The organism is Agrococcus carbonis (genome assembly GCF_900104705.1).
In the GTDB taxonomy this organism is placed as follows: Bacteria; Actinomycetota; Actinomycetes; order Actinomycetales; family Microbacteriaceae; genus Agrococcus; species Agrococcus carbonis.
The window spans coordinates 1,007,565-1,119,838 of record NZ_LT629734.1 but is presented as its reverse complement, the minus strand read 5'-3'; the positions used below and the strand labels follow the sequence as shown (position 1 = coordinate 1,119,838).

106 protein-coding genes, 5 tRNA genes and 1 other RNA gene (2 of these 112 cut by a window edge) are annotated in these 112,274 nt (G+C 73.1%); 77 read left to right on the top strand and 35 right to left on the bottom strand.

What is annotated here, in order from left to right; translation table 11 throughout:
* The 4 genes from BLT67_RS13830 to BLT67_RS05365 all read left to right on the top strand — a co-directional run.
* Window positions 1-198 carry the 3' end of an ArsR/SmtB family transcription factor gene (locus BLT67_RS13830; protein WP_092666059.1) on the top strand. Its footprint begins 501 nt before the window's first position, so only the last 198 of its 699 coding nucleotides appear in the window; its start codon lies beyond the left edge, outside the window; its stop codon occupies window positions 196-198.
* Between the two features lie 141 nt (window positions 199-339).
* Window positions 340-438: a 30S ribosomal protein bS22 gene (locus tag BLT67_RS05375; RefSeq protein WP_021011861.1), complete on the top strand. Its 99-nt coding sequence runs from the start codon at window positions 340-342 to the stop codon at window positions 436-438.
* A gap of 113 nt (window positions 439-551) precedes the next feature.
* Window positions 552-1,178: a GNAT family N-acetyltransferase gene (locus tag BLT67_RS05370; RefSeq protein ID WP_092666058.1), complete on the top strand. Its 627-nt coding sequence runs from the start codon at window positions 552-554 to the stop codon at window positions 1,176-1,178.
* Window positions 1,179-1,187: 9 nt separating this feature from the next.
* Window positions 1,188-1,439, top strand: a complete 252-nt coding sequence (locus BLT67_RS05365; protein WP_092666057.1) for a glutaredoxin family protein — start codon at window positions 1,188-1,190, stop codon at window positions 1,437-1,439.
* Here the strand turns inward: BLT67_RS05365 and aspS are convergent.
* Together aspS and BLT67_RS05355 are read right to left on the bottom strand one after the other, a co-directional pair.
* Window positions 1,429-2,736 carry an aspartate--tRNA(Asn) ligase gene (gene aspS, locus BLT67_RS05360; protein ID WP_092666056.1) on the bottom strand — a complete coding sequence of 436 codons (1,308 nt, stop codon included), beginning with the start codon at window positions 2,734-2,736 and terminating at the stop codon, window positions 1,429-1,431. The genes BLT67_RS05365 and aspS overlap by 11 nt on opposite strands.
* Before the next feature lie 10 nt (window positions 2,737-2,746).
* Window positions 2,747-3,025: a hypothetical protein gene (locus BLT67_RS05355; RefSeq protein ID WP_092666055.1), complete on the bottom strand. Its 279-nt coding sequence runs from the start codon at window positions 3,023-3,025 to the stop codon at window positions 2,747-2,749.
* 90 nt (window positions 3,026-3,115) lie between these two features.
* Between BLT67_RS05355 and BLT67_RS05350 the strand changes: the two genes are divergently transcribed.
* From BLT67_RS05350 to ccsB, 5 genes are read left to right on the top strand one after another with little or no spacing between them, the layout of a single operon-like run.
* Window positions 3,116-3,769 carry a histidine phosphatase family protein gene (locus BLT67_RS05350; RefSeq protein ID WP_092666054.1) on the top strand — a complete coding sequence of 218 codons (654 nt, stop codon included), beginning with the start codon at window positions 3,116-3,118 and terminating at the stop codon, window positions 3,767-3,769.
* Window positions 3,766-4,347 (top strand): TlpA family protein disulfide reductase, encoded by a 582-nt coding sequence (locus tag BLT67_RS05345; RefSeq protein ID WP_231945597.1) that lies wholly within the window; start codon window positions 3,766-3,768, stop codon window positions 4,345-4,347. Before BLT67_RS05350 ends, BLT67_RS05345 begins: the two co-directional genes overlap by 4 nt.
* Window positions 4,348-4,406: 59 nt before the next feature.
* Window positions 4,407-5,117: a cytochrome c biogenesis CcdA family protein gene (locus BLT67_RS05340; RefSeq protein WP_092667542.1), complete on the top strand. Its 711-nt coding sequence runs from the start codon at window positions 4,407-4,409 to the stop codon at window positions 5,115-5,117.
* The gene (gene resB, locus BLT67_RS05335; RefSeq protein ID WP_092666053.1) at window positions 5,101-6,789 is read left to right on the top strand and encodes a cytochrome c biogenesis protein ResB; all 1,689 of its coding nucleotides are present in this window, start codon (window positions 5,101-5,103) and stop codon (window positions 6,787-6,789) included. Before BLT67_RS05340 ends, resB begins: the two co-directional genes overlap by 17 nt.
* 20 nt (window positions 6,790-6,809) lie before the next feature.
* Window positions 6,810-7,766, top strand: a complete 957-nt coding sequence (gene ccsB / locus BLT67_RS05330) for a c-type cytochrome biogenesis protein CcsB (protein ID WP_092666052.1) — start codon at window positions 6,810-6,812, stop codon at window positions 7,764-7,766.
* A gap of 73 nt (window positions 7,767-7,839) precedes the next feature.
* Here ccsB and BLT67_RS05325 read toward each other — a convergent pair whose 3' ends face one another.
* Window positions 7,840-8,688 carry an endonuclease domain-containing protein gene (locus BLT67_RS05325; RefSeq protein WP_092666051.1) on the bottom strand — a complete coding sequence of 283 codons (849 nt, stop codon included), beginning with the start codon at window positions 8,686-8,688 and terminating at the stop codon, window positions 7,840-7,842.
* A gap of 134 nt (window positions 8,689-8,822) precedes the next feature.
* A complete protein-coding gene (locus BLT67_RS05320; RefSeq protein WP_092666050.1) occupies window positions 8,823-9,791 on the bottom strand; it encodes an o-succinylbenzoate synthase in 969 nt (322 codons plus the stop codon).
* 48 nt (window positions 9,792-9,839) lie between these two features.
* Here BLT67_RS05320 and BLT67_RS05315 point away from each other — a divergent pair, with 48 nt between their 5' ends.
* The 7 genes from BLT67_RS05315 (at window position 9,840) to BLT67_RS05285 (ending at window position 16,153) form a co-directional block, all read left to right on the top strand.
* Entirely contained in the window at window positions 9,840-10,172 is a 333-nt protein-coding gene (locus BLT67_RS05315) for a hypothetical protein (protein ID WP_092666049.1), read from the top strand.
* 56 nt (window positions 10,173-10,228) lie between these two features.
* Window positions 10,229-10,624, top strand: coding sequence for a hypothetical protein (locus BLT67_RS05310; protein WP_092666048.1), 396 nt, complete (start codon window positions 10,229-10,231; stop codon window positions 10,622-10,624).
* Between the two features lie 90 nt (window positions 10,625-10,714).
* Window positions 10,715-11,752, top strand: a complete 1,038-nt coding sequence (locus BLT67_RS05305) for a hypothetical protein (RefSeq protein WP_157674196.1) — start codon at window positions 10,715-10,717, stop codon at window positions 11,750-11,752.
* A gap of 191 nt (window positions 11,753-11,943) precedes the next feature.
* A complete protein-coding gene (locus BLT67_RS05300; protein ID WP_092666046.1) occupies window positions 11,944-12,990 on the top strand; it encodes a hypothetical protein in 1,047 nt (348 codons plus the stop codon).
* 81 nt (window positions 12,991-13,071) lie between these two features.
* Window positions 13,072-13,971: a 1,4-dihydroxy-2-naphthoyl-CoA synthase gene (locus BLT67_RS05295; RefSeq protein ID WP_092666045.1), complete on the top strand. Its 900-nt coding sequence runs from the start codon at window positions 13,072-13,074 to the stop codon at window positions 13,969-13,971.
* A gap of 78 nt (window positions 13,972-14,049) precedes the next feature.
* Entirely contained in the window at window positions 14,050-15,051 is a 1,002-nt protein-coding gene (locus BLT67_RS05290) for an AMP-binding protein (protein ID WP_092666044.1), read from the top strand.
* Between the two features lie 145 nt (window positions 15,052-15,196).
* Window positions 15,197-16,153: a 1,4-dihydroxy-2-naphthoate polyprenyltransferase gene (locus BLT67_RS05285; protein ID WP_092666043.1), complete on the top strand. Its 957-nt coding sequence runs from the start codon at window positions 15,197-15,199 to the stop codon at window positions 16,151-16,153.
* A gap of 24 nt (window positions 16,154-16,177) precedes the next feature.
* Here the strand turns inward: BLT67_RS05285 and BLT67_RS05280 are convergent, their stop codons facing one another.
* Window positions 16,178-16,549, bottom strand: a complete 372-nt coding sequence (locus BLT67_RS05280) for a DUF4229 domain-containing protein (protein ID WP_092666042.1) — start codon at window positions 16,547-16,549, stop codon at window positions 16,178-16,180.
* A 48-nt stretch (window positions 16,550-16,597) separates the two neighbouring features.
* Here BLT67_RS05280 and BLT67_RS05275 point away from each other — a divergent pair, with 48 nt between their 5' ends.
* Genes BLT67_RS05275 through BLT67_RS05255 form a run of 5 tightly spaced genes read left to right on the top strand, consistent with a single transcriptional unit; the run spans window position 16,598 to window position 21,778 of the window.
* Entirely contained in the window at window positions 16,598-17,125 is a 528-nt protein-coding gene (locus BLT67_RS05275) for a PLDc N-terminal domain-containing protein (RefSeq protein ID WP_092666041.1), read from the top strand.
* Entirely contained in the window at window positions 17,118-18,803 is a 1,686-nt protein-coding gene (menD, locus tag BLT67_RS05270; RefSeq protein ID WP_092666040.1) for a 2-succinyl-5-enolpyruvyl-6-hydroxy-3-cyclohexene-1-carboxylic-acid synthase, read from the top strand. The genes BLT67_RS05275 and menD overlap by 8 nt, the downstream gene beginning before the upstream one ends.
* Entirely contained in the window at window positions 18,787-19,695 is a 909-nt protein-coding gene (locus BLT67_RS05265) for an SDR family oxidoreductase (RefSeq protein ID WP_092666039.1), read from the top strand. Before menD ends, BLT67_RS05265 begins: the two co-directional genes overlap by 17 nt.
* Complete coding sequence (locus BLT67_RS05260) at window positions 19,695-20,882, top strand: AI-2E family transporter (protein ID WP_092666038.1); 1,188 nt, start codon at window positions 19,695-19,697, stop codon at window positions 20,880-20,882. Before BLT67_RS05265 ends, BLT67_RS05260 begins: the two co-directional genes overlap by 1 nt.
* Before the next feature lie 41 nt (window positions 20,883-20,923).
* Window positions 20,924-21,778: a PPK2 family polyphosphate kinase gene (locus tag BLT67_RS05255; RefSeq protein ID WP_092666037.1), complete on the top strand. Its 855-nt coding sequence runs from the start codon at window positions 20,924-20,926 to the stop codon at window positions 21,776-21,778.
* A 383-nt stretch (window positions 21,779-22,161) separates the two neighbouring features.
* Here the strand turns inward: BLT67_RS05255 and BLT67_RS05250 are convergent, their stop codons facing one another.
* Window positions 22,162-23,388 carry an isochorismate synthase gene (locus BLT67_RS05250; protein WP_092666036.1) on the bottom strand — a complete coding sequence of 409 codons (1,227 nt, stop codon included), beginning with the start codon at window positions 23,386-23,388 and terminating at the stop codon, window positions 22,162-22,164.
* A 44-nt stretch (window positions 23,389-23,432) separates the two neighbouring features.
* Here BLT67_RS05250 and BLT67_RS05245 point away from each other — a divergent pair, with 44 nt between their 5' ends.
* From BLT67_RS05245 to BLT67_RS05230, 4 genes are all read left to right on the top strand, one after another.
* Window positions 23,433-24,194, top strand: coding sequence for a class I SAM-dependent methyltransferase (locus BLT67_RS05245; RefSeq protein ID WP_231945596.1), 762 nt, complete (start codon window positions 23,433-23,435; stop codon window positions 24,192-24,194).
* Window positions 24,194-25,216: a polyprenyl synthetase family protein gene (locus BLT67_RS05240; protein ID WP_092666035.1), complete on the top strand. Its 1,023-nt coding sequence runs from the start codon at window positions 24,194-24,196 to the stop codon at window positions 25,214-25,216. The genes BLT67_RS05245 and BLT67_RS05240 overlap by 1 nt, the downstream gene beginning before the upstream one ends.
* A gap of 49 nt (window positions 25,217-25,265) precedes the next feature.
* Window positions 25,266-26,618: an FAD-dependent oxidoreductase gene (locus tag BLT67_RS05235; RefSeq protein ID WP_092666034.1), complete on the top strand. Its 1,353-nt coding sequence runs from the start codon at window positions 25,266-25,268 to the stop codon at window positions 26,616-26,618.
* Between the two features lie 279 nt (window positions 26,619-26,897).
* Complete coding sequence (locus BLT67_RS05230; protein ID WP_092666033.1) at window positions 26,898-27,668, top strand: sulfite exporter TauE/SafE family protein; 771 nt, start codon at window positions 26,898-26,900, stop codon at window positions 27,666-27,668.
* Between the two features lie 42 nt (window positions 27,669-27,710).
* On the opposite strand, the gene BLT67_RS05225 is transcribed toward BLT67_RS05230, so the two are convergent.
* The 4 genes from BLT67_RS05225 to BLT67_RS05210 all read right to left on the bottom strand — a co-directional run bounded on the left by BLT67_RS05225 (window position 27,711) and on the right by BLT67_RS05210 (window position 30,530).
* Window positions 27,711-29,162, bottom strand: coding sequence for a phospholipase D-like domain-containing protein (locus BLT67_RS05225; protein WP_231945595.1), 1,452 nt, complete (start codon window positions 29,160-29,162; stop codon window positions 27,711-27,713).
* A gap of 30 nt (window positions 29,163-29,192) precedes the next feature.
* On the bottom strand, window positions 29,193-29,681 hold the full coding sequence (locus BLT67_RS05220) for a YajQ family cyclic di-GMP-binding protein (RefSeq protein WP_092666032.1): 489 nt from the start codon (window positions 29,679-29,681) through the stop codon (window positions 29,193-29,195).
* Between the two features lie 76 nt (window positions 29,682-29,757).
* Window positions 29,758-30,207 (bottom strand): hypothetical protein, encoded by a 450-nt coding sequence (locus BLT67_RS05215; RefSeq protein ID WP_092666031.1) that lies wholly within the window; start codon window positions 30,205-30,207, stop codon window positions 29,758-29,760.
* 238 nt (window positions 30,208-30,445) lie between these two features.
* A tRNA-Tyr gene (locus BLT67_RS05210) sits at window positions 30,446-30,530 on the bottom strand.
* Between the two features lie 99 nt (window positions 30,531-30,629).
* Between BLT67_RS05210 and BLT67_RS05205 the strand changes: the two genes are divergently transcribed.
* Both BLT67_RS05205 and BLT67_RS05200 read left to right on the top strand, forming a co-directional pair.
* Window positions 30,630-31,433 (top strand): inositol monophosphatase family protein, encoded by an 804-nt coding sequence (locus BLT67_RS05205; protein WP_092666030.1) that lies wholly within the window; start codon window positions 30,630-30,632, stop codon window positions 31,431-31,433.
* Window positions 31,434-31,615: 182 nt separating this feature from the next.
* Window positions 31,616-32,803, top strand: coding sequence for a M23 family metallopeptidase (locus BLT67_RS05200; RefSeq protein ID WP_157674194.1), 1,188 nt, complete (start codon window positions 31,616-31,618; stop codon window positions 32,801-32,803).
* 78 nt (window positions 32,804-32,881) lie between these two features.
* Here the strand turns inward: BLT67_RS05200 and BLT67_RS05195 are convergent, their stop codons facing one another.
* On the bottom strand, window positions 32,882-34,534 hold the full coding sequence (locus tag BLT67_RS05195; RefSeq protein ID WP_092666028.1) for a glycoside hydrolase family 13 protein: 1,653 nt from the start codon (window positions 34,532-34,534) through the stop codon (window positions 32,882-32,884).
* Window positions 34,535-34,718: 184 nt separating this feature from the next.
* Between BLT67_RS05195 and BLT67_RS05190 the strand changes: the two genes are divergently transcribed.
* From BLT67_RS05190 to BLT67_RS05120, 16 genes are all read left to right on the top strand, one after another.
* Window positions 34,719-35,978, top strand: coding sequence for a sugar ABC transporter substrate-binding protein (locus BLT67_RS05190; protein WP_092666027.1), 1,260 nt, complete (start codon window positions 34,719-34,721; stop codon window positions 35,976-35,978).
* Between the two features lie 132 nt (window positions 35,979-36,110).
* The gene (locus BLT67_RS05185; protein ID WP_331712169.1) at window positions 36,111-37,655 is read left to right on the top strand and encodes an ABC transporter permease subunit; all 1,545 of its coding nucleotides are present in this window, start codon (window positions 36,111-36,113) and stop codon (window positions 37,653-37,655) included.
* Window positions 37,655-38,569, top strand: a complete 915-nt coding sequence (locus BLT67_RS05180) for a sugar ABC transporter permease (protein WP_092666025.1) — start codon at window positions 37,655-37,657, stop codon at window positions 38,567-38,569. The genes BLT67_RS05185 and BLT67_RS05180 overlap by 1 nt, the downstream gene beginning before the upstream one ends.
* 73 nt (window positions 38,570-38,642) lie before the next feature.
* Entirely contained in the window at window positions 38,643-40,175 is a 1,533-nt protein-coding gene (locus tag BLT67_RS05175) for a sodium-dependent transporter (protein WP_092666024.1), read from the top strand.
* Complete coding sequence (locus BLT67_RS13375; protein ID WP_157674192.1) at window positions 40,172-40,300, top strand: methionine/alanine import family NSS transporter small subunit; 129 nt, start codon at window positions 40,172-40,174, stop codon at window positions 40,298-40,300. The genes BLT67_RS05175 and BLT67_RS13375 overlap by 4 nt, the downstream gene beginning before the upstream one ends.
* Before the next feature lie 107 nt (window positions 40,301-40,407).
* Entirely contained in the window at window positions 40,408-40,749 is a 342-nt protein-coding gene (locus tag BLT67_RS05170; protein ID WP_092666023.1) for a DUF485 domain-containing protein, read from the top strand.
* Complete coding sequence (locus BLT67_RS05165) at window positions 40,749-42,329, top strand: solute symporter family protein (protein WP_092666022.1); 1,581 nt, start codon at window positions 40,749-40,751, stop codon at window positions 42,327-42,329. The genes BLT67_RS05170 and BLT67_RS05165 overlap by 1 nt, the downstream gene beginning before the upstream one ends.
* 62 nt (window positions 42,330-42,391) lie before the next feature.
* Complete coding sequence (locus BLT67_RS05160) at window positions 42,392-44,356, top strand: glycoside hydrolase family 13 protein (protein ID WP_092666021.1); 1,965 nt, start codon at window positions 42,392-42,394, stop codon at window positions 44,354-44,356.
* Between the two features lie 68 nt (window positions 44,357-44,424).
* Window positions 44,425-44,496 (top strand) — tRNA-Thr (locus tag BLT67_RS05155).
* 38 nt (window positions 44,497-44,534) lie between these two features.
* Window positions 44,535-44,608: transfer RNA gene (locus tag BLT67_RS05150), tRNA-Met, on the top strand.
* Window positions 44,609-44,765: 157 nt separating this feature from the next.
* Window positions 44,766-45,710 carry a homocysteine S-methyltransferase family protein gene (locus BLT67_RS05145; protein WP_231945594.1) on the top strand — a complete coding sequence of 315 codons (945 nt, stop codon included), beginning with the start codon at window positions 44,766-44,768 and terminating at the stop codon, window positions 45,708-45,710.
* Between the two features lie 10 nt (window positions 45,711-45,720).
* On the top strand, window positions 45,721-46,170 hold the full coding sequence (locus BLT67_RS05140; protein WP_092666020.1) for a MaoC family dehydratase N-terminal domain-containing protein: 450 nt from the start codon (window positions 45,721-45,723) through the stop codon (window positions 46,168-46,170).
* Window positions 46,170-46,592: a MaoC/PaaZ C-terminal domain-containing protein gene (locus BLT67_RS05135; RefSeq protein WP_092666019.1), complete on the top strand. Its 423-nt coding sequence runs from the start codon at window positions 46,170-46,172 to the stop codon at window positions 46,590-46,592. The genes BLT67_RS05140 and BLT67_RS05135 overlap by 1 nt, the downstream gene beginning before the upstream one ends.
* Window positions 46,589-47,749 carry a UDP-N-acetylmuramate dehydrogenase gene (locus BLT67_RS05130; RefSeq protein WP_092666018.1) on the top strand — a complete coding sequence of 387 codons (1,161 nt, stop codon included), beginning with the start codon at window positions 46,589-46,591 and terminating at the stop codon, window positions 47,747-47,749. Before BLT67_RS05135 ends, BLT67_RS05130 begins: the two co-directional genes overlap by 4 nt.
* A gap of 37 nt (window positions 47,750-47,786) precedes the next feature.
* On the top strand, window positions 47,787-48,236 hold the full coding sequence (locus BLT67_RS05125) for a VOC family protein (RefSeq protein ID WP_092666017.1): 450 nt from the start codon (window positions 47,787-47,789) through the stop codon (window positions 48,234-48,236).
* 33 nt (window positions 48,237-48,269) lie between these two features.
* Window positions 48,270-48,776 carry an SRPBCC domain-containing protein gene (locus BLT67_RS05120; RefSeq protein WP_157674190.1) on the top strand — a complete coding sequence of 169 codons (507 nt, stop codon included), beginning with the start codon at window positions 48,270-48,272 and terminating at the stop codon, window positions 48,774-48,776.
* Window positions 48,777-48,980: 204 nt separating this feature from the next.
* Here BLT67_RS05120 and BLT67_RS05115 read toward each other — a convergent pair whose 3' ends face one another.
* The 7 genes from BLT67_RS05115 to rraA all read right to left on the bottom strand — a co-directional run bounded on the left by BLT67_RS05115 (window position 48,981) and on the right by rraA (window position 54,957).
* Window positions 48,981-49,595, bottom strand: a complete 615-nt coding sequence (locus BLT67_RS05115; protein ID WP_092666015.1) for a response regulator transcription factor — start codon at window positions 49,593-49,595, stop codon at window positions 48,981-48,983.
* Window positions 49,592-50,740 (bottom strand): sensor histidine kinase, encoded by a 1,149-nt coding sequence (locus BLT67_RS05110; protein WP_092666014.1) that lies wholly within the window; start codon window positions 50,738-50,740, stop codon window positions 49,592-49,594. The genes BLT67_RS05115 and BLT67_RS05110 overlap by 4 nt, the downstream gene beginning before the upstream one ends.
* An 18-nt stretch (window positions 50,741-50,758) precedes the next feature.
* Window positions 50,759-51,613, bottom strand: coding sequence for an ABC transporter permease (locus BLT67_RS05105; protein ID WP_092666013.1), 855 nt, complete (start codon window positions 51,611-51,613; stop codon window positions 50,759-50,761).
* On the bottom strand, window positions 51,610-52,464 hold the full coding sequence (locus tag BLT67_RS05100) for an ABC transporter ATP-binding protein (protein ID WP_092667538.1): 855 nt from the start codon (window positions 52,462-52,464) through the stop codon (window positions 51,610-51,612). The genes BLT67_RS05105 and BLT67_RS05100 overlap by 4 nt, the downstream gene beginning before the upstream one ends.
* A gap of 187 nt (window positions 52,465-52,651) precedes the next feature.
* Window positions 52,652-53,266, bottom strand: coding sequence for a GNAT family N-acetyltransferase (locus tag BLT67_RS05095; RefSeq protein ID WP_092666012.1), 615 nt, complete (start codon window positions 53,264-53,266; stop codon window positions 52,652-52,654).
* Window positions 53,259-54,452 (bottom strand): pyridoxal phosphate-dependent aminotransferase, encoded by a 1,194-nt coding sequence (locus BLT67_RS05090; RefSeq protein WP_231945593.1) that lies wholly within the window; start codon window positions 54,450-54,452, stop codon window positions 53,259-53,261. Before BLT67_RS05090 ends, BLT67_RS05095 begins: the two co-directional genes overlap by 8 nt.
* A 40-nt stretch (window positions 54,453-54,492) precedes the next feature.
* A complete protein-coding gene (rraA, locus tag BLT67_RS05085; RefSeq protein WP_092666010.1) occupies window positions 54,493-54,957 on the bottom strand; it encodes a ribonuclease E activity regulator RraA in 465 nt (154 codons plus the stop codon).
* Between the two features lie 145 nt (window positions 54,958-55,102).
* Here rraA and BLT67_RS05080 point away from each other — a divergent pair.
* The 6 genes from BLT67_RS05080 to BLT67_RS05055 all read left to right on the top strand — a co-directional run bounded on the left by BLT67_RS05080 (window position 55,103) and on the right by BLT67_RS05055 (window position 58,252).
* Window positions 55,103-55,175 (top strand) — tRNA-Trp (locus tag BLT67_RS05080).
* Between the two features lie 66 nt (window positions 55,176-55,241).
* Window positions 55,242-55,511, top strand: a complete 270-nt coding sequence (secE, locus tag BLT67_RS05075; protein WP_231945592.1) for a preprotein translocase subunit SecE — start codon at window positions 55,242-55,244, stop codon at window positions 55,509-55,511.
* The gene (nusG, locus tag BLT67_RS05070) at window positions 55,469-56,239 is read left to right on the top strand and encodes a transcription termination/antitermination protein NusG (protein WP_092666008.1); all 771 of its coding nucleotides are present in this window, start codon (window positions 55,469-55,471) and stop codon (window positions 56,237-56,239) included. The genes secE and nusG overlap by 43 nt, the downstream gene beginning before the upstream one ends.
* Window positions 56,240-56,312: 73 nt before the next feature.
* Window positions 56,313-56,744 carry a 50S ribosomal protein L11 gene (gene rplK / locus BLT67_RS05065; protein ID WP_092666007.1) on the top strand — a complete coding sequence of 144 codons (432 nt, stop codon included), beginning with the start codon at window positions 56,313-56,315 and terminating at the stop codon, window positions 56,742-56,744.
* Between the two features lie 99 nt (window positions 56,745-56,843).
* Entirely contained in the window at window positions 56,844-57,533 is a 690-nt protein-coding gene (rplA, locus tag BLT67_RS05060; RefSeq protein WP_092666006.1) for a 50S ribosomal protein L1, read from the top strand.
* A gap of 110 nt (window positions 57,534-57,643) precedes the next feature.
* Window positions 57,644-58,252, top strand: a complete 609-nt coding sequence (locus BLT67_RS05055) for a hypothetical protein (RefSeq protein WP_092666005.1) — start codon at window positions 57,644-57,646, stop codon at window positions 58,250-58,252.
* Here the strand turns inward: BLT67_RS05055 and BLT67_RS05050 are convergent.
* Together BLT67_RS05050 and BLT67_RS05045 are read right to left on the bottom strand one after the other, a co-directional pair.
* Window positions 58,239-58,904, bottom strand: a complete 666-nt coding sequence (locus tag BLT67_RS05050) for a response regulator (protein WP_269456976.1) — start codon at window positions 58,902-58,904, stop codon at window positions 58,239-58,241. The two genes, BLT67_RS05055 and BLT67_RS05050, sit on opposite strands and share 14 nt — an antisense overlap.
* Window positions 58,901-60,283 carry a sensor histidine kinase gene (locus BLT67_RS05045; protein ID WP_092666004.1) on the bottom strand — a complete coding sequence of 461 codons (1,383 nt, stop codon included), beginning with the start codon at window positions 60,281-60,283 and terminating at the stop codon, window positions 58,901-58,903. Before BLT67_RS05045 ends, BLT67_RS05050 begins: the two co-directional genes overlap by 4 nt.
* A 208-nt stretch (window positions 60,284-60,491) precedes the next feature.
* On the opposite strand from BLT67_RS05045, the gene BLT67_RS05040 reads away from it, so the two are divergent.
* From BLT67_RS05040 to BLT67_RS05030, 3 genes are all read left to right on the top strand, one after another.
* Window positions 60,492-62,159, top strand: coding sequence for an ABC transporter substrate-binding protein (locus tag BLT67_RS05040; RefSeq protein WP_092666003.1), 1,668 nt, complete (start codon window positions 60,492-60,494; stop codon window positions 62,157-62,159).
* A gap of 98 nt (window positions 62,160-62,257) precedes the next feature.
* Window positions 62,258-63,262, top strand: coding sequence for an ABC transporter permease (locus BLT67_RS05035; protein ID WP_092666002.1), 1,005 nt, complete (start codon window positions 62,258-62,260; stop codon window positions 63,260-63,262).
* A gap of 14 nt (window positions 63,263-63,276) precedes the next feature.
* Window positions 63,277-64,191: an ABC transporter permease gene (locus BLT67_RS05030; RefSeq protein ID WP_231945628.1), complete on the top strand. Its 915-nt coding sequence runs from the start codon at window positions 63,277-63,279 to the stop codon at window positions 64,189-64,191.
* A 210-nt stretch (window positions 64,192-64,401) separates the two neighbouring features.
* Here the strand turns inward: BLT67_RS05030 and BLT67_RS05025 are convergent, their stop codons facing one another.
* Together BLT67_RS05025 and BLT67_RS05020 are read right to left on the bottom strand one after the other, a co-directional pair.
* Window positions 64,402-66,054, bottom strand: a complete 1,653-nt coding sequence (locus BLT67_RS05025) for an ABC transporter ATP-binding protein (RefSeq protein WP_092666000.1) — start codon at window positions 66,052-66,054, stop codon at window positions 64,402-64,404.
* 37 nt (window positions 66,055-66,091) lie between these two features.
* The gene (locus tag BLT67_RS05020; protein WP_092665999.1) at window positions 66,092-67,045 is read right to left on the bottom strand and encodes an NADP-dependent oxidoreductase; all 954 of its coding nucleotides are present in this window, start codon (window positions 67,043-67,045) and stop codon (window positions 66,092-66,094) included.
* Between the two features lie 103 nt (window positions 67,046-67,148).
* On the opposite strand from BLT67_RS05020, the gene BLT67_RS05015 reads away from it, so the two are divergent.
* Window positions 67,149-67,835, top strand: a complete 687-nt coding sequence (locus tag BLT67_RS05015) for a DUF998 domain-containing protein (RefSeq protein ID WP_157674188.1) — start codon at window positions 67,149-67,151, stop codon at window positions 67,833-67,835.
* On the opposite strand, the gene BLT67_RS05010 is transcribed toward BLT67_RS05015, so the two are convergent.
* Both BLT67_RS05010 and BLT67_RS05005 read right to left on the bottom strand, forming a co-directional pair.
* Entirely contained in the window at window positions 67,832-69,175 is a 1,344-nt protein-coding gene (locus tag BLT67_RS05010) for an MFS transporter (protein ID WP_092665997.1), read from the bottom strand. The two genes, BLT67_RS05015 and BLT67_RS05010, sit on opposite strands and share 4 nt — an antisense overlap.
* A gap of 206 nt (window positions 69,176-69,381) precedes the next feature.
* On the bottom strand, window positions 69,382-70,536 hold the full coding sequence (locus BLT67_RS05005; RefSeq protein WP_092665996.1) for a helix-turn-helix domain-containing protein: 1,155 nt from the start codon (window positions 70,534-70,536) through the stop codon (window positions 69,382-69,384).
* A gap of 126 nt (window positions 70,537-70,662) precedes the next feature.
* Between BLT67_RS05005 and BLT67_RS05000 the strand changes: the two genes are divergently transcribed.
* Complete coding sequence (locus BLT67_RS05000; protein ID WP_092665995.1) at window positions 70,663-72,312, top strand: amidohydrolase; 1,650 nt, start codon at window positions 70,663-70,665, stop codon at window positions 72,310-72,312.
* A gap of 82 nt (window positions 72,313-72,394) precedes the next feature.
* Window positions 72,395-73,654: a M20 family metallo-hydrolase gene (locus tag BLT67_RS04995; RefSeq protein WP_197674436.1), complete on the top strand. Its 1,260-nt coding sequence runs from the start codon at window positions 72,395-72,397 to the stop codon at window positions 73,652-73,654.
* 12 nt (window positions 73,655-73,666) lie between these two features.
* On the opposite strand, the gene BLT67_RS04990 is transcribed toward BLT67_RS04995, so the two are convergent.
* Both BLT67_RS04990 and BLT67_RS04985 read right to left on the bottom strand, forming a co-directional pair.
* On the bottom strand, window positions 73,667-74,410 hold the full coding sequence (locus tag BLT67_RS04990; RefSeq protein WP_092665994.1) for an alpha/beta fold hydrolase: 744 nt from the start codon (window positions 74,408-74,410) through the stop codon (window positions 73,667-73,669).
* A complete protein-coding gene (locus tag BLT67_RS04985; protein WP_092667535.1) occupies window positions 74,410-75,063 on the bottom strand; it encodes a YqaJ viral recombinase family protein in 654 nt (217 codons plus the stop codon). Before BLT67_RS04985 ends, BLT67_RS04990 begins: the two co-directional genes overlap by 1 nt.
* An 82-nt stretch (window positions 75,064-75,145) precedes the next feature.
* Here BLT67_RS04985 and BLT67_RS13370 point away from each other — a divergent pair, with 82 nt between their 5' ends.
* The 7 genes from BLT67_RS13370 (at window position 75,146) to BLT67_RS04950 (ending at window position 82,742) form a co-directional block, all read left to right on the top strand.
* Entirely contained in the window at window positions 75,146-76,141 is a 996-nt protein-coding gene (locus BLT67_RS13370) for a phosphotransferase enzyme family protein (RefSeq protein WP_157674186.1), read from the top strand.
* Window positions 76,142-76,244: 103 nt separating this feature from the next.
* Window positions 76,245-76,988, top strand: a complete 744-nt coding sequence (locus BLT67_RS04975; RefSeq protein ID WP_092667534.1) for a response regulator transcription factor — start codon at window positions 76,245-76,247, stop codon at window positions 76,986-76,988.
* A gap of 13 nt (window positions 76,989-77,001) precedes the next feature.
* Window positions 77,002-78,786, top strand: coding sequence for a sensor histidine kinase (locus BLT67_RS04970; RefSeq protein WP_197674435.1), 1,785 nt, complete (start codon window positions 77,002-77,004; stop codon window positions 78,784-78,786).
* Between the two features lie 220 nt (window positions 78,787-79,006).
* Entirely contained in the window at window positions 79,007-79,525 is a 519-nt protein-coding gene (gene rplJ / locus BLT67_RS04965; protein ID WP_092665992.1) for a 50S ribosomal protein L10, read from the top strand.
* Between the two features lie 33 nt (window positions 79,526-79,558).
* Complete coding sequence (gene rplL / locus BLT67_RS04960) at window positions 79,559-79,948, top strand: 50S ribosomal protein L7/L12 (RefSeq protein ID WP_092665991.1); 390 nt, start codon at window positions 79,559-79,561, stop codon at window positions 79,946-79,948.
* A 196-nt stretch (window positions 79,949-80,144) separates the two neighbouring features.
* A complete protein-coding gene (locus BLT67_RS04955) occupies window positions 80,145-80,831 on the top strand; it encodes an MBL fold metallo-hydrolase (protein WP_092665990.1) in 687 nt (228 codons plus the stop codon).
* 42 nt (window positions 80,832-80,873) lie between these two features.
* Window positions 80,874-82,742: an ABC transporter ATP-binding protein gene (locus BLT67_RS04950; protein WP_231945591.1), complete on the top strand. Its 1,869-nt coding sequence runs from the start codon at window positions 80,874-80,876 to the stop codon at window positions 82,740-82,742.
* 130 nt (window positions 82,743-82,872) lie between these two features.
* Here the strand turns inward: BLT67_RS04950 and BLT67_RS04945 are convergent, their stop codons facing one another.
* Complete coding sequence (locus BLT67_RS04945) at window positions 82,873-83,274, bottom strand: MGMT family protein (RefSeq protein WP_231945590.1); 402 nt, start codon at window positions 83,272-83,274, stop codon at window positions 82,873-82,875.
* Between the two features lie 55 nt (window positions 83,275-83,329).
* Between BLT67_RS04945 and BLT67_RS04940 the strand changes: the two genes are divergently transcribed.
* Complete coding sequence (locus tag BLT67_RS04940; RefSeq protein WP_092665987.1) at window positions 83,330-84,700, top strand: cystathionine beta-synthase; 1,371 nt, start codon at window positions 83,330-83,332, stop codon at window positions 84,698-84,700.
* Window positions 84,701-84,702: 2 nt separating this feature from the next.
* Window positions 84,703-85,869 carry a cystathionine gamma-synthase gene (locus BLT67_RS04935; protein WP_092665986.1) on the top strand — a complete coding sequence of 389 codons (1,167 nt, stop codon included), beginning with the start codon at window positions 84,703-84,705 and terminating at the stop codon, window positions 85,867-85,869.
* A 272-nt stretch (window positions 85,870-86,141) separates the two neighbouring features.
* Here BLT67_RS04935 and BLT67_RS04930 read toward each other — a convergent pair whose 3' ends face one another.
* Window positions 86,142-87,506, bottom strand: coding sequence for an MFS transporter (locus tag BLT67_RS04930; RefSeq protein WP_092665985.1), 1,365 nt, complete (start codon window positions 87,504-87,506; stop codon window positions 86,142-86,144).
* A gap of 84 nt (window positions 87,507-87,590) precedes the next feature.
* On the opposite strand from BLT67_RS04930, the gene BLT67_RS04925 reads away from it, so the two are divergent.
* The 5 genes from BLT67_RS04925 to BLT67_RS04905 all read left to right on the top strand — a co-directional run bounded on the left by BLT67_RS04925 (window position 87,591) and on the right by BLT67_RS04905 (window position 94,528).
* Window positions 87,591-88,037, top strand: a complete 447-nt coding sequence (locus BLT67_RS04925; protein WP_092665984.1) for an SRPBCC family protein — start codon at window positions 87,591-87,593, stop codon at window positions 88,035-88,037.
* A 514-nt stretch (window positions 88,038-88,551) separates the two neighbouring features.
* The gene (locus tag BLT67_RS04920) at window positions 88,552-89,766 is read left to right on the top strand and encodes an amidohydrolase (RefSeq protein ID WP_092665983.1); all 1,215 of its coding nucleotides are present in this window, start codon (window positions 88,552-88,554) and stop codon (window positions 89,764-89,766) included.
* A complete protein-coding gene (locus BLT67_RS04915; RefSeq protein ID WP_092665982.1) occupies window positions 89,763-90,983 on the top strand; it encodes a multidrug effflux MFS transporter in 1,221 nt (406 codons plus the stop codon). Before BLT67_RS04920 ends, BLT67_RS04915 begins: the two co-directional genes overlap by 4 nt.
* A gap of 24 nt (window positions 90,984-91,007) precedes the next feature.
* Window positions 91,008-92,855 carry a helicase HerA-like domain-containing protein gene (locus tag BLT67_RS04910; RefSeq protein WP_092665981.1) on the top strand — a complete coding sequence of 616 codons (1,848 nt, stop codon included), beginning with the start codon at window positions 91,008-91,010 and terminating at the stop codon, window positions 92,853-92,855.
* Window positions 92,852-94,528, top strand: coding sequence for a sensor histidine kinase (locus BLT67_RS04905; protein WP_092665980.1), 1,677 nt, complete (start codon window positions 92,852-92,854; stop codon window positions 94,526-94,528). Before BLT67_RS04910 ends, BLT67_RS04905 begins: the two co-directional genes overlap by 4 nt.
* On the opposite strand, the gene BLT67_RS04900 is transcribed toward BLT67_RS04905, so the two are convergent.
* The 5 genes from BLT67_RS04900 to BLT67_RS04880 form a co-directional block, all read right to left on the bottom strand.
* Complete coding sequence (locus tag BLT67_RS04900) at window positions 94,493-95,962, bottom strand: glycosyltransferase family 2 protein (protein ID WP_092665979.1); 1,470 nt, start codon at window positions 95,960-95,962, stop codon at window positions 94,493-94,495. The two genes, BLT67_RS04905 and BLT67_RS04900, sit on opposite strands and share 36 nt — an antisense overlap.
* Window positions 95,959-96,918 (bottom strand): HEAT repeat domain-containing protein, encoded by a 960-nt coding sequence (locus BLT67_RS04895; RefSeq protein ID WP_157674184.1) that lies wholly within the window; start codon window positions 96,916-96,918, stop codon window positions 95,959-95,961. Before BLT67_RS04895 ends, BLT67_RS04900 begins: the two co-directional genes overlap by 4 nt.
* Window positions 96,918-97,277 carry a response regulator transcription factor gene (locus BLT67_RS04890; RefSeq protein ID WP_197674434.1) on the bottom strand — a complete coding sequence of 120 codons (360 nt, stop codon included), beginning with the start codon at window positions 97,275-97,277 and terminating at the stop codon, window positions 96,918-96,920. The genes BLT67_RS04895 and BLT67_RS04890 overlap by 1 nt, the downstream gene beginning before the upstream one ends.
* A gap of 551 nt (window positions 97,278-97,828) precedes the next feature.
* Window positions 97,829-97,913 (bottom strand) — tRNA-Ser (locus BLT67_RS04885).
* Between the two features lie 83 nt (window positions 97,914-97,996).
* Window positions 97,997-101,005 (bottom strand): S8 family serine peptidase, encoded by a 3,009-nt coding sequence (locus tag BLT67_RS04880; RefSeq protein ID WP_172801984.1) that lies wholly within the window; start codon window positions 101,003-101,005, stop codon window positions 97,997-97,999.
* Between the two features lie 167 nt (window positions 101,006-101,172).
* Between BLT67_RS04880 and pta the strand changes: the two genes are divergently transcribed.
* Both pta and BLT67_RS04870 read left to right on the top strand, forming a co-directional pair.
* A complete protein-coding gene (gene pta / locus BLT67_RS04875) occupies window positions 101,173-103,293 on the top strand; it encodes a phosphate acetyltransferase (RefSeq protein ID WP_092665976.1) in 2,121 nt (706 codons plus the stop codon).
* Window positions 103,290-104,492 carry an acetate/propionate family kinase gene (locus tag BLT67_RS04870; RefSeq protein WP_092665975.1) on the top strand — a complete coding sequence of 401 codons (1,203 nt, stop codon included), beginning with the start codon at window positions 103,290-103,292 and terminating at the stop codon, window positions 104,490-104,492. The genes pta and BLT67_RS04870 overlap by 4 nt, the downstream gene beginning before the upstream one ends.
* Before the next feature lie 33 nt (window positions 104,493-104,525).
* Here BLT67_RS04870 and BLT67_RS04865 read toward each other — a convergent pair whose 3' ends face one another.
* The gene (locus BLT67_RS04865) at window positions 104,526-105,311 is read right to left on the bottom strand and encodes a cytochrome b5-like heme/steroid binding domain-containing protein (RefSeq protein ID WP_092665974.1); all 786 of its coding nucleotides are present in this window, start codon (window positions 105,309-105,311) and stop codon (window positions 104,526-104,528) included.
* Window positions 105,312-105,365: 54 nt separating this feature from the next.
* On the opposite strand from BLT67_RS04865, the gene ffs reads away from it, so the two are divergent.
* The 5 genes from ffs (at window position 105,366) to BLT67_RS04840 (ending at window position 110,900) form a co-directional block, all read left to right on the top strand.
* An RNA gene (gene ffs, locus BLT67_RS04860) (signal recognition particle sRNA small type) lies at window positions 105,366-105,462 on the top strand.
* A gap of 53 nt (window positions 105,463-105,515) precedes the next feature.
* A complete protein-coding gene (locus tag BLT67_RS04855; protein ID WP_092665973.1) occupies window positions 105,516-107,885 on the top strand; it encodes a DNA polymerase III subunit gamma and tau in 2,370 nt (789 codons plus the stop codon).
* A gap of 1 nt (window position 107,886) precedes the next feature.
* Window positions 107,887-108,486, top strand: a complete 600-nt coding sequence (gene recR / locus BLT67_RS04850) for a recombination mediator RecR (RefSeq protein ID WP_092665972.1) — start codon at window positions 107,887-107,889, stop codon at window positions 108,484-108,486.
* A 66-nt stretch (window positions 108,487-108,552) separates the two neighbouring features.
* Window positions 108,553-109,827 (top strand): aspartate kinase, encoded by a 1,275-nt coding sequence (locus tag BLT67_RS04845; RefSeq protein WP_092665971.1) that lies wholly within the window; start codon window positions 108,553-108,555, stop codon window positions 109,825-109,827.
* Entirely contained in the window at window positions 109,824-110,900 is a 1,077-nt protein-coding gene (locus tag BLT67_RS04840) for an aspartate-semialdehyde dehydrogenase (RefSeq protein WP_092665970.1), read from the top strand. Before BLT67_RS04845 ends, BLT67_RS04840 begins: the two co-directional genes overlap by 4 nt.
* Window positions 110,901-110,966: 66 nt before the next feature.
* On the opposite strand, the gene BLT67_RS13365 is transcribed toward BLT67_RS04840, so the two are convergent.
* Window positions 110,967-111,326 (bottom strand): hypothetical protein, encoded by a 360-nt coding sequence (locus BLT67_RS13365; RefSeq protein ID WP_157674182.1) that lies wholly within the window; start codon window positions 111,324-111,326, stop codon window positions 110,967-110,969.
* A gap of 111 nt (window positions 111,327-111,437) precedes the next feature.
* Here BLT67_RS13365 and BLT67_RS04835 point away from each other — a divergent pair, with 111 nt between their 5' ends.
* Window positions 111,438-112,274: the 5' portion of a malate:quinone oxidoreductase gene (locus tag BLT67_RS04835; RefSeq protein WP_269456975.1), read on the top strand. The gene runs 681 nt beyond the window's last position; only the first 837 of its 1,518 coding nucleotides appear in the window; it begins with the start codon at window positions 111,438-111,440; the stop codon falls past the right edge of the window.

Sequence of the window (112,274 nt, the reverse complement as noted above, 5' to 3'; positions counted from 1 at the left end):
GAGCGGATGCAGGAGGCCCGGGACCGCATCCACGAGGTGCAGGACCGCCTGCACGACATGCAGTCGCGCGCCTCGCAGCGCTTCGACGAGGCCCGCGGCAAGCTGCGCGGGGGCGAGCCCGAGCGCCCCGCCATCGCGGGCGACGCGGGCGGTCCCGAGCGGCCCGCGCGCACCGAGGACGACGCCGAGCTCGACTGACCCTGGACGCCCGACATGCGGCGGGTGCTCGGGTTCCGGTAGCATGTCCCGAGCGTTTTCCCTGCGCTGATGTCGCACCGTCCCGGTGAAGCCGATCGCGCAGCGTCTACGAGCAATCTCAATCGGAAGTGAGGAACCTCGATGGGTTCTGTGGTCAAGAAGCGTCGCAAGCGCATGGCGAAGAAGAAGCACCGCAAGCTGCTTCGCAAGACGCGCCACCAGCGTCGCAACCGCAAGTAGCGTCAGCGCCGTGACCCGTCCCGGGTCGCGGCCACGATCTGCTCGGAGGCCGGGCCCCGCATCCGCGGCGGCTCGGTCTCTGCGCGTCCAGGTGCGTGTGCTGGGGTAGCGGCATGCGCTGCAACCTCGGCACGCCGGACGTCAGCGGACTCGAGACGGCGCTCGCGGCGCTCGCGACCTGGCAGGTGCCCGGCGACCCGCTGCAGCTGCATCCGGGCGATCTGGGGTGGCACCTGCGCCTCGGCACGGCGGCGACCGCGGATGCGGTGCGGACGTGGAGCGCGGACGGCCGGATCGTGGCCGTCGGCCTGCTCGACGGCGCCGACCTGCTGCGCGTGGCCACCGCCCCGGCGCTGCGACAGGACGCGGCGCTCGCCGACGCGATGACCGAGGACATCGCGCTGCCGGAGCGCGGCGTGCTGCCCGCAGGCGGAGCGTCGGTGGAGGCGCCCTCCGGGGCGCTGCTCGACGCGCGGCTCGCAGAGGCCGCCGGGATCGTCGCGTGGTCGTGCGGCGCGGGGCGCCCCGGGCTCATCGAGCCGATGGGTGTGCACGCTCGCCACCGCGGTCGCGGTCACGGGCGCACCATCACCCTCGCGGCCGCCGCGGCGCTGCGCGAGCTCGGCGCCTCGAGCACGCAGGTGGCGACCGAGGCCGCACGCGCGGCGGCGGTCGCCACCTACCGCTCGGCGGGCTTCGCGCCGCTGCCCGCGCGATGGGATCGCGTGCGCCAGGCCTAGGCTGGCGGCATGGTCGAGATCACCCTCATCGCGAAGCCCGGCTGCCACCTGTGCGACGAGGCGCGGCCGGTCGTCGAGCGCGTCGTCGGCGACTTCGAGGGCGTGACGCTCACCGAGGTGTCGATCCTCGACGACCCGGCGCTCGAGGCGCGCTGGGCCGACGACATCCCCGTCGTGCTCATCGACGGTCGGCCCCACTCGTCGTGGCGGGTCGACCCGGCGAAGCTGGCCGACCGCATCCGCTCGCGCCTTACGGCGTGAGGCGCGTCGGGCCGCGGAAGAGGTACGTCGACTCGCGGATCGAGTGCAGGCCGAGCATGAGCATCACGACGCGCGCGAGCCCCATGCCGAAGCCGCCGTGCGGGGGCACGCCGTAGCGGAAGAAGTCGAGGTACTCCTCGAGCTCGGCCGCGTCCATGCCCTTCTCGGCGATCTGGGCCTCGAGCACGTCGACGCGGTGCTCGCGCTGCGCGCCGGTGGAGATCTCGACGCCGTTGTAGATCAGGTCGTACGAGTTCGTCACCTCGGGCCGGCCCTCGGGGCGCAGGTGGTAGAAGGGCCGCACGCTCGAGGGGTACTCGGTCACGAAGACGAAGTCGTGGCCGAGCTCCTCCTTGACGTGCTGCGAGATCTGCCGCTCGGCCTCGGGGTCGAGGTCGCCGTCCTGGCGCTCGATGCGGTGGCCGCGGGCCTCGACGATGGCCTTGACCTCGGCGTGCGGGATGCGGGGGAAGGGCGTCGTGGGCACCTGCAGCTCGATGCCGAAGTGCTGCTGGATCTCGGCGCCGTGGCGCTCGACGACGGCGGCGAGCGCCTTCGTCAGCAGCGTCTCGTGCAGCTGCATGACGTCCTCGTGCGAGTCGATCCAGGAGATCTCGCTGTCGACCGAGGTGAACTCGGTCGCGTGGCGGCTCGTGAACGAGGGGTCCGCGCGGAACGCCGGGCCGATCTCGAAGATCTTGCCGAAGCCCGCCGACTGCGCCATCTGCTTGAACAGCTGGGGCGACTGGGCGAGGTAGGCGGTCGTGTCGAAGTAGGGCACCTCGAAGAGCTCGGCGCGCGACTCGGAGGCGGTGGCCATGAGCTTGGGCGTGTGCAGCTCGATGAAGCCCTCGTCGATCCAGTGCTGGCGCATCGCGTGCTCGATCGTCGTCTGCACGCGGAAGATCAGCTGCGCCTCCGGGCGACGCAGGTCGAGGAAGCGCCAGTCGAGGCGCTTGTCGATGGAGGAGTCGTCGGCGATGGGGGAGTCCTTCGCGACCGACTCGACGGTGAGCTCGCGCACCTTCACCTCGAGCCCGCCGAGCTTGACGCGCTCGTCGGCCTTGAGGTCGCCCTCGACCGAGACGAACGAGCCGTGCATGAGGCCCGAGATCGTCGCGGCGGTCGCAGCGGTCTCGTCGTTGACGGGGTTCACGAGCTGCGCCGAGCCCGACTCGTCGCGCAGGATCACGAACTGCACGCGCTTCTGGTCGCGCACCGTCTCGACCCAGCCGGAGACCCGCACGGGTCCGTCGGGGAGCGATGCGAGGTCCTTGATGAGCGTCCGCTGAGTCATGGGCCCGATCCTATCGACGCTGATTGGGCGCCCAGCGCGCGAGCGCGACCCACCCCGCTGGCAACGCGAGGGCTGAGGCGATCAGCAGCGCCCATCCCGGCCAGGCGGGCACCGCATCCGTCGTCTCCGCCAGCACGATGAGCCCGAGTCCGGCGGCCGCGAGCAGCGCGACGGCGATCGCGACCGCCATGCCGTGCCGCACCCGCGCGATCGAGCCCGCCCACACCCACAGCATCGTCGCCGCGAGCGCGACGACGAGCGCGACGGTGAGGGGCACGAGCAGGGGCACGAGACCATCATGGCGGGGCGTCGCGCCCCGGTCGCGCAAGGGCTCCGGGCCCGCCCTGCAGTCATAGGAACGCTCGGTACGATTGCAGGCATGCCCGCTCGTCGCCTCCATCTCGTGCGCCACGGCGAGGTCCACAACCCCGGCGGCGTGCTCTACGGCCGGCTGCCGGGTTACCGCCTCTCGGAGCGCGGGCACCGCATGGCCGAGCTCGCCGCCGCCCACCTCGCGAGCGGTCCCGCCGCGCGTCCCGTCGTGCGCCTGGCCGCGAGCCCGCTCGAGCGCGCGCAGGAGTCGGCGCAGCACTGGGCCGACGCGTTCGGCCTCCAGATCCGCACCGAGCACCGCATCATCGAGCCCACCAACGCGTTCGAGGGCAAGACCTTCGAGGCGAGCGGCGCGCTCCGGCACCCCTCCGCGTGGCCGCTGCTGCGCAACCCCTTCAAGCCCTCGTGGGGCGAGCCCTACCGGGCGATCGCGCAGCGCGTGCGCGCCGCGATGGAGGACGCGTGGGATGAGCTCGACGAGTCGGGCGACGACGGCGACATCGTGATGGTCAGCCACCAGTCGCCCATCTGGATGGCGCACCTCGACATCGCCGGTCAGCGGCTCTGGCACGACCCGCGCAAGCGGCGCTGCCAGCTCTCCTCCATCACGACGTTCACCCGCTCGGGCGGCGACTTCACCGAGATCGGCTACGCCGAGCCCGCCGCCTCGGTCGCGGCGATCGACCAGGGGGCCGTGTGACCGGGCGGATGCGGCGGGTCGCCGCCGGTGCCGCGGCGATGGTCGCGCTCGTGCTCACGGGCTGCGCGTCGGCCGACGGCGTCGCGGGGCAGGTCGGCGACGCCGGCTACATCGCGGGAGACGGCTTCGTCACCGAGTTCGCGCCCGCCGAGCGCGGCGCGCCCGCCGCCTTCAGCGGCCCGCTCGCGACCGGCGGCGAGTTCGACTCCGCCTCGCTCGACGGCGTCACGCTCGTCAACTTCTGGTACGCCGCGTGCCCGCCGTGCCGCGTCGAGGCGCCCGTGCTCGCCGAGCTGCACGCCGAGTTCGGCGACCGCGTCGACTTCCTCGGCGTCAACGTGCGCGACGGCGCCGCGCAGGCGCTCGCCTTCGAGGAGCAGTTCGGCATCGACTACCCGTCGATCCTCGACGACGAGACCGCCGAGGCGCAGCTCGCGTTCACCGGCATCGTCGCGCCGAACGCCGTGCCCTCGACCATCGTGCTCGACGCCGAGGGCCGCGTCGCGGCGCGCGTCTCGGGCGCCGTGACCGACACGAGCATCCTGTCGACGCTGCTGCGGGAGGAGCTCGAGCGGTGAACGCCGCAGCCCTCGCGACGCTCGCGCCGCTCGCCGCCTTCGACCCGGCCGGTGCGGTGATGAGCGGGCAGCTGCTGGTCTCCGTGCCGATCGCGATCCTCGCCGGCCTCGTCTCGTTCGCGAGCCCGTGCATCCTGCCCCTCGTGCCCGGCTACCTCGGCCTCATGGGCTCGCTCGTGGGCGAGGGCGGCGGCCGCGGCCGCCTCGTGGCCGGCGTCGCGCTCTTCGTCGCCGGCTTCACGCTCGTGTTCGTGCTCGGCAGCGCCGTCGTCGGCGTGGTCAGCTCGTTCCTGCTGCAGCACGCCGACACGCTCGTGCAGGTGCTCGGCGCCGTGCTCATCGTGCTCGGGCTCGTGTTCGTCGGGCAGTTCTCGTTCCTGCAGCGCATCTGGAAGCCGCAGCAGGTGCGCTCCGGCGGCATGTGGACCGCGCCGCTCGTCGGCGTCGTCTTCGCGCTCGGCTGGACCCCGTGCTCGGGGCCGACGCTCGCCGCGATCGGCGCGCTCACCGTCACGACCGGCAGCGCGTGGCAGGGCGCCGTGCTCGGCTTCGCCTACGCGCTCGGCCTCGGCATCCCCTTCCTCCTCATCGCGCTCGGCCTCGGCTGGGCGGGCGGCGCCGTCGCGTGGATGCGCCGCCACATCCGCGCCATCAACATCGCCGGCGGCGCCATGCTCATCGCCATGGGCGTGCTCATGGTGACCGGCGCGTGGAACGCCATCATGCAATCGCTCCAGGGTTGGATCGCCTCCGTTGTCACCGTCATCTAGCGCCGAAGCCACCGCATCCGACCCGCTGCGGCCGGGCGACCACATCGACGCACCCGCGCCTGCGCCGCCCGCGCCGGGAGGCTCGAAGCTCGGGCTCGCCGGCTGGCTGCGCTTCCTGTGGCGCCAGCTCACGTCGATGCGCACCGCGATCGTGCTCCTCCTGCTGCTCGCGGTCGGCGCGATCCCCGGCAGCCTCGTGCCGCAGCGCTCGAGCGACCCCAACGGCGTCATCCAGGTGCGCGCCGACAACCCCGACCTCGTGTGGCTCTACGACGCGCTGTCGCTCCACGACGTCTACTCGAGCCCGTGGTTCTCGGCGATCTACATCCTGCTGTTCACGTCGCTCGTCGGATGCGTCATCCCGCGCCTCGCGCACCACTGGCGCGCCATGCGCGCGCAGCCGCCGCGCACCCCGGCGCGGCTGTCGCGGCTCGTCGGGTTCCAGACCGTGCCGGGCGACGCATCCGACCTCGACCGCGCGGAGCGCGTGCTGCGGCGCCTCGGCTACCGCACCGTGCGCTACGGCGAGTCGATCTCGGCCGAGCGCGGCTACCTGCGCGAGACGGGCAACCTGCTGTTCCACATCGCGATGCTCGCGATGATCCTCGTCGTCGGGCTCGGATCCGGCTTCGGCTACAACGGCCAGCGGCTCGTCGTCGAGGGGCGCGGGTTCGCGAACGCCCTCTCCTCCTACGACACGTTCTCTTCGGGGCAGTGGTTCGACGACGCTGCGCTCGAGCCCTTCTCGGTGCAGCTCGACCGGCTCGACGTCGTCTACGAGACCGAGAACCCGAACGCGGTCGGCGCGCCGATCGACTTCACCGCGCACGTGTCGGTCAACGACCGGGGCGAGCAGAGCGACGCGCAGATCAAGGTCAACGAGCCGCTGGGCGTCGCGGGCGCCGACCTCTACCTCATCTCGAACGGCTACGCGCCGCGCATCTCGGTGCGCGACCCCTCCGGCGAGGTCGTCTACGACGAGTTCACCCCGTTCCTCGCGCAGGACGACCTGATGACGAGCCTCGGGGTGATGAAGCTGCCCGACGGGCTCGACGAGCAGCTGGGGCTGCGCGGCTTCTTCTACCCGACCGCGGTCGAGCTCGAGACGGGCGCGCTCGCCTCGGGCTACCCCGATCTCGCGAACCCCGTGCTCTCGCTCCAGGCGTTCACGGGCGACCTCGGGCTCGACGCCGGCATCCCGCGCTCGGTGTACTCGCTCGAGACCGACGACATGACGCAGATCGCCGGCGGCGAGTCGGGCACCGACGCGCTCGTGCTCGTGCCCGGGCAGACCGTCGACATCCCCGGCGGCCTCGGCACGATCACGTTCGAGGAGGTGCGCCGCTACGGCGTGATCGACGTGCACGTCGACCACACGCAGACGCCGGTGTTCTGGATCGCGCTCGTGCTGCTCGTGTCGCTGCTCGCGTCGCTGCTCGTGCCGCGCCGCCGCATGTGGGTGAAGGTCGCGGGCGGGCGGCTCGAGCTCGCCGGGCTCGCGCGCGGCGAGGACCCGACGCTCGAGCGCGCCGTCGACGATCTCGCGAAGCGGCTGCGGGAGGACGGCGGCGACGCCGATGCCGGCGCCGACGCCGACGCCTCTGCGACCGCCGACTCGACCGCGGACTCGGCAGCGGATCCCGCGGCGGATCGCGCCGCCGGGCGCGAGTGACCCGAGAGTACGATTGAGCAATGCCCGTGGCCGAACTCGACTCCATCTCGCTGCTGCTCGTCTACTCGGCGATGGCGGTCTACACGCTGTCGTTCATCGCCTACGCCGTCGACGTCGCGCGCCGATCGGCCGCGCGGCCCGCGCCCGCTGAGGCACGCGAGCTCGTCGGCGCCGGTGCGCCGGCGCTGGCTTCCAGGCCCGACGCATCAGCGCCCGCATCGCAGCCCGCATCCGTCGCCCCGGCCAAGCCCGGCCGCGGCGCGCGCATCGGCTTCACGCTCATCGTCATCGCGTGGCTGCTGCACCTCGCCGGCACCGTGCTGCGCGGCGTCGCGGCGGGCCGGGTGCCGTGGTCGAACATGTACGAGTTCGCGCTCACCGGCGTCGCCGTGATCGTCGGCGTCTTCGTGGTGTCGCGGCTGTGGAAGGACCTCAACTTCCTCGGCGTCTTCTTCAGCGGCCTCGCGACGGTCTTCCTCGGCGTCGCGACCGTCAACTACTACGTCGCGCCGACCCCGCTGCCGCCGGCGCTGCAGTCGTACTGGCTCGTCATCCACGTCTTCGTCGCCACGCTCGCGACCGGCCTGTTCGGCCTCGGCACGGGCCTGAGCATCCTGCAGCTCATCAAGGAGCGGCGCGACAACGGCTTCCTGCGCTCGCTGCCCGCGCCGGTGCAGCTCGAGGACCTCGCGTACCGCGTCGGGGTGATCGGCTTCATCTTCTGGACGTTCACGCTCATCGCCGGCGCCATCTGGGCCGAGCACGCGTGGGGCCGCTACTGGGGCTGGGACACGAAGGAGGTGTGGACCTTCGTCATCTGGGTGGTCTACGCCGGCTACATCCACGCCCGCGCGACGCGCGGCTGGCGCGGCTCGCGCTCGGCGTGGCTGCAGATCATCGGCTTCGTCGCGATCATCTTCAACTTCACGATCGTCAACCAGTTCTTCGCCGGCCTCCACGCCTACAGCGGCCTCTGAGGCTCAACGGCCATGCGGCGCGGATGTGCACGTGACGTGCACATCCGCGCGCAATGGCCGTTGAGATCGGAGGTCACCGGTCCGCGCGACTGCGCAGCAGCCGCCGCACCTGCGCGATGACCGCGGCACCCTCGTCCATCACCTGCTGGTACGACACGCGCACGACGACGTAGCCTGCCGCGCTCAACTGCGCGTCTCGGCGCCGATCCCGCTCGTAGTGCACGTTCCCGCCGTGCCACGCGCGGGAATCGCACTCGACGATCAGCCGCCTGCCGATCAGGAAGTCGACGCGGATCCCGGGCAGCACCTGCACCTGCTGCTGGAAGCGGATACGTGCTCTGCGCAGCAGCTCGGCGAACCGTGCCTCGCTGCAGCTCTCCGACGCGCCCGTCACCGCGAGCAGGGCCGTGCAGAGGCGAGCGGGCAGCGTGCGGGCGAGGCGATGCAGGGCCGCTCGTGTGATGCGCCGCTTCGCGAGAGCGTCGCCCGCCATCGTCACCAGGTCGAGCGCCTCGACGCAGCGCGCCGCGACCGCGAGCGCGGTGATCAGGTCGTCGGTGCCGAGCGGCGGACGAGGCTCGTGGCGGCCCCGCAGGAGTCGGTGCGACACGACCTCGCCGTCCTCCTGCGTGGCGTCGACTCGAGCGGAGTTCGTGCTGCGCCGGATGCGCACGTGGAGACGGTCGTCGGGCGGCACCCAGATGTCGGAGGCGGCAAGCGCCGAGACGCAGCTCAGCAGCCCGCCGAGCCGCAATGCGCGGGTGCGGTCGTCGACGACGCCGACGAGGGCGACCCAGCCGCGCAGCGGCGCCCAGATCACGCTGCCCCAGAGGCTGTCGAGGTGCTCGCGAGTGGTGCGGTCGAGCGCGCGTTCGATGCTGCAGAGTCCGCCGTTGGAGCGGAGCCAGTCGAGGAAGTCCACGGGTGCAGGGTGCCGATGCGCGCCGCCGTGCGCGGCCGCGCCGGCGCCTCCTGTGGAAAGCGCCTTCAACGGCCATCCGCGACCGATGTGCGCGGTGCGTGCACATCGGTCGCGGATAGCCGTTGAGTAGCGGGTCAGAGGTGGGGGAGGCAAGCGGCGAGGCGGGCGCGCCAGTGGGCGACGCGCTCGGGAGGCGCAGCGTGCGCCGCGAGCAGCGCGGGGTCGGGCGCAACGCGGACGGCGGGGATCGAGCCGTCGACCGGCACGAGCGGCTCGGCGACGTCCGCCGCGAGGAGCGCGCCCGTGCCGAGCCCGCAGTCGTAGGGCAGCTCGGGCAGCGCGCCGGCGAGCGCCGCGCCCATCGAGAGCCCGACCGACGAGTCGAGCGCGCTCGAGACGACCGCGGGCAGGCCGGCTTCCGCGACCACCGCGAGCGCCGCCCGCACCCCGCCGAGGGGCTGCGCCTTCACAACCACGACGTCGGCGGCGCCGGCGCGGGCGACCGCGAGCGGGTCGGTCGCCTTCCGCACCGACTCGTCGGCCGCGATCGGGATCGCGAGCCGGTGCACGCGCGAGCGCAGCTCGGCGAGCTCCGGCACCGTCGCGCACGGCTGCTCGACGTACTCGAGGTCGAAGCGCTCGAGCGCGCGCACGGCGGTCTCGGCCTCGTCGACGCCCCACCCGCCGTTCGCGTCGACCCGGATCCGCGCATCCGGCAGCAGGGCCCGCACCTCGGCGACCCGCGCGACGTCGTCGGCGAGCGTCTGCCCGCGCTCGGCGACCTTCACCTTCACCGTGCGGCAGCCGTCGTAGCGGGCGAGCACCCCCGCGACCGCGTCGGGCGCCACCGCGGGCAGCGTCGCGTTCACGGGCACCCGCGAGCGCTCGAGCGGCGGCCGCTCGAGCGATGCGTCCTCGATGGCCGCGGCGAGCCAGCGCGCCGCCTCCTCGGGCCCGTACTCGAGGAACGGGCTCCACTCGCCCCAGCCGGCGTCGCCCGACAGCAGCGCCACCTCGCGCACGTCGACGCCGCGGAAGCGGGTCGCGAGCGGCAGCGAGACGACGTGCATGCGGTCGGCGAGCCGCTCGAAGGCGAGGTCCACGCGCCCATGCTCGCACGCGCGCTCGCCGCCATGCGCCACAATCGAGGCGTGACCGAGCTGCCCTGGGTGATCGACACGCGCGGCGCCACCCGCAACCGCAACCCCGTCTGGGGCGTGCTCGGGCTCGCCGGCGCGGTGCTGTGCGGCGCGTGCTTCCTCATCGGCATGGCGGTCTCGTGGGCCGAGCTCGACGCCCTCGTGGTGTGGCTGCTGCCGGTGTGGGGCATCATCACGCTGCTCGCGCTCGCCTTCTCGATCACCGCCGCGGCCCGGCGCGGCACCGCCAACCTCACGATGGCGGCGATCGCCGGCGGCCTGCTCGTCATCTCCAACCCCGTCGTGTTCCTCATCATCGGCTTCGCGCTCGGGTTCCTGCGGTAGCGGATGCAGTGGCGCGCCTCACGGCGCAGCCCCCGCCCCGCTCGTAGCATCGGCGGGTGATCGAAGACCTCCTGCACGCCGAGCCGGAGGCCCGGCCCTCCCGAACCGCCCCCGCGCCGTCGCCGATGCACCGCCGTCGCGCGCGCCTCGGCCCGATGTCGCTGTGGCTGCTGCTCGCCGCCGCGGTGCTGCAGGTGATCGCGCTCGTGCAGCAGTTCAGCTACCTCTTCGCCCCGCGGCCGGGCGAGCTCGCGCTGCTGATCGTCATCACCGGCGTCGCCGTGCTCGTCTCGCTCGCGGGCATCGCGTGCGGCATCGCAGGCGCGACGACCCCGGGCGGCCGGCGCACGGGTGTCTTCGGCGCCGCGCTCGGCATCGGGCTGCTCGTGCTGTTCGGCGCAGCGACGTCGTTCGGCTTCGGCTTCCTCGAGGCGCTCTCCACCCCCGTCTGACTCCGGTCGGCGCGCGCGATCCGGGGGCTACCGCGGCCCCGGCGCCGGCGGGACAATGGCGATGTGTCGTCGCCGATGCCGGAATTCGCGATGCCGCGCCTGGCGGAGGATGCCGTCCGGCCGCCGGACGATCCCGCGCCGACGACCGCCGACGCCGACGCCGACGGCGACCCCGCCGACGCCCCGGGCGACCCCCTCGATCCCGCGCCGCGCATCCGCCGCCGCTTCAGCTGGCGCCAGCTGATGGTCGCGGGCCTCGTCGGCGTGCTCGTCGGGGTCGCCATCCCTGCCGCCGTCGAGGCGTCCGGCCGCTCGGGAGCCGCGGCGCAGGTCGCGGCGCTGCGCTCGGTGGCGACCGAGTACCTCGCCGCGATCAGCACGGGCCGCGCGGGCGTCGCGACCGAGCTCTCGCCGGTGGCGAGCGGCAGGGTGGCGCCGGATGCGGTGCTGCAGTCGGCCGATCCCATCACCGACCCCTCGGTCCAGCTCGTGCAGGTCGCCGGCACGCACGGCACGGCGGATGTGCGCTACCGGGTGGGCGGCTTCGAGGTGTTCCGCTCGCTCGAGGCCGAGCTCGTCGACGGCGCGTGGCGGCTGCGCACGACGCTCGCCGAGGTGGCCGACGTCACCTTCACCGAGCCGATCGGGCGGGTGCTCGTCGCAGGGGTGCCGCTCGACGGCGGCCAGCCGGTGCTGCTCTACCCGGGCGCGTACCGGGTGGATGCGTTCTCGGGCCCGTTCTTCCTCTCGGGCGGCGACGAGTTCGTCGTCGACGGCGACCCGCGCACGCCGACCCTGCCGTACGTCACCGCGGGCGTCGTGCCGGTGATCCGAGACTTCGCGACCGAGCTCGCGCTCGACACCGTCGCCGACTGCCAGATGCGCTCGCGCTGCCCGGTCGCGCACGGGCTGCGGCTCGTGCCGGTCGGCGAGCCCTACCCTGTCGACGTCGACGCGGCGTCGGGCGCGATCGATCTCGCGGTGCCGATCATGGCGCTCGACGGAGCGGACACCCGCTGGTTCGACGTGCGGCTGCGCGCGGTGCTCGGCGACGACGGCGCGCCCTCCGAGTGGCTGTGCGCCGAGCCGGGCGGCGGGGCCGACGAGCTCCACGCCTGCACGCTCTGAGCGCCACGCGGGCCCCGCGTCGGTGCACGCTCTGAGTTCCAGGCAGGTCCCGCGTCGCCGCTCGGTCCGAGCGCCAGCACGCTCGCGCGACGCGAGCCGCGCGCGACCCGCCCGCCGAGCCTCGCGCATCGATCCCGCAACGATGCAGATCCGCCGCGCACGCGGCCCGCGAGTCGCGGGATGATGTGCGCGTGCCGACGATGCCCGAGTTCGAGATGCCCGCCGAGGTGTCTGCGCCCCCGCGCCCCGAGCCGGCGCAGCCGGCGACGGAGCGCCCCGCGCACACGGCCGAGCCCGGCGCATCCGACCGCCTCGAGGCCCCGCGCCCCGTCAGAGCGGGCTGGCGGCGCCTCATCGCCGCCGGCGTCATCGGTGCGCTGCTCGGTGCGGCGCTCCCGGGCGCGCTGCAGCTCGTCGAGCGCCGTGCCGCCGCGGCCGACACCGAGAGCCTGCGCACGGTCGCGGCCGACTACCTCGCCGCGATCGCCGAGGGCCGCGCAGCCGAGGCGACCGCGATGGTGCCGCTGCCGCAGCGCGCCGAGACGGCGACGGATGCGGTGCTGCAGTCGGCCGATCGGATCGAGGATGCCGCGGTGCGGCTCGTGCACATCGACGGCGACGCCGGCCTCGTCGAGGTCGCGTTCACCCTCCTCGGCGAGGAGCACGCGCGCTCGCTGAGCGCCGAACGCGTCTTCGGCGAGTGGCGCCTCACGACGCCGCTCGCCGAGCCGCTCGACATCGGCATGTTCTCGAACGCGGTCGCCGCGATCGGCGGCTTCGAGCTGCCGCGCGGCGGCGTGCACCTCTACCCGGCCCGGTACTCCTTCGACCGGCAGACCGGCCCCGTGGTGCAGGTGCGCGGCGAGCCGTTCGTCGTCGACGGGGATCCCGCGAGCCAGACGATGGCGTACGTCGAAGCGGTGCTCGTGCCCGATGTCGCGGCAGCGGTGAACACGATGGTCGCCGAGCTCGCGGAGGTATGTCAGCGCGCGCTCGACTGCCCCGTCCCTGCGGGCGCGGATGTGCGGACGCCGAACGTGTACATCAGCAACGTCGGCGAGCGCTCGATCGATCTGATGGCCCAGGTCGCCACGAGCACCGGCCAGAGCGAGCAGTGGTTCGACGTCATGGTGCGCGCTGAGCTCGGCGACACGGGCGCCGCCCAGCAGTGGCTGTGCTCCTCGATCGGCTCGTTCTCGACCCCGACCGAGCCCTGCCCAGCCCCGCCCACTGACTGACCGGTGCCCCACGCGCAGCGCCGCGTCCGCGGCTCGGCCATGACCAGCCCGCGCGCACGCGCGGCTCGCTAGGCTGGCCGCGTGACGATCTCGCCCCTGTTCGACCCCGCCCAGTGGGGCGATGCCGAGCCCGGGTTCGACGACATCACCGTGCACCGCTCGCGCGACGGCCGCATCGCGCGCATCGCCTTCGACCGGCCCGAGGTGCGCAACGCCTTCCGGCCGCACACCGTCGACGAGCTCTACCGCGCGCTCGACGCCGCCCGGCAGGACAGCCGCGTCGGCGTCGTGCTGCTCACCGGCAACGGCCCGAGCCCCAAGGACGGCGGCTGGGCCTTCTGCTCGGGCGGCGACCAGCGCATCCGCGGCCGCGACGGCTACCGCTACGCCGACGGCGAGACGGCCGAGGCGATCGACCCGGCGCGCTCCGGCCGCCTGCACATCCTCGAGGTCCAGCGCCTCATCCGCTTCATGCCCAAGGTCGTCATCGCCGTCGTGCCCGGCTGGGCGGCCGGCGGCGGCCACTCGCTGCACGTGGTCTGCGACCTCACGATCGCGAGCCGCGAGCACGCGCGCTTCAAGCAGACGGATGCGGATGTCGGGTCGTTCGACGCCGGCTACGGCAGCGCGTACATGGCGCGCCAGACGGGGCAGAAGTTCGCGCGCGAGGTGTTCTTCCTCGCGCGCGAGTACAGCGCCGACCGCGCGCTCGAGGCGGGCGCGATCAACGCATCCGTGCCCCATGCCGAGCTCGAGGAGACCGCGCTCGACTGGGCGCGCGAGATCCTCACGAAGAGCCCGACCGCGATCCGCATGCTGAAGTTCGCCTTCAACGCGGTCGACGACGGGCTCGTCGGGCAGCAGATCTTCGCGGGCGAGGCGACGCGGCTCGCGTACGGCACCGACGAGGCGGTCGAGGGGCGCGACTCGTTCCTCGAGAAGCGCGAGCCCGACTGGTCGCCCTATCCGTGGCACTACTGAGACCGGCACTACTGAGAACGGCACGACTGAGACCAGCACCACTGAGACCGAGAGACTGACACCGCGAAGGAGGCGCCCATGACGACCGTCGTCGAGACGAGCGGTTCCAGCGGCGTGCCCAAGCGGGTGATCCTGTCGGACGAGGCGATCCAGGCGTCGACCCACGCCGCGATCGAGCGGCTCGGCGGCGCCGGCCAGTGGGTGCTCGCGCTGCCCGACCACTACATCGCTGGCCTCAACGTGATCTGGCGCAACGAGGTGAGCGGCGCGCCGCTCGTGCGCACCGAGGGGGCCTTCACGGCCGAGGCGTTCGTCGAGGCGGTGCAGAGCCTCGAGCACGAGCGGAAGTACACCTCGCTCGTGCCCACGCAGCTCGCGCGGCTCGTCGACGCGGCGATGCTCGACCGCTCGTTCATCGGCCCCGTCGCGCGCCTCGACCGCATCCTGCTCGGCGGCCAGCGCGCCCCGTTCGGCCTCATCGAGCGGGCGGCGCGGCTCGGCTGGCGCATCACGCGCACGTACGGCGCGACCGAAACGGTCGGCGGATGCGTGTGGGACGGGAAGCCGCTGCGCGACGTCAAGGTGCGCCTCACCGACCAGATCGAGATCTCGGGCCCGCAGCTCGCCGACGGCTACGACGATCCCGCGCTCACGGCGCAGCGCTTCCACACCGACGGCACCGGCACCCGCTGGTACAAGACGGGCGATGCGGGGAGCCTCATCGGCGGCACCCTGCAGGTCTCGGGCCGCATCGACGACGTCATCAACTCCGGCGGCATCAAGATCTCGCTCGCGGCGATCGAGCACGTCGTGCAGGTGTTCGCCCCGGACGCCGTGGTCGTCGCGGCACCGCATCCCGAGTGGGGCGAGGTGCCGGCGGTCGTGACGACGCTCAAGCCGTCGCTCGCCGAGATCCGCGCGGCGGTCGCGAACGCCCTCGGCAAGCCCGCCCGGCCCAACCACCTCGTGACGGTGTCGGTGATGCCGACCACCGCATCCGGCAAGCCCGACCGGAAGCGCCTCGCGCGGCTCGTCGCGAGCCGCACGCAGGAGCGCCGCCGCCGCGGCCTCTTCCACTGACGACCGAACCTCCAGCACCCAACGGCCATGCGCGACGCATGTGCACGTGCCGTGCACATCCGCGCCGCATGGCCGTTGAGCCCGGTGGTCGCGCGAGCTGCAGACGAGCGGCGGCCCCGGCCGCCCGGCGGCTACCATCGAGGCGATGGCCTCCTCACGTTCCGGCAACCCAGCCAAGCGCGCGCAGCAGGAGGGCACCGCCCCCCGGCCCGCGACCGCGCGCGACTGGATCGCCGCATCCCGCCCCCGCACCCTCGGCATGGCGATCGCCCCCGTCGCGCTCGGCACCGCCGCCGCGTTCAACGCCGAGGGCTACCACCTGGGCATCGCGCTCGCGTGCCTCGCGCTCGCGGTCTTCCTGCAGATCGGCGTGAACTTCGCCAACGACTACTCCGACGGGGTGCGGGGCACGGATGCGGTGCGCGTCGGCCCCGGCCGCCTCATCGGCGCCGGCAAGGCCGCGCCGCGCACCGTGCGGAACGTCGCGATCGCCTTCCTCGCCGCAGGCGCCGTTGCAGGCCTCGCGGTCGTGCTGCTCTCGGGCCGCTGGTGGCTGCTGCTCGTCGGCGTCGTCTGCATCGCCGCCGCGTGGGGCTACACGGGCGGCAAGCGGCCGTACGGCTACTACGCGCTCGGCGAGCTCATGGCCTTCCTGTTCTTCGGGCCGGTCGCCGTCATCGGCACCGTCTACGCGATGCTCGGCCGCGTCACCGAGGACTCGGTCGCGCTCGGCATCGCGATCGGCGCGATCTCCGCAGCGCTCATGCTGTGCAACAACCTGCGCGACATCGAGACCGACCGCGCCGCCGGCAAGCGCAGCCTCGCGACCCTCATCGGCCGCCGCGCGTCGAAGGCGCTCTACGTGCTGCTGATGCTCGTGCCGTTCGTCGTGCTGTGGATCTACTCGTTCGCGCTCGTCTACGGCGTCGCGGTCTTCGCCGTGCTGCTCATCGCGGGCCCCGCGATGGTGATCGTCGTCATGGCGCGCACCCCCCGCGACCTCATCACGGCGCTCGGCCTCACCGGCCTCACGGCGCTGCTCTACGGCGTCGGGCTCGCCGTGGCGATCTGGGGCGGACCGGCGGGCTTCGTCATCGCCTGAGCGCCGCCCGGCTCGCTCGTCGGGCTACGGGCGGGCGGATGCGTCGCGGTCGTCCTGCGCGTCCGGCTCGCCCGGCTCCCCACCGGCCTCGTCGCCCGGCTCCCGCCCGCTGTCGGCACGAGCCTCGTGCCCGGCGTCTCCCGCGTGCAGCGCCGCATCCTCGACGTCGGCGTCGTCGGGGCCGGCGCCGACGCGCTTGCGGCCCTCGCGCATCCGCTGCAGGTCGGCGGCGGCCTCCTCGCGCAGCCGCGGGAAGAACACGATCGAGGCGGCGAAGGCGAACGCGAGCGAGACCAGCAGCGCGAGCCACCACTCGACCCGCGCGATCATCAGCACGGCGAACGGCAGGAGGAAGAGGAGGGTGCGCACGATGAGGTAGCGCATCGAGGGGGCCATGGATCAAGTCTATGAGCGACCCATAGCCGCACGTCGTACCCTGGAGCCATGCGGTGGCTCATCATCGGCGGGATCCTGGCCCTCGTGGTCACGGTCTACGCGCTCGTCGACCTGACGGTCACGGACGACCGGCGCATCCGCCGCCTGAACCGGGTGCTGTGGGTGGTGCTCATCGTCGTGCTGCCCGTGATCGGACCGGTCGGCTGGCTCGCGTGGGGCAAGGGACCGCGCTCGCAGGCCCGCCCGTACGCACCCGACGACGACCCCTCGTTCTCGCGCTCGAGCGACGTGACCGACGAGGAGGCCGACCGCCGCATCGCCGAGCTCGAGGCGCAGCTCGCCGCGCTCGACGCCGAGGACTTCCAGGGCGCGCCCGAGGCCCCGCGCACCGCGTCGCCCGAGCCGGAGCGCGACGACGCCGACCAGCCGCTGAGCCAGCCGCAGCAGCCGGCGCCGAAGCCGAGCCCGAAGCCCAAGCCGACGCGGTCGAAGGACGACCCGAAGGACGCCGAGGGCGACGCCGACGGCCAGGGCCACCGCGCGCCCGGCGACGGCGGCGACGCCGCGCGTGCCTGAGCCGGCGCTGCCGGCAGCCGCCTACGCCGATCGCCTCGTCGGCGCGCTCGCCGCAGCCGGCGTCACCGACCTCGTCGTCTGCCCGGGCTCGCGCTCGCAGGCGATCGCGCTCGCCGCGGCGCGCGCCGCGCGCGATGGGCGCCTCGCGCTGCACGTGCGCATCGACGAGCGCAGCGCCGGCTTCCTCGCCCTCGGGCTCGCGCGCGAGACGGGCAGCCCCGCAGCGATCGTCGTCACGAGCGGCACCGCGCTCGCGAACCTGCACCCCGCGATGCTCGAGGCGCACCACGCCGACGTGCCGCTCATCGCCGTCACCGCCGACCGGCCCGCCGAGCTGCAGGGCATCCGCGCCAACCAGACCGCGCACCAGCCCGGCATCTTCGGCGACGCCGGCCGCGTCGTGATCGATGTGGGGGCGGATGCGCTGCGCCACCCCGAGCAGGACGCCGTCGCCGCCGTGCGCGCGGCGCTCGGCTGGCGCGGCGACGACGCGAGCGGCCACCACACCGAGCCCGGCCCCGTGCAGCTCAACATCGGCTTCCGCGAGCCGCTCTCGGGCGGCGCGCCCGCCGAGCCGCTGCCGGTCGAGCGCGTCGGCCGCCCGCCGGTGCCGACGGCGTCGCTCGGCGCGGCGCCGGCCACCGTCGTGATCGCCGGCGCCGACGCGGGCCGGGCCGCCGCCGGCCTCGCCGAGGCGATCGGTGCGCCGCTCATCGCCGAGCCGACGTCGGGCGCGCGCTTCGGCCCCGCGTTCGTGCCGCACGGCCGCGACGTGCTCGCGCGGCTCGGCGAGCGCGTGCGGCGGGCCGTCGTCGTCGGTCACCCGACGCTCTCCCGCGCGGTGACCGCGCTCATCCGCCGTCCCGACGTGCACGTCGTGGTGCTCGGCCGCGCGGGGCAGGACAACGTGCGCGGCGCCGGCGAGACGACGCTGCTCACCGGCCGCATCGAGGTCGAGCCTGCGGAAGCCGACGCCGAGGGCATCGGCGCGGCGTGGATCGACGAGTGGGTCGTCGCCGGCCGCGCCCTCGCCGCCGAGCGCGATGCCGAGGCAGCCCCCGACTCCGACCTCTCGCGCGCCGCCTACGCGCGCGCCGAGCTCGCCGAGGGCCGCACGCCCATCACGCGCCGCGAGCTCGTCAGCCAGGTGTGGGATCGCACGTGGCCGCACGACCGGCTCGTCGTCGCGGCGAGCCGCCTCATCCGCGAGCTCGACGCGTGGGCAGGTCCCAAGGCCGTGACGGCGCGGGCGAACCGCGGCCTCGCCGGCATCGACGGCACCGTCAGCACCGCATCCGGCATCGCGATCGCGCACGACCGCTCGGGCGTCGGCGGCTTCACGCGCCTGCTCATCGGCGACCTCGCGCTGCTGCACGACGCGGGCGGACTGCACGTGCCGCCGGGGGAGGAGCGCCCGCGACTGCAGATCGTCGTCGGCAACGACTTCGGCGGCAGCCTCTTCGACCTGCTCGAGGTCGCCGGCACCGCCGACGCCGACGACTTCGCCCGCGTGCAGCGCACCCCGCACGACGTCGACCTCGCGCACCTCGCGGCCGCCTACGGGTGGCCGTTCGAGCGCGTGACCGACCGCGCGGGCCTGCGCCGGGCCCTCTCGCAGTCGAGACCGGGCATCATCGAAGCCGTGCTGGAGGAGGAGACGGATGCGCAGCAGCTCTGAGCGCCCGGGGGTGCGCGTCGCGCGCGGCACCACGGTCGTCATCACGGGTGGCGGCAGCGGCATCGGGCGCCTCGTCGCCCTCGGCGCGGCGCGCAAGGGCGCGCACGTCGTCATCTGGGACCGCGACGCGGCCGCAGCGCGGGCCGTCGCCGGCGAGGCGAGCGCCGTGGGCGGTCGCGGCTCGGCGGTCGTCGTCGACCTCGGCGACGCCGACGCGATCGAGCTTGCCGCCGCCGAGACGCTCATGCTCGGCCCCGTCGACGTGCTCGTCAACAACGCCGGAGTCGTCTCGGGCCGGCCGCTGGCCGAGCTCACCCCGGCGCAGATCGAGCTGACGATGCGCGTCAACGCGATCGCACCCATCCTCGTCACGCGCGCCCTGCTGCCGGCGATGCGCGACGCGGGCCGCGGCCGCATCGTCACGGTCGCGAGCGCCGCGGGCTTCATCGGCGTCGCCGGCCAGACCGACTACGCGGCGAGCAAGTTCGCGGCCGTCGGCTTCATGGAGTCGCTGCGCGCCGAGCTGCGCAAGGAGCGCTCGCCGATCACGACGCTCACCGTCGCGCCCTTCTACATCGATACCGGGATGTTCGACGGCGTCACGACGAAGGTGCCGGCGCTGCTGCCGATCCTCTCGGCCGCGACCGTCGCGACGCAGATCCTCGCCGCGATCGACTCCCGTCGGCCGCTGCTCGCGCTGCCGCCGCTCGTGCGCCTCGTGCCCGCGATCAAGGCGCTGCCGACCGCGGTCGCCGACCGGCTCGCGGATGCGCTGGGCGTCAACGAGGGCATGGAGGGCTTCCGGGGGCGCCCGGGCGGCGCCGCGCATCCCGGCGCCGCGCATCCCGGCGCAGCGGTCGCGCCGGCGGCGTCCGACGAGGAGGTGCGCTGATGCGCTGGCCGTGGCAGCGGCGCCGCGAGCTGCCGCCGCCCGCGCCCCAGGTCGTCGAGCGCGAGCAGCGCTGGATGCTGCCGCGGACGCTCATCGTGCTGCTCTCGATCATCGCGGCGATCGCGGTGCTCATCCTGCTGAGCCAGGTGGCGACGTTCGTGGCGCCCGTGTTCCTCGGCATCAACCTCGTGATCGCCGTGATGCCGCTGCAGCAGTGGCTGCTGCGCATCGGCACGCCGCGCGCGCTCGCCGCGCTCGCGTCGCTGCTGACGGTCTACGGCTTCCTCATCGCGCTCCTGTGGTCGATCTACTGGTCGGTGCAGTCGCTCGTCACCGAGCTGCCCGGCTACTCGGCCGAGTTCAACCGCATGTACCGCGACATGCTCGGGTGGCTCGAGTCGCTCGGCATCTCGCAGGACGAGGCGCTGCGGCAGCTGCAGAGCGCCTTCAGCCCGAGCGCGATCGCGGGCGCGGTGGGGGCGCTCGCCTCCGACGCCGGCAGCGCGCTCGGCTTCCTCGCGACCCTGTTCGTCGTCATCTTCTTCCTCGCGTGGGATTCGATGGGCCTGCCCGAGCGCGTGAAGCGCATCGCGGCCACCAATCCCGGCATCGTGCGCGGCGTCGACCGCTTCGCCGCCGGGGTGCAGCGCTACTGGGTCGTCGCGACGGTGTTCGGCCTCATCGTCTCGGCGCTCGACCTCGTCGCGCTCACCGCGCTCGGGGTGCCGCTCGCGCTCGTGTGGGCGGTGTTCGCGTTCGTCACGAACTACATCCCGAACGTCGGCTTCGTGCTGGGCGTCATCCCGCCCACCCTCATGGCGCTGCTCGCCAACGGGCCGATCAACGCGCTCCTCACGGCGATCCTCTTCAGCGTCATCAACTTCGTCATGCAGTCGCTCATCCAGCCGAAGGTGGCGGGGGATGCGGTGGGCGTCACCCCCGCGACGTCGTTCCTGTCGCTGCTCGTGTGGGCCTACGCGCTCGGGCCGATCGGCGCGCTGCTCGCGCTGCCGGCGACGCTCGCGGTGAAGACCCTGCTGATCGACCCCGATCCCAAGCTCGCGTGGGTCAGCCGGCTGATCGAGAACAAGCTCCCCGCGCGCGGCGACGGCCGCATCCGCAAGGCCATCGGGCCGGGCGTCGCGGGTGGCCGGGCGCGGTCGGTGCCGGCGCCGGACGCCCGGTAGCCGCTCGACGGGCGCGGAGCCCCGCGCACTAGTCTCTGCGCATGACTGCGATCACCGACGCGCTGCGCACCACCGGCTCCGTCCGGCTCGACGACATCGACCCGCGCTCGACGCCCGGCTTCGACGGCGACAAGGAGGCGGGCACGGCCGCGCTCGAGGGCGGCGCCAAGCGCTTGGGGGAGCTGCAGGAGCGGCTCTTCGCCGCGAGCCGCGCGGGCGACGAGCGCGCGGTGCTGCTGATGGTGCAGGGCATGGACACCGCCGGCAAGGGCGGCATCATGCGGCACGTCGTCGGGCAGGTCGACCCGCAGGGCGTGCGCATCAAGGCGTTCAAGGCGCCCACCGAGGAGGAGCGCGCCCACGACTTCCTGTGGCGCATCGAGCGCGAGCTGCCCGAGCCGGGCCTCATCGGCGTCTTCGACCGGTCGCACTACGAGGACGTGCTGATCCACCGGGTGCGGTCGCTCACGCCCGCCGACGAGATCGAGCGGCGCTACGGGCAGATCGTCGAGTTCGAGCAGCGGGTCGCCGAGCGCGGCATCCGGCTCGTCAAGGTCATGCTGCACATCTCGTTCGAGGAGCAGGGCGCGCGGCTGCTCGAGCGGCTCGAGCGCCCCGACAAGCACTGGAAGTACAACCCGGGCGACGTCGACGAGCGCGCGCACTGGGCCGCGTACATGGAGGCGTACGAGATCGCCATCGAGCGCACGGCGACCGAGGCGGCGCCATGGCACGTCGTGCCGGCCGACCGCAAGTGGTTCGCGCGGCTCGCGGTGCACGAGCTGCTCGTCGAGGCGCTCGAGGCGATCGACCCGCAGTGGCCCGCCGCCGACTTCGACGTCGCCGCCGAGCGCGAGCGCCTCCTCGCCACCGGCGGCGTCCGGCCCGCTCCGTAGGCCGCGCCACCCGCAGGTCGAGGAGCGCGCGGGCGGAGCCCGCTCGCGTCACGAGCTGTTCAGCGCGCTGGCGCGCGCCCTGGATGGGCGAACAACGTGTTGGGGTACACGTTCTTCCTAGGAGACCGGGCCGGCCCCTCGGTCCGCCCCCTCGCTGGTCGAGCAGCGGCCGCAGGCCGCGTATCGAGACCCGGCCGCCCCGTCTCGAGGTGCCCCCTCGCTGGTCGAGTAGCGGCCGCAGGCCGCGTATCGAGACCTGAACCGCTCGCGTCTGGATACGGCCCTGCGGGCCTCCTCGACGACCGAGGGAACGCGGTGCTCGACGACCGAGGGAGCCGCCCCACCCCGCAGGTCGATGAGCGGGCGGGCGGAGCCCGCTCGCGTCAGGAGACCGGGCCGGCCCCCGGCAGCGGGTCCGCGAGCGCATCCGTGATCGGCCGCAGCTTCACCGCCGTCTCGGCGAGCTCCGCGTCCGCATCCGATCCCGCCACGATCCCCGCCCCCGCGAACGCCCGGATCGACCCGTCGGGCGCGATCTCGGCGCCCCGCAGCGCGATCACCCACTCGCCGCCGCCCTCGCCGTCGATCCAGCCGACCGGCCCCGCGTAGCGCCCGCGGTCGACGCCCTCGAGCTCGCGGATGAGCGCGAGCGACGCGGCGCGCGGCGTGCCGGCGACCGCTGCGGTCGGGTGCAGCAGCGCGAGCACGTCGAGCGTCGAGCGGTCGCCGAGGGTGCCCGAGATGTCGGTCGCGAGGTGCCACAGGTTGGGCAGCCGCAGCGGGAACGGCTCCGACGCGCGCGCATCCGGCGCGAGCGCGAGCAGCACCTCGAGCGCCGAGTCGGCCGCGTAGCGGTGCTCCCGCAGGTCCTTGTCGCCCGAGGCGAGCGCTTCGGCGATCTCGGCGTCGAGCGCGGGCGTCGCGCCGCGAGCGGCCGTGCCGGCGAGCACGCGCGAGAAGAAGTGCCCGCGGTGCGCCGCGATGAGCGTCTCGGGGCTCGCACCGATGACGCCGTCGACGGCGTAGGTCACCGCATCCGGATAGCGCTGCACGAGCCCCACCGCGACCGAGCGCACGTCGCCGCCCTGCGGCAGCCGGCCCACGCGGTCGCGCGCCACGACGACCTTCTCGGCCTCGCCGGCGCGGATGCGCTCGGTCGCCTCGACGACCATCGCGCGGTAGCGCGCCGGGTCGATCGCGCCGTCGGTGAGCTCGACGCGCACCTCCTCGACCGCGGTCGGATGCAGCACGCCCTCGTCGCCGATCCACGTGATCCACGCGTCGTCGCCCCGCCGGCCGACGACGACCTTCGGCACGATGAGCACGCTCGTCGCGGTCGAGGCGTCGTCGAACGCGAAGGCGCCGAAGGCGATGAGCCCCGTGCCGGGCACGCCGACCGCGTCGTCGACGACGGCGTCCCGCGCGACCTGCCGCCACGCATCCGCCGCATCGGTGAAGCGGGTGGGCCCGCGGAACTCGAGCCGCATGGCCTCGCCGCGGCCGACGACGCCGTCGGCGCCGCGCCGGATCGCCAGCGGTGCGCGCGGGTCGGCGTGCTGCAGCAGGCGCCCGGGCTCAGCGCGCTCGGTGCGCACCCGCAGGCTCGGCATGGCCGTCAGCCTACCGACCGGGCCGTCAGGACGGCTCGCCTAGGATGGAGCACGTGAACCGAGCGGACATGCAGAAGGACCCGGAGGAGGTCGCCGGCATGTTCGACGCCACCGCCAAGCGGTACGACCTGCTCAACTCGCTGCTCTCGGGCGGCAACGACAAGCTGTGGCGCATCCACATGCAGCGGGCCGTCAAGCCCAAGCCCGGCGAGCGCATCCTCGACGTCGCCGCCGGCACCGGCGCCTCGGCCGCGCCGATGGCGAAGGCGGGCGCGCTCGTGACCGCGCTCGACATCAGCCCCGGCATGCTCGAGGAGGGCCGCCGCCGCCACCCCGACATCGAGTTCGTGCACGGCTCCGCCGAGGAGCTGCCCTTCGAGGAGGGCTCGTTCGACGCGGTGACCATCTCGTTCGGCCTGCGCAACGTGCAGCACCCGCGCGCGGCGCTCGACGAGTTCTTCCGCGTGCTGAAGCCCGGCGGGCGCCTGCTCATCTGCGAGTTCTCGCAGCCGCCCGTGGGGGTCGTGCGCCGCGGCTACGAGCTCTACCTGCAGACGGTGCTGCCGGGGCTCGCGCGCGCCGCGAGCTCGAACCCCGACGCGTACCGCTACCTCGTCGAGTCGATCCGCTCGTGGCCCGACCAGCAGACGCTCTCGCAGTGGATCCGCACCGCAGGCTTCACGCGCGTCGCGCACCGCAACCTCACGATGGGCGTCGTCGCCCTCCACCGCGGCCGCAAGCCCACCGAGACCACGGGCGCGATGCGCATCGCGCGCCACGCGGCGGCGGAGGAGCAGGGCGACTGATGGCCTCCATCGCCGAGACCTTCGGGCTCCGCGGGCCGCGCTTCGCCGCGCCCGCCGACAAGCGCGTCGTCGACGCGGTCGACGCCGGCCTCGAGCGGCTCGAGGTGCTGCTCGACGAGCACCTCCACGTCGCCGACCCGGTGGCGGATGCGGTGACCCGGTACCTCAACGAGGCCGGCGGCAAGCGCGCGCGGCCGCTCCTGCTGCTGCTCGCCGCCCACCTCGGGCGCGGCATCGACGACGAGGTGCTCTCGGCCGCCGAGGTCGTCGAGATCACGCACCTCGCGAGCCTGTACCACGACGACGTCATGGATGAGGCGGACACCCGCCGGGGCGTGCCCGCCGCCCACGTGGCGTGGAGCAACTCGATCGCGATCCTCGCCGGCGACCTGCTGTTCGCCCGCGCGGGCTCGGTCGCCGCGCCGCTCGGCCCCGACGTCGCGCGGCTGCAGGCGCGCACGTTCGAGCGCCTGTGCCTCGGGCAGCTGCACGAGACGCTCGGGGTGGGCGACGCCGACCCGGTCGAGCACTACCTGCAGGTGCTCGCCGACAAGACCGGCTCGCTCATCGCCGCGGCGGCCGAGCTCGGCGTCATGGTGAGCGGCGCCGACGAGGCGTACCGGGCGCCGCTGCGCGACTTCGGCGAGCGCATCGGCGTCGCCTTCCAGCTCGTCGACGACGTCATCGACCTCTCGTCCGACCCGGCCACCGGCAAGGACCAGGGCACGGACGTGCGCGCGGGCGTCGAGACGCTGCCCGTGCTGCTGCTCGCGCGCCGCGACGACGACGCGTCGCAGGCCCTGCGCGCGCGCCTCGCCACCGCATCCGCCCCCGGGGCCGACGAGGCGGCGCTCGCCGCGGCCGTCGCCGAGCTCGCCGCGCACCCGGTCGTCGACGAGGCGCTCGCCGAGGCCGAGCGCTGGCAGCGGCAGGCGCTCGAGGCGCTCGCGCCGCTGCCCCAGGGCACCGTTCGACGCGGGCTCGAGGCCTTCGCCGAGCACGTCGTCTCGCGCACCCGCTGAGCACCAGGAACCCAGGCGGCGCTGCCGCCGCGCACGTTGGAGGAGAACCGTGAGCGCACCGCTCCGCATCGCCGTGGTCGGCGCCGGCCCCGCCGGGATCTACGCCGCCGACATCCTCAAGAAGTCGGCCGCCGAGCACGGCCGCGAGGTGCTCATCGACCTCTTCGAGCGGCTGCCCGCGCCCTACGGCCTCGTGCGCTACGGCGTCGCACCCGACCACCCGCGCATCAAGGGCATCATCGCGGCGCTGCGCGAGGTGCTCGAGTCGGGCGTCGTGCGACTGTTCGGCAACGTCGACTTCGGCACCGACATCACGCTCCAGGACCTCGAGCGGCTCTACCACGGCGTCATCTTCGCCACGGGCGCCACGAAGGACGCGCCGCTCGACATCCCCGGGATCGAGCTCGAGGGCTCCTACGGTGCCGCCGACTTCGTCTCCTGGTACGACGGCCACCCCGACGTGCCGCGCGAGTGGCCGCTCGAGGCCCGCGAGATCGCGGTGATCGGCAACGGCAACGTCGCCCTCGACGTCGCCCGCATGCTCGTCAAGCACCCCGCCGACCTCATGCCCACCGAGGTGCCCGCCAACGTCGTCGCGGGCCTCGAGGCGTCGCCCGTCACCGACGTGCACGTCTTCGGCCGCCGCGGCCCGCTCGGCGTCAAGTTCACGCCGCTCGAGCTGCGCGAGCTCGGCGAGCTGCGCGACGTCGACATGATCCTGCACGACGAGGACTTCGGCATCGACCCCGACGAGGAGACCCTCAAGCAGAACAAGCAGATCCTCGTCATCTCGCGCGTGCTCGACCAGTGGCGGCAGCGCCCGGTCGGCGAGGCGAGCCGCCGCCTGCACCTGCACTTCTGGTCGCGGCCGGATGCGGTGGTGGGCGAGGGCGGCAAGGTCGCGGCCCTGCGCATCGAGCGCACCCGGCCGACGGATGCGGGGCTCGAGGGCACGGGGGAGTACCGGGAGATCCCGGTGCAGGCCGTGTACCGCGCGGTCGGCTACTTCTCGTCGCCGCTGCCCGACGTGCCGTTCGACGAGCGCCGCGGCGTCATCCCGAACGAGGCGGGCCGGGTGATGGACGGCATGCGGCCGCTGCCGGGCGTCTACGCGACCGGCTGGATCAAGCGCGGGCCCGTCGGCCTCATCGGCCACACGAAGTCCGATGCGAAGGAGACGATCGAGCAGCTGCTCGGCGACGAGCACTCGTGGTGGGAGCCCGAGGACTACGACCAGGCCGCCGTGCCGGCGCTCCTCGCCGAGCGGGGCGTCGCGTGGACGGACATCGCGGGCTGGATCCGCCTCGACGACCACGAGAAGGCGCTCGGCCTCCCGCACGGTCGCGAGCGCATCAAGGTCGTGCCCCGCGACGAGATGATCGCCATCTCGCGCGCCGAGTGACGCCCTCCGCGGCGGCGGCCCTCGTCGTCGGTCGAGGAGCGCGCGGCGCAGCGGTCTGTCCCCTCGTCGGTCGAGGAGCGCGCGGCGCAGCCGCACGCGTCACGAGACCCCGCGTCGGTCGAGGAGCGCGCGGCGCAGCCGCACGCGTCACGAGACCCCGCGTCGTCCAGATCGCCCTCGTCGGTCGAGGAGCGAGCGGGCGCAGTCGGCATGCGGTGCCCGTCGGTCGAGGAGCGCGCCGACGGAGTCGGCACGCGTCACGAGACCAGAGGCCCTGACATGGACCTCGACCTGCCCGGCTACCTCCTCATCGCCGCCGCCTCCCTCGGCGCCGGCGCCATCAACGCGGCCGCGGGCGGCGGCACGCTCATCACCTTCCCCGCGATGCTCGCCGCCGGCATGAGCCCGCTCGCCGCGAACATCACGTCGTCGATCGGCCTCCTCACCGGCACCATCGGCGGCGCGCTGTCGCACCGCGCCGAGCTCGCCGGCCAGCGGCGCCGGTTCCTGTGGAACATGCCGTTCGCCCTCGCCGGCGGCGCGACCGGCGCGGTGCTGCTGCTCGTCACCCCGTCCGACGCGTTCACCCGCATCGTCCCCTGGCTCGTGCTGCTCGCGGCTGCCCTGTTCGCCGTGCAGCCGCTCGTCGCGAAGCGGCTCGGCCGCCAGCCGGTCGACGAAGCTGGCACGACCGGCCGCGGCGGCTGGGGCACGCGCGCGGCGTTCTTCGGCATCGGCGTCTACGGCTCCTACTTCGGCGCCGGCATCGGCGTCATGATGCTCGCGATGCTCGGCCTGCTCCTCCACGACCACCTGCGCCGCCACAACGCGCTCAAGAACGTCATGGCGGCGGTCATCAACGGCACGGGGGCGCTCATCCTCGCCTTCTCGCCGCTCGTGCACTGGGGCGTCGTCGCGATCATGCTCGCGAGCGCGCTCGTCGGTGGCCTCGCGGGCGGCTGGCTCGCGCGCCGGGTGCCGTCGTGGCTGCTGCGGCTCGTCGTGATCGTCTTCGCGCTCGCCGTCGGCATCTCGCTGCTGCTCGCCTGACCCGGGGTCAGGGCCCGAAGCCGGGTCGCGAGCGGCGGCGCGCTACTGCAGCGCCGAGGTGAGCCGAGCGATCGAGTCGAACGCCTGCGCGATGCGCGGCCGCGCCATCCACGCATCGAGCGTGAGCTGCGTCGACTGCTGCCGGTACGCATCCGCGATGCCCTCGAGCTGCGTGACCATCGAGGCGCCCTCGACGAGCATCGACACCTCGAAGTTGAGGCCGAACGAGCGCATGTCGATGTTCGAGGAGCCGATGATCGAGACGCGGTCGTCGATCGTGAGGAACTTCGAGTGCAGCACCGTGGGCTTCGCGAAGAGCGTGATCCTCACGCCTGCCCGCAGCAGCTCCTCGTAGTAGCTGCGCTGCGCGTGGTAGGTCCAGAACTGGTCGCCGATCTCGCTCGCGAAGAGCTCGACGTCGATCCCGCGCAGCGCCGCCGAGGTGATCGCGTAGCGCATCGCGTCGTCGGGCACGAAGTAGGGGCTCACGATCGTGATGCGCTGCTCGGCCGCGTGCAGCAGCTCGAGGAAGACCCGCAGGTTGATCTCGCCCTCGAAGCCGGGGCCGGACGGCACGACGGATGCGTTCAGGTCGCCGTCGGACTCCGGCGCCTCGGTCGCGAGCTCCACGAGCTCGTTGGTCTCGGCCCACCAGTCCGACCAGAAGAGGGCGTCGAGGGCGAGGACGGCGGGGCCCTCGAGCTCGACCCACGTGTCGCGCCACTGGAGGCCGCGCCGCAGGTTCTTCCTCCACAGGTAGGAGGGATCGATGAGGTTGAGCGAGCCGGTGAACCCGAGGCGCCCGTCGATGACGACGAGCTTGCGGTGGTTGCGCAGGTCGGGCCGCTGCCACTGGCCGCGCCACGGCCGCAGGGGCAGCATGTCCTGCAGCTCGGCGCCCATGGCCTCGAGGCGCGCGACCGTCTCCTTGCGGCGCGGGTAGCGCACGCTCGTGAGGTGGTCGACGAGCACGCGCACCGTCACGCCGCGGGCGGTGGCGCGCTCGAGCGCTGCGAAGAACGGCTCCGTGCGCTCGGAGGCGACGATGAGGTAGAACTCCACGTGCACGAAGCGCTCGGCCTCGTCGATGCGGCGGGCCATCGCCTGGAGCTGCGCGTCGAACTCGCCCCACACGATCGCCTTCGACGGCCCCACGTGCGGCATCGACGAGAGCGTGCGGTTGAGGTCGATCACGCCCGTGAGCCAATCGGGCCGCCCGGGCAGCGGGGGAGCGTCGGGCACGTCGAGCGTCGTCTCGCCGATGACCTCCTGGATCGCCGCCATCTTCTTGCGGCGACCTGCCGGCAGCCGGTTGTTGCCGAGCAGGCTGAAGACGATCCATCCGACGATCGGCTGCACCATGATGATGAGCAGCCACGCGATCGCAGCGGCGGGCCGGCGGTTGTAGGGCACGACGACGATCGCCACCACCCGGAGGGCGATGTCGACCGTGAAGTACAGCGCGGTCAGCGCCTGCGCGAGCGTCAGCTCCACGGCGTCGGTCTCACGTGCGGCGCGCTCCGGTCAGCGGAAGTTGATGAACTGCAGGTCGATGTCGAGGTCGGCGCCCTTGAGCAGCGCGATCGTCGCCTGCAGGTCGTCGCGGCTCTTGGAGGTGACCCGCACCTCGTCGCCCTGGATCTGGCTCTTGACCGACTTCGGCCCCTCCTCGCGGATGAGCTTCGTCACCTTCTTGGCGTTCTCGCTCGAGATGCCGTCCTTGAGGGCCACCTCGATGCGGAACTCCTTGCCCGAGGGGTAGGGGTCGCCCTGCTCGAGCATCTTGAGGTCGATGCCGCGCTTGATGAACTTGGACTGCAGCACGTCGAGCACGGCCTTCACGCGCTCCTCCGACGAGGCCTTGAGCAGCACCTTGTCGCCGCTCCACGCGACGTCGGCGCCGACGCCCTTGAAGTCGTAGCGCTGCTCGACCTCCTTGCGCGCCTGGTTGACGGCGTTCTCGGCCTCCATCTTGTCGACCTTGCTGACCACATCGAACGAGGAATCTGCCATGCCCCGATCCTAGGCGCGTTCGCCTTCGCACTGGGCGAGCGCCGGGCGCTGCGCTCCGCCGGGGTGCAGAAGCGCGTCAGGACAACGCGTAGACGTTCTCGGAGACCTGCGTCGCCCCCGCCGGCGGCGTCCCGCCGTCTCGCACGACGGTGAACGCGCCCAGCGTGCCGTCGACGGTCAGATCCGCACCCGCGCATCCCTTCCGCCAGTCAGCGGGATCCCGGAAGGCGAGCAGGCAGATGCCGCCGGGCTCCTCGGAGCGCAGCAGCCAGAGGGCGACGTCCTCGTGCTCGCCGGCGAAGCGCGCCGTCTCGGCGTCGGCGCCTTCGGTGGCGGATGCGGGCAGCTCGGAGGGCAGCGCGTCCTCGTCCCCGGCTGCGCGATCGAGCACCGCGTAGGAGGGGCCGCTCGCGCAGCCGGTGAGCGCGAGCGCGCCGGCCGCGAGCACGAGGGCGGAGCGGATGGTCTTCACGGTGCCGGGTGCGGCAGCACCGTCTCGGCCCGCGACGTTGGGGAGCCTGTCCATGCGCTCACCATAGGGCCACCCGCTCGACCCGCCGCGCTGCGAGCCCCGCGTGGTCACGACGCGCCGCGCGCGCCGCCTGCGCCGCGGCGCGTCCTGACCACCCCAGCGCGCCGGGGCGGCGTGTCGTGACCACCCTGCGGGTTCCGGGGCGGCGGAGCGAGCGCGGCGGGGGCGTTGCGCCGCGGGGCGCTGCGGTGGCCGGAAGACGACGGAGCCCCGCTCGAGGCGGGGCTCCGGATGGTGGCGAGTGAGGGATTCGAACCCCCGAAGGCATTGCCAGCTGATTTACAGTCAGATCCCTTTGGCCGCTTGGGTAACTCGCCGAAGGCCCCGCCGAGGCGCAGGCCGTCTGCAATCGTACACCGTCCACAACCGGCCGGGCGACCTCCGCCGACCAGGCGGGCGGCGGGTAGGTTCGAGGCATGCGCGACCTCCACGAGCTCCTCGTCGGCATCGCGGTCGAGGCCGCGACCCTCGCTCGATCGCGTCGCGAGGCCGGCGTGGCGATCGCCGCGAGCAAGTCGAGCCTCGTCGACATCGTCACGGAGGCCGACCGCGAGGTCGAGCGCCTCGTGGTCGAGCGCATCCGCGACGCGCGCCCCGACGACGGCATCCTCGGCGAGGAGGGGACGAGCATCGCGGGCACCTCGGGCCTGACGTGGGTGATCGACCCCATCGACGGCACCGTCAACTACCTCTACGACCTCGCGCCCTACGCCGTGTCGATCGCGCTCGTCGAGGGCGAGCCCGAGCCGACGACCTGGCGGGCGGTCTCGGGCGCCGTCGTCAACGCGTCGAGCGGCAGCGTCTTCGATGCGCTCCGGGGCGCCGGAGCGCGGCAGGACGGCCGCGAGATCCGGGTGGCGGATGCGGTGCCCGCCGAGGTCGCGCTGCTCGGCACGGGCTTCGGGTACGACGCGGGACGCCGCGAGCGGCAGGCCGCCGTGGTGCAGGGCATGATCGGCGGCGTGCGCGACATCCGCCGCGGCGGCAGCGCGGCGTACGACCTCGCGAGCGTCGCGAGCGGCCGGCTCAACGCCTACTACGAGGTGGGGCTGCAGCCGTGGGATCACGCCGCCGGCGCCCTGCTCGTCGAGGAGGCGGGCGGCGTCGTGCGCGGCTGGGCCGGTGAGCCGGCGAGCAGCCGGTTCCTGCTCGCGGCGCACCCGCTGCTCGCCGATGAGCTCGCACGCATGCTCGAACCGCTCTCGCCGACCGAAGTCTGACACCCTTGCGCCGCCGTTATCGTTCCGTTATATTCGATGGGTTCGCGCCGAGTGCGATCTCCGCGCGCCTTTGCACCTGACCGCTCGTTCATGCCACGATCGACAGCGGCGATGCTGCCGGGCGTGCGATGCGCACCTCGCGAGCATCCCATCGCCCCACGACCATGAGGACGGCTGCAAGCGTGACGCACCCCACCCGACGAGCACTCCGCTCGTCTGCTGTGGGCGTCGAGCGACCCGACGAGACCCGTCCGCTCACCCGTCGTGAGCTGCGCGAGCGGGAGCGCACGGCGGAGTCGATCGCGCTGACCGCGAGCGATGCTCGCGCGGCGGAGCGCGTGCACGTCGTCGAGGGATCTGCGCCGCTCTACACGAGCCGTCGAGCGCTGCGCGAGGCCGCCACGCGGGTTGCTCGCGACCTGCCCGTGCACATGGCGGAGGCCGCGTTCACCGCTCCCGTCATCACGGTGGATGCTCCTTCGCTCGGCGGCGGCGGCGAGAGCATCCCGGGCGTGCGCCCGGCGCGCGGCTTCGCGCCCCGCGTCGTCCGCGAGGCGCCGACGGCGCCGCCGTCCCGGCCGGCGCGCGGTGCCCGCAAGCTGGCCCAGAAGATCTCCGCCGCCGGCGCCCTGCTCTTCATCGGCTCGCTCGTCGTCGTCACGTCGCTGCCCGCACAGGCGGTGCAGGCGCCGGGGGGGATCGACCCCGAGGTCGCGCAGATGCACAACGGCGACGCCCAGGTGCTCGAGGGCGTCGAGGCCGAGACCACCTCGTACTTCGCGCGCGACGACATCACGGTCAACGACCAGATGGCTGCGGCGCGCATGACGACCGGCGAGCGCGCCGCGTTCCAGGCGGTCGCCGACGGCGAGCCGGTCGGCCCGTCGTACACCGGCAACCCCGCGCAGCCGCAGGTGTGGAGCATGCTCGAGACGAGCTTCGTCCAGACGCCGTTCCCGAGCATGGACCAGGTGCCCATGTCGAGCGGCTTCGGCTACCGCCCGGGCGGCTTCCACGGCGGCAGCGACTTCACGCCCGGCCTCGGCACCGACATCCGACCCATCGCCAACGGCGTCGTCTCGGCCGTCTTCCACGGCAACAACCCGGGCGGCGGCGGCTACTCCGTCTTCATCGACCACAACATCGACGGCGAGTTCATCCAGTCCTGGTACGGGCACATGCTGCCTGGATCGATCACCGTCGAGGTCGGCCAGGTCGTCGACATCACCGACGTCATCGGCCAGGTCGGCAACTCGGGCCGCTCGACCGGCCCTCACCTGCACCTCGAGTTGAAGAACAGCGACTACATCTCGTTCGACCCGGTGCTGTGGTTCCAGACCCGCGAGCAGAACCTCGAGCGCGCCTGGTAGGCCTCGCCGCGTCGCCCGGCGACCGGCGCACGTGCAGGAAGCCCGGCCCCGAGGGGCCGGGCTTCGTGCATGCGGCGGCTACGCCGTCCTGACCCACACCACCTCATCGGCCGCGAGCGACGCGCTGTCGAGCGGCGACGAGGTCAGCAGGATCTCGCCGCGGGGCACGTCGACGGCGTCGTGGCCGAGGTTCGCCACGACGGTGATCGGGCCGTTGCGGAAGGCGAGCGCGGTCGGTCCGACGTCGAGCCACTCGAGCTCGCCCGAGCCGAGGCCGAGCTCGCGCCGAAGCGCGAGCGCGCGGCGGTACATCTCGAGCGTCGAGCCAGCGACGCCGGCCTGCGCGTCGCGCGCGAGCGCCGCCCACTCGGGCGGCTGCGGCAGCCAGCTCGCCCCTGACTCGCTGAAGCCGTAGGCGGGCGCGTCGGCCTCCCACGGGATGGGCACGCGGCATCCGTCGCGGCCCCACAGCTCGCCCTGCGTGCGCGCGAAGGTCGGATCCTGCCGCTGGTGCGGCTCGATCGCGGTCACCTCCGGCAGGCCGAGCTCCTCGCCCTGGTAGACGTACGCGCTGCCGGGCAGCGCGAGCATGAGGGCGGTCGCCGCGCGCCCGCGGCGCAGCGACACCGTCGCGTCCGCCTTCGACACCGACGTCGGGCCGATGCCGGCGCCGTGCGGCGGCGGGGGCACGAGCGCGAGGCGCGTGCGGTGGCGGATCGTGTCGTGGTTCGACAGCACCCAGGTCGGGGGAGCGCCGACCTCGCCGAATGCCTCGATCGACTCGTCGATGACCGCACGGAGCCGACGGGCGTCCCAGGGGGTCTCGAGGTAGACGAAGTTGAACGCCTGGTGCATCTCGTCGGGCCGCACGAACCGCGCCATCTTCGACAGCGGCTGCACCCACGCCTCGGCGCACAGCACGCGGTCGCCGTCGTACTCGGCGAGCACGTCGTGCCAGCGGCGGTAGATCTCGTGCACGTGCTCCTGGCCGAAGAACGGCGAGTCCATCGAGCCCGCGGCGACGAGCTCCTCGTCGATGTCGGGCAGGCCCTCGGCCTTGGCGTTCCCGTGCGCGACGTCGACGCGGAACCCGTCGACGCCGCGGTCGAGCCAGAACCGGAGCACGTCGACGAACATGTCGCCGACCTCGGGGTGGTTCCAGTCGAAGTCGGGCTGCGAGGTGTCGAACAGGTGCAGGTACCACTGGCCGTCGGGCACCCGGGTCCACGCCGGCCCGCCGAAGACGCTCTGCCAGTTGTTCGGCGGCTCGGCGCCGCCCTCGCCCTTCCCGTCGCGGAAGATGTAGCGGTCGCGCGCCGCGCTGCCGGGGCCGGCGGCGAGCGCCTCCTGGAACCACTCGTGCTGGTCGGAGGAGTGGTTCGGCACCAGGTCGACGATCACCCGCAGGCCGAGCCCGTGGGCCGCCTCGAGCATCCGGTCGAAGTCGTCGAGGGTGCCGAAGAGCGGGTCGACGTCGCGGTAGTCGGCGACGTCGTAGCCGGCGTCCTTCTGCGGCGAACGGTAGAAGGGGCTCAGCCAGATGGCGTCGACCCCGAGCTCGGCGACCTGCGGCAGCCGGGCGGCGATGCCGGGCAGGTCGCCCACGCCGTCGCCGGATGCGTCGGCGAACGAGCGCGGGTAGATCTGGTAGATGACGGCGGAGCGCCACCACTCGGCGCCGGTCGTGCCGGCGGTCGCGGAGGCTGCGGTCTGCGGCGATGCATCGGTCATGCCCCCAGGCTATGCGGATGCGTCTGGTCGCGCGTCGCGTGCGCCGATTGTCACGAGTTGCCAACGATCGGGGCGGCGCGCGCTCCGCGAGTTGCGCCGCGCGAGCGCCGCGCTCCACGATGAGCCGGGCAGTGCCGCCGACAGCCGTCGGAGGACGGCCCCCCAACAGCTGGAGGAAGGCACCATGAAGCACAGCAGCCTCATGAAGGTGGCCGGAGTCGGCGCGCTCGCGCTCACGCTCGCGGCCTGCTCGGGAGGCGGCGCGCCGGCGCCGTCGGCGAGCGAGACCGAAGCCGCGCCGCAGGGCGGCGGCGAGCTCGTCATCTGGATGGACCAGAACCGCAACGACGCCCTCGCCGACGTGATCGCGTCGTTCGAGGAGGAGACCGGCACGACGGTCGAGGTGGTCGTGAAGGACTTCGCCGACATCGACGACGACCTCACCACCCAGGCGCCGTCGGGCGAGGGCCCCGACGTCGTGGTCGGCGCGCACGACTGGATCGGCAAGCTCGTCACCAACGGCGTCATCGACCCCGTCGAGCTCGGCGACATCGCGGGCGACTTCGAGGAGGTCTCGATCCAGGCCATGACCTACAACGGCGCGACCTACGGCGTGCCGGTGTCGATCGAGAACATCGCGCTCGTGCGCAACACCGACCTCGCGCCCGAGGCGCCCGCGTCGTGGGACGAGCTCGTCTCCACGGGCGAGGCCGCCGTCGAGTCGGGCGACGCGGAGTTCCCGCTGCTCGTCGGCATCGACCCGAACAACGCCGACCCGTACCACCTCTACCCGCTGCAGGCCTCCTACGGCGGCCCGGTCTTCGGCATGAACGAGGACGGCTCCTACAACCCCGACGACCTGCAGCTCGGCAACGAGGGCAACGTCGAGTTCGCCGGCGCGCTCGCCGAGTGGGGCCAGCAGGGCATCATCAACCTCAACATCTCGCAGGACATCGCGAAGGAGCAGTTCGCGAACGGCGCCTCGCCGTACACGATCACGGGCCCCTGGAACCTCACCACGTTCCAGGACGCTGGCGTGAACTACGCGATCAGCGAGATCCCCTCGGCCGGCGGCCAGCCGGCGACGCCGTTCGTGGGCGTGCAGGGCTTCTTCATCTCGGCCTACGCCAACAACCCGATCGTCGCATCGCAGTTCCTCACCGAGTACGTCGCGAGCGAGGAGGCGCAGACGGCCATCTACGAGGGCGGCCAGCGCGCCCCCGCGCTGTCGTCGGCCTTCGAGGCGGCGCAGTCGAACGAGGACGTCGCGGCGTTCGGCGAGGTCGGCGCCGCGGGCGTGCCGATGCCGAACATCCCCGAGATGGACGCGCTCTGGGGCGACTGGGGCACCACCGAGGCGCAGATCATCAGCGGTGACGCCGCCGACCCTGCCGCCGCGTGGACGACCATGGCGGAGAAGATCCAGGAGACGCTGGGCGGCTGAGCCGCCTCGCACGGCGGTCGGCGCCTCCCGCGCCGGCCGCCATGCCTCCCGCACGCACTTCGCCCGTCCTGAGGAGACCGAGTGACGACGACGTCCGCACCCGAGCGCCGCATCGCGCCGCGCAGAGGCACGATGCACCAGCCGCCGAGCGCGCGCGTGATGCTCGTCAAGATCGCGCTGCTCGCGATCGTCGACGCCATCGCGGTCTTCGCGATGTCGATCCTGTTCTTCCAGGAGAGCTGGACGGTGCTCGCGATCCTGGCGGCGGTCACGCTGCTCGTGAACGTCGTCTACCTCTCGCCGGGGCTCCTGCCGGCGAAGTACCTCACGCCGGGCCTCATCTTCCTGGCCGTGTTCCAGATCTTCGTCGTGCTGTACTCCTGCTACATCGCGCTGACGAACTACGGCGACGGGCACAACTCCACCAAGGAGGATGCGGTCGCGGCGCTCGTGTCGCAGAACACGCAGCGCGTCGAGGGCTCACCGACCTACCAGGTGCAGGTCGTCGAGGGGCTGCAGGGCCTCGGGCTGCTCGCGACGGCGCCCGACGGCGCCGTGCTCGTGGGCACCGCCGAGCAGGCGCTCGCGCCGGTCGACCCGGGAGCGGTCACCATGGACGGCGACCGCGCGGTCGCCCTCGAGGGCTGGACGAGCCTGTCGATGCAGGATGTGCTGCAGCGGCAGCAGGAGATCGCCGCGCTGCAGGTGCCGCTCGACGAGAACCTCACCGACGGGTTCCTGCGCACCTCCAACGCCTCGCAGGCCTTCGTCTTCCAGTCGAACTTCGTCTACGACGACGTCGCCGACACGATGACCGACACTGAGACCGACACCGTCTACCGCGATCTCGGCAACGGCCAGTTCGAGACCGAGGACGGCGAGGCGCTCGGCACCGGCTGGCAGATCTTCGTCGGCCTCGAGAACTTCCTCTACCCGTTCCAGGAGCCCAGCTACGGCGAGGCGCTGGTGAGCGTGACCGCCTGGACGTTCGTGTACGCGATCGCGTCGGTCGCGATCACGTTCCTGCTGGGCCTCTTCCTCGCGATCACGCTCAACGACCCGCGGATGCGCAGCCGGCAGGCCTATCGCGTGCTCGCGATCCTGCCGTACGCGTTCCCGTCCTTCCTCTCGGCGCTCGTGTGGCTCGGGCTGCTCAACGCGCAGTTCGGCTTCGTCAACGAGGTGCTCTTCGGCTCCGCCGACATCCCCTGGCTCACCGACCCGTGGCTCGCGAAGGTCTCCGCGCTGCTCGTCAACGTCTGGCTCGGGTTCCCCTACATGTTCCTCATCTGCATGGGCGCCCTGCAGTCGATCCCCGACGAGCTCACCGAGGCGGCCAGGGTCGACGGCGCGAGCGGCTGGCAGGTGTTCCGCAGCATCAAGTTCCCGCTGCTGCTCGTCTCGACGGCGCCGCTGCTGATCTCGTCGTTCGCGTTCAACTTCAACAACTTCAACACCATCTACCTGCTGACCGGCGGCGGTCCGCGGATGGCGGGCGTCTCCGAGAACGTCGGCCACACCGACCTGCTCATCACGCTCGTCTACAAGACGGCGTTCGAGGGCGGCACGCGCGACTACGGCCTGGCATCCGCGCTGTCGATCCTCATCTTCCTCATCGTCGCGATCGTCTCGGCGATCGCGTTCTCGCGCACGAAGGCCCTCGAGGAGCTGAACTGATGGCCGACCCCACCTCCGTCGACCGCCCCGCGCGCGAGCGGCGCGCACCCCGCACGACGCTCTCCCGCCGCACGTGGCTGCGCGAGCTCGGCTGGCGCCACCTCGTCGGCATCGCTGTCGTGATCTTCGCGATCTTCCCGCTCGTCTACGTGCTGAGCGCCTCGCTCAACCCCGGCGGCACGCTCACCGGCTCGAACCAGCTCTTCCGCGAGCTCTCGCTCGAGAACTACGGCACGCTGCTGAGCGATCCGCGCCGCCCCTACGCGGCATGGTTCGCCAACACGCTCATCGTCGGCATCACCACCGCGCTCGGCACCGTGCTGCTCGGAGCGCTCGCCGCCTACGCCTTCTCGCGGATGCGGTTCACCGGCAGGCGTCAAGGCCTGTTCGGCCTGATCCTCGTGCAGATGTTCCCGCAGCTGCTCGCGGTCGTGGCCATCTACGCGCTCATGCGCGGCATCAGCGAGGTGTTCCCGGCGATCGGCCTCGACACGCTCATCGGCCTCATCATGATCTACCTCGGCGGCGCGCTCGGGGTGAACACGTATCTCATGTACGGCTTCTTCAACACCGTGCCCGCATCCATCGACGAGGCCGCGAAGATCGACGGCGCGGGCCACGCGCGCATCTTCTTCACGATCATCCTGCCGCTCGTGGCGCCCATCCTCGCGGTCATCGGCCTGCTGTCGTTCATCGCGACGACCAACGACTTCGTGATCTCGTCGGTCATCCTCAACAGCCCCGACAAGCTGACCCTCGCGGTCGGCCTCTACCGCTACGTCTCGGAGGAGACGAACACCAACTACCCCGTCTTCGCCGCCGGCGCCGTGCTCGCGGCGATCCCGGTGATGGCGCTCTTCCTCTACCTGCAGCGCTACATCGTGAGCGGGCTCACCGCGGGCGCCGTCAAGTAGGGCCGACCGCCGCATCGCGGCTGTGGCAGGGTAGGGCTGTCCCCGCTGCACCGGCGCCCGGGAGGAGCCCGCGATGACCGTCACCAAGGCCCCGATCGATCGAGGTCGGTTCTCGAACAAGACCGTGTTCATCATGGCGGCCATCGGCTCCGCCGTCGGGCTCGGCAACATCTGGCGCTTCCCCTACGTCGCGTACGAGGGCGGCGGCGGGGCGTTCATCCTGCCGTACCTCGTCGCGCTGCTCGTCGCGGGCATCCCGCTCCTGCTGCTGGACTACGCCATCGGCCACTCGCAGCGGGGGTCCGCCCCGCTGTCGTTCCGCCGCATCTCGAGGCGGCTCGAGTGGATCGGCTGGTGGCAGGTGGCGATCTGCGTCGTCATCTCGGTCTACTACGCCGCGATCCTCGCGTGGGCGATCCAGTACACGGGCTTCTCGTTCACGCAGGCGTGGGGCGACGACCCCGAGACATTCCTGTTCCAGGACTTCCTGCAGGCAGGGGAGCCGGGCGTCACGCTCGAGTTCGTGCCCGCGGTGCTCATCCCCATGGTGGTGCTGTGGGCCGTGACGATCGTCATCATGGCGCTCGGGGTGCAGAAGGGCGTCGGCGCGACCTCCGTCATCTTCATCCCGGTGCTGCTCATCGCATTCGGCGCGCTCGTCGTCCAGGCGCTCTCGCTCCCCGGCGCGCTCGAAGGCCTCCAGACCCTCTTCCAGCCCGACTGGGCCGCGCTCGCGCAGCCCGCGGTCTGGGCGAGCGCGTTCGGGCAGATCTTCTTCTCGCTCTCGGTCGGCTTCGGCATCATGATCACCTACGCGAGCTACGTCGGGCGCAAGATCGACATGACCGGCTCCGGCTTCGTCGTCGGCTTCGCCAACTCGGGCTTCGAGCTCCTGTGCGGCATCGGCGTCTTCTCGGCGCTCGGCTTCCTGGCCCAGGCCTCCGGGCTCGGCGTCGCGGATGTCGTGGCGGACGGCATCGGGCTCGCCTTCGTCGCCTTCCCCGCGATCATCTCCCAGGCGCCGCTCGGCGCGCTGCTCGGCGTGCTCTTCTTCGTCTCGCTCGTGCTGGCGGGCTTCACGTCCCTCGTGTCGATCCTCGAGGTCGTCATCTCGGCCGTGCGAGACAAGCTCGAGCTCGGCCGCGTGCAGGCCACGCTCGTCGTGACGGTGCCGCTCGCGATCATCAGCATCCTGCTGTTCTCGACCACGAGCGGCGTCTATGTGCTCGACATCGCCGACTACTTCATCAACCGCTTCGGCATCCTGCTCGCGGCGCTCGTCGCGATGGTCGCGGTCGCGTGGGGCGTGCGGAAGGTGCCGTGGTTCGCGGAGCACATGAGCCGGTACGGCTCGATCCGGCTCGGCGGCTGGTGGAAGGCGCTCGTCATGGTCGTGACGCCCATCGCGCTCGTCATCATGCTCGTGCAGGAGACGATCACGGCGATCACCGTGCCCTACGAGGGCTACCCGGCGTGGATGCTCGGGCTGTTCGGGTGGGGTGTCGCGGGCGCGGCGATCGTGGCCGGCGTCCTGCTGTCGTTCACGCGGTGGAAGGCGACGACGCCGATGGAGGCGCCCGAGGCGGACGAGGAGGTGATCCGATGAGCGCGGACGCCATCGTCATGATGGCCGTGGCGATGCTCGTCCTCTGGGGCGGCCTCGCCGCGGCGATCGTCAACATCGTGCGCTTCCGGGGCGTCGAGCCCAGCGAGTCGATGCGCGACCTCTGAGCGGCGCGCTTCAGCGGATCCTGAGGTCGCGCTGAGGATTCGGCTAGGCTCTGGCCACTGCACCGATGCAGCCGGCGCAACGATGCGCCGGGGATGGGAGTGTCCGCATGCCCGAGTCCGTCACGATCGCCGAGCGCAGCATCGAGATGCAGCGCTCCCCGGAGTTCCAGCGGCTCCGACGCACGTTCCTGACCTTCATCCTGCCGATGACGGTCCTCTTCCTCGCCTGGTACCTCGCCTACGTGCTCATCGCCGGCTACGCGCCCGACTTCTTCGCCACGCGCCTGGGCGAGAGCCACATCACGGTGGGCCTGCTGTTCGGCCTCGGCCAGTTCGCCTCGACCTTCGCGATCACGATGCTCTACAGCCGGTGGGCCAACCGCGTCTACGACCCGGTCGCCGAGCCGCTCGCCGCCGAGATGGAGCGCGCGCAGGAGGGTGAGCGGTGATGGAGCAGGAGATCAACCCGGTCATCAACATGATCGTGTTCGCCGCGTTCGTCGCGGTGACGCTCTTCATCGTCTTCCGCGTCTCGCGCCGGAAGGCGACCGAGAACGAGTTCTACGCCGCGGGCCGCTCGTTCACCGGTCGGCAGAACGGCATCGCGATCGCGGGCGACTACCTCTCGGCGGCGAGCTTCCTGGGCATCTGCGGCGCGATCGCCGTCGCGGGCTACGACGGCTTCCTCTACTCGATCGGCTTCCTCGTGGCGTGGCTCGTCGCGCTGCTGCTCGTCGCCGAGCTGCTGCGCAACACCGGCCGCTTCACCATGGCCGACGTGCTGAGCTTCCGGCTCAAGCAGCGGCCCGTGCGGATGGCGGCGGCGCTCGCGACCCTCGCGGTCTGCTTCTTCTACCTCGTGGCCCAGATGGCGGGCGCGGGCGGGCTCGTGGCGCTGCTCATGGGCTTCGACGACCCGGCGGCGACCTCGATCACCATCGCGGTCGTCGGCGCCCTCATGATCGTCTACGTCATCTTCGGCGGGATGAAGGGCACCACCTGGGTGCAGATCATCAAGGCCGTGCTGCTCATCGCCGGCGCGGGGATCATGACGCTCATGGTGCTCATGGTCGTGCGCTTCGACCTCGACGAGCTGCTGCGGATGGCCGTCGAGGCCTCGCCCGACGGGGAGGCCATCCTCGCGCCCGGGCTCCGCTACACGAACCCCGTCGACTTCCTCTCGCTCGGGCTCGCGCTCGTGCTCGGCACCGCGGGCCTCCCGCATGTGCTCATGCGCTTCTACACCGTGCCCTCGGCGAAGGAGGCGCGGCGCAGCGTCGTGTGGGCGATCTGGCTCATCGGCATCTTCTACCTCTTCACGCTCGTGCTCGGCTTCGGCGCGGGCGCGCTCGTGGGACCCGAGGTGCTCGCGGATGCGGCGGGAGGGGAGAACGCCGCGGCGCCGCTGCTCGCGCTCGCGCTCGGCGGCCCGATCCTCATGGCGATCATCTCGGCGGTGGCGTTCGCGACGATCCTCGCGGTCGTCGCGGGTCTCGCGATCACCGCGGCGACGTCGTTCGCCCACGACATCTACGGCTCGATCATCAAGCGCGGCAACGTCGCGCCGGGCGCCGAGGTGCGGGTCGCGCGCTTCACCGTCGTGGTGATCGGCGTCATCGCGATCGTCGGCGGCATCGTGGCGCAGAACCAGAACGTCGCGTTCCTCGTGGCGCTCGCGTTCGCGGTGGCCGCGAGCGCCAACCTGCCGACCATCCTCTACTCGCTCTTCTGGCGGCGGTTCAACACCGGCGGAGCGCTGTGGTCGATGTACGGCGGGCTCGCGTCGTGCGTGCTGCTGATCGTCTTCTCGCCGGCGGTCTCCGGCACCCCGAAGTCGATGTTCCCCGATGGCGACTGGGCGATCTTCCCGCTCTCCAACCCCGGCATCGTCTCGATCCCGCTCGCGTTCGTGCTCGGCATCGTCGGCACGCTCGTGTCGAAGCCGGAGGACGACCACGACGTCAAGCAGGCGGAGATGGAGGTGCGCTCCTTCACCGGCGCAGGCGCCGAGAAGGCCTCGGAGCACTGAGGAGACACGCGAGGGCCGGCGACGCTTCGCGCCGGCCCTCGCGCATGCCCTAGCGTGAGCGCGTGCTCCAGCCCCACCACGACGGATCGCCCCTGCACGTCTCGACCCTGACGCCGTCCCTCGGCGACGTGGTGCGGGTGCGCCTGCGCATCCCCTCGTCGCTCGATGCGCCGCTCGAGGTGCTCGTGCGCTCCAACCCCGACCGCGAGCCGTTCTTCAACAAGGCGGTGCACCTCGGCGCGGCCGGCGCGTACGACTGGTGGGAGGCCGAGATCCGGGTGGCCAACCCCGTGCACCGCTACCGCTGGCTCGTGCACTACGCATCCGGCCACACGCACTGGATCAACCAGGAGGGCGTGCACGCGATCGAGACGCGCGACGACGCCGACTTCGCGCTCGTCGCGCACCCGGCTCCGCCGGCGTGGGCGACGGATGCGGTGCTCTACCAGGTCTTCCCCGACCGGTTCGCGCGCTCCGAGCAGGCGGCGACGCATCCGACCCCCGAGTGGGCGGTCGCCGCCGAGTGGGGCGACGCGGTGATCGGCTCGGGCCCCGGCGTCTCGGAGCAGCTCTACGGCGGCGACCTCGCGGGCGTCGAGGCGCACCTCGACCACCTCGTCGACCTCGGCGCGACCGTGCTCTACCTGACGCCCGTCTTCCCGGGCGCGTCGAACCACCGCTACAACGCGTCGACGTTCGACGTCGTCGATCCGCTGCTCGGCGGCGACGAGGCGCTCATCTCGCTCGTCGAGGCGGCGCACGCGCGCGGGCTCAAGGTGCTCGGCGACCTCACGAGCAACCACACGGGCGACACCCACGACTGGTTCGTCGCGGCGCAGGCCGATCCGGATGCGCTCGAGCGCGGCTTCTACTACTTCCACGAGGGCGGCAGCTACGCCGCGTGGCTCGGGCACGCGTCGCTGCCGAAGCTCAACTGGAACTCGCGCGAGCTGCGGCGCCGCTTCATCGAGGGGCCCGACTCGGTCGTGGGGCGCTGGCTGCGACCCCCCTATTCGCTCGACGGCTGGCGCATCGACGTCGCCAACATGACGGGCCGCTACGAGGACGACGACCTCAACGCCGAGGTGCGCCAGACGATCCGCCGCACGATGCTCGAGATCAACCCCGACACGCTGCTGCTCGGGGAGTCGACCAACGACGCGACCGACGACTTCCAGGGCGACGCGTGGCACGGCGCGATGACCTACGCCAACTTCACCCGCCCGGTGTGGGGCTGGCTCTCGGTGCCCGGATCCGCGGCGTTCGGCGGCCTCGGCATGGCCCGCTCCGTCATCCCCTCCTACTCGGGGGTCGACCTGCACGCGCAGCACCAGCGCTTCATCGCGGGCATCCCCTGGCGCACGCGGCTGCACAACATGAACGCGCTCGACACGCACGACACCCCGCGCTTCGCGACGAACGCGCTGCCGGGCGCCGTCCCGGTCGCGCTCGGCATGGCGGTGTCGCTCCCCGGCATCCCCGTGGTCTGGGCGGGCGACGAGCTCGGCCTCACCGGCGTCAACGGCGAGGACTCGCGCACGCCGATGCCGTGGGACGCGCTCGACGACCACGCCGACGCGCTGCAGCTGCACCGCGAGCTGCTCGCGCTGCGCGCGTCGCAGCCCGCCCTGCGGGGCGGCGGGATGCGGTGGCTGCACGTGGGCGAGGAGGTGCTCGTCTGGGTGCGCGAGACCTCCGCGTCGAGCGTGCTGTGCGTCGCCGCGCGCGGCTTCTACGACGTGGTCGTGGAGGAGGGGGTGCTCTGGCTCGACGGCGCGCTCACCCGGCTCTTCGGGGAGGGCGGCGCGCACGTCTTCGGCGACGGCGGGCTGCGGCTCACCGGCGCGGGTCCCGCCTTCACCGCGTGGTCGCTGCCGGGCGTCGAGGTGCCGCGGGGCGACGGCGAGGAGGAGCTCGCGCAGCTGCTCGAGGAGAACGCCTCGCAGGACGCCGCGCTCGCGCACGGCGAGCCCGCCGAGCCGACGCTCACGGCGGCCTGGAGCAAGGACACGCTCGTCGACCCGTAGCCCTCGCGAGTGTGCGCGCAGGCGCCCGCCGGTGCTACGATGTTCCGGTTGCCTGCTCAGCGGGCATCGCCCCGATAGCTCAGTGGTAGAGCACTTCCATGGTAAGGAAGGGGTCGCGAGTTCAATCCTCGCTCGGGGCTCGCGTTCGCTTGATGCCTCGTGCTTGGGTGGGCGTCCTGGCGGGGTAGCTCAGTTGGTGAGAGCGCACGACTCATAATCGTGAGGTCGCGGGTTCGAGCCCCGCCCTCGCTACCGCCAGACGAAGGGGACCGGATCGATCCGGTCCCCTTCGTCGTCCCCGGACGACCCGCGCATCCGCCCCCGAGCAGCGGATCTGGGGCATGGACGGCGGGCGCCACCCGGCGTAGCGTGCGTGCCAGCACCGCAGTGCATCTGGAGGAGGACGACGATGTCCCTCGAGACCATGACCCGCGAGGCGGAGCACGGCTGGCCCACGCCGACGCATCCGTACGTCACCGACGGCGGGCTGGAGACCGACCTGGTCTTCAACCATCGCGTCGACCTGCCGCACTTCGCCGCCTATCCGCTGCTGCGCACCGAGCGCGGCCGTGCGCTGCTCGCGACCTACTTCGCGGCCTACGCCGCGATCGCGCGCCGCTTCGGCGCCGGACTGCTGCTCGAGACCCCCACGTGGCGGGCCAACCCCGACTGGGGCTCCCGGCTCGGCGACAGCCGTCGCGACCTCTACGACGCGAACGTGCACGCCGTGCGCCACCTGCAGGAGCAGCGCGACGCGTACGGGCTCGACGACGTGCTCATCAGCGGCGCGGTCGGCCCGCGCGGCGACGCGTACGCGGGCCACGGGCCGATGGACCCCGGCACGTCGCAGGTCTACCACGAGCAGCAGGTCGACGCCTTCGCCGAGGCGGGCGCCGACCTCGTGACCGCGTTCACGCTCTCGGATCCCGGCGAGGCCATCGGCATCGCGCGCGCCGCGTACTTCCACGGGCTGCCGGTGATCATCGGCTTCACGGTCGAGACCGACGGCCGCATGCTCGACGGCTCGACGCTGCACCAGGCGATCGCGGCGGTCGACCGCGAGGCGCACGTGCTGCACTACATGATCAACTGCGCCCACCCCGAGCACGTGCGCGGTGCGCTCGAGGAGGGCGGCCCCTGGCGCGAGCGGATCGCGAGCGTGCGCTACAACGCGTCGACGAAGAGCCACGCCGAGCTCGACGCGGCCGAGCAGCTCGACGCGGGCGACATCGACCGGCTGCGCGACGGCCACGAGGCGCTGCGGCCCCTGCTGCCGGGGCTCGCGATCGTCGGCGGATGCTGCGGCACCGACGCCCGTCACGTGGCCGCGCTATGGGAGGGGACCGCCGCCTAGACTGGCTCGCGTGGCAGTGAACCCCGAGCTCCAGGGCAGGCAGTACCCGCCCATCCGGCCGTACCTCGTCGGGCGCGAGAAGGTGCGCGAGTTCGCGCGCGCCGTGCAGGCGACCCACCCCGAGCACCACGACGTCGAGGCAGCGCGCGCCGCGGGCCACGCCGACGTCGTCGCGCCGCCGACCTTCCCGATCGTCATCCAGCAGCTCACCTGGAACCAGCTGCTCGACGACCCCGAGGCCGGCATCGTGCTCGAGCGCATCGTGCACGGCGACCAGCGCTTCACCGCATCCCGCCCCATCGTCGCGGGCGACGAGCTCACGGCGCAGCTCACCGTGACGCGCGTGCGCTCGCTCGGCGGCAACGACATGGTCACATGCGAGACTGCCGTGACGGATGCGTCGGGCGCGCACGTGGTCACGGCCACGTCGTCGCTCGTGGTGGCGGGGGAGGCGGCCTGATGGGCGCGGCGTTCGATCCCGCTGCGCTCGAGGTCGGCCAGGTGGTCGCCGAGCGCGAGCTGCGCTTCACGCGCGAGAGCCTCGTGCGCTACGCCGGCGCCTCGGGCGACTTCAACCCGATCCACTACCGCGACGACGTCGCCGCGGCCGTCGGGCTGCCCGGCGTGCTCGCGCACGGCATGCTGACGATGGGGGCCGCCGTGCAGCCGGTGGTCGACTGGGCCGGCCCGGGCCGCGTCGTCGACTACCAGGTGCGCTTCACCCGGCCCGTCGTCGTCGACGCCGAGGCGGGCGCCGACCTCCGCGTGGTCGCGACCGTCGGCCGCCTCGACGAGGGCGCTGCCCGCATCGACCTCACCGTCACGGCGGGCGACCAGACGGTGCTCGGCAAGGCGCAGGTCGTGGTGGCGACCGACCGATGAGCGATCGCCGCTCGTTGGCCGACGCCACCACCATGCGGGTGGGCGGCGAGGCGCAGCGCTGGATCGAGGCGACGACGCGCGAGGCGGTCGCCGCGGCCTACGCCGAGCTGCTCGACGACGAGTACGAGCCGCATCTCATCCTCGGCGGCGGCTCCAACACCGTCGCCTCCTCCGAGCCGTTCGACGGCACCGTCCTGCGCGTCGCGACCCGCGGCATCCGCACGCTCGCGGCGGCGCAGCCGCCGCGACGGCCGGCGGGCGAGGAGCCGCCCGCCGACGACGCGGTCGTGCTGCGCGTCGAGGCCGGCGAGTCGTGGGATGCGGTGGTGGCGCAGGCGGTCGACGAGGGCCTCGCGGGCCTCGAGGCGCTCAGCGGCATCCCCGGGTCGATGGGCGCGGCGCCGATCCAGAACATCGGCGCCTACGGGCAGGAGCTCTCGTCGACGCTCGTCGGCATCGAGCTGCTGACGCTCGATCGCGAGACCGACGAGCTCGTCGTGCGGCACGTGCCGGCGGCCGAGCTGCGGCTCGGCTACCGCGACTCGGCGATCAAGCGCGGGCTGCTCTCGGGCGTCGTGCTCTCGGTCGACGTGCGGCTGCGGCGCACCGCCGATCGGCGCAGCCAGCCCGTCGCCTACCAGCAGCTCGCGACGGCGCTCGGCGTCGAGCTCGGCACGCGCGTGCCGCTCGAGGACGTGCGGGCCTCGGTGCTCGAACTGCGGCGCTCGAAGGGGATGGTGCTCTCCGACGACCCCGATTCGGTGAGCGCCGGATCGTTCTTCACGAACCCGATCGTGTCGGCGCGCTTCGCGTCCGGGCTGCCGCAGGAGGCGCCCCGCTGGTCGGTGTCGCCGCAGCCGCTGGCGACGGTGCTGCCGCTCGACGCCGACACGCCCGTGCCGTCGCTCGACCGCCCGGTGCCGCAGGTGAAGCTCTCGGCGGCGTGGCTCATCGAGCAGTCGGGCATCGCACGCGGCTTCTCGCTGCCCGGCTCGCGCGCTGCGGTGTCGTCCAAGCACACGCTCGCGCTCACGAACCGCGGAGGCGCGACCGGCGAGCAGGTCGCCGAGCTCGCGCGCTTCGTGCAGGCGCGGGTCGAGAACCAGTTCGGCGTCCACCTCGTGCCCGAGCCGGTGCTCGTCGGCCTGCGGCTCTGAGCGGAATGCGCGGCCGAGCACCCGCGTTCTGCCACGCATGACGGATGCACCGAAGCAGCTGCGGCTCGTGGTCGAGACCTCGGACTTCGAGGCGGCGCTCGCGTTCTACCGCGACGCGCTGGGCCTGCCCGAGCTCGCCGCGTTCGCCGGCGAGGGCGACGCGCGCGTGGCGATCCTCGACGCCGGCCGCGCGACGCTCGAGCTCGCCAACCCGGCGCAGAAGCGGATGATCGACCGCGTGGAGGCGGGCGGGCACGCGAGCCCGCGCATCCGCGTCGCCTTCGAGGTCGAGGACGCCGCGGGTGTCACCAGGCGGCTCGAGGACGCCGGCGCCACGCTCGTCGCCGAGCCCGTCGAGACGCCGTGGCGCTCGCTCAACTCGCGGCTCGACGCGCCCGCCGACCTGCAGCTGACGATCTTCCAGGAGCTCGACGGCGAGGAGCGCTTCGTGTCCCCTGATGCCGTGGAGGCACCGCCCCGCCCTTGATCCGCGGCGGCGCGCATGACAGAGTCGGATGCGATGGGGGACAACCTGGAGTCGCACACGAGCAGCGCGCCGCAGCCGCCGCTCACCGGCCCGATCGAGCGCATCGACGATCCGCGCGCTCCGATCGAGCACTCGCTCGACCTGCCGGTCAGCCGCACGCGGGCGTACGACGCCTACGTGCTCGGCCTGCCCGAGTGGTGGCCGCGCGGCCTCACCGCGAGCGGCAGCGGGTTCGACCGCATCGACCTCGACCCGCATCCCGGGCACCGCATCGTCGAGCACGCTCGCGACGGCAGCGAGATCGTGTGGGGCGAGGTGCTCGAGGCCGAGCCGGGGGCGCGCTTCAGCCACACCTTCGGGCTGTCGCACGACGGCGACCCGAGCCGCGTGACGATCGTGTTCGCCGACCTGCCGCACGGCGGCACGCGCGTGCTGCTGCAGCACCACGGCTGGAACGAGTCGAACCTCGCGGGCCGCGCCAAGCACACCGACTGGTCGCAGCTGCTCGAGCGCTACGCCGCCTACGCCACCCACGTCTGACCCCCGCACCGCGCACGTCGCACCAACCCCGCAGGTCGAGGAGCGCGCGCCGCAGGAGCACTACCCCGCAGGTCCAGGAGCGCGCGCCGCAGGCGCAGCCGCAGGTCGAGGAGAGCGCGCCGCAGGCGCACGCACCCCGCAGGTCGAGGAGCGCGCGCCGAAGGCGCACGCGTCACGAGACCGGAGCCCAGCCCCGCCCGCCCCTCACACGAGCCCGCGCTCGATCCCCACCGCGACCGCGCTCGTGCGATCCCGCACGCCGAGCTTCGCGAAGATCGACTGCACGTGCGACTTCACCGTCGCCTCGCCGATGAACAGCTGCCGCCCGATCGCGGCGTTCGTCGCGCCCTGCCGCATGAGCGCGAGCACCTCGCGCTCGCGCGCCGAGAGGGCGGCCGACGGCGCGGCCTGCCGCTCGGCGAGCGCCCGCGCGACGCTCGGCGCCATGGCCCGCTCGCCGCGCGCGACGGCCCGCACCGCCGCGAAGATCTCGAGCGGCGGCGACGCCTTCAGCAGGTAGCCGGTGGCGCCCGCCTCGGTCGCGGCGAGGATGTCGGCATCCGAGTCGTAGGTCGTGAGCACGAGCACCCGCGTCGCGGGATGCCGGGCGAGGATGCGCCGGGTCGCCTCGGCTCCGCCGACGCGCGGCATGCGCAGATCGGTGAGCACGACATCCGGCAGCAGCTCGCCCGCCACGCGCACGAGCTCCTCGCCGTCGGCGGCCTGCCCCACCACCTCGAGGTCGCTCGCCTCGGCGAGCAGCGCCACGAGCCCGCCGCGCACGACCGGGTGGTCGTCGGCGACGACGACCCGGATCACGAGCCGCCCCCGCGGGCGAGCCGAGCCGTCACCGTCGTCCCGGCGGGGGAGGAGTCGACCTCGAGGCTCCCGCCCGCGAGCGCCATGCGCTCGTCGAGGCCGTGGAGCCCGAGACCGCGCGTGATCGTGGCGCGGTCGAAGCCGCGCCCGTCGTCGGCGATCCGCAGCACGGCGCCCGACGCATCCGCCCGCAGCTCGATCGCGGCGCTCGTCGCCTGCGCGTGCTTGCGCACGTTCGCGAGCGACTCCTGCGCGGTGCGCAGCAGCGCGACCTGCGCGTCGACGGGCAGGTCGACCGGCGGTGCGGCGACCGTCACGGCGATGCCCGTCTCGGCCTGGAACCGAGCGCCGAGCCGCTCGAGCGCGACGGGCAGCCCGTCGTCGAGCCCGACGCCGCCGTGCGCGGCGACGATGCCGCGCACCTCGGCGAGCGCGTCCTGCGCGAGCGCCTCGATCGAGCGGACGGTCTCCGCGTCGGGGTCGCTGCGCTGCGCGAGCATGGCGATGCCGGTCAGGTCCTGCGCGATGGTGTCGTGCAGGTCGCGAGCGATGCGGGCTCGCTCGGCTGCCGTCGCGCGCTCCCCGCTCAGCCGGGCGATGGATGCCTGCGCCTGCTCTAGCTCGCCGATCAGGCGCTCGCGCTCCTCGTTGGCGCGCGCGAGCCCCGAGATCCACAGGCCGATCACCATGCTGAACGCGAAGCTGAGCGCCTGGGTCGTCGCGAGCAGCAGCACCGCGTCGCCGCGCAGCCAGAACGCCACGAGCACGCCGCCGAAGAGCCCCGCGTTGGCGACGACGGCGCGTCGCGTGCTCGCTCCCGACGACACCCACAGCAGCGGCGCGGCGAGCGCCTGCACGGCGCCCATCGGGCCGTACGCGTGGGCGGCCACGGCCGCGCCCGCGATCGCCGCGAGCTGGAACCCGGGCGTCGCGATGTCGGCGAGCATCGCGCGCCGCCGCAGCAGGTAGCCCGCGCCGACGGCGAGCACGCCGGCTGCGGCCTGCGCGATCGCGGCCGGGGTGCCCGCGAAGCACGCGACGACCAGCAGCACCACGACGCCGGCGCCCACGAACGCATCCCACATGCGGGGGTCCTCGGTCGGCGGCCGGCGCACGCCGGCGATCGCCCGCGGTGCCTCGGTCATGTCGCCCGCCTTCGCAGCTCAGCCGCGCTTGATCCAGCGGAAGGTCAGCGCTGCCACCACCGTACCGATCACCGCCCAGAGGCCGAGCGCGGTCGCCACGCCCGCGAGGTTCCACACCTCGCCGACCTCGAGGTGGCGCGCGACGTCGGGCAGCATCGCGTAGCGCATGCCGTGCGCGACCCACGCGAGCGGCAGCAGGTTGGCGATCGCCTGCAGCCACTCGGGCAGCACCGTGAACGGCAGGTAGATGCCCGAGATGAACTGCATGACGAGCGCGAGCGGGATCACGACGGCCGAGGCGCTGCTCGCGCTGCGCGGGATCTGCGCGATCGCGACCCCCAGCACGGCGAAGCAGACGAGCGCGGCGAAGAACACCCACGCGAGCGTGAGCCAGCGCTCGGGCTCGGTGGGCAGCTCGAGCCCGAAGACGGTCGTCGCGACGGTGAGCAGCAGGGCCGCTTGCAGCAGCGTCGTGACGAGCAGCTGCCCGACCTTGCCGAGGAAGTACGACAGCACCGGCAGCGGCGTGGCGGCGAGGCGCTGCAGCGTGCCGTCGGCGCGCTCGGTCGCGATCTCGATGCCGAGGTTCTGCACGCCCGAGAGGAAGACGCCCGCCGCGAGCATCGCGGGCAGGTAGTACTGCGGCTGCGTCACCGCCTGGCCGTCGAGCTCGATGAGCGCAGGCACGTCGCTGAAGGCGCTCGCGAAGATCGAGAACAGCAGCACGGGGAACAGGAACGTGAACACGAGCGCGTCGCTGCGCCGCATGTACTGCAGCAGCTCGACCCGCACGCGGTCGACGGCGCAGCGCAGGGTGTGCCCCGGGCGGATGCGCGGGCGCGCGTCGGCGGGACGGGTGGCGGTGGTGCTCATGCTGCGGCCTCCTCGGGCTCGGTGGAGCCGATGAGCTCCAGGTAGACGTCCTCGAGCGAGGGGCGCACGACCTCGAGGCCGGCGGGCTCGCCGCCGAGCGACCGCACGACCGCAGCGGGTTCGGTCGTGCGCACCTCGTGGCGGCCCGACGCATCCGACCACCGCACGATCGGCGTGCGGGCCTCGGCGCCGCCGATCGCGTCGACGCGGTCGAGCGCGAGCAGCCGGCCGCCGGCGATGATGCCGGCGCGGTCGGCCAGCTGCTCGGCCTCCTCGAGGTAGTGGGTGGTGAGCAGGATGGTCGTGCCGTCGCTCGCGACCTGGCGGATGAGCTGCCAGAAGTCGCGGCGCGCCTGCGGGTCGAAGCCGGTCGTCGGCTCGTCGAGGAAGAGGACCTCGGGCCGGCCGATGATGCCGAGCGCCACGTCGACGCGGCGCTGCTGACCGCCCGAGAGCTTGCTGACGCGGCGGCGCGCGTGCTCGGTGAGGCCCACCGCGGCGATCGTCTCGTCGACGTCGCGCGCGTGCGGGAAGACGCGGGCGAAGTGCGTGAGGATCTCGCGCACGGTGAGGGCGCCGGCCTGGCCGGTCGACTGCAGCACGACGCCGATGCGGCTGCGCCAGTCGCCGTCGCCGCGCCGCGGGTCGACGCCGAGCACGCGCGCGGTGCCGCTCGTGGGCGAGCGGAAGCCCTCGAGCATCTCGACGGTCGTGGACTTGCCGGCGCCGTTGGGGCCGAGCAGGGCGAAGGTCTCGCCGCGGGCGATCTCGAACGAGACGCCGTCGACGACGGTGCGCGCGCCGTAGCGCTTCGTGAGGCCGTCGACGACGACCGGGGGTGCTGTGCTCATGCCTCCAGGCTGGCCGTGCGCGGCGCCCGGCGGATCCACCGATCGGTGGGTGACCCGCAGGTCGAGGAGCGCGCGGCCCTCGGCCGCACGCGTCACGAGACCGGAGCGCGCCCGCCCCCTCCGCAGGTCGAGGAGCGCGCGCCTAGGGCGCTCGCGTCACGAGACCGGAGCCGCTGCCGAGCCGGCGTCAGCCCGCGAGCATCCCCACCTGATCGGGCGCGCCGCCGCCGATCGCGATCTCGTGGGCCACGCGGAACCCGAATCGCTCGTAGTAGCCGATGAGCTCGGGCACGCACTCGAGATAGGCGGGCAGCCCCTGCTCGCGGCTGCGTCGCAGGCCAGCCTCGACCAGCGCGCCGCCCGCGCCCGTGCCCCGGGCGGCCGGCGCGGCGCCGAGCGCCGAGAGGTACCAGTGCGGCTCGCCCGGGTGGGCCGCCTCGAGCGCGCGCTCGAGCGCAGGCCCCTTGCCGCCGAACTCGCGGAGCGTCGCGCCGTCGGCAGCGCGCACCAGGCGCGGCATGCTCAGCAGCCCGCGCCACCAGGGCGCCTTCCAGCGGCCCGGCGGCGCCCACGCGGCCACCGCGACGGGCGAGCCCGCGGCCTCGGCGACGAGCACGGCGCCGGGCGACGCCAGCAGGTGCTGCAGCGAGCTCTCGAAGAAGGCCGGCAGCAGTCGCTCGCGCGCCGCGTCGTCGGCGATCAGCCACCGGAAGGTGGCCGTGCCGCCGAACGCGCTCGCGAGGGTCGCGGCGAGCGCCGGCGCCTCGTCGCGGCGCGCGGCGCGCACCACCGGGTCAGGCACCGAAGAGGCGCTGCAGGCGCTGCACGCCCTCGAGCAGCGCGTCGTCGCCGAGCGCGTACGAGAAGCGCAGGTAGCCGGACGGGCCGAACGCCTCGCCCGGCACGGCGGCCACCTCGGCCTGCTCGAGCATCAGGTCGGCGAGCTCGAGGCTCGACGTGGGCGTCACGCCGCCCCACTCCCTGCCCAGCAGGCCCGACACATCCGCGTAGACGTAGAAGGCCCCCTTCGGCGCCGGCACCGAGAAGCCGTCGATCCTCGAGAGCTCGTCGACGATCGTCCGGCGGCGCCGGTCGAAGGCCGCGAGCATCTCGGCGACGGCGTCCTGCGGGCCGTTCAGCGCCTCGGCCGCCCCGAGCTGCGCGACGTTGTTGACGTTGCTCGTCAGGTGCGACTGCAGGTTGCCCGCCGCCTTGATGACATCGGCGGGGCCGACCATCCAGCCCACCCGCCAGCCGGTCATCGCGTAGGTCTTCGCGACGCCGTTCACGAGGATCGTGCGGTCGGCGAGCGCGGGCACGGCCTCGACGATGGAGACGGCGCGCTCGCCGTCGTAGGTGAGGTTCTGGTAGATCTCGTCGCTCACGACCCACAGGCCTTGGCGCTCGGCCCACTCGCCGATCTCGCGGATGCGCTCGGCCGGGTAGACGGCGCCCGTCGGGTTCGACGGCGAGACCATCAGCAGCGCCTTCGTGCGATCCGTGCGCGCGGCCTCGAGCTGCTCGACGGTGACGAGGTAGCCCTGGTCGGCGCCGGCGAAGACGTCGACCTGGCGGGCGCCGGTCAGCCCGATCGCCTCGGGGTAGGTCGTCCAGTAGGGGGTGGGGACGAGCACCTCGTCGCCCGGGTCGAGGATCGTCTGGAACGCCTGGTAGACCGACTGCTTGCCGCCGTTCGTCACGAGCACCTGCGAGGGCTCGACCGCGAGCCCCGAGTCGCGCAGCGTCTTCGCCGCGATCGCCTCCCGCAGCTCGGGCAGGCCGGCCGCCGGCGTGTACCGGTAGTTCTTCGGATCGGCGAGCGCCCGCCGCGCGGCCTCGACGATGTTCGGCGGCGTCGCGAAGTCGGGCTCGCCGGCGGCGTAGGAGATCACGTCGCGCCCGGCGGCCTTCAGGGCCTTGGCCTTCGCGTCGACCTTCAGGGTGGCGGATTCGTTGATGGCGGCGATGCGCGCGGCGATGCGGTTCACGGCCCCAAGCCTAGGGCGGCGCGGATGCGGCGCGCAGCGGTCAGCGTGCGACGAGCACGCCGTCCTCATCCGCCCACAGCATCGCGCCGGGGCGGAAGTCGACGCCCCCGAACGACACCACCGCATCCGCCTCGCCCGCACCGTCCTTCGCGCTCTTGCGCGGGTTCGAGCCGAGCGCCTTGACGCCGAGGTCGAGCGCCGCGAGCGCGGTGCGGTCGCGCACCGGTCCGTTGATGACGACGCCGGCCCAGCCGTTCGCGACCGCCGACGCCGCGATCATGTCGCCCATGAGCGCCGAGGCCATCGAGCCGCCGCCGTCGACGACGAGCACCGCGCCGTCGCCCGGCGTCGCGAGGGTCGCCTTGACGAGCCCGTTGTCGTTCCGGCACCGGATCGTGCGCACGGGGCCCGAGAAGCGCATCCGCCCGCCGAGGTCCTGCAGCTGCAGCTCGAGCGACTGCAGCTCGTCGCCCCGCTCGTCGTAGAGATCGGCCGTCGTCGTCATGCGGCCACGGTAGCGACACTCGGGCGGCGCAGCGCGAAGTGGACAGCAGGCGCGGCATCGAAGTATGCTGTTCCCTTGGTGGTTGACGACTGCCATGCTGGCGCGTGCCCCCGGGCGCACGGGATGCATGGCCGACCACCAGCCCAGGGCGGTGGCGCAATTGGTAGCGCAGCGGTCTCCAAAACCGCAGGTTGCAGGTTCGAGTCCTGTCCGCCCTGCTCGGGGCGCCGGACGGCGCCCGTCGGGCCCAGGCATCCGCCGGGTCGAACGGATGAAGGGTCATTGTGGCTGAGAACGCGATCGAGGAGGCCCCCCGCTCACGCGAGGGCGCCTCTCGCAACCCGTTCGTGCGCCTGGTCGCCTTCCTCAAGGAAGTGCTGGTCGAGCTGCGCAAGGTGGTCACGCCGACGCGCAAGGAGCTCATCCGCTACACGCTCGTCGTGCTCGTCTTCGTCGTGTTCATGATGGCGCTCGTGTTCGTGCTGGACACGGCCTTCTACGGACTCGCGGGTTGGCTCTTCGGCGACATCCCGCCGTTCGGCCTCGGCGGCTGAGCCCGATTCGCGACGCTGAAGGAGAAGGTGCACACGTGTCTGACGTCAACGACCTCGACATCGAGCTGAACAAGGCGCTCGACGACCTCGTCCCCGACGAGGAGAAGCCGGCCGAGCCGACGACCGACCCCTACGAGGACTTCAAGCGCGAGATGCGCATGAAGCCGGGCCGCTGGTACGTCATCCACTCGTACGCGGGCTACGAGAAGAAGGTCAAGGCCAACATCGCCTCGCGCGCCGAGAACATGCAGGTCGACGGCATCTACGAGATCCAGGTGCCCACCGAGGACGTGCTCGAGACGAAGAACGGCCAGGCCAAGCGCGTCAACCGCGTGCGCGTGCCCGGCTACGTGCTCGTGCGCATGGACCTCGATGAGGACACCTGGTCGGTCGTCCGCCACACGCCCGGCGTCACCGGCTTCGTCGGCAACGCCCACAACCCCGCGCCGCTGCGCTTCGACGAGGCCTTCACGATGCTGAAGCCGATCGCCGACGAGCAGCTCGCCGAGCAGCAGAAGGCCACGCCCGACGCGCAGCCCTCGCAGCTCACGGTCGAGGTCGACTTCGAGGTCGGCGAGACCATCACGATCACCGAGGGCTCGTTCGCGGGCTTCCCCGGCACGATCTCCGAGATCCAGCCGGCGAGCCGCAAGCTCACCGTGCTCGTCAGCCTGTTCGAGCGCGAGACTCCGGTCGAGCTCGGCTTCGGCCAGGTCAGCAAGCTCTAGTCCCCTCGAGGGCTGGATGCGGTCCAGGGCGCCGAAGCGCGCCCGGGCCGCGACACATCAAGAAGGAAGAGACATGGCACCCAAGAAGAAGGTCACGGGTCTGATCAAGCTGCAGATCCAGGCCGGCGCCGCCAACCCCGCGCCGCCGGTCGGTCCGGCGCTCGGCCAGCACGGCGTCAACATCATGGAGTTCTGCAAGGCGTACAACGCCGCGACGGAGAACCAGCGCGGCAACGTCATCCCGGTCGAGATCACCGTCTACGAGGACCGCTCGTTCGACTTCGTGCTCAAGACCCCGCCGGCCGCAGAGCTCATCAAGAAGGCCGCTGGCGTCAAGAAGGGCTCCGGCGTCCCGCACACGACGAAGGTCGGCAAGCTCACCGCCGCGCAGGTCGAGGAGATCGCGCAGCAGAAGATGCCCGACCTCAATGCGAACGACATCGAGGGCGCGAAGAAGATCGTCGCCGGCACCGCCCGCTCCATGGGCATCACCGTCGAGGGCTGATCCGCCCGCTGCTCGATCCCGGGCAGCACCCGAGCCGCACGGCTCACCAGTGGAAGCGCCGGCCAGGCGCGCACCGCGAACTCTGATCAGGAGAAGAACATGGCACAGAAGTCCAAGGCCTACCGGGCCGCAGCCGCGAAGATCGAGGCTGACAAGTCCTACACGGCGGCCGAGGCCGTCGCGCTCGCCCGCGAGACCGGCTCGACCAAGACCGACTCGACGGTCGAGGTGGCGCTCAAGCTCGGCGTCGACCCCCGCAAGGCTGACCAGATGGTCCGCGGTACCGTTTCTCTTCCTCACGGCACCGGCAAGACCGCTCGCGTCATCGTCTTCGCGCAGGGCCCGGCCGCTGAGGCCGCCATCGCCGCGGGCGCCGACGAGGTCGGCTCCGACGAGCTCATCGAGAAGGTCGCAGGCGGCTGGACGCAGTTCGACGCCGCAGTCGCGAGCCCCGAGCTCATGGGCAAGGTCGGCCGTCTCGGCAAGGTCCTCGGCCCCCGCGGCCTCATGCCGAACCCCAAGACCGGCACCGTCACGCCGAACGTCGCGCAGGCCGTGACCGACATCAAGGGCGGCCGCATCGAGTTCCGCGTCGACAAGCACGCCAACGTGCACTTCATCGTCGGCAAGGCCTCGTTCTCGGCCGAGCAGCTGAACGACAACATCCAGGCCGCGCTCGACGAGATCGTGCGCCTGAAGCCGTCGTCGTCGAAGGGCCGCTACATCCAGAAGGCCACGGTCTCGACGACCTTCGGCCCCGGCGTGCCGGTGGACGTCACGACGATCTGACCCACGCGTCTCGCACGAAGGCCCCGCTCCGGCGGGGCCTTCGTCGTCCTTCTCGTCCCTCCCGCGGAGCGCCCGGCGGGCGTAGGGTGCTGCCGGATGCGGGAGGCGGCATGGGCGCGCAGGTGCGGCCGACGGCCCGGCAGGGGCTGCGGAGCGACGACGCGCGGGCCGCAGCGGCCGGTGCCGCTGCGGGCTTCGTCTGGATCGGCGCGCTGCGCGTGTGGATGGCGATGCTCGTCGGTCCCGAGTCGACGGTGACGTGGCGCACCGGCCCCTTCGTGCTGCTGCCGGGCACCCTCATCGGAGCCGCCCACGGCGTCGCGGCCGGCCGTCGCGCGCACGGCGACCGGGTGCCGCCCGCCGCGCGGTGGAGCCTCGTGCTGTTCGCCGCTCCGCTGCTGCTGCCGGGCGCCGTGCGCAAGCTCGTCACGACGGGCATCGGCAGCGGTGCGCTCGTGCCGCCCGCGGTCATGGCGGCCTCGGGGGCGGCGCTGCGCCCGGCCTTCGCGGACGCGCACCCTCGAGCCCGCAGAGTCGGCGCCGTCGTCGGCGCGCTCGCCGTCGTGGGCGGCACGATCGGGGGTGCGGCCACGAAGTCGCTCGGCCGACCGGCCCGCGGCGCGCTCGTGGGGCTGCTCGGCACCGGCCTCATGGTGCTCGCGGGCGCCGCGGCGCCGCTCGCCTACGATCGGCCGCGCACCCGCGTCACGCCTCGATGAGGCGGTGCTCGTAGGCGAGGGCGATGAGCTGCACGCGGCTCGCGACCCCGAGCTTCGCGAGGATCGCGCGCATGTGCGTCTTGACCGTCGTCTCGGCCACCCACAGCTGCGCCGCGATGTCGGCGTTCGAGAGGCCGCGGGCGGCGAACGCGAAGAGCTCGCGCTCCCGCTCGGTGAGCGCGTCGAGCAGCGCCGTGTCGGGCGCCGGCCGAACGGGCGCGAAGGCCCGCAGCAGGTCGAACGTCTCGGCGGGCGCGATCACCCGCTGACCCTCGACGACCGCGCGGATCGCCTGCACGAGGAACTCGGGCCTCGCGTCCTTGAGCAGGAAGCCGCTCGCGCCGGCCCGCAGCGCATCCACCACCGCCCGGTCGTGGCGGATGGTCGTGAGCATGATGACGTGCGGCGGCGCCTCGGGCGACCCGCGCCGGATGGCGGCGGTCGCGGCGATGCCGTCGAGCACGGGCATGCGGATGTCCATGAGCACGACGTCGGGCTGCAGCTCGCGCGTGCGCTCGACGGCCTGCTGCCCGTCGAGCGCGGTGCCGACCACGTCGAGCCCCGGCTGGCTCTCGAGGATCATCGAGAGCCCCTGCAGGAACAGCTCCTGGTCGTCGACGAGCAGCAGTCGCAGCGGCGCGGCGTCGCTCACGGCGCCTCGGGCTCCGCGGCGGGCTCCGCTGCGGGGTTCGGGATGCGGCCGTCGGGAAGCCGGCCGGCGGTCAGGTCGACCGTGGTCGCGAGGGACCACCCCGTCGGCGGTGTCGGATCCGCCGGGTCCGGACGCCCGGGGCGGGCATCGGCGCCCCACCGCGCCACGATCCACGGCGCCACGACGTCCTCGGGCCGCGGCCGCGTCGGCACCGGCAGGGTGAAGAGCTGCTCCTCGGTGAGCGGCGCCGTCGGGTCGGCGCTCACCGGGCTGTAGGGCAGGTGACCGCTCACGACGAAGCGCTCGCCCTCGGCATCGATCTCGAGCGCGCCGCCCGCGAGCCGGGCGCGCTCGTGCATGCCGGCGATGCCGCGGCCCGCAGGGCCCAGCGCCGCGCGGTCGCGGATGGGGGAGGAGACCGCGAAGCTGAGGCCCGGCCCCGTCCACGTGAGGGTCACGACGATGTCGACGTCGGCCCCGCCGTGCCGCAGCGCGTTGGTGAGGCTCTCCTGCACGATGCGGTAGGCGGCGATGTCGGCGACGGCCGAGAGGTGCCCGTGCGCGCCGACGTCGTGCAGCGTGACGGCGGGGCCGGCCGAGCGCAGCTGCGCGACGAGGGCGGGGATGTCGGCGCTCGTGGGCTGCGGGCGCCTCGCGTCGTCGTCGACGCGCTCGAGCAGCTGCCGCACCTCGACGAGCGCGAGCCGCGCGGTGTCGCTGATCGTCGTCAGCACCGGGTCGATGCGCTCGGGATGCGCGCGGTGGCTCAGGCGCAGGCCCTCGGCCTGGGCGGCGAGCACCGCGAGCGAGTGCGCCATCACGTCATGGAAGTCGTGCGTGAGGTCGGCGCGCAGTCGCTCGTCGCGCAGCTCCGACTCGACGACGGTCGTGCGCGCGACCGCCTGCTCCTTCGCCTGCTCGGCGCGCACGGCGTCGCGGAGCGCCCGTGCGCCGATCGCACAGCCCCACAGGATCATCACGAACGTCCAGCTGATGAACGCGGCCGACGCCGAGCCGCCCCAGCCGCCGATCACGAGACCTGCGACGACGCCGACCGGGATCCCGAGGAGCGCCGCGCCGCGCAGCGTGCGCGTGCTGTACGCCGCGAGCATCGCGGCGGCGAGCGCGAGCAGCATCGTGTACCAGCCGCTGTTCGGCGCGACCACCGCCGCGGAGACGGCCCCGGCGGCGGCCGGGGCGAGCGACCACCACGGCAGGCGGCGCGCGAGCGCGAGCGCCGATCCTGCGAGCAGCATCGCCAGGAATCCGCCCGGCCCGTCGTCGGCGCCCTCGGCGAGCAGCGCACCGAGCACGAGGCCCGCCGCGACCATGGCTGGCGCCCACGGTGCGAGCCGCCGCGCGGCGGACGTGATCCTCATGCGCTCAGGCTAGGGCGGTGCACCCGCCCGTGCACCGGATCCGTGCGCATCTCGTCCCGAAGGAGGAGGGTGAGCGCCCGCAACCGTTGCGCGATCGTGACGGTGGTGGCACAGGTTGCGGCTGGAGTGCGGCTAGGTTGTTCACACGCACGCTCACCGCGGAGCCGCGGGGCGCGCGAACGATTCCCAAGAGGAAAGGTCCAGCACCGTGATCCCATCCGCAAAGCGACGGCTGCTCGCAGGCCTCGCCGGAGGCGCAGCCCTGACGCTCGTGCTCACCGGCTGCGTGCAGAGCCAGCGCGGTGACGACGGCGACAGCACCGCCGCGCCCAGCGACGTCGACTCCACCTTCATCTTCGGCACGTCGGGCGAGCCCTCGGGCCTCGACCCCGCGTTCGCGAACGACGGCGAGTCGTTCCGCATCTCGCGCAACATCTTCGAGGGCCTCATCGGCGTCGAGCCCGGCAGCGCCGACCCGGCGCCGCTGCTCGCCGAGACGTGGGAGACGACCGAGGACGGCCTGTCGACGACGTTCAACCTCAAGTCCGACGTCACGTTCCACGACGGCACCCCGTTCAACGCCGAGGCGGTCTGCGCCAACTTCGACCGCTGGTACAACTGGACGGGCCTCGCCGCGACGGAGAGCCTCTCGTACTACTACGGCTCGCTGTTCGGCGGCTTCGCCGGCGACGAGGACGCGCTCTACGAGTCGTGCTCGGCCGACGACGAGCTGACCGCGACCGTCACCCTGACCCGCCCGTTCTCGGGCTTCATCCCGGCCCTGTCGCTGCCGGCGCTCGCCATGCAGAGCCCGACCGCGATGGAGGAGTACGGGGCGGATGACGTGGGCGGCTCGGAGGAGGCGCCGGAGTACAGCCAGTACGCCGAGGCGCACCCGACGGGCACCGGCCCGTTCGTGTTCGAGGAGTGGAACCCGGGCTCGGAGGTCGTGCTCAAGGCGAACCCCGACTACTGGGGCGAGCAGGGCCAGGTGCAGGAGGTCGTCTTCCGCATCATCGACGACCCGACCGCGCGGCGCCAGGCGCTCGAGGCCGGCGACATCGACGGCTACGACCTCGTCGCGCCCGCCGACACGGCCGCACTCGAGGACGCCGGCTTCAACGTGATGCAGCGCGACCCGTTCACGATCCTCTACCTGGGCTTCAACCACCAGGTCGAGGAGCTGCAGGACCCGCTCGTCCGCGAGGCGATCGCGCACGCGATCGATCGCGACGCGCTCGTGCAGCAGGTGCTGCCCGAGGGCACCGAGACGGCGACCCAGTTCATCCCGCCGGTCGTCAACGGCTACAACGAGGACGTCACGACGTACGACTACGACCCGGAGCGGGCGCGCGAGCTGCTCGCCGAGGCGGGCTACGAGGACGGCCTCGAGCTGACCTTCAACTACCCGGTCAACATCTCGCGCCCCTACATGCCGAACCCCGAGGAGATCTTCGTGGCGCTCTCGGGCCAGCTCGAGGAGGCAGGGATCACCGTGAACCCCGTCGCCGATGAGTGGGTCGACTACCTCGACCGCATCCAGGGCTCGGCCGACCACGGCATCCACCTGCTCGGTTGGACCGGCGACTACAACGACACCGACAACTTCGTCGGCGTCTTCTTCGGCACGCAGGGCAACGAGTGGGGCTTCGACAACCCCGAGCTCTTCCAGGCGCTCGCCGAGGCTCGCCAGATCCCCGACCTCGACGAGGCAGGGGAGCGCTACCAGGAGATCAACGAGCAGATCGCGCAGTTCATCCCGGGCGTGCCGCTGGCGCACCCGGCGCCCTCGCTCGCGTTCGACCCGCGGGTGACCTCCTACCCGGCGAGCCCGGTCAACGACGAGGTGTACAACCTCATCGAGCTGAGCGAGTAGTCTCAGTCGGCCGGATGCCGTGGGCCCTGCTGGTCCCACGGCATCCGGCGTGACCGGCCACGGCCGGTGCCCAGAGCCCGCCCCAACGGAGAGACGACGTGCTGCGAACCATCGGCAGGCGCCTGCTGCTGCTGCTCCCGACCCTGTTCGGCCTCACTGTGCTGCTGTTCTTCTGGGTGCGCGCGCTGCCGGGCGGCCCAGCGGCCGCGCTGCTCGGCGAGCGGGCGACCCCCGAGGCGATCGAGCGGATCAACGAGGCGTACGGCTTCAACCGGCCGTTGCCCGAGCAGTACGTCACGTGGCTCGGCAAGCTGCTGCAGGGCGACTTCGGCAACTCCATCGAGACCCGCAGGCCCGTGCTCGAGGAGTTCGCGAACCGGTTCCCCGCGACGCTCGAGCTCTCGCTCGTCGCGCTCATCATCGCCGTCGGCGTCGGCATCCCGCTCGGCTACTGGGCGGCCCGCAACCACGGCCGGCTCTTCGACCACCTCTCGGTGGGCGCGAGCCTGCTGGGCATCACGATCCCCGTCTTCTTCCTCGCGTTCATGCTCAAGTGGCTGTTCGCCGTGCAGCTCGGCTGGCTGCCGACGACGGGCCGACAGGATCGCGGCATCGACGCGACGCACGTGACCGGCTTCTACCTGCTCGACGGCGTGCTCACGGGCGAGCTCGACGCAACCTGGAACGCCTTCATCCACCTGCTGCTGCCCGCGCTCGCGCTCGCCACCATCCCGCTCGCCATCATCGTGCGCATCACGCGCGCCTCCGTGCTCGAGGTCGTGAACGCCGACTACGTGCGCACCGGCCGGGCGAAGGGCGTCTCGAGCCAGGTGATCCGCAACCGGTTCGTGCTGCGGAACGCGATGCTGCCCGTCGTCACCACGATCGGCCTCCAGGCGGGCCTGCTCGTCTCGGGCGCGGTCCTCACCGAGACCGTCTTCGCGTTCCCGGGCATCGGCTCGTTCCTCGCCGGCGCGATCTTCGCCCGCGACTTCCCGGTGCTGCAGGGCTTCGTGCTCTTCATCGCCGTCGCGTACGCCCTCATCAACCTGATCGTCGACATCTCCTACAGCGTCATCGACCCGAGAGTGAGGATCCAGTGAGCGCCGCCGACGTCATCCCCGCAGCGCCCGAGACCGGCGACGCGTCGGGCGGGAACCGCAGCGGCAGCTTCTGGGGCGACGTCTTCCGTCGCGTGCGCCGCAACCCGGCCGCCTGGGTCGGCGCGATCGTCGTCGCGCTGTTCGTGCTCGTCGCCGTCCTCGCGCCGGTGCTCGCCCCCTACCCCGAGCTCGCGACCCCCGGTCGCGACTACCTGCGCCCCACGTCGCTGCCCGGCATTGGCGAGGTGCCCGAGTTCCCGCTCGGCATCGACCGCTTCGGCGGCGACGTGCTCTCGAAGCTCATCTGGGGCGCGCAGGCCTCGCTGCTGATCGGCGTCATGTCGACGTTCTTCGGCCTTGTCGGCGGCCTCGTGCTCGGCGCGCTCGCCGGTGCGTTCGGCGGCTGGGTCGACAGCGTGATCATGCGCTTCGTCGACATCCTGCTGTCGGTGCCGCACCTGCTGCTCGCCGTCTCGATCGCGGCGATCCTCGGCCGCACCCCGCTCGCCATCATGATCGCCATCGGCGTCGCGCAGGTGCCGATCTTCGCGCGCCTCCTGCGCTCGTCGATGCTCGGCCAGCGCGAGTCCGACTACATCCTCGCGGCGCGCACGCTCGGGCTCGGCACGGGACGCATCACGATGACGCACCTGCTGCCGAACTCGGTGGGGCCAGTGATCGTGCAGGCCACGCTGACGCTCGCGACCGCGGTGATCGACGCGGCGGCGCTGTCGTTCCTCGGCCTCGGCGGCGGCCGGCCGGAGACCGCCGAGTGGGGCCGCATGCTCACCTACGCGCAGAACGAGCTCGCGATCGCGCCGTCGCTCGCGTTCCTGCCGGGCGTGTGCATCATGATCACCGCGCTCGGCTTCACCCTGCTGGGCGAGGCGCTGCGCGAGGCGATGGACCCCCGCACCCGCAAGCGGTAGCGCCCACGCTGGTCGAGGAGCCGGCGGAGCCGCCGCATCGAGACCCGGGAGAGTCCATGCGTCGTCTCGATACGTGCCTTCGGCACTCCTCGACGAGCGTGCGGGACGGTCGAGGAGCGCCGCGCGCAGCGCGGCCCTCCCTCGTAGGTCGAGGAGCGCCGCGCGCAGCGCGACGCGTCACGAGACCGGAACCGCCCCCGCCGGCGCCCCTCAGCTCGCGATCTGCAGCTCGTTGCCCGGGATCGACGCGAGCAGCTTGCGCGTGTACGGGTCCCGCGGGTTCGTGAAGATCTCCTCCGAGGTCGCCGCCTCGACGAGCCTGCCGTTCTGCATCACGGCGACGTAGTCGCTGATGAGCCGCACCACCGCGAGGTCGTGCGAGATGAAGAGGTAGCTGAGCCCCAGCTCGTCCTGCAGGTCGCGCAGCAGCCGGAGGATCTGGTCCTGCACGAGCACGTCGAGCGCCGAGACCGGCTCGTCGCACACGACGACGTCGGGCTTGAGCGCGAGCGCCCGCGCGATCGCGACGCGCTGCCGCTGGCCGCCCGAGAGCTCCGAGGGGTACCGGCGCGCCATCGATGCCGGCAGCGCGACCTGGTCGAGCAGCTCGAGCACGCGGCGCCGGCGCTCGGGCTTCGAGCCCTTGCGGTAGAACGCGAGCGGCTCCTCGATGATGCGCTCGATCGTGAACATGGGGTTGAGCGACGAGTACGGGTCCTGGAACACCGGCTGCACGCGCTGCCGGAACTCGCGCTGCTCCTCGCGCGAGAGCGCGAAGACGTCCTTGCCCTCGAAGCGCACCGTGCCGCTCGTGGGCTCGATCGCCTTCAGCAGCATCCGCGCCGTGGTGGTCTTGCCGGACCCCGACTCGCCGACGATCGAGACGGTCGTGCCGCGCGGCACCGTGAGCGAGACGTCGTCGACGGCCTTGAACGGCTCGCGCCGGCCCCGCACGTGGAACTCCTTGCCGACGCCCTCGAACTCGACGATCGCGTCGGCGGCGGCCGGCGCATCCGCCCCCTGGCTCGTCGAGCCGAAGTCCTCCGGGCGCAGCCGTGCCATCGCGACCGACGGAGCCGCCTTGACGAGGGACTGCGTGTAGGGGTGCTGCGGCTGCTCGAGGATCTGCTTCGCGGGGCCCTGCTCGACGACGCGGCCGCGGTGCATGACGACGACCTGCTGCGCGCGCTCGGCGGCGAGCCCGAGGTCGTGCGTGATGAGCAGCACCGAGGTGCCGAGCTCCTGCGTCATCGACTCGAGCTGGTCGAGGATCGTGCGCTGCACCGTGACGTCGAGCGCGCTCGTCGGCTCGTCGGCGATGAGCAGATCGGGGCGGCACGCGAGCCCGATGGCGATGAGGGCGCGCTGGCGCATGCCGCCGGAGAACTCGTGCGGGTACTGCTTCGCGCGCTCCGCGGCGTCCGGCAGGCCCGCGGCCTCGAGCGTCTCGACGACCTTCTGGTCGACGTCCTTGCGGGTCGCGAGGCCGTGCGCGAGCAGCGTCTCGGCGACCTGCGTGCCGATCCTCGCCACCGGGTTGAGGTTCGACATCGGATCCTGCGGCACGAGCCCGATGCGGCGGCCGCGCACGCTCCGCATCCGCCCCTCGCTCGCGCCGACGAGCTCGTCGCCGTCGAGGCGGATGCTGCCGGCGGTCACGCGGCCGTTGCCCGGCAGCAGACCGATCACCGCCATCGCGGTCGTGGACTTGCCCGAGCCGGACTCGCCCACGATCGCGAGGGTCTCGCCCCGCCCGATCGTGAGGCTCGCCTCGTGCACTGCGGTGACGAGGCCGTCCTGGGTCGTGAACTCCACCTTGAGTCCGGAGACCTCCAGCAGCGGCTGCTTCTTCGCGTCGCTCATGCGACCATCCTGCACTGCCGGAGGCGGGTTCGCCGACTCAGCGCACCTGCAGCACGAGCTTGCCGCGCACGTGGCCGCCCTGCAGCTCGGCGAAGGCGTCGCGGATGCCGTCGAGCGGGTAGGTGCGCTGCACCTCGACGCGTACGTCGCCGGCGTCGATGAGGCGGCCGATGATGCCGAGGTTCGAGCCGTCGGCCTCGACCTTGACCGACGAGGCGCGCAGGCCCCGCTCTGCGCTCGCGGCGGCGTACTCGGGCCACGAGCCGGTCGGCACGTTGAGGTAGAGCCCGCCGTGCTTGAGCACGTCGAGCGAGCGGGTGCCGGTGTCGTCGGCGACGTTGCCGATGAGGTCGACGACGACGTCGACCTTCTGCAGCACGTCCTCGAAGCGCTCGGCCGTGTAGTCGACGACCTCGTCGGCGCCGAGCGAGCGCACGAAGTCGACGTTGCGCGCCGAGACGGTCGTGGCGACCTGGGCGCCGAAGTACTTGGCGAACTGCACGGCGAAGTGGCCAACGCCGCCCGCGCCCGCGTGGATGAGGATGCGCTGGCCCGCGCGCGCCTTGGCGATGCGCACGACCGCGTCCCATGCCGTGAGCGCGGCGCACGGCACCGCGGCGGCCTGCTCGAAGCTGAGCGACTCGGGCTTGGGGGCGAGCGCGAGGCTCGGCACGACGACCTGCTCGGCGTAGGAGCCGCGCGTGCGCCAGTGGTTGGCGACGCCGAAGACGGCATCGCCCGGCTGCAGGTCGTGCGCCTCGTAGGGGCCCTCGGCGACGACGCCGGCGACGTCGCCGCCCGGCACCCAGGGCAGCAGCGGCTCGACGGCCTTCGCGGCGCCCTTGCCCAGCACGGTCTTGTAGTCGATCGGGTTCATGCCCGCGGCGTGCACGTCGACGATGACCTCCGTGCCGAGCTTGAGCGGTCGCTCGATCTCGCCCACCTCGACCTGGTCGGTCGGGCCGAACTCCCGCACCAGCACTGCTCGCATCGCACTTCCTTCCGCGTGAGCCTCGACGGTAGCGCACGCGCATGACGCGCAGATGTCCGGATGACGACGTGTGACGGATGCGGGGCGCGACTACAGTGCTCGTGTGCCCCCGCGCTCCTCCCGGGCCGACATCGCCGTCGCCGCCGTCGCCGCCGTGTCCCTCGTCGCCGGCGCCGCCGTGATCGGTCACGCGCGGGCGTCGCTCGGCCGCTACCTGTACATCTCGGAGCTCGGCGCCCTCACGATGCCGACGGCCGCGCAGTTCCAGGTCGGCTTCGTGCTCGTCGTCGCCGGGATCATGCTCGTCGCGGTCGTCGTGCGCGACGTGCGCACGAGGCTGCCGCTGCTGCGGCGCTGGAGCCCCGCGGCGATGCTGCTCGGCGCCGGCACGCTGTTCCTCGTCGCGGCCGCGGTGCCGTGCTCGGTGGGCTGCCCGTCGCTGCTGACCGCCGAGGCGCAGTGGCGCGACTGGGTGCACATCGTCGCGGCGGTGCTCGCCTTCGCGGCGGGGTGCGTCGTGATGCTGCAGTTCGCGACCGCGCGCGATCGGTGGGTCGCGAGGCTCTCGATCGCCGGCGGCCTCGCGGTTGCGGTGATCGCGGCCACCGGCGGCATCATCTCGCTCGCGCGCGGCAACACCGACATCGGCTCGACCCTCGAGTACGTCGCCGCGGCGATCGGCGTCGTGTGGATGCTCGCGATCGCGGCCGTGCACGCGATCCCCGCGAGACGCGTCGAGCGCAGCGCGCCGGTGATCGACGCGCTGCGCTCGACGGCGCCGCAGGGCTAGTGGCTGCTGCGCACGATCTCCTTGTCCTGCACGCGCAGCCGCTCGCCGATGAAGCCGCCGGCCGCGGTGATGAGCGCGACGACCGCGAGGATCAGGACTGCGGGCCACGACACCGATTCGCCCGAGAGGCTGATCATCCAGGTGGCGATGAACGGCAGGAAGCCCGAGAGCGCGCCGGCGATGTTGTAGCCGAGCGAGACGCCGCTGTAGCGCAGCTCGGGCGGGAACAGCTCGCTCAGCAGCGCACCGGTCACGGCGTAGGTGATCGTCAGCAGCGCGATGCCGGCCGTCACGGCGAACACGATCGCGAAGGGCGAGCCCGTGTCGATCAGCAGGAAGAGCGGCCACGCTGCGGCGGCCGTCGCGAGGCCGCCCCAGAAGGTGACGCGGCCGGGGCCGACGCGCTCGGCGAGGCGGCCGCACAGCAGGATCACGACGATCTGCGCGACCGCGGCGACGAGCGTCGCGTTGACCGCGATCTGGCGGTCGAGACCGAGGGTGTTCGCGGTGTAGCTCACGACGAACGTGTTCATGACGTAGAAGCCGCCGACGCCGAGGAACGCCGCCATGGTCGCGACCGCGAGCCGGCCGCCTGCGCGGGTGAAGACCTGAGCGGCGGGCACCTTCGCGCGGTCGCCGGCCTTGACGAGGTCCTCGAAGATCGGCGACTCCTCGACCTTCATGCGGATCCAGAGCGCGATGCCGAGCAGCGGGAACGCCGCGAGGAACGGCAGGCGCCAGGCCCACGCGTCGAACGTCTCCGGCGGGAAGAGCAGCACGAGCGCGATCGCGCCCGACGACATGAGCGTGCCGACCGGTGAGCCGACCTGCACGAGCGCCGCGTAGCGGGCGCGCTGCTTGATCGGCGCGTGCTCGATCGCGATCGTCGTCGCGCCGCCCCATTCGCCGCCGACCGCGAGGCCCTGGAACAGGCGCAGCGCGACGAGCGCGGCGGGAGCGATGATGCCGATGTCGGCGTAGGTCGGCAGGACGCCGATGAGGCCGGTCGCGAGGCCGATGAGCACGATCGTGAGGATGAGCGTGGGGCGGCGGCCGATGCGGTCGCCGAGCACGCCGAAGACGAAGGCGCCGATCGGGCGCGCGGCGAAGCCGACGCCGAAGGTCGCGAGCGACGCCAGGATCGCCGCGGTGGGGTCGAGCTCGCTGAAGAACAGGCGGTTGAACACGAGCGCCGCCGCAGTGCCGAACAGGAAGTAGTCGTACCACTCGAGCGCCGTGCCGACGAAGGCGGCGCCGGCGATGCGGCGCACCTCGCGGGGGCTGACGACGATCTCGTCGGTCGCCTCCGCCCCGGTGCGTGAGACGTCGGGCTGGCTCATGGGATCTCCTCCTCGAGATCAGCGGCAAGCTCGCTCGCAGCTGGGGTCGGATGCGTCGGGGACGCCGCACATTGCGGCTCTCGTCATCTTCTTCCAGACGAATGCACATGACAATGGCGCATGAGCGCGAGAATCCGCGCGCGATCTGTGCATCTGCCCACACGGAGGTTCGCCGGGCGAGGAGCGGGCGCCCGGATGCGGGCGGCTCAGCCGGTCGGCGCGGTCGCCGGGACGGCGCGCGACGAGAGCAGCACGTGCGCGAGCGCGGCCTCGACCGGCACGGTGACGTCGAGGCCCGTCCGCTCGTGGAAGGCCGCGAGGCGGTTGAGCACCGTGTTGCGGTGGCAGAAGGCGGCGGTCGCCGTGCGCTGCACCGAGCCGGTGTCGAGGAACGTGCGCACCGTGCGCAGCACGGCGGCGCGCTGGTAGTCGGTCAGCTCGGCCAGGGGGTCGAGCCGCGCGGCCGCGAAGCCGGGCAGCAGCTCCTCGAGCCGCGCGGCCGCGACCGCGGGCCATGCCTCGTCGAGCCCCACGAGCCGCTGCGGCAGCTGCTCGACGGCGAGCATCGCGAGCGCTGCTTCGGCGCCGGAGGCGACGGCGGCGAGCCCTGCGAGGCCGGTGACGCGCACCCCGGGCACGGCGCGCAGCGCCTCGGCGGCGCCGACCGACCCCGAGGGCCAGAAGACGCAGTAGGCGTCGCGGTGCATGTGGCCGAAGAGCTCGCCCGTCGCGAGCTGCGCGTCGAGCGCGCGCTGCACCTCGTCGAGGCTGCTCGTGCGCACCGCGACGAGGTCGAAGCGGTCGTCGACGGCGACGCGCAGCCCTGCCGCGATCGCCTGCAGGGCCGTCTCGCCGGGGGCGTCGCCGCTGAAGAGCCGCGAGAGGTGCCGTTCGGTCGCGAGCCGCGCATCGCGCTGGAGCGCCGCGGTCTCGCGGAGGAACGACTGCTGCACCTCGTCGACGTACTCCTCGACCGCCGAGAGCACCCACTCGACGCCCTCGATGAGCACCCGCTGCTCGCCCCCGATCCGCTGCATCCATCGCCACAGCACCCGGAAGTCGAGCCGCACCGCCTCGAGCAGGGCGTCGAGCGGCACGCCCTGGCGCGCGCGCCGCACGCCGAGGGAGGCCGCGAGCACCGCATCCGCCTCGGTCGGCTTCCTGCCCGCGAGGCGGGCGACGAGCATGCGCAGCGTGTCGCCCGCGGTCTCGCGCAGGTCCTCCTCGCTCACGGCCTCCGGAGCGTAGAGCCCGCGCTCGGCGAACTGGGCCATGAAGTCGTCGACCACGCGCGGCATCTCGTCTTCGAGCCGAGCCATGAGGCGCACCCACTCGTCCGTCTGCGCGATGCGCTGGGCCATGGCGGCGTCCTCTCGTCGGCTGTGCAGACGCCCAGTGTAGATCCGGGCTTCCTGGCCCGGGCGGCATTGTGGCTGTAGTGATGCCCAGATTGAATGGTCGGGCAGGCCGACGACGGAGGAGCCCCAGTGCGCATCGACACGATCATCGAGAACGCTCGCGTGCTCACCGGCGATCCCGCTCGGCCCGTCGCGCGCCGCATCGGCATCTGGAGCGGGCGCATCATCGGCCTCGACGAGCAGCTCGACGGCGCGCGCGCCGAGACGCTCCTCGACGCCGGCGGCGCGGTCGTCTCGCCCGGCTTCAACGACGCGCACGCCCACTCCGTCTGGTTCGGCCAGACGCTCTCGGAGCTCGACCTCGCCGCCGCGATGACGCCCGAGGACGTCTACCGCGCCGTCGCGGCTCGCGCGGCAGCGGGGGACGAGGCCGCGACCGGGCAGCGCGACTGGATCGTCGCATCCGGCTTCAACCCGCTCGGGATGAGCGGCAGCGTCGACCGCGACGCCCTCGACCGCGCCGCGGGCGGCCGTCCGGTGTGGATCAAGCACGCGTCCGGCCATGCGTACACGCTCGGCGGCGCGGGGCTGCGGCTCGTCGGGATCGGCGACGGCCCGGCGACCGACCCCGACGGCGGCGTCATCGCGCGCGACGAGGCCGGGCGGCCGACGGGGCTCCTCGAGGAGAACGCGATGCGCATCGTGCAGGACGTGCTGCTGCCCGATCCCGTCGCCGCGATCGAGGAGGCGCTCGGGCGCGCGAGCGCGCAGTACGCGCGAGAGGGGCTCACCTCCGTGACCGACGCGGGGATCGCCGGCGGCTGGATCGGCCACAGCCCGCGCGAGTTCGCCGCCTACCAGGGCGCCCGCGACCGCGGGCTGCTGCGCACGCGCATGCAGGCGATGGTGGTGCTGGATGCGCTGCACGACCTGGGCGGGCACCGCGACGACCCCGACGCCATCGGGCTCGGGGCGGGCATCCGCAGCGGCGTCGGCGACGAGTGGCTGCAGATCGGGCCGGTGAAGGTGTTCACCGACGGCTCGCTGCTCGGCGCGACCGCGGCGATGACCGAGGACTACGCGCACGACCACGGCAACCACGGCTACCTGCAGGGCGATCCCGACGAGATGCGCGCGCGCGTGCTGCGCGCCGCCGCCGGGGGCTGGGCCCTCGCGCTGCACGCGATCGGCGACGCGGCCGTCGACTTCGCCCTCGACCTCATCGACGAGGCGCAGCGGCTGCACGGCGTCGGCCCCATGCCGAGCCGGATCGAGCACGGCGGGGTCGTGCGGCCCGACCAGCTCGACCGCATGGCCGCGCTCGGCGTCGTGCTCGTGCCGCAGGCGCGCTTCATCGCGGAGTACGGCGACGGCATGGCGGCGCGGCTCGGCGCCGAGCGGACCCGCCGCTCCTACCCGGCGGCGAGCGTGCTGCGCGCCGGCGGGCTGCTCGCGGGCAGCTCCGATCGGCCCGTCGCGCCGGGCGCGCCGCTGCCGATCGTGCAGGCGCTCGTCGAGCGCGTGACCGAGTCGGGCGCGCCCTACGGGCCGGATGAGCGGCTGACCGTCGAGCAGGCGATGCGCGTGTGCACCGCCGGATCCGCCGAGGCGACCGGCTGGGGCGGTCAGAAGGGCGTCATCGCGCCCGGCATGCTCGCCGACCTGGTCGTGCTGGGCGACGACCCGCACGCCGTGCCCGTCGATCGGATCGGCGCGATCGACGTCGTCGCGACGATCGTCGGCGGCGAGGCCGTGCACGGCGCCCTCAGCGCCCGATGACGGAAGGCTTGATGACGGAATGCCCGATGCCGAGCGCCCGATGACGGGCCGCCCGACGACGCATCCCACGAGTGGAGGAACCATGACCGAGCACGACTTCCTGACCGACTTCCGCGCGATGTCGGTGTACGGCAGGACGGCCGGCGGCGGCGTCGACCGGCAGGCGGGCACCGTCGCCGACCACGAGACGCGCGCCTGGTTCGCCGGCTGGCTCGAGAGCAACGGGTTCGACGTGCGCTACGACGCGATCGCCAACCAGTTCGGCCTCGTCGAGCTCGTGCCGGGCGCGCCGTACGTGCTCGTCGGCTCGCACCTCGACTCGCAGCCGCTCGCGGGGCGCTTCGACGGCGCCTACGGGGTGCTCGCCGGCGCGCACGCCGCGCGCGAGGTCGCGCGGCGGGTGCGCGAGGGCGAGCTCGAGGCGACGTGCAACCTCGCCGTCGTCAACTGGTTCAACGAGGAGGGCAGCCGCTTCGCGCCCAGCATGATGGGCTCGTCGGTGCTCACCGGCAAGCTCGCCCTCGACGCGGCGCTCGCGGTCACCGACCGCGCGGGCGTCACGGTCGCCGACGCGATCGCGTCGGGCGGCATGCCCACCGGCGCCACGCCGCCGCCCGTCGCCGCGTACGCGGAGATCCACGTCGAGCAAGGGCGGGGGCTCGAGCGCTCCGGCACGACGATCGGCCTCGTCGACGGCACGTGGGCGGCGAGCAAGTACCGGATGGTCGTGCGCGGCGAGCAGAGCCACACGGGCTCGACCGTCATGGCCGACCGCAAGGACGCGCTCTTCGGCGCCGCGCTGCTCATCGTCGCGGCGCGCGAGCTCACCGAGGAGCTGCCGGAGGGGATGCTGCACTCGTCGGTCTCCGAGCTCGACCTCGCGCCCAACTCGCCGGTGACCGTCGCCCGGCTCGTCGAGCTCAACCTCGACCTGCGCTCGCCCGACGAGGAGGTGCTGCGGCGCGCGAACGCGCTGCTCGAGCAGCGCATCGCCGAGATCGAGCAGCGCGCCCGCGTCGTCGTCGAGCGCCGCCTCACGCACGAGTGGGGTCTGCTGTCGTACCAGCCCGAGGGCGTCGAGCTCGCCCGCCGGGCGGCCGAGGCGCTCGGTCTCACGCACGCGCCCGCGATGACCGTCGCGGGCCACGACTCCACCAACATGAAGGATGTCGTCCCGACGGTCATGCTCTTCGTCCCGAGCGTCGACGGCGTCTCGCACAACGAGGCCGAGCTCACGCGCGACGAGGACTGCGTCGCCGGCGTCGCGCTGCTGACCGAGGTGCTCGCCGGGCTCGCGGCGGGGGAGCTCGGGAGCGAGACCGCCTTCACGCCGGCCGGCTGAGCCGGTCGACGGTCAGCGGATCCCGACGAGGAAGCTGCCGAGCTGCCGGCGGAACCAGGCGTACATCGCGTCCTCGCCGTCGTCCCGCGCGGGTGAGACGAGCATCCGGCAGCCGACCTCGGCCGCCCACGCCTCGGCGACGTGCACCGGGTGCACCGGGTCGCGCGGGCTCGCGAGCACGACGGTCGGCGCGGGGATGCGCAGCGCGCCGGGCTCGTAGCCGGTGTTGCGGGGGATCTCGACGAGCCGGATGCGCCGCTCGGCGGCGAGCGGCTGCGTCAGGAGCGATTCGAGGCCGTGCGCGTGCGCGAGCGATTCGTGCGCGATCGCCCGCCACGCGCCCGAGCGGCGCAGGTGCTCGAGCGCGCGAGCCGGCGGGTGCTCGCCGAGGAGCCGCCCGATGAGGGGGAAGACGCTCAGGTTCGGCGGCAGCGGCTCCGTCGTGAACGACGGCCGCACGAGTGCCACGCGGTCGAGGGGGAACCGGCCCGAGCGGGCGATGCGCGCGGCGAGGGCCGCGCCGAGCGAGACGCCGACGATCGAGACTGGACTGCCGTCCCCGTGCCGCACGAGCGCATCCGCCACCTCGTCGGCCATCGCGTCGAGGGCGAAGTCGTCGGGGCCGCCGATGAGCGGGTTCGAGCCGTGCGCCCGGAGGTCGGGCGCGAGCACCTGGACGCCGGGCGGCACCGCGGCGTCGAGGTAGGCGCGCATCGCGCTCGCGTCCGAGCCGAGCCCGTGGATCGCGAGCAGCATCAGCGCCCGAGCAGCTCGAGCAGCCGATCGGCGCGGTCGACGAGCGCCGCGATCTCGTCCTCGTCGCGCTCGACCCACTGGTGCCGCGGCGGGCCGACCGGCACGAAGTCGTCGTGCTGCTCCCACACGAAGAGCGTGCGCTCGGCGCCGAGCACGTACTGCTGCCACCAGATCTGCCGCAGGTAGTGCTTCGGGATGCGGTCGAACGGCCTCGAGGTCGTCTTGATCTCGGCGAGCACGGTGCCGTCGTCGCTGATGCAGTCGGGGGTGGCGAGGTGGCGGCGGTCGGGCACCGCGTGGAACAGCGCATCCGACGGCACGAGCGAGAAGTGGTCGTGCACCCAGCGGGCGATGTGGGGCTCGCGCTCGCGGCCGTGCTCGGTGAAGGCGTTCCCGGTGAAGCCGCGCAGGCCCGTCTTCTCGCGCGCGACCCGCATGATCGAGGCCGTCGTCGAGAGGCCTGCCGCATCGGTCGCCGTGACGCCCTGCGAGCGGGCCCGCAGCCACGCGACGCGGTCGCTCGAGCGGGCGAGGATGCGCTGCAGGTGGCCCGCGATCACGACGGTCGCGGTCGCGGCGACGACCTGCTCGGCGAGCGCCGTCTGCGAGCCCGGCGCCTCGGCGTCGCCGAAGATGTCGAGCTGCAGATCCATCTGCCCATCGTCCCACGTCGCGCGGGCGACGAGCCCGACCGGCTCGCGCGGCGCGGCGCGGCGGCGTGATGGGATGGCGGGCGTGACCGCGACCTACGACGACCTCGACGACGCCCAGCAGATCGAGGCGCTGCGGCCCGTCGCGCTCGCGGCCGCGGCCGACTTCGGGCTCGAGGTCGCGCGCCTCGAGCCCGTGCTCCACGCCTACAACACCACGTTCGCGCTCGACGCGCGCGACGGGCGGCGCTTCGCCGTGCGCGTCGGCACCAACTCGAAGAGCACCGTGGCGCACGCGATCGCGCAGCAGTCGTGGATCGCCGCGATCGCGGCAGAGACCGACGTGCTCGTGCCGACGCCGCTGCGCACGCCCGGCGGCCGGTGGTGCGCCGAGGTGCCGGCGCCGGCGCTGGGCCGCTCCCTGCTCGTGACCGTCGCGGCATGGCTCGAGGGGCCCGATGCCGACGAGCTCGACGTGCCCGCCGCGCACGCGCTCGGCCGGGCGATGGCGACGCTGCACCGGCAGGCCGAGCACTGGCGCGTCCCGGACGGCGGCGCGCTGCCCGTGTTCGACGAGCCGCTGTTCGGCGACGACGACGTGCTGGATGCGGCGCCGGGCCTGGAGGCCGCCGATCGCGCGGTGCTCGACGAGGCGCGCGAGCGCGCGTCCGAGGTGTTCCGCCGCCTCCACGACGGCGCTCGGCTGCGGCCGCTCCACGCCGACCTGCACGGCGGCAACCTCAAGTGGCACGAGGGGCGGCTCGCGGTGTTCGACTTCGACGACGCGGGCCTCGGGCTCCCGGTCGTCGACCTCGCGGTGTCGACCTTCTCCCTGCGCGGCGAGGACCCGGCGCTCGAGGCGGCGCTGCGCGCGGGCTACGCCGAGGTGGCGGACGTGCCCGAGGTCGACGAGGCCGACTTCGAGGCGATCGTCGCGGCGCGGCAGCTGCTGCTCGGCAACGCGATGCTCGCGATGAGCACGGCCGAGCTGCGGGCGCAGCGCGCCGCGTACGCGCAGACGACCGTCCGACGGCTCCGTCGCTGGCTCGAGACGGGGCGCTTCACGCGCGCCGACGCGTGAGCGTCGACGACGGCCGATCGCATCGCCGCTGAGGGCAGACGCACAGGAATGGCATAGGTTTCCTCGTGAGCCACGCATAGGAGGCTCTGGCGAAATGGATGGCATGACCGATACCGCTCAGCAGCAGCTGCGGGCCCAGCCGCGCCTCACCCGCCCGGATGGCTCGCCCATCCGCATCGTCGTCGTCGACGACGAGCAGAGCCTCGCCGACCTCGTCGCCATGGGCCTCAAGTACGAGGGCTGGGAGGTCAAGACCGCCGCGAACGGCCAGCAGGCCCTCCAGGCGGTGCGCGAGTTCCGCCCCGACGCGGTCGTGCTCGACATCATGCTCCCCGACTTCGACGGCCTCACCGTGCTCCAGCGGCTCCGCTCCGCGGGCTTCGACGTGCCGGTGCTCTTCCTCACCGCGAAGGACTCCCTCGACGACCGCGTCGCCGGCCTCACCGCCGGCGGCGACGACTACGTCACCAAGCCCTTCGGCCTCGAGGAGGTCGTCGCGCGCCTCCGCGGACTGATCCGCCGCACCGCCGCGGCCGCCGAGGAGTCGAGCGTGCTGTGGGTCGGCGACCTCATGATGGACGAGGACTCCTACGAGGTGCGCCGCGGCGGCCAGCAGGTCGACCTCACCGCGACCGAGTTCGAGCTGCTGCGCTACCTCATGCGCAACCCCCGCCGCGTGCTCTCGAAGGCGCAGATCCTCGACCGCGTCTGGTCCTACGACTTCGGCGGCCGCGCGAGCGTCGTCGAGCTCTACATTTCCTACCTGCGCAAGAAGATCGACACCCTCGGCCCGCCGATGATCCACACCGTCCGCGGCGTCGGCTACCAGCTGCGCGCCGCAGAGTGACGAAGCCGCGGCGGTGACCGAGCAGGCAGCGGCGTCCGCCGCCCCGCTGGGCCGCCGCATCCAGAACCCGTCGTCGTGGTCGCTGCGGCGACGGCTGCTGGTGGTCGTGGTGGTGCTGTTCGCGCTGCTCACCGCCGCCGTCGCGATCGCCAGCGTCATGACGATGCGGGTCGTGCTCGAGACGCGCGTCGACGAGCAGCTGCACGAGCTGAGCGATCGCACGCGCGTCGCGGTCGAGCGCGCCGTCGCGACGAACACGCGGCAGTCGATCGACCCGGGCGGCATCCCCTCCGGGGCGCTCATCGTGGTGCAGGACGGCGATCGCCTGCGCGACGGCTTCGTCATCAACCGGCTCGGGCAGCAGTTCGGGCTGTCGAGCATCGACGAGCTGGTCGTGCGCGGTGTCGAGGCGGATGCGGCGACGAACGTGACGCTCCCGACCTACGGCGCGTACCGGGTCACGACGCGTGACGTCGGCGACCTGCGCGTGGTCGTCGGGCTCTCGCTCGCCGACACCAACCAGACCCTCGCCGCGCTCGGCTTCGTGATCGCCGTCTCCGCCTTCGCCGCGGTGACGATCGTGCTGATGCTCGGCGACATGATCATCCGCCGGGCGCTGCGACCGCTCACCGCCGTCATCGCCACCACGGAGCGCATCTCGCAGCTGCCGCTCGCCTCCGGCGACGCACAGCTCACCAACCGCGTGCGCATCGAGGAGCCCGCCAGCGAGGTGGGTCGCGTGCAGGAGTCGATGAACCGCATGCTCAACCACATCGAGGAGGCGTTCGAGCAGCGTGCCCTCAGCGAGCGGCGCGTGCGGCAGTTCGTCGCCGACGCCTCGCACGAGCTGCGCACGCCGCTCGCGGCGGTGCGCGGCTACGCCGAGATCACCCGCAAGCACGACACCGACCTGAGCGACGACTCCCGCGCCTCGCTCGAGCGCATCGAGGCGGCGGCGCACCGGATGCAGGCGCTCGTCGACGACCTGCTGCTGCTCGCGCGGCTCGACGAGGGCCGCGAGCTCGTGCGCGGCGAGGTCGACCTCTCGCTCGTGGTCGTCGAGGCGGTCGCCGACGCGCAGGCCGCGGGCCGCGATCACCCGATCGCGCTCGAGCTGCCCGAGGAGCCGGTGGTCGTGGCGGGCGACCCGCTGCGGCTGCAGCAGATCATCGCCAACCTGCTCGCCAACGCCCGCGTGCACACCCCGCCGGGCACGGCGGTCGACGTGCACCTGCGCGCCGAGGAGGACGTCGCCGTGGTCGACATCGTCGATGCCGGCCCGGGCATCCCGCCCGAGCTGCAGGCGACGGTCTTCGAGCGCTTCGCCCGCGGCGACGCCTCCCGCTCGCGCACGGCCGGGTCATCGGGCCTCGGCCTCGCGATCGTGCAGGCGCTCGTCGAAGCGCACCGCGGCACGATCGCCATGCAGAGCGAGCCGGGCCGCACCGCGTTCACCGTGCGGCTGCCGCTGTGGCAGCCGAAGGGGGTGGCGGATGCGGTGGCGAACGCCGACGACGAGGCGGCCGACGCCCCGAAGGCGAAGGGGATGCGCGCGAAGCGCGCGGCGCGCGGCCGCGACGCGGCGCACGCCGACGGTGCGGCGCCGCTCGCGCCGACGGCAGCGCGGTCGGAGCAGCAGCCGGCGAAGCGGGCAGTGCAGCAGCCGGCGCAGCAGCATCCGGCGCAGCAGCTGGGCCCGACCTCGGCGCCGCCGGCCGGGCAGCAGTCGGCGCAGCCCGAGGTGCTGCCGGAGGTGCCGCCCCCGATGCCGCCCGCGGCGCCGCGCCCGGAGCGCTGAGCTTGCGCCGCGCATCCGCCGTGCCGTAGTCTGTTCGCATACCAAAGACCGCTGGTCGTTGGCGTGTGCTCGAAAGGCACGCGGCAGCCGAAGGCTCGCTCGTGAGAGCGTCGTCCCGCGCAGGTGCGAATGTCCCGTCGAGGACCGAGCTCCGTGCGCGTGCGCCGGAGCTCATTTTCATGTGTGAGCCAGGGAAGCCAGCAATGACGCAAGGAGCACCATGGCGAACAAGGAAGCTGCGGTCGCCGAGCTCTCGAACCTCTTCGAGAGCTCGAACGCCGTTCTGCTGACCGAGTACCGCGGTCTCACCGTCGGCCAGCTGAAGACGCTGCGCCGTTCGATCAGTGAGCACGCGACGTACGCCGTGGTGAAGAACACGCTCACCAAGATCGCAGCGAACAACGCCGGCATCACGGCGTTCGACGACACCCTCGTCGGCCCCTCTGCGATCGCATTCGTGCACGGCGACCCGGTCGCCGTCGCGAAGGAGCTGCGTGCCTTCGCCAAGGCGAACCCGGCGCTCGTGGTCAAGAACGGCTTCTTCGACGGGAACCCGCTCTCGACCGACGACGTCAACAAGCTCGCCGATCTCGAGTCCCGCGAGGTGCTGCTGGCCAAGCTGGCCGGTGCCTTCAAGGCCTCGCTGTTCGGCGCTGCCTACATGTTCAACGCGCCCGTCGCGCAGGCCGCCCGTGCGGTCGACGCGCTGCGTGCGAAGCAGGAGTCCGCGGCCGAGTAAGGCCCGGTCGGTACCAACAACAAGGAGAAGACGATGGCAAAGCTGTCGACTGACGAGCTGCTCGAGCAGTTCAAGGAGCTCACCCTCATCGAGCTCAGCGAGTTCGTGAAGAAGTTCGAGGAGACCTTCGAGGTCACCGCTGCGGCTCCGGTCGCGGTCGCCGCGGCCCCGGCCGCCGGTGGCGCCGCCGAGGCCCCCGCCGAGGAGGAGAAGACGGAGTTCGACGTCGTCCTCGAGTCGGCCGGTTCGGCCAAGATCCAGGTCATCAAGGTCGTCCGCGCGCTGACGTCGCTCGGCCTCGGCGAGGCCAAGGCCCTCGTCGACGGTGCCCCCTCCAACGTGCTCGAGGGCGCGAAGAAGGAGGACGCCGAGAAGGCCAAGGCCGACCTCGAGGAGGCCGGCGCGACGGTGACGCTCAAGTAGCGTTCCCCGCTTCAGCACGAAGGGCCGTCCCCGCTGGGGGCGGCCCTTCGTCGTGCCCAGCCGCCCTCGGCGGCGCACCAGACGAGGAGGCCCGGAAGATCCCCGCCGCTCAGCGCTCTCGTGTGGATCGTCCACGCGGGAGGGCTGAGGCGCGCGAATCCGGGCTCGGCCTCGAGCCGCCTGGCATGCTGGCGGCATGTCGAGCCAGCTGCTGCCGGTCGCGCCGGGCGTCGAGCGCTGGGTGATGCCCGAGGCCGCGATGAACGCCGTGGTCGTCGCCGACGGCGGCGACGCCCTCGTGGTCGACCCGGGCACACTGCCGGCGCGCGCGGCCGAGCTCCGAGCCGCGGTCGAAGCGCGCGGCGACCGCATCGTCGCGGTCGTCATCACCCACGCGCACTGGGACCACTGCTTCGCGCTCTCGGCCGTCGACGACGTGCCGTGCCTCGCGCATCCGACCGCCATCGCCGAGCTGCGCCAGCACGGTGACGCGCAGCGCGAGGCGGTGCTCGGCTTCGCCTCGCCCGAGGTGGCGGATGCGGTGCGCGCGCTCCCGATCGTGATCCCCGGCGAGCCCGTGGCCGCGCCGCGCACCCTGCGCGTCGGCGCGCTCGAGGTCGAGCTCGAGCCCCTCGGGCCCGCCCACACCGGCGGCGACCTCGTCGTCCACGTGCCCGCCGCCGGCGTGACGATCGCGGGCGACCTCGTCGAGACCGCCGACGACCCGCAGCTCGACGAATCGACCGACGTGGGCGGATGGCTGCGCGCCCTCGACCGCCTCGAGCAGCACGCACAGCCGCTCCTGTTGCCCGGCCACGGCGAACCCTGCGGCCATGAGCGCATCGTGCACCACCGCGCGCTGCTCGAGCCGCGCGCGGTCTGAGCCGCGCGGGGATCACGGGGTCGGCGGCGATACCCTCAGCCCATGAGCATGGGGATGGGCGGCGGGCGCGGAGCCCGCGTGGCGATGCGCGACGAGACGGCGCAGCGCGAGGCCAACGCGACGGCCCCCGACGTGCCGGACCTCGGCCGACGCATCCTCGCCCTCTTCGCGCCGCACCGCCCGCAGCTCGCGCTCGTGATCGCGCTCGTGCTCGTCGTCGCGGCCATCGCGGTCTTCCCGCCGCTGCTCACGCAGCGCGTCTTCGACGAGGCGCTCTTCCCGCCCGAGGGCGGCCCCGACCTCGGGCTCCTGTGGCAGCTCGTGGGCATCATGATCGCCCTGTGGGTCTCGTCGAGCCTGCTGGGCATCTGGCAGGTGTGGCTCACGTCGCGGGTCGGCAACCGCGTGATGGGCGAGCTGCGCAACAGCCTCTTCGAGCGCCTGCAGCGCATGGAGCTCGCGTTCTTCACCCGCACGAAGACGGGCGTCATCCAGTCGCGGCTGCAGAACGACGTCGGCGGCGTCGCGAGCGTGCTCTCGAACACCGTCTCGTCGGTCGTCGGCAACTCGGTCACCGTCATCGCGAGCCTCGTGACGATGCTCATCCTCTCGTGGCAGCTGACGATCGCGGCGGTGCTGCTGACGCCGCTGCTCGTGTGGCTGCAGCGGCGCGTCGGCCAGGTGCGCGCGCGCATCGCCACGCAGACGCAGGAGTCGCTGAGCGAGATGACCGCGATCACGCAGGAGTCGCTGTCGGTCTCGGGCATCCTGCTCGCGAAGGCGTTCGGCCGGCAGCAGGACGAGTCGCGCCGCTACCGCGCCGAGAACGACCGGCAGATCGACCTGCAGGTGCGGCTCACGATGAGCGGCCAGACGTTCTTCGCGATGGTGTCGATCTTCATCTCGATCCTGCCGGCGGTCATCTACGTGCTCGCGGGCTACCTCATCACGGGGCAGCTGGAGACGGGGGCGGATGCGGTCGTCACCGCGGGCACGCTCGTCGCGTTCACCACGGTGCAGGCGCGCCTGCTCATGCCGCTCATGGGCCTGCTGCGGGTCGCGCTCGACCTGCAGACGAGCGCGGCCCTGTTCGCCCGCATCTTCGAGTACCTCGATCTCGTGCCGGCGATCGAGCCGCCCGCCGACCCGAAACCGCTGCCGCGGGAGCGCGCCGGCGAGGTCGTCTTCGACGACGTCGAGTTCCGCTACCCGGATGCGCGCGAGAGCGAGCCGAACACGCTCGACGGCGTCTCGTTCGCGCTCGAGCCCGGCACCTTCGCGGCGTTCGTCGGCCCCTCGGGCGCGGGCAAGACGACGATCGGCTATCTGCTGCCGCGGCTCCACGAGGTGACCGCCGGCGCGGTGCGGCTCGCGGGCGTCGACGTGCGCGAGCTCGACCCGGCCGCGCTCACCGACCACATCGGGATCGTGAGCCAGGAGCCGTACCTCTTCCACGCATCCATCCGCGAGAACCTGCGCTACGCCAAGCCCGACGCGACCGACGACGAGCTCGACGCCGCGGCGCGCGCCGCGAGCATCTACGACACGATCCAGCGCTTCCCCGACGGCTACGACACGATCGTCGGCGAGCGCGGCTACCGGCTCTCGGGCGGCGAGAAGCAGCGCATCGCGATCGCGCGCGTGCTGCTCAAGGATCCCGAGGTGCTCGTGCTCGACGAGGCGACGAGCGCGCTCGACACCGTCTCGGAGCGCGTCGTGCAGACGGCTCTCGACGCGGCGGCCCGCGGCCGCACGACCCTCGCGATCGCGCATCGCCTCTCGACCATCCGGCACGCCGACGTGATCTTCGTGATCGACCGCGGCCGCATCGTCGAGCGCGGCACGCACGACGACCTGCTCGAGCTCGGCGGCACGTACGCGACGCTCTTCGCGCAGCAGGCCACCCGCTGACGCACGGCGGCGCAGCCGCCGCCACCCGGGAGCCATTCGCTACGCCCGGGCGATCGCGAACTCGACCCCTTCGACCGAGCAGGACCTGGTGCACCGGGTCGACTTCGGGCGAAGGGGTCGACGACGCGGGTCAGCGGGCGGTGGCGGATGCGTCGGGGCCGGCTGCGCGCCGGCGCGCCGGCTGCACGCGCGGCAGGTCGCGCGTCGCCTCGCGCCAGCGCGCCGCGAGCTCGTCGGCGTCGACCGCGTAGTCGGCGTACCGGCACCCGAGCCCGTTGGGCTTCACGCGGATCCCCTCCTCCTCCCAGTGGGGGAGCGCGCGCTGCAGCAGGTCGCCGCCGAAGTCGCCCGCGTGGTTCGTGATCCGCCACCACGGCAGGCCATGGCTGTAGTGCCGCATGACCGAGCCGACCTCGCGCGGGCCGATGCCGCAGATGCCCGCGATGGTGCCGTACGAGGCGACCCGCCCCGGCGGTACGAGCTCGACGCAGCGCAGCACGAGCTCGACCACCAGCTCCCTGCGCGCATCCACCCCACGATCATGCCGCGAGCGGCGGCGGTAGGCTCGACCGGTGGCAGCGGACGGCATGCGATACGCGGGTTCGATCCTCGAGACCATCGGCGACACCCCGCTCGTGCGGCTGACGAAGGTGACCGCCGGCATCGCCGCGACGGTGCTCGCGAAGGTCGAGTTCCTCAACCCCGGCGGCAGCGTCAAGGACCGCATCGCGCTCGCGATGATCGAGGACGCCGAGGCGAAGGGGCTGCTGCGCCCCGGCGGCACGATCGTCGAGCCGACGAGCGGCAACACCGGCGTCGGCCTCGCGCTCGTCGCGCAGCAGAAGGGCTACCGCTGCGTCTTCGTCTGCCCCGACAAGGTCGCCGAGGACAAGATGGCGACGCTGCGCGCCTACGGCGCCGAGGTGGTCGTCACGCCCACGGCCGTCGCCCCCGACAGCCCCGAGAGCTACTACGGCGTCGCCGACCGGCTCACCGCCGAGATCGAGGGCGCCTATCAGCCCAACCAGTTCTTCAACCCCGCCGCTCCCGGCGCGCACGAGGCGACGACAGGCCCCGAGATCTGGCGCGACACGGCCGGTCGCCTCACCCACCTCGTCGTCGGCGCGGGCACGGGCGGCACGATCACGGGCACCGGGCGCTTCGTGAAGCGCGCATCCGACGGCGCCGTGCGCGTGATCGCCGCCGATCCCGACGGGTCGATCTACTCCGGCGGCACCGGCCGCCCCTACCTCGTCGAGGGCGTGGGGGAGGACATGTGGCCGGGCAACTACGACCCGAGCGTCGTCGACGAGGTGCTCGCGGTCGACGACGCCGAGGCGTTCGCGATGACGCGGCGCCTCGCCCGCGAGGAGGGCCTGCTCGTCGGCGGCTCGAGCGGCATGGCGGTCGTCGCCGCGCTGCGCGTCGCGCGCGAGCTGCCCGCCGACGCGGTGGTCGTGGTGATCCTGCCCGACTCCGGCCGCGGCTACCTGCAGAAGGTGTACTCCGACGAGTGGATGCGCCGGCACGGCTTCACCGCGGAGGCCGAGGGCGTGACCGCGGCCGCCGTGCTCGCGGGCACCGGCCGCGACGCCGCGAGCATCCCGCACGTGCGCGGCGAGCACACCGTGCGGCAGGCCATCGCCGCGCTGCGGGAATCGGCCCTCCCGGCCCTCCCGGTGCTGCGCGCCGAGCCGCCCGCGCGCCTCGGCGAGGTCGCCGGCGCGGTCGCCGAGCGCGAGCTGCTCGCGCTGGTCGCAGCCGACCGCGCCGCCCTCGACGAGAGTGTCGCCGCGCACCTCGGCGAGCGCCTGCCCGTCATCGGCGCCGGCGAGCCGATCGACGCGCTGCACCGCGCGCTCGACGCGGCCGACGCCGTGCTCGTGCTCGACGCATCCCACCCCGTCGGCGTGCTCTCGCGCGCCGACCTGCTCGCCCACCTGACGAAGGAGGCATGACCATGGCTGACGACCGATCCGCCGACCACGGCTTCTCGACCCGGGCCATCCACGACGGCCAGGGCTTCGACCCGCGCACCGGCGCCGTCATCCCGCCGATCTTCATGACCTCGACGTTCGTGCAGGACGGCGTCGGCGGCTTCCGCGACGGCTACGAGTACTCGCGCGGCGGCAACCCGAGCCGCGATGCGCTGCAGCAGCAGCTCGCGAGCCTCGAGGGCGGCACGCACGCGTTCACGTTCGGCTCCGGCCTCGCCGCCGAGGACGCGCTGCTGCGCGCCGTGCTGCAGCCCGGCGACCACGTGCTCATGGGCAACGACGTCTACGGCGGCACGCACCGGCTCGTGTCGCAGATCCACTCGCGCTGGGGCGTCGAGATCTCGACCGCCGACGCGAGCGACCTCGATGCGGTGCGCGCCGCGATGCGGCCGAGCACGAAGATCCTGTGGGTCGAGACGCCCTCGAACCCGCTCATGAAGGTCGCCGACATCGCGGGCCTCGCCGAGATCGGCCACGCCGCGGGCGCGATCGTCGTGGCCGACAACACCTTCGCGACGCCCTACCTGCAGCAGCCGCTCGCGCTCGGCGCCGACGCGGTCATCCACTCCACCACGAAGTACATCGGCGGGCACTCCGACCTCGTCGGCGGTGCGGTGGTGATGGCGGATGCGTCCCTCGCCGAGCGCGTCGGGTTCCAGCAGTTCGCGGTGGGCGCCGTGAACAGTCCCTTCGACGCGTGGCTCACGAGCCGGTCGCTCAAGACGCTCGCGGTGCGGGTCGAGCGGCACTGCGCCAACGCGCAAGCGGTGGCGGAGTCGCTCGTCGGCCACCCGGCGATCACCGCGGTGCACTACCCGGGGCTGCCGGACCACCCGCAGCACGAACTCGCGGCGCGGCAGATGCGCGGCTTCGGCGGCATGGTGTCGCTGCAGCTCGCCGGCGGCGTGCCGGCCGTGCACGAGCTCGTCGGGCGCACGCGGCTGTTCCAGCTCGCAGAGTCGCTCGGCGGCATCGAGTCGCTCGTCTGCTACCCGTCCGAGATGACGCACGCGTCGGTCAAGGGCACCGAGCTCGCCGTGCCCGAGGACCTGCTGCGGCTCTCGGTCGGCCTCGAGGACGCCGCCGACCTCGTCGCCGACCTCGCGCAGGCGCTCGACGCGCTCTCCTGACCCACCGCATCCGCCGGCCTCGCATAGCCCGCGGGGCGGCGGCTGGACGCGACGCCCGGCAAGGCAGCGCCGGGTGGTCACGACACGCCGCGCGCCCCGCGCAGGGTGGTCACGACACGCCGGGTGCGAGCGACGCGGCACGGCGCGTCGTGACCACCCTCCTCGTCGAGCAGCGGCATCGCGCCGGGCGCTGCCGGTCTGCCCGAGCGCGCGGCCCCGGCTCCGCAGGTCGAGGAGCGCGCGCCGCAGGCGCACGCGTCACGAGACCGAGTTCACTCGAGCGCGCGGCCCCGCTGCTCGGGGATCGTCCACGCGGCGATCGCCGCGACCGCGAAGGCGAGCGCGAAGGCGCCGAAGAGCACGAGCGGCGAGCCGACGCCGAGGATGGCCGGCACCGCGAGCGGCGCGAGGATCGACGCGATGCGGCCGAAGCCGGCGGCCGCGCCGGTGCCTGTGCCGCGCACGTTCGTCGGGTAGAGCTCCGGCCCGATGGCGTAGAGTGCGCCCCACGCGCCGAGGTTGAAGAACGAGAGCGTGCAGCCGGCGGCGATGATCATCGCCTCAGTCGACGCCGTGCCGTACCAGGCAGCCGCGCATGCGGAGCCGATCAGGAAGACGGTGAGCGTCGGGCGGCGCCCCCACCGCTCGATGAGGAACGCCGCGGCGGCGTAGCCGGGCAGCTGCGCGAGCGTGATGATGAGCGTGAACTCGAACGCCTGCACGAGCGCGAAGCCCTGCGCGAGCAGGAGCGACGGGATCCAGATGAAGGCCCCGTAGTACGAGAAGTTGATGCAGAACCACACCGTCCAGAGCGCGGCGGTGCGGCCGCGGAGCGCGCGCGACCAGATCGACACCTTGGGCTCCGACGGTGCGGCGGCCGCCGCATCCGTCACCCCGACCGCGCCGGTGAGCGGCAGATCGGGCGGCGCGGCGGGGGCGGGCACCCCCGCGGCCTCCTCGAACTGCCGCACGGTGCGCTCGGCCTCGGGCACGCGGCCCTTCGCCATGAGGTAGCGCACCGACTCGGGCATGCCCCAGCGGATGACGATCGAGAAGATCGCGGGAGCCATGCCGATCGCGAGCCCCCAGCGCCAGCCGTCGTCGGAGGCGCCGACGACGTACGTGCCGATGATGGCGGCGGCGATCCAGCCGACCGCCCAGAACGCCTCGAGCCACACGACCACGCGCCCGCGGATGCGCTTGGGCGCGAACTCGCTGATGAGCGTCGACGCGACCGGCAGCTCGGCGCCGAGGCCGAGCCCCACGACGAAGCGCAGCACCATGAGCGCCGCGAGCGAGCCGACGAGGGCGGATGCGCCGGTCGCGAGGCCGTAGACGAGCAGGGTGAGCGCGAAGACGCTGCGGCGGCCGATCCGGTCGGCGAGCAGGCCGCCGAAGGTCGCGCCGAGCGCCATGCCGACGAAGCCGATCGACGCGAGCCAGCCCTTGTCGCCCGCGGTCAGCCCCCACTGCTCGCCGAGCGCGGCGATGACGAAGGCGATGAGGCCGACGTCCATCGCGTCGAGCGCCCAGCCGATGCCGGCGGTGCCGAGCAGCCGGCCGTGCTTGCGCGTGAACGGCAGCCGGTCGAGGCGCTCGGAGCGGGTCGGCACGGCGTCGGTGGGGAGCGCGGTCATGAGGGGGCCTCTCGTCGAGGGCGCTGCGCGCCGGACGGCACCACGATAGTGCGCGGCGCGCGCGGCCCCGGCTACGGTTGCCCCATGGACGAGCGCATCCAGGTCCCCGCCGGCGTCGAGCGCACCGAGATCGACGGCTTCGTCATGGCGTCGGCGGATGCGGTGTGGCCGCTGTGGACCACCGCGCTCGGCCTCGAGCAGTGGTGGTGGCCGATGTTCGACGACACCCGCTACGAGACCGACCCGCAGGAGGGCGGCTGGTACCGCTTCCACACCTCGACTGGCGGCTTCGGCGTGCAGGGCCGCTACCTGCAGCTCGAGCCCGGGCGCCGCATCGTGCAGACGTGGGACTGGCTCGGCGGCGGCGAGGAGCTGCAGGCCGACGAGCAGCTCGTGATCGTCGACTTCATCGAGACCGGCGACGGCACCCACGTGCGGGTGACGCAGACGGGCCCCATCGACGAGCTCGACGACCTGCGCGAGGGCTGGCAGGACTGCCTCACGCGGCTCGAGGAGCACTTCGACGACTGAGCCGGCGCGTCCCGCCGCCATCCAGTGGTCACGCCCGCGCCCGACTGGTCATTTCCGCACGTGAGTGGTCATTCCCGCGCGTGAGCGGTCACTCCCACGGGTGAACGGTCATTGCCGCGTGTGACCGGTCATCCCCGCGTGCGACCGGTCATCCCCGCGCGTGAACGGTCATTCCCGGGCGTGAGGGGTCGCTCGCACTGGTGAACGGTCATTCCCGGGCGCGAGCGGTCGCTCTCGCGAACGGCCGACCGCTCGAAGGCTTAAGTCATCAGGGACGCAGGAGTGACCGCTCACCTGCGGAAGTGACCGCTGGGGCGCGGAAGTGACCACTCGGGCGCGGAAGTGACCGCTCACATGCCGAAGCGACCGCTCGGGCGTGGAAGTGACCGCTCGGGCGCGGAAGTGACCGCTCGGGCGCGGAAGTGACCGCTCGGAGTGGGGCAGCCCGGGAGTCGTTCGCTGGGCTAAGCAGGCGTAGGCTTGGGTGACGCTGTCAGACACGAAGAGGACTCCCATGCTGCTCGCCATCGTCAACGCATCCGTCATCCCCGTCGAGGGCGAGGAGTTCGAGGGCACGATCCTCGTGCGCGACGGCCGCATCGCCGAGCTCGGCGCCGACGTGGCAGTGCCGGAGGGTGCGACCGTGCTCGACGTCGAGGGCGCCCAGGTGACCCCGGGCCTCGTCGACGCGCACGTGCACCTGGGCGTGCACCCCGAGGGCGACGGTGCCGCAGCGAGCGATACCAACGAGATGACGAACCCCAACACGGCGGGGGTGCGCACGATCGACGCGATCGACCCGTTCGACGAGGGCTTCGACCTCGCGCTCGCGGGCGGCGTGACGACCGTCAACGTCAACCCGGGCTCGGGCAACCCCATCGGCGGCCAGGCGACGACGCTCCACACGCACGGCCGCATCGTCGACCACATGGTGCTGCGCGAGCCCGCCGGCGTGAAGAGCGCGCTCGGCGAGAACCCCAAGCGCGTCTACGGCGAGAAGAAGCAGACGCCCTCGACGCGCCTCGGCACCGCGAAGATCATCCGCGACGCGTTCGTCGCCGCGCAGAACTACCGGCGCCGGCTCGCCGACCCCGAGAACGACCGCCACCACGACGTCGACCTCACGATGGAGGCGCTCGTCAAGGTGCTCGAGCGCGAGATCCCGTGGCGGCAGCACGCGCACCGCGCCGACGACATCGTCACGGCCCTCCGCATCCAGGCCGAGTTCGGCTTCGACCTCGTCATCGACCACGGCACCGAGGCGCACGTCGTGGCCGACCTGCTCGCCGAGCGCGGCGTGCCGGTGCTCATCGGGCCGCTCTTCACGACGAAGTCGAAGATGGAGCTCCGCGGCCGCTCGATCGCCAACCCCGGCAAGCTCGCCCAGGCGGGCGTCGACATCTCGATCATCACCGACCACCCGGTGATCCCGATCTCCTTCCTCGTGCACCAGGCATCCCTCGCCGTGCGCGAGGGGCTCGACCGCGACACGGCGCTGCGGGCGATCACGATCAACCCGGCCCGGGTGCTCGGCGTCGACGCCGAGGTGGGCTCCCTCGAGCCCGGCAAGCGCGCCGACATCGTCGTCTGGAGCGGCGACTGGATGGACCCGATGGCCCGCCCCCGCACCGTGCTCATCGACGGCCACGTCGTGTTCGAGCACGACGCCGCCACCGGCGAGGAGCGGGTCGCGCCGCGCGCCGACGTGCCGCTCGCGCTCGCCGAGTGAGCGAGCAGCCCGGCGCCTCCTTCACCCGCCGACGGCGCATCACGACCCTCATCGTGCTCGGCCTGCTCGCCGGGCTCGGGCCGTTCACGATCGACCTCTACCTACCGGCGTTCCCCGCCGTGAAGGACGACTTCGGCACGACGGATGCGTCGGTGCAGCTGACCCTGTCGGCCACGACCCTGGGCTTCGCCTTCGGGCAGCTCGTCATGGGGCCGCTCTCCGACCGCATCGGCCGGCGCCGGCCGCTGCTCGTCGCGACCGGCGTGCACGTGCTCGCGAGCGTCGCCGTCGCGCTCGCCCCCGACATCGTCACGCTCTCGCTCATGCGCATCGTGCAGGGCTTCGGCGCCGCCGCCGGCACGGTGGTCGCGATGGCGATGGTGCGCGACCTCTTCGGCGGCAAGCAGCTCACCACCGCGCTCTCGCGCCTCGCGCTCGTGATCGGGATCGCGCCGATCGCCGCGCCGGTGCTGGGGTCGTGGCTCGTGGGCATCATGCACTGGCGCGGGCTCTTCTGGGTGCTCGCCTGCTACGCCGCGCTCGTCATCGTGCTGCAGCTGCTCTTCCTGCGCGAGACGCTGCCGCCGCACCTGCGGCACGTTCCCGGCCACTCGACGCTGCGGCAGCGGTACCGCGCCGTGCTCACCGACCGGGTGTTCGTCGGCGTCGCGATCATCGGCGCGAGCATCTTCGGCGGCATGTTCGCGTACATCTCGACCGCGAGCCTCCTGCTGCAGGAGGTCTACGGATTCTCGCCCGCCGGCTTCGGGCTCGTCTTCGCGCTGTGCTCGGTGGGCGTGCTCATCGGCACGCAGACCGCGGGGTGGGCCGCCAACCGCTTCGGGCCGCAGTGGGTGCTCGCCGTCTCGACGGCCCTCCTCGTCGTGAGCGCATCCGGGATCGTGCTGCTCGACCTCGCCGGGCTCGGCGTCGCGGGCCTCGTGCCGCCGCTGGCGGTCTTCGCCTTCGCGTTCGGCCTCTCGATGCCGTGCGTGCAGACGCTCGCCCTCGCGGGACACCCGGGCGAGGCGGGCACCGCCGCGTCGCTGCTCGGCGCGCTCAACATGTCGATCGCCGGGCTCGTGAGCCCCCTCGTCGGCCTGTTCACGATCCAGGACGCGATCCCGATGGGCACGATCATGCTCGCGTGCGGGGTGCTCGCCGCGTGCTCCCTCTGGCTCGTCGTGCGGCCCCGCTCGGTGGCGCCCGTCCGCTGAGGGACCGCCGCCTAGGATGGCGGCATGACCGACGAGCTCGCGAAGGCGCAGGCAGCACTCGAGGAGGCCAGGAGGGCACAGCTCGAGGCCGAGGCGAGGATCGCCGAGCTCGAGGCGAGCGCGCAGCGCGCCGCGAAGGACACCCCGCCGCCGGCGGCCGACGACGCGAACCCGGCCGAGGCGCCGCCCGTCGCTGAGCGGTTCGAGGAGGCGCCTGCGGCCCCCGTGCCCGCCGACCCCGACCAGCCGGCCGAGCCCGGCGCATCCGTCGCCCCGACCGCCGAGTCCGGTCCCCTCGACGCGGATGCGGTGGCGCTCGTGCGCGCCGGGTACGCGTTCGAGGGCCCCGCGCTCGAGATGGGCGCGCTCGTCAACGGGGCCCCCGACGCCGAGACGCAGGTGCGGATCCCGCTCGCGATGGTCAACCGCCACGGGCTCATCGCGGGCGCGACCGGAACCGGCAAGACGAAGACGCTGCAGGTGCTCGCCGAGCAGCTCTCGGCCGCCGGCGTGCCCGTCTTCGCGGCCGACATCAAGGGCGACCTCTCGGGGATCGCGACGCCGGGGGAGTCGAGCGAGAAGCTCCTCGCGCGCACGGCGGGCATCGGTCAGGCCTGGGAGCCGCGCGCCGCGCCGGTCGAGTACTACGCGCTCGGCGGAGTCGGGCACGGCGTGCCGATCCGCGCCACGGTGCTCGACTTCGGGCCGACGCTGCTCGCGAAGGTGCTGGGGCTCAACGCGACGCAGGAGTCGAGCCTCGGCATCGTCTTCGCGTACGCCGACGACCAGCAGCTGCCGCTCGTCGACCTGAAGGACCTGCGCGAGCTGCTGCTGTGGCTCACGGGCGACGGCAAGGAGGAGCTGCGGCGCCTCGGCGGCATCTCGACGCAGACCGCCGGCGTCATCCTGCGCGAGATCACGGCCTTCAGCGAGCAGGGCGCCGATCGCTTCTTCGGCGAGCCCGAGTTCGACACCCGCGAGCTGCTGCGCACCGCCGCGGACGGCCGCGGCATCGTGAGCCTGCTCGAGGTGCCCGGCGTCGCCGATCAGCCGGCGCTGTTCTCGACGTTCCTCATGTGGCTGCTCGCCGACCTCTTCGAGGACCTCCCGGAGGTCGGCGACATCGACCGGCCCAAGCTCGTGTTCTTCTTCGACGAGGCGCACCTGCTGTTCAAGGATGCGTCGAAGGACTTCCTCGCCGCGATCGTGCAGACCGTGCGGCTCATCCGCTCGAAGGGCGTGGGCATCTTCTTCGTCACGCAGACGCCGAAGGACGTGCCCGACGACGTGCTCGCGCAGCTCGGCTCGCGCGTGCAGCACCAGCTGCGCGCCCACACGCCCGACGCCGAGCAGGCGCTGCGGGCGACGGTGCGCACCTACCCGCGCAGCGGCTACGACCTCGGCGAGGTGCTGACGACGCTCGGCATCGGCGAGGCGATCGTCACGGTCATGGACGAGCGCGGCGCGCCGACGCCGGTCGCGTGGACCCGGCTGCGCGCGCCGCAGGGCTCCATGGACCCGACGCCGGACGACCGCATCCAGGCGACGGTGCAGGCATCGCCGCTGCTCGCGACCTACGGCGAGGCGGTCGACCGCGAGTCGGCGTACGAGCTGCTGCAGGCGCGGATGCGCGAAGCCGAGCAGGCGGAGCAGGATGCGGAGGCGCGGAAGGCGGCCGAGGACGAGGCCGCGCGGCTCGAGGCGCAAGCGGAGCGCGCGCGGCGCAGCGGTGGCCGGAGCGGCGGCTCGAGCGGCGGCTCGGGCGGCGCATCCGGCGGCGGCAACGTCATCACCGACTTCCTCGGCTCGCGATCCGGGCAGGCGATGATCCGCGACATCGTCCGCGGCGTCTTCGGCAACCGCCGCCGATGACCGGCTCGACGCCGGTGACGGGCCCGTTGCCCATCGCAGCGGGCTGGCAGGAGCGCGGCGCCGCAGTGGTGCGCCCGCGCACGCTGCTCCTGCAGGCGGTCTTCGCGCTCGTGACGGCGCTCGTGCTCGTCGTCTTCACGATCGTCGACCCCGCCGTGTGGGGCGACGGCTACCCGTGGTCGGCGACGGCCGCGATCGCCGTCGCGACCGGCCTCGCGCTCGCGCTGCGCTGGATGTCCGAGCGCACCATCGCATGGGTGGCGATCGTGGTGCCCGTGCTCGACCTGCTGGGCCTGCTGCTGCTCGCCGTCGATCCGCAGGCGCCCCGCATCATCGCGATGCTCGCGGTCGTGCCGGCGTTCTGGCTCGGGCTCGCCGCGCGCAGGCTCGGTGCCGCGATCGCCGCGGTCGCGGGGCTCGCGGTCGGCATCGCGATGGCGCTGCGCATCCCCGACTCGAGCGGCGTCACGCTGACCGCCAACGCCGTGGGATCGGCGCTCGTGCCGCTCGCCCTCTTCGCTGCGGCCTGGTTCGCCGACAGCTTCAGCGGCACCGTCGAGCGCCAGCAGCAGGTCATCCTGCGCCGCGAGGAGGAGAAGGCGGCGATCGCCAAGCAGCGCGAGGCCGACGCGGCGCTGCTCGACGCGATCTTCGAGACGGCGCGCGTCGGCCTGCTGCTGCTCGACACCGAGGGGCACGTCGTGCGCGCCAACCCGACGCTCACCGGGCACCCCGCGCTCGGCGGCGACGCGCTCGGCGAGGCGCTCGAGGGCGCGGCGTTCCTCGAGCTCGACTCGCGCCGCACCATCCCGGCAGAGCGCTCGCCGCTCGCGCGGGCCGCCCGAGGCGAGTCGTTCGACAACGAGGTCGCGTGGCTGCAGCGCGACGGCCACGACCTCTTCGCCGTCACCGTCTCGTCGCGTCCGCTGCTGCTCGACGGCGAGCTGCGCGGCTCGATCGCGTCGATCGACGACGTCACCGCCTACATGCGCATGCTCGAGGATCGCGACGACTTCGTCGCCCTGGTCTCGCACGAGCTGCGCACGCCGCTCACCTCGATCACGGGCTACCTCGAGCTCGCGCTCGACGAGGCGATGCCCGATCGGCTGCGCGACTGGCTGCTGATCGTGCGGCGCAACTCGGAGCGGCTGCGCGCGCTCGTCGAGGACCTGCTCATCGTCGGCGAGATGAGCCGCGGCGAGACGCACCTCGAGCCCGAGCGCGTCGACCTGCGTGCGCTCGCGCGAGACGCCGTCGCGACGCTCGAGCACCGCGCCAGGCGCCGCGGCGTGGGCCTGCGGCTCGTCGACGGCCCCCCGATCGAGGTCGAGGCCGATCGCCGCCGCATCACGCAGGTGATCGAGAACTACGTCTCCAACGGCATCAAGTACACCCGCGACGACGGCGGCGTCGAGGTGCGCGTCGAGGCGATCGGGCCGGATGCGCGCCTGCGGGTCGTCGACGACGGGCCCGGCCTGCAGGCGGCCGAGGCCGCACGCGTCTTCGAGCGCTTCTTCCGCTCGCAGGACGCGCGGGCATCGGGCGTGCCCGGCGCGGGCCTCGGGCTGTGGATCTGCCGCATGATCGTGCAGGCGCACGGCGGCAGCGTCGACTTCGAGAGCGAGCCCGGCCGCGGATCAACCGCGTCCTTCCGCCTTCCCCGCAGCTCCTGACGCATCCGCCCCGGCGAAGCCCGTGCGGGTCATCTCGCCCCACACCTGCGTGCGGTTCGTGAGGCCCGCCCACCAGCCCTGGATGCGCCAGATCGCGGTGAGCTGGCGGTAGCCGAGGTTCTCGGCGACGATCGCCCACAGGGTGGCGCCGAAGTCGCGCCAGCGCTCGTAGCGGTGGAAGCTCGCCTCCTCGACGACGACCGCGGCGAGCGTGACGAGCGTGCCGTAGCCGTAGGAGACGAGCGCGAGGAATAGCGCGAACTGCACGTCGAGCGCTCCGGTGGCGAGCCCGAGCACCACGAGCGCGAGCCCGACGAGCTCGACGACCGGCGCGATGAGCTCGAAGAGCCAGTAGTAGGGGAGCGCGATCCAGCCGATGCGGCCGTAGCGGGGGTTGAGGAGCATGCCGCGGTACTTCCACAGCACCTCCCACAGCCCGCGGTGCCACCGGCGGCGCTGTCGGGCGAGGACGGGGAGCGTCGAGGGCGCCTCGGTCCAGCTGACGGGCTCGGGCACGTACACGACGCGCCCGTCGCGGCCGGTGTCGCGCAGCCAGCGCTGCACCCGCATGACGAGCTCGAAGTCCTCGCCGATCGAGTCTGGGTCGAGGCCGCCGAGCTCGAGCAGCATGTCGCGGCGGAACATCCCGAACGCGCCCGAGATGAGGATGATCGAGCCGAGGTCCGACCACGCGGTGCGGCCGAGCAGGAACGCCCGCAGGTACTCGACGACCTGGATCCGCGCGATGGTCTGCTTGGGCATCCGCAGCTCGACGATGCGGCCCGCGTGCACGCGCGAGTTGTTGACGATCCGGACGACGCCGCCGGTGGCGACGACGCGGCCGGGGTCGTCTGCGAAGGGCTTCGAGACCGACAGCAGCGCATCCGGCTCGAGGATCGAGTCGGCGTCGACCATGACCACGAGGTCCTTGCTCGCGAGCTCGAGTCCGGCGTTGATCGAGTCGGAGCGGCCGGAGTTCTCCTTGTCGATGACGATGAGCGGCACGACGCCGCCGCGTGAGCGCCACACTCCGCGGATGCGGCCGCGCACCGGCAGCCGGTGCGGCTGGTCGCGGTCGTCGGGCACGAGGTCGAACTCGTCGCGCAGCGCCTCCATCGTGGCGTCGGCGCTGCCGTCGTTGATCACGATGACCTCGTGGTCGGGGTAGCGCAGGTCGAGCACCGAGCGCACGCTCGTGCGGATGACGGCGGCCTCGTTGTAGGCGGGCACGAGCACGCTGACCCCGAGGCTCAGCGGGGACGCCGCCATCGCGTCGCCGCCGTCGTGGTCGCGGCCGCGCAGGTAGCGGGCGAAGTGCCGCGCGGCGATGAGCACGAGGACGAGCATCGCGGTGTTCATCGCGATGAAGTAGATCGCCGACGGCCACGCGAGCGCCATGATCGTGGCCGAGACGGCGTCGTGCAGCCAGCTCATGCGGCGTCCTGCCTGCGCAGGCCCGCGGCGCGGCGGACGGCGGCGCCGCCCTGCGCGTCGAGCTGCGCGAGGGCGTCGCCGGCCCAGACGGCGGGCATGGCGGCGAGCGTCGCCGCAGCGGCCTCGCCGGCCGGGTCGTCGGAGAGCGCCGTGCGCAGCAGGGACGGCACGGCCGACGACGCCGGCAGCCGCTCGAGCGAGCGGATCGCCGCGAGCCGGACGGGCTCGGAGGGGTCGTCGACGAGCCGGGCGAGCACCTCGGCCGCTCCGGGCGCCTGCAGCAGCCCGGCGACGCGCGCGGCGCCGTGCCGCACCCCGGCGTCGGGGTCGTCGAGCGCGCGGCGCACCCGGTCGCTCGCCGCGCCGCCCTGCTGCAGGAGCGCCGAGGCCGCCACGCTGCCGGGCACGCCGCTCTCGGTCGCGAGGGCGCCGACCACGAGGTCGATCGCCTCGGGCTCGGTGAACGACCCGAGCGCACGGATCGCGACGGTGCGCACCTCGGGCACGGGGTCGACCGCGAGCACGCAGAGCGCGTCGAGCGCCCCGGGCGGGCGCACGAGGCCGAGCGCCTCCGCGGCGTCGGCGCGGGTCGACGGCGCGCGGTGCCCGGTCGCGGCGAAGATGCGCGGCACGAGGCCCGCGGCGTCGCCGACGGCCCGCAGGCGGTCGGCGGCCTCGCCCGTGACGTCGCGCAGCATGTGGAACACCGTGCGGCGCACGTGCGCGCGCTCGGCGGCCGGGAGGGTGCGCACCTGCTCGAGGAGCGCATCCACCTCGTCGTCCTCGACGACGGTCGCGGTGAGCACGAGCGGGCGGATGCGCTGGTCGAGCTCCGCGCGGCGGAGCTCGCGCCGATGCCGCACGATGCGCTGCACGACGAGCGTCACGAGCATGCCGAGCACGACGCCGGCGGTGATCAGCAGGATGACCTGCATCGCGCCGTCGGATGGGCGCATCATCCCAGCGCGGCGGTGACGCGGGCGAGCAGCGCCCGAGGGCTGAACGGCTTGGTGACGTAGTGGTCGGCGCCGGCGGCGAAGCCCGCCTCGATGTCCTTCTCCTGCCCGCGGGCGGTGAGCAGGATGACGGGGGTGCGGTCGCCGGTGTCGCGGATGGCGCGCAGCACGTCGATGCCCGACATGCCCGGCATCATGACGTCGAGCACGATCACGCCCCAGCCGCCCTCGAGGGCGGCCTCGAGCGCTTGCGAGCCGTCGGCCCGCGCGACGACCTCGTGGCCGGCCGACTCGAGCTTGATGGTGACGAGATCGCGGATGTCGCGGTCGTCGTCGACGACCAGGATGCGCTCGTTCACGGCGCCATCACAGGGCGGCGGTCGGGGATGCTCACACCCATGCGTGCTCCATCGTGACTGGTCAGCAGGTCAGTGCGTCCACGCTACACGGGCGAGCCTCGCGGGCGGAACATTCCCCATCCTGCAGGAGTGCGCAGCGATCGGGGTTCGATCGGCGGCTCGGGCGATCGATCGGCGACTTCGTGCAGTCGCTCGCGGCGCGTCACCGTCGCAAGTCGCCACTCGGTCGCGCAAGTCGCCCATCGACGGGCGCGGCGGGGGGTGAGGCGGAGCGCGAGCAGGGTCGCGCGCACGCGACCGGACGGCGGAGGATAGGGGATTCGAACCCCCGCGAAGGCCCGGTGGGCCTTCGCGGCCCCCGGCCCGACGCGACCATGATCCGGACGGCGGAGGATAGGGGATTCGAACCCCCGCGAAGGCCCGGTGGGCCTTCGCGGCCCCCGGCCCGACGCGACCATGATCCGGACGGCGGAGGATAGGGGATTCGAACCCCCGCGAAGGCCCGGTGGGCCTTCGCGGCCCCCGGCCCGACGCGACCATGATCCGGACGGCGGAGGATAGGGGATTCGAACCCCTGAGGGCTTGCACCCAACACGCTTTCCAAGCGTGCGCCATAGGCCACTAGGCGAATCCTCCTGGCTGACCGCGAGCGGCCAACCCTGCGAGTCTAGCGCCAAAAGGGGCGGAGGCTCGCGCCTCCGCCCCTTCCGATCGAACCGCTACGGCATCTGGCCGCGGCCCGTCTGCGGGCCGGGAGCCGACTCGGCGTACACGTAGGTGCGCTCCGTCGAGCCGTCGAGGTCGTAGAGCACGACGCCGAGGTACTGCTCGTTGGCGCCGAGGCCGTTCCAGCTCAGGTCGAGCGAGAATGCGTCGCCGGTCTCCACCTGCTGGCTCGAGGGGCTCACCGTGAGCTTGCCCTTCCCGCCGTTCGGGGTGACCGCCGCGTGCTCGAGCAGGAACGGCGTCGAGGCGCCGCCCGCCGAGTACACGTGCACGAGCGCGACGTAGTTGCCGGGCTGCGGGTCCTCCAGCAGCACGGCCTCGTCGGCCGATGCGGTGCCGCCGACCCACTGCTCCACCGCCTGGCCCTGCGCGTTGAGGCGGTAGATGTACAGGTCGAGGTCGGCGACCGACTCGTCGCCGTCGAGCACGAAGTCGTGCACGAGCTCGCCCTGGCGGATCGTCACCGGGTAGACGAACTGGGCGCCCGTCGCCCCCCGGTCGCTTCCGAGCGTCTGGTACTTCGCGAAGCCCGCGGTCGACGCCGTGAGCGTGCCGGACGTGCCGGCGATGCCCTCGATGTCGATGCTGGCGCGACGGCCCTCGCCCTCGACCCACTCGGGGGCGACGATCGCGAGCGGACGGACGGCGATCGGCGAGCGCACGGCGTTCGCGTCGTTCGACCAGGTCAGGAAGCCCTTCGCCCACTGCTCGGGCTCGGCCGAGGCCGTCGTGAAGGTGACCTCGTAGGAGAGCTCCTGGCCGACCTCGGTGAACTCGAGCACCTGCGGCGACACCGACACGTCGATGCCCGCGACGCCCTCGACCGACACCTGGTAGGTACCCGTCTCGAGCGCGGTGAGCGTGCGCGTGACCGTCTGCGAGCCGGCGAGCGCGCCAATGCCGATCGACGGGATGTTGAGGTCGCTCGGGTCGATGCGCTCACCCACCCAGGCGTCCGGCAGGCCGTAGCCCAGGCCGCGCAGGTAGCCGAACCAGTCCTCGGTGCCGTTCTCGTAGACCAGGCCCGGGTTCAGGAACGCCGGCGAGTCGACGATGCCCGCGCCCTGCGCGAACGGGTCGGTCTCGCGGCTGCCGTCGGCGCGCACGGTGTCCTCCGCGCTCGTCATGAGCGCGCTCTTCACCTCGGCCGGCGACGCCGTCGGGTGCTCCGACAGGTAGACGGCGGCGAGGCCCGCGATGTGCGGGGCGGCCATCGACGTGCCCGACAGGAACTCGAAGCGGTCGGGACCGCCCGGAGCCTGCCACGCCGCGGCGATGATGCCCACGCCCGGGGCGGCGACGTCGGGCTTGATGACGTCGGAGCCGTCGGCGAGCGCCGGACCGCGCGACGAGAAGCCGGCGACCACCGGAGCGGGCGTCTGCTCGCCAGAGGTGTTGCCCGGCGTCAGCGTCACCGTCTCACCGGCCTTCGCGGCGGCGAGGGCCTGGTCGCGGTACTGCGCGTCGATGTGCACCGTGGGGACGGCGTGGTCGTCGAGGTCGATCGAGCCGGGGGTGACGTTCGCGAGGATGACGCCGATGGCGCCCACCGCAGCGGCCACCTCCGACTTCTCGACGCGCGCGTTCTCGCCGCGGTCGCAGAGCACGATCTTGCCGACCGCTGCGGTCGCGTCGAGCGTGCCGGGGAGGCACAGCGCCGCGCGCGCGGCCGTCTGGCCGGCAGCGGGGATGTCGCCGGCGTAGACCGTCTCGCCCGTGACCGAGCCGTCGAACGGCACCGTGATCGAGCCGCCCGCGACCTTCGAGCCGTCGGCGAAGGTGATCGTCGCCTCGTAGTTCGGCACGGTCGTGGCGGCCACGGTCGTGTACCAGGGGGAGGCGTGGTCGAGCGTCGAGGCACCGGGGCCCGAGTTGCCGGCCGAGGCCGACACGAACACACCGGCCGCCGCGGCGCCGAGGAACGACAGGTCGGTCGAGGTGACGACCGAGGTCGCCGCGCCGCCGCCGATCGAGTAGTTGATCACGTCGACGCCGTCGTACACGGCCTGGTCGATCGCCTGCACGAGGTCGGTCGAGGCGCAGCCGTCGTCATCGGTCGTCGAGGGGTCCGGACCGGACCAGCACACCTTGTACGCGGCGATGCGCGCCTCGGGCGCGACGCCCGACATGGTGCCCAGGTCGGCGCCGCCGACCGAGGTGATCGCGACATCCGCGTTGCCCGCCGCCGTCGAGGCGGTGTGCGAGCCGTGGCCGTCGCCGTCGCGCGGCGAGGCGTACTCGCCGGGCACCTGGGACTCGGTGCCGATGCGGCTCGCGCCGAAGCCGTCGAGGAAGAAGCGGGCGCCGACGATCTTGGTCGAGCAGTCCTCGGCGGTGAAGCCGGGGCCCGTCTCGCAGACGCCGGTGAAGACCTGTCCGTCGCCCTTCTCGTAGGTGATGACGTCGCCGACCAGGTAGGGCTCGTCCCCGGGGGTCGTGCCGAGGGGCTCGCCCGCGAAGAAGGGGTTCTCGGGCGCGATGCCCGTGTCGAGCACGCCGACGACGACGCCCGCGCCTGCCTCGCCCATGCCGCCGACCTGGTTCCAGAGCTCACCGAGCTCGAGGTAGTCGTTGGCGGGGGAGCTCTGCAGCTGCAGGATCTCGTTGGCCTCGACCGAGCGCACGCCGCGCTGGCGCGAGAGCTCCTCGGCCTGCTCGGCGGTGAGGTCGGCGACGAAGCCGTTGACGGCCGCCGTGAGGTCGGCGGCGACGGTCGCCCCGACCGAGGCCGCGACGTCCTCGTGGCGGTCGTTCAGGTGCGCGGCGTACGCGCGGGCCGCGCGCGAGTCGGTGTCGAGCTCGCCGCCGCGCTGCGGCGCGGTCGGGGCGAGCCCCGTGATGCCGCCCTCATAGGTGGCGAGGGCGTCTTCTGCGAGGACGACGATGTAGCGCCCGTCCTCGAAGTCGAGCGTGGAGCCCGGTGCTGCTGCCGCGTTCGCGGTGGCCGCGCTCAGGACCGCAGCGCTCGCGCCGAGCGCGATCGCCGTCCCGATGGCGGTCACGCGACGCAGCGCTCTCCGCGCTGTGCTGTGTGAGGTCACGTTCATCCCTTCGGTGCCGATGCCGTCGTTGGCATCGCGCTCCATCCTGAACCCAGCCTCAGGAACCGCTGAGCCTAGGCTCAAACCGTTACCGTTTCGTGACCTTTCTTCGGCACTACCCTGGGTGCGTGCCGACCCGCATCGTCATCGCCTCGCCCGAGGGCCACGCCGGGAAGTCCATCGTCGCGCTCGGCCTCGTCGACGCGCTCAGCCGCCGCGTCAGCAGGGTCGGCGTCTTCCGCCCGATCGCCCGCTCGCACGACGAGCCCGACCGGGTGCTCGAGCTGCTGCTCGCGCACGACGCGGTCGACCTCGACTACGAGGAGGCGATCGGCACGACCTACGCCGCGGTCCACGACGACGCCGACGCGGCGCTCGCGACGATCGTCGACCGCTACCACCGGATCGACGAGCGCTTCGACGCGATCGTCATCGTCGGCAGCGACTACACCGACGTCGGCAGCCCGACGGAGCTCGGCTTCAACGCCCGGGTCGCGGCGAACCTCGGCGCCTCGGTGCTGCTCGTGCTCGGCGGCCACCACCCCGAGACCGACGCCTCCCGCTCCGCAGACGAGCTGCGCCAGCTCGCCGAGGTCACGACGGCCGAGCTCGCGCACGCCCACGCATCCCTCGCGGGCATCATCGTCAACCGCGCCGACCCGGCCGCGATCGACGGCATCCCGGCGGCGGTGGCGGATGCGGTGACCGACGACGTGCCGATCTGGTCGATCCCGGAGGACGCACTGCTGAGCGCGCCGAGCGTCGGCACGCTCTTCCGGGCCGTCGAGGCCGAGCTCGTGCGCGGCGAGCCCGAGCTGCTCGCGCGCGAGTCGCTCGGCACCGTCGTCGCCGGCATGTCGATGGAGCACGTGCTCGAGCGGCTCATCGAGGGCGGCATCCTCGTCATGCCCGGCGACCGCTCCGACGTCGTGGTCGGCACGCTGCTCGCCCAGCAGTCGGACACCTTCCCGTCGATCGCGGGCATCGTGCTGAACGGCGGGTTCGAGCTGCACCCGGCGGTGCAGCGCCTGCTCGACGGCCTCGATCTCGACCTGCCGATCGGCCGCAGCCCGCACGGCACGTACGAGACGGCGCGCCGCATCGCCGGTACGCGCGGCTCGCTCATCGACGGCACGCAGCGCAAGCGCGACTCGGCGCTCGCGCTCTTCGAGCAGCACGTCGACGCCGACGCGCTGCTCGAGCGGCTGGAGGTCGCGACGACCGACGTCGTCACGCCGCTCATCTTCGAGCACAGCCTCATCGAGCGCGCGCGCCGCGACGTGCGGCACATCGTGCTCCCCGAGGGCGACGACGACCGCATCCTGCAGGCCGCATCCACCGTGCTCGCCCGCGGCATCGCGCGGCTCACGATCCTCGGCGACGCCGCGGCGATCCGCCAGCGCGCCGCCGGCCTCGGCCTCGACCTCTCGGGCGCCCGCATCGTCGCGACCGACGATGCCGAGCTGCGCCCGAAGTACGCCGCCGAGTACCAGCGGCTGCGCGCGCACAAGGGCGTCACGATCGAGCAGGCGATGGAGCGGCTGCGCGACGTGAGCTACTTCGGCACGCTCATGGTGCACATGGGCGACGCCGACGGCATGGTGTCGGGCGCCGCCCACACGACCGCGCACACCATCAAGCCGTCGTTCGAGACGATCAAGACGAAGCCGGGCGTCTCGGTGGTCTCGAGCGTGTTCCTCATGGCGCTCGCCGACCGGGTGCTCGTCTACGGCGACTGCGCCGTCATCCCCGAGCCGACCGTCGAGGAGCTCGCCGACATCGCGGTCTCGTCGGCGGCGACCGCGCGCGAGTTCGGCATCGAGCCGCGCGTCGCGATGCTCTCCTACTCGACGGGCGAGTCGGGCAGCGGCGCCGAGGTCGACCGCGTCCGCGCGGCGACGCAGCTGGTGCGCGAGCGCGCGCCGGAGCTGCCGGTGGAGGGCCCGATCCAGTACGACGCGGCGGCGGATGCGGCGGTCGCGCAGAAGAAGCTCCCGGACTCCGCGGTCGCGGGCCGGGCGACGGTGTTCGTCTTCCCCGACCTCAACACGGGCAACAACACCTACAAGGCCGTGCAGCGCTCTGCGGGCGCGCTCGCGATCGGCCCCGTGCTGCAGGGTCTCAACAAGCCGGTCAACGACCTCTCGCGCGGCGCGCTCGTGAGCGACATCGTCAACACGATCGCGATCACCGCGATCCAGGCGCAGGGGGCGGATGCCGGCGCGGCCGGCGGGGGAGGCGCGGCATGACCCGCTCGGTGTTCGTCATCAACGCGGGCTCGTCGAGCCTCAAGTACCAGCTCGTCGACGTCGACTCGGGAGCGTCGCTCGCGAGCGGGCTCATCGAGCGGATCGGCGAGACCACCGGCGAGGCGCGCCACGAGGCGCCCGGCATCGAGCGCGTCACCGAGCGGCGCGTCATCACCGACCACGAGCACGCCTTCGGGTGGGTGCTGCAGCAGCTCGACCGGCACGGGCCCGACCTCGACGACGCCAACCTGATCGGCATCGGGCACCGCGTCGTGCAGGGCGGCGCGCGCTTCGACCGCGCGGTCGCGATCGACGACGACGTCGCGCAGCAGATCGGCGACCTCGCGCCCCTCGCGCCGCTCCACAACCCCGCCAACCTGCAGGGCATCCGCTCGGCGCGCGCGACGTTCCCCGGTCACCCGCACGTCGCGGTGTTCGACACCGCCTTCCACCTCACGATCCCGCCCGCGGCCCACCGCTACGCGATCGACGCCTCGGTGGCGGCCGAGCACCGCATCCGCAAGTACGGCTTCCACGGCACGAGCCACCAGTACGTCTCGCGCCGCATGGCCGAGCTGCTCGGCCGCCCGCTCGAGGAGGTCAACACGATCGTGCTGCACCTGGGCAACGGCGCCTCGGCGACCGCGGTGCGCGGCGGCCGCAGCGTCGAGACGTCGATGGGCATGACCCCGCTCGCGGGGCTCGTGATGGGCACGCGCTCGGGCGACATCGATCCGGGCGTCATCTTCCACCTGCACCGCGAGGCCGGCATGTCGATCGACGCGATCGACACGCTGCTCAACAAGCGCTCCGGGCTGCTGGGCCTCACGGGCACGGGCGACATGCGCGACGTGCGGCAGGCGGCGGATGCGGGGATCCCGCGCGCGGTCGAGGCGCTCGAGATCGTCGCGCACCGGCTGCGCGGCACGGTCGGCGCCTACCTCGCGCACCTCGGGCGCACCGACGCGATCGCGTTCACGGCGGGGATCGGCGAGAACTCGGCACCCATGCGCGCCGACGCGCTCGCCGGGCTCGAGGGGCTCGGCATCGTGCTCGACCCCGAGCGCAACGCCGGCTCGGGCGAGCGGCGGATCTCGGCCGACGGCTCGGCGATCGAGGTGTGGGTCGTGCCGACGAACGAGGAGCTCGAGATCGCGCGGCAGGTGGCCGAGCTCGTCGACTCCTCGGGCGCCGAGTAGCCGCGCAGCGGCGCGTCGGGCCGACGCGCTCGCTCAGCGCTCGGCGAGCGCGCCGATCGCGAACTGGCTGAGCTGCTCGGCCGGCAGCGCCGCGCCGCCGTGCTGCGCGGTGAACGCATCCGTCGCATCCGTGCCGCAGATGCCGAGGATGCGGTCGGGCCCGCCGGGGTGGCGGGTGATCCACGTCGTCACGTCGTAGACCGTCCCCTCGATCGCCACCCAGCACGAGGCCGAGTCGTCGTGCTGGGCGACCTCGCCGATCGTGATCTCGGTCTGGTCCGGCTCGGCTCCGTCGTCGGCGCCCCCGCCGTCGCCCGCGGGCGCCGTCTGCGCAGGCAGGGCGATGCGGTCCTGCCACACCGCGGTCGCGCCCGTGTGCCCGGTGAGCACCGCGACGATCACCGCGCCGATCGCGACCGCGGCGAGCACGGTCCCGGCGATGAGCCCCATGACGCCCGTGGGCCGCCGCCGACGGATCGCGCGCCGCTCCCACAGCCACCACCCGAGCGTCGCCGCGAAGAGGATCGTCGCCATCGCGAGGGTCCAATTGCCGAGCTGCTCGTGCTGGCCGGGCGAGCCGACGCGCTCCGCGAGCGCCTCGCCCGAGAGCCGCGCGACGAGCGCGCCGACCATCGCGATCCCGAGCACCGCCACGACGGGCCACGCGAGCTGCGCGCGCCGGCTCGGCACGAGCAGCACGAACAGCACGCCGAGGGCGCCGAGCGGCAGCAGCACCACGGGCACGTGCACGGCGAGCGGATGCAGGGGCAGGCCGAACGCGAGGTCGAAGGGGCTGGCCGAGGCGGCGAGCGGATGCATGCGGCAACGCTACAGCCGGCGCGCGCACGCGGCCCGCGCGGTTGGTACGATGGATGCGGCTCCCCGCGTGGCGCCATCCAGGCCAACTCCCCCAGGTCGGAGACGAAGCAAGGGCAACCGGGCTCTGGCGGGTGCGCGGGGAGTCCTTCGCGTCCGGGGACGGGCGCGACCGCGCGCGTCACCGGCGGCAAGTAGCCTGGATCCATGGTCGCCGCCCTCTACCGCCGCTATCGGCCGGAGTCGTTCTCCGAGCTCATCGGGCAGGCGCACGTCACCGATCCGCTGCGCACCGCACTGCGCGCCGACCGGGTCAACCACGCCTACCTCTTCTCGGGTCCGCGCGGCTGCGGCAAGACGACGAGCGCCCGCATCCTCGCCCGCTGCCTCAACTGCGCCGAGGGCCCGACGCCCGACCCCTGCGGCGTGTGCGACTCGTGCGTCGAGCTCGGCCGCGACGGCGGAGGCTCGCTCGACGTCGTCGAGATCGATGCGGCGAGCCACGGCGGCGTCGACGACGCGCGCGACCTGCGCGAGCGCGCCACGTTCGCGCCGAGCCGCGACCGCTACAAGGTCTTCATCATCGACGAGGCGCACATGGTGACCTCCGGCGGCTTCAACGCGCTGCTGAAGATCGTCGAGGAGCCGCCCGAGCACATCAAGTTCATCTTCGCGACGACGGAGCCCGAGAAGGTCATCGGCACGATCCGCTCCCGCACGCACCACTACCCGTTCCGGCTCATCGCCCCCGCGCCGATGCTCGAGTACGTGCAGCAGCTGTGCGTCGAGGAGGGCGTGCAGGTCGATCCCGGCGTGCTGCCGCTCGTCGTGCGCGCCGGCGGCGGCTCGGCGCGCGACACGCTGAGCCTGCTCGACCAGCTCATCGCCGGCTCCGAGTCCAAGGTCACCTACGAGCACGCGGTCGCGCTGCTCGGCTTCACGCACGGCGAGCTGCTCGACGAGATCGTGGGCGCGCTGTCGGCTGCGGATGCGTCGAGGCTGTTCGCGTCGATCGATCGCGTCGTGCAGTCCGGTCAGGATCCGCGCCGCTTCGTCGAGGACCTGCTCGAGCGGCTCCGCGACCTGATCGTCGCGCACGCGGCGAGCGACCCCGCGGCGATCCTGCACGGCGTCCCGGAGGACGAGCTGCGCGTGCTCGTCGAGCAGGCCGGCGGCTTCGGCGCCGCCGAGCTCTCGCGGGCCGCCGACATCGTCGCGAAGTCGCTCACCGACATGGCGGGCGCGACGAGCCCGCGCCTGCACCTCGAGCTGATGGCCGCGCGGCTGCTCGTGCCCGAGGCGGGCGAGCCCGAGGTCGGCACGCTCGCGCGCGTCGAGCGGCTCGAGCAGCGGCTCGACGGCGCCGGCGCGCCGGCCGCCCCGGTCGCGTCTCAGCCGGCGCCCGCACGGGTGGCCGGGTCGGCGCCCGCGCCCGTTGCCGCCCCGGCCGCGCCGTCGACCGCCCCGGCTGCGCCGTCGACCGCCTCTGCTGCCGAGCCGGCGCCCGCACAGGCACCGTCGCCCGCCGCCGCCGTTGCAGCAACGCCCGCCCCGTCGGCGCCCGCCGCGTCGGCGCCCGCGCCTGCGGCCTCCGAGCCGGCTCCTGCCGCGTCGGCGCCCGCTCCGACCGCGAAGGAGCGAACCCCGGCAGCCGAGGCGCCTGCGGCGCCGATCGCCGTGCCCGCCGAGGCGATCACCTTCCAGCAGCTGCGCGACGCGTGGGACGAGGTGCTGCAGCAGCTCGCCGAGCAGAACCGCTCTGCGTGGATGCTCGTGAGCAACACCACCCCGATCGAGCTGCGCGACGGGGATGTGCTGCTGCTCGGATTCCAGTCGGATGCCGACGTGCAGCGGTTCCGCGAGCCGCAGGGCACGCGGCCGAGCCCTGCCGACGCGCTCCGCCGCGTCATCGCCGCGCTGCTCGGCATCGAGGTGAAGTACGTCCCGCGCACGCCGCGGCAGACCCCGCGCGCGTCCGCCGGCCAGCCCCCGTCGGCCGGCGAGGAGGTGCACCGAGCCGCGACGGCGTCGGCGCCTCCCGCCGCGCAGCCTGCGCCCGTCGCTCCGTCGCCGACGCCGGCCCCGTCGCCGACGCCGGCCCCGTCGACGGCGCGGGCGTCGGCTCCCGAGCCGCAGCGCGCATCCGCCCCCGTCTCGACGAGCGCGAGCGCCGGCGCGCGTGATGGCGAGCGGCGCCCCGCTCCGACGCCCGCCGCGGGTGCCCCGGCCGCCGATGCGGCCGTCACCGGCTGGGCGGTCGCGACGATCCCGACCGATGCCGATGCACCGCCGGAGGACCTCCCGGAGCAGCCGCTGCCCGACGAGCCCGAGCCGGACCCCTTCTCGTTCGTGTCGGCACCCGAGGCTCCGGCGCCCGCCGCCGCATCCGCCCCGGCACCGCAGGCGGAGGCGACGCCCGCAGCGCCGTCGCCGATGCGCGAGGCGATGGCGAGCGCGCCGCGGCCCGAGCCCGAGCTCTCGGCCTCGCAGGCCGCGCGCTACGGCGAGGCGGTCGTGCGGGAGGAGCTCGGCGCCGAGCTGATCGAGGAGCGCCCGCGGGTGCGAGGGGAGCGCTGACATGTACGACGGCATCGTGCAGGACCTCATCGACGAGCTCGGCCGCCTGCCGGGCGTGGGCCCGAAGTCGGCGCAGCGCATCGCGTTCCACATCATCCAGACCGAGTCGTTCGACGTCGACCGGCTCGCCACCATCCTGCAGACGGTGCGGCAGCGCGTGCGCTTCTGCGTGATCTGCGGCAACATCGGCGAGGAGGAGCGCTGCGCGATCTGCCGCGACCCGCGCCGCATCCCGACCACCATCTGCGTGGTCGAGGAAGCGAAGGACGTCGTCGCGATCGAGCGCACCCGTGAGTACCGCGGGCTCTACCACGTGCTCGGCGGAGCGCTGAACCCGATGCAGGGGATCGGCCCCGACCAGCTGCGCGTCGCCTCGCTCATGACGCGGCTGCAGGACGCGTCGATCGAGGAGGTCATCATCGCGACCGACCCCAACGTCGAGGGCGAGGCGACGGCGACCTACCTCATCCGCAGCCTGCTGCCGCTCGGCGTCAAGGTGTCGCGCCTCGCGAGCGGGCTGCCGGTCGGCGGCGACCTCGAGTTCGCCGACGAGATGACGCTCGGTCGCGCGTTCGAGGGGCGCAGGGCCGTCGAGCACTGAGCCGAGCGGCCGATCGCGGCACCCTCGAGAGCCTAGACTGAGGGGTCCGGGCGGAACAGGAGCGACGTGAGCCTCATCGTGCAGAAGTTCGGCGGGTCCAGCGTGGGCGACGCCGAGGGGATCAAGCGCGTCGCGAAGCGGATCGTCGAGACCCGTCGGCGCGGTGACGACGTCGTCGTCGTGGTCTCCGCGATGGGCGACACGACCGACGAGCTGCTCGACCTCGCGCACGCCGTCGTGCCGAGCCTGCCCTCGGGCGGGCGCGAGCTCGACATGCTCCTCACCGCCGGCGAGCGCATCTCCATGGCGCTCCTCGCGATGTCGATCAAGGCGCAGGGCGCCGAGGCGGTCTCGTTCACCGGCAGCCAGGCCGGCATGCTCACCGACGACAAGCACGGCGCCGCCCGCATCGTCTCGGTCACGCCCAGCCGCGTGCGCGACGCGCTCGACAAGGGCCAGATCGCCATCGTGCAGGGCTTCGCGGGCTTCAACAAGGTCACCGGCGACATCACGACGCTCGGCCGCGGCGGCTCCGACACCTCCGCCGTCGCCCTCGCCGCCGCGCTCGGCGCCGACGTGTGCGAAATCTACACCGACGTCGACGGGGTCTTCTCCGCCGACCCCCGCGTGGTCCCCAAGGCCCGGCGCATCCCCCGCATCATGAGCGAGGAGATGCTCGAGATGGCCGCGGGCGGTGCGAAGGTGCTGCACATCCGCAGCGTCGAGTACGCGCGCCGCCACGGCGTCACCCTCCACGTGCGCTCGTCGTTCACGAACGACGACGGCACGATCGTCTACGACCCAGAGAGAGCGGGGTCCCAAGTGGAAGAGCCGATGATCGTGGGCGTCGCCCACGACCTGTCCGAGGCCAAGGTCACCGTGGCGGGCACGCCCGATGTGCCCGGCACCGCCGCCCGCATCTTCACGATCGTCGCCGAGACCGGCGCGAACGTCGACATGATCGTGCAGAACGTCTCCGAGGCGGCCACGGGCCGCACCGACATCTCGTTCACCCTCCCGAAGGAGGAGGCGGGCGCAGTGCTCGACGCGCTCGAGGCGCAGCGCGAGGCCGTCGGCTTCGAGCAGCTGCACTACGACGACCAGATCGGCAAGCTCGCGCTCGTCGGCGCGGGCATGCGCACGAACGCGGGCGTCTCCGCCGTGCTGTTCAAGGCGCTCGCCGACGCCGGCATCAACATCGAGATGATCTCGACCTCCGAGATCCGCATCTCGGTCGTGACGCGCGCCGACCAGCTGATCGACGCGGTGCGGGTCGTGCACACGGCCTTCTCGCTCGACGCCGAGACCGAGGCGGTTGTGCACGCCGGGACCGGCCGATGATCCGCGCGCTGCTCGAGGAGCCGGGCGACGCGCGTCCGGTGCGCATCGGCGTCGTCGGCGCCACCGGCCAGGTCGGCGGCGTCGTGCTCGAGCTGCTGGCCGCCAGCGAGCTCGAGATCGAGCAGCTGCGGCTGTTCGCCTCCGCCCGCTCGGCGGGGAAGGCCATCGCCTTCCGCGGCGCCGAGATCACCGTCGAGGACGCGGATGCGGCCGACCCGACCGGGCTCGACATCGCGATCTTCTCGGCCGGCGGCGCCACCTCGCGCCGGCTCGCGCCGAAGTTCGCCGAGGCTGGCGTCGTCGTGATCGACAACTCGTCGGCCTGGCGCATGGACCCCGAGGTGCCGCTCGTCGTCTCGGAGGTCAACCCGCACGCCATCGCCGGCGCCGCGAAGGGGATCATCGCGAACCCCAACTGCACGACCATGGCCGCGATGCCGGTGCTCAAGCCGCTCGACGTCGCCGCCGGACTCGTGCGGCTCGTCGTCGCGACCTACCAGGCGGTCTCCGGCTCCGGCCTCGCGGGTGTCGAGGAGCTGCGCGGCCAGCTCGAGCAGGCGGCCGGCCAGCACCCCGAGCGGCTCACGCACGACGGCAGCGCCGTGACCTTCGACGCGCCCGCGGTCTACGCCCAGCCGATCGCCCACAACGTGCTCCCGCTCGCCGGCTCGATCGTCGACGACGACTCCGGCGAGACCGACGAGGAGCAGAAGCTGCGCAACGAGTCGCGCAAGATCCTGCAGCGGCCCGAGCTGCGCGTCGCCGGCACGTGCGTGCGCGTGCCGGTGTTCACGGGCCACTCGCTCGCGGTCCACGCCGAGTTCGAGCGCGACCTGAGCCCCGAGCAGGCGCACGAGCTGCTCGCGCAGGCGCCCGGCGTGCAGCTCGTCGACGTGCCGACGCCGCAGCAGGCCGCCGGTGCGGACCCCTCGCTCGTGGGCCGCATCCGCGCCGACCAGTCGGCCGAGCCCGGCAAGGGCCTCGTGCTGTTCATCGCGAACGACAACCTGCGCAAGGGCGCGGCGCTCAACGCCGTGCAGCTCGCCGAGCTCGTCGCTCGCCGCCTGGGCTGACCGGAGGCGTACGACGGAGGGCGGGACCGCGGTCCCGCCCTCCGTCGTCTCTGCTGTGCGCGCCGGTCAGGCTGCCGGCGGCGCAGTCGGGTGGTCGCCCGCCTGCGGGTGGGCGGTGCCGCCGTCGCCCGCCCGCGCCTGCGGCTCCGCCGGGGCGCCGTCGCCGGCCTGCGCCTGCGGGGCGTCCGCAGCCTCGTCGGTCGCCGCATCCACCCACTCGTTCTCGAACTCGCCGCCGCCGGCGGCGCGCGGCTCCGACCGCGTCTCGCCGCCGACCTTGGTCTCGACCCAGTGGCGCGCGTCCGCGGCCTTCTCACCGAGCGCGTGGCCCGCGTCGTGCGCCTGATCGCCCAGGCCCTCCGCCCGCCCCTTGACCCAGCCGGCGGCATGCTCCAGCTTGTCCTTCGCTTCGTCCAGGAATCCCATCGCCGCACTCCTCTCGATGCCGACGGTCGCTGTCGGTGCGGCAATGCTAGGCCTGCGATCCTCCATGTCCCCCGACCGCCGAGACCCGGCCGTTGTCCTAGAATCAGACACGTGACCACGAAGACGATCGATGTCGCCCTGATCGGCGGGGGAATCATGAGCGCGACGCTCGGTGCCCTCCTGCACCGGCTCGAGCCTTCGTGGACGATCGAGGTCTTCGAACGGCTCCCCGAAGTGGGGCAGGAGTCGTCGAACCCCTGGAACAACGCGGGCACGGGCCACGCGGCCCTCTGCGAGCTCAACTACATGCCCGAGGGCGCCGACGGCTCGATGAGCACCGAGAAGGCCGTCTCGATCAACGAGCAGTTCCAGCTCTCGCGCCAGCTCTGGGCGTCGTTCGTCGAGGACGGCACGCTGCCCGACCCCAAGGGCTTCATCTCGCCGACGCCGCACATGACCTTCGTGTGGGGCGAGGCGAACGTCGACTACCTGCGGCGCCGCTGGGAGCTGCTCAAGGACGAGCCGCTCTTCGCCGGCATGGAGTACTCCGAGGACGCCGAGGTGATCCGCGGCTGGGCGCCCACGCTCATCCCCGGACGGAAGAAGTCGCAGCCCATCGCCGCGACGCGCTCGACCGACGGCACCGACGTCGACTTCGGCGCCCTCACGCGGATGCTGCTCGACGGGCTCGTCGCCGACGGCGCCCGGGTCCACACCGACGCGACGGTGCGCGGCCTCAAGCGCACCGACGACGGCTGGCACCTGCGCGTGCGCCGCGAGGTGGGGCAGTCGATGGTCGACGTGCACGCCCGCTTCGTCTTCGTCGGTGCCGGCGGCGGGGCGCTCAAGCTCCTGCAGAAGTCGGGCATCCCCGAGGCCAAGGGCTTCGCCGGCTTCCCGATCACCGGCGCGTTCCTCCGCACCGACAACCCCGACGTCGTCGCCCGG

What these genes read in the sequence shown, in the direction of transcription:
- BLT67_RS04930 (WP_092665985.1), bottom strand. Translation starts at nt 87,506, where the DNA reads ATGACCGCGCTCCCCACCGACGCCGTGCCGACCCGCTCCGAGCGCCTC.
- BLT67_RS05005 (WP_092665996.1), bottom strand. Translation starts at nt 70,536, where the DNA reads ATGGCCCAGCGCATCGCGCAGACGGACGAGTGGGTGCGCCTCATGGCT.
- BLT67_RS05290 (WP_092666044.1), top strand. Translation starts at nt 14,050, where the DNA reads ATGACGACCGTCGTCGAGACGAGCGGTTCCAGCGGCGTGCCCAAGCGG.
- BLT67_RS05255 (WP_092666037.1), top strand. Translation starts at nt 20,924, where the DNA reads ATGACTGCGATCACCGACGCGCTGCGCACCACCGGCTCCGTCCGGCTC.
- BLT67_RS05260 (WP_092666038.1), top strand. Translation starts at nt 19,695, where the DNA reads ATGCGCTGGCCGTGGCAGCGGCGCCGCGAGCTGCCGCCGCCCGCGCCC.
- BLT67_RS05275 (WP_092666041.1), top strand. Translation starts at nt 16,598, where the DNA reads ATGCGGTGGCTCATCATCGGCGGGATCCTGGCCCTCGTGGTCACGGTC.
- rplJ (WP_092665992.1), top strand. Translation starts at nt 79,007, where the DNA reads ATGGCGAACAAGGAAGCTGCGGTCGCCGAGCTCTCGAACCTCTTCGAG.
- BLT67_RS05265 (WP_092666039.1), top strand. Translation starts at nt 18,787, where the DNA reads ATGCGCAGCAGCTCTGAGCGCCCGGGGGTGCGCGTCGCGCGCGGCACC.
- BLT67_RS05190 (WP_092666027.1), top strand. Translation starts at nt 34,719, where the DNA reads ATGAAGCACAGCAGCCTCATGAAGGTGGCCGGAGTCGGCGCGCTCGCG.
- BLT67_RS05365 (WP_092666057.1), top strand. Translation starts at nt 1,188, where the DNA reads ATGGTCGAGATCACCCTCATCGCGAAGCCCGGCTGCCACCTGTGCGAC.
- BLT67_RS04925 (WP_092665984.1), top strand. Translation starts at nt 87,591, where the DNA reads ATGGACGAGCGCATCCAGGTCCCCGCCGGCGTCGAGCGCACCGAGATC.
- BLT67_RS04905 (WP_092665980.1), top strand. Translation starts at nt 92,852, where the DNA reads ATGACCGGCTCGACGCCGGTGACGGGCCCGTTGCCCATCGCAGCGGGC.
- rplL (WP_092665991.1), top strand. Translation starts at nt 79,559, where the DNA reads ATGGCAAAGCTGTCGACTGACGAGCTGCTCGAGCAGTTCAAGGAGCTC.
- BLT67_RS05340 (WP_092667542.1), top strand. Translation starts at nt 4,407, where the DNA reads ATGAGCGGGCAGCTGCTGGTCTCCGTGCCGATCGCGATCCTCGCCGGC.
- BLT67_RS05285 (WP_092666043.1), top strand. Translation starts at nt 15,197, where the DNA reads ATGGCCTCCTCACGTTCCGGCAACCCAGCCAAGCGCGCGCAGCAGGAG.
- BLT67_RS05125 (WP_092666017.1), top strand. Translation starts at nt 47,787, where the DNA reads ATGACGGATGCACCGAAGCAGCTGCGGCTCGTGGTCGAGACCTCGGAC.
- BLT67_RS05120 (WP_157674190.1), top strand. Translation starts at nt 48,270, where the DNA reads ATGGGGGACAACCTGGAGTCGCACACGAGCAGCGCGCCGCAGCCGCCG.
- BLT67_RS05280 (WP_092666042.1), bottom strand. Translation starts at nt 16,549, where the DNA reads ATGGCCCCCTCGATGCGCTACCTCATCGTGCGCACCCTCCTCTTCCTC.
- BLT67_RS04950 (WP_231945591.1), top strand. Translation starts at nt 80,874, where the DNA reads ATGAGCATGGGGATGGGCGGCGGGCGCGGAGCCCGCGTGGCGATGCGC.
- BLT67_RS05375 (WP_021011861.1), top strand. Translation starts at nt 340, where the DNA reads ATGGGTTCTGTGGTCAAGAAGCGTCGCAAGCGCATGGCGAAGAAGAAG.
- BLT67_RS05025 (WP_092666000.1), bottom strand. Translation starts at nt 66,054, where the DNA reads ATGAGCGACGCGAAGAAGCAGCCGCTGCTGGAGGTCTCCGGACTCAAG.
- BLT67_RS05145 (WP_231945594.1), top strand. Translation starts at nt 44,766, where the DNA reads ATGTCCCTCGAGACCATGACCCGCGAGGCGGAGCACGGCTGGCCCACG.
- BLT67_RS05010 (WP_092665997.1), bottom strand. Translation starts at nt 69,175, where the DNA reads ATGAGCCAGCCCGACGTCTCACGCACCGGGGCGGAGGCGACCGACGAG.
- BLT67_RS04940 (WP_092665987.1), top strand. Translation starts at nt 83,330, where the DNA reads ATGCGATACGCGGGTTCGATCCTCGAGACCATCGGCGACACCCCGCTC.
- BLT67_RS05020 (WP_092665999.1), bottom strand. Translation starts at nt 67,045, where the DNA reads ATGCGAGCAGTGCTGGTGCGGGAGTTCGGCCCGACCGACCAGGTCGAG.
- BLT67_RS05370 (WP_092666058.1), top strand. Translation starts at nt 552, where the DNA reads ATGCGCTGCAACCTCGGCACGCCGGACGTCAGCGGACTCGAGACGGCG.
- BLT67_RS04975 (WP_092667534.1), top strand. Translation starts at nt 76,245, where the DNA reads ATGACCGATACCGCTCAGCAGCAGCTGCGGGCCCAGCCGCGCCTCACC.
- rplA (WP_092666006.1), top strand. Translation starts at nt 56,844, where the DNA reads ATGGCACAGAAGTCCAAGGCCTACCGGGCCGCAGCCGCGAAGATCGAG.
- BLT67_RS05170 (WP_092666023.1), top strand. Translation starts at nt 40,408, where the DNA reads ATGCCCGAGTCCGTCACGATCGCCGAGCGCAGCATCGAGATGCAGCGC.
- BLT67_RS05220 (WP_092666032.1), bottom strand. Translation starts at nt 29,681, where the DNA reads ATGGCAGATTCCTCGTTCGATGTGGTCAGCAAGGTCGACAAGATGGAG.
- BLT67_RS04990 (WP_092665994.1), bottom strand. Translation starts at nt 74,410, where the DNA reads ATGCTGCTCGCGATCCACGGGCTCGGCTCGGACGCGAGCGCGATGCGC.
- BLT67_RS05245 (WP_231945596.1), top strand. Translation starts at nt 23,433, where the DNA reads ATGGAGCACGTGAACCGAGCGGACATGCAGAAGGACCCGGAGGAGGTC.
- BLT67_RS05135 (WP_092666019.1), top strand. Translation starts at nt 46,170, where the DNA reads ATGGGCGCGGCGTTCGATCCCGCTGCGCTCGAGGTCGGCCAGGTGGTC.
- BLT67_RS05240 (WP_092666035.1), top strand. Translation starts at nt 24,194, where the DNA reads ATGGCCTCCATCGCCGAGACCTTCGGGCTCCGCGGGCCGCGCTTCGCC.
- rplK (WP_092666007.1), top strand. Translation starts at nt 56,313, where the DNA reads ATGGCACCCAAGAAGAAGGTCACGGGTCTGATCAAGCTGCAGATCCAG.
- BLT67_RS04895 (WP_157674184.1), bottom strand. Translation starts at nt 96,918, where the DNA reads ATGCGCCCATCCGACGGCGCGATGCAGGTCATCCTGCTGATCACCGCC.
- BLT67_RS05230 (WP_092666033.1), top strand. Translation starts at nt 26,898, where the DNA reads ATGGACCTCGACCTGCCCGGCTACCTCCTCATCGCCGCCGCCTCCCTC.
- BLT67_RS04900 (WP_092665979.1), bottom strand. Translation starts at nt 95,962, where the DNA reads ATGAGCTGGCTGCACGACGCCGTCTCGGCCACGATCATGGCGCTCGCG.
- BLT67_RS05105 (WP_092666013.1), bottom strand. Translation starts at nt 51,613, where the DNA reads ATGAGCACCACCGCCACCCGTCCCGCCGACGCGCGCCCGCGCATCCGC.
- BLT67_RS04920 (WP_092665983.1), top strand. Translation starts at nt 88,552, where the DNA reads ATGCTGCTCGCCATCGTCAACGCATCCGTCATCCCCGTCGAGGGCGAG.
- BLT67_RS05305 (WP_157674196.1), top strand. Translation starts at nt 10,715, where the DNA reads ATGCCGCGCCTGGCGGAGGATGCCGTCCGGCCGCCGGACGATCCCGCG.
- ccsB (WP_092666052.1), top strand. Translation starts at nt 6,810, where the DNA reads ATGCCCGTGGCCGAACTCGACTCCATCTCGCTGCTGCTCGTCTACTCG.
- recR (WP_092665972.1), top strand. Translation starts at nt 107,887, where the DNA reads ATGTACGACGGCATCGTGCAGGACCTCATCGACGAGCTCGGCCGCCTG.
- BLT67_RS05110 (WP_092666014.1), bottom strand. Translation starts at nt 50,740, where the DNA reads ATGACCGAGGCACCGCGGGCGATCGCCGGCGTGCGCCGGCCGCCGACC.
- BLT67_RS13365 (WP_157674182.1), bottom strand. Translation starts at nt 111,326, where the DNA reads ATGGGATTCCTGGACGAAGCGAAGGACAAGCTGGAGCATGCCGCCGGC.
- BLT67_RS05175 (WP_092666024.1), top strand. Translation starts at nt 38,643, where the DNA reads ATGACCGTCACCAAGGCCCCGATCGATCGAGGTCGGTTCTCGAACAAG.
- BLT67_RS05185 (WP_331712169.1), top strand. Translation starts at nt 36,111, where the DNA reads ATGCACCAGCCGCCGAGCGCGCGCGTGATGCTCGTCAAGATCGCGCTG.
- BLT67_RS05350 (WP_092666054.1), top strand. Translation starts at nt 3,116, where the DNA reads ATGCCCGCTCGTCGCCTCCATCTCGTGCGCCACGGCGAGGTCCACAAC.
- BLT67_RS05130 (WP_092666018.1), top strand. Translation starts at nt 46,589, where the DNA reads ATGAGCGATCGCCGCTCGTTGGCCGACGCCACCACCATGCGGGTGGGC.
- BLT67_RS05100 (WP_092667538.1), bottom strand. Translation starts at nt 52,464, where the DNA reads ATGAGCACAGCACCCCCGGTCGTCGTCGACGGCCTCACGAAGCGCTAC.
- BLT67_RS05045 (WP_092666004.1), bottom strand. Translation starts at nt 60,283, where the DNA reads ATGAGGATCACGTCCGCCGCGCGGCGGCTCGCACCGTGGGCGCCAGCC.
- BLT67_RS05250 (WP_092666036.1), bottom strand. Translation starts at nt 23,388, where the DNA reads ATGCCGAGCCTGCGGGTGCGCACCGAGCGCGCTGAGCCCGGGCGCCTG.
- BLT67_RS05215 (WP_092666031.1), bottom strand. Translation starts at nt 30,207, where the DNA reads ATGGACAGGCTCCCCAACGTCGCGGGCCGAGACGGTGCTGCCGCACCC.
- BLT67_RS13375 (WP_157674192.1), top strand. Translation starts at nt 40,172, where the DNA reads ATGAGCGCGGACGCCATCGTCATGATGGCCGTGGCGATGCTCGTCCTC.
- BLT67_RS05180 (WP_092666025.1), top strand. Translation starts at nt 37,655, where the DNA reads ATGGCCGACCCCACCTCCGTCGACCGCCCCGCGCGCGAGCGGCGCGCA.
- BLT67_RS04955 (WP_092665990.1), top strand. Translation starts at nt 80,145, where the DNA reads ATGTCGAGCCAGCTGCTGCCGGTCGCGCCGGGCGTCGAGCGCTGGGTG.
- BLT67_RS04865 (WP_092665974.1), bottom strand. Translation starts at nt 105,311, where the DNA reads ATGCATCCGCTCGCCGCCTCGGCCAGCCCCTTCGACCTCGCGTTCGGC.
- rraA (WP_092666010.1), bottom strand. Translation starts at nt 54,957, where the DNA reads ATGACGACGACGGCCGATCTCTACGACGAGCGGGGCGACGAGCTGCAG.
- BLT67_RS05195 (WP_092666028.1), bottom strand. Translation starts at nt 34,534, where the DNA reads ATGACCGATGCATCGCCGCAGACCGCAGCCTCCGCGACCGCCGGCACG.
- BLT67_RS04935 (WP_092665986.1), top strand. Translation starts at nt 84,703, where the DNA reads ATGGCTGACGACCGATCCGCCGACCACGGCTTCTCGACCCGGGCCATC.
- aspS (WP_092666056.1), bottom strand. Translation starts at nt 2,736, where the DNA reads ATGACTCAGCGGACGCTCATCAAGGACCTCGCATCGCTCCCCGACGGA.
- BLT67_RS04910 (WP_092665981.1), top strand. Translation starts at nt 91,008, where the DNA reads ATGACCGACGAGCTCGCGAAGGCGCAGGCAGCACTCGAGGAGGCCAGG.
- BLT67_RS05165 (WP_092666022.1), top strand. Translation starts at nt 40,749, where the DNA reads ATGGAGCAGGAGATCAACCCGGTCATCAACATGATCGTGTTCGCCGCG.
- BLT67_RS04870 (WP_092665975.1), top strand. Translation starts at nt 103,290, where the DNA reads ATGACCCGCTCGGTGTTCGTCATCAACGCGGGCTCGTCGAGCCTCAAG.
- BLT67_RS04985 (WP_092667535.1), bottom strand. Translation starts at nt 75,063, where the DNA reads ATGGATCTGCAGCTCGACATCTTCGGCGACGCCGAGGCGCCGGGCTCG.
- BLT67_RS04995 (WP_197674436.1), top strand. Translation starts at nt 72,395, where the DNA reads ATGACCGAGCACGACTTCCTGACCGACTTCCGCGCGATGTCGGTGTAC.
- BLT67_RS05055 (WP_092666005.1), top strand. Translation starts at nt 57,644, where the DNA reads ATGGGCGCGCAGGTGCGGCCGACGGCCCGGCAGGGGCTGCGGAGCGAC.
- BLT67_RS05205 (WP_092666030.1), top strand. Translation starts at nt 30,630, where the DNA reads ATGCGCGACCTCCACGAGCTCCTCGTCGGCATCGCGGTCGAGGCCGCG.
- BLT67_RS04855 (WP_092665973.1), top strand. Translation starts at nt 105,516, where the DNA reads ATGGTCGCCGCCCTCTACCGCCGCTATCGGCCGGAGTCGTTCTCCGAG.
- BLT67_RS04840 (WP_092665970.1), top strand. Translation starts at nt 109,824, where the DNA reads ATGATCCGCGCGCTGCTCGAGGAGCCGGGCGACGCGCGTCCGGTGCGC.